Genomic DNA, 112,453 nt, shown 5'->3' with positions numbered 1-112,453 from the left:
CTCCTGAAAAGGCTGTAGAGCAGGGGCCATCAGAAAATTCTGAAGAAGATGCTAGCCCAGATTAAATCGCTAGAGTTTCCATGTCCTGAAAGGCTTGGTAAGGCTTTGCGTTATTTGCGCAGCGCCTGGAATCGCTACCCATTCCGATTTGCCTTGTGCGCTTCAATACTGATCCATATTGTTTTCTTATCTTTCCGCTGGGGCGTTGGAGAGATTCAGAACCGCAGACTCAATACGCCATTGAGCGTGGTTTTAGTAAACGCCAGCAATAAAACGCCACCTCAAAAAGCAAATAAGTTGGCGCAGGCTGATTTGCAGGGTGGCGGTAAAACAGAAACTCAAGATGCCACAGCAATGCACCGTGCCAGATTGGGTGCTGAGGCTAGGCTTGAGGTTTTAGAAAAACAGCAAAAACAAATGCTCGCTAAGCTAGATGAGCAGCGCAGTCGTTCAGGTGGTCGCAAGAGTGGCGACGAGCAAAAAATTACTCCCCAATTAAATTCTTTAGAGGCTGAGTTAGCTAAACGCTTACAAGCTGATGGTAAAGAGCCTAGACGTAAGGTATTGACTGGAGCTAATACCAAGGCAGTCACGTTTGCGCATTATTACGATGCGATGCGTCAGAAGATTGAGGCTTACGGTAGTGCTTTTTTCCCAAGGGCGAATGGACGCCCTTTGTACGGTAGTCTAGTGATTGTTGTCAGCGTTGATAACCAAGGCAGAATCACTACAAATGCTCAAGGCAAGGATGGGCTCTCGATTGGCCGTAGTTCTGGCAATCCCGAGCTAGACCGCCAAGCGCTGGCAATTGTGAGAGCCTCTGCGCCATTTGGTCCTTTTCCTTCAGAAATGCGTAATCAAATCGATGTCTTAGATTGGATCTCTACTTTTGAGTTCACGCGCGATGGCGTGGATCGCCTAGAGCTACGCCATTAATATTATTTAAAAAGTTTACTAACTCAATTTGCAAATTCGCTTATTCTGTAGTCATCATGAGCTCTACTGATACCGCCTCCCTACACACCGATCCAAGCCTTTTTGCTGGCGTGGATGTCTATGCGGTTGCGGGTAATCCGATTTCTCACAGCAAGTCTCCCTCAATTCATCAACGGTTTGCAGAGCAAGCAAATCAGCGCATGCACTATGGTCGCCTTCAGCCTGAAATAGGTTCATTTGCTCAAGCAGCTAAAGCATTTTTTACTGCAGGCGGCAAAGGCATGAATGTAACGGTGCCTTTCAAGTTAGATGCTCAAAATTTGGCTGATGTATTAACACCGCGTGCTCAATTGGCGGGTGCCGTTAACACTTTGTGGAAGACGGAAGGCAAAATTTTTGGTGACAATACCGACGGTGCTGGTCTAGTGCGCGATTTACTGGCTCAAGGTATTGCACTGCATAGTGCTCGTATTTTATTGATCGGTGCTGGTGGGGCTGCACGGGGTGTAATAGGTCCTTTGCTTGAGCAATCTCCTAAGTCCCTCATCATTGCCAATCGTTCCAGCGCAAAAGCGGATGAGTTGGTTAAGTTATTTGCAGATTTAGCCGGCTCTAAGGAGGTAGCGCTGGAGTCGCGTACTTTGGCTGATTTGGAGGATGTTGCAAAAACTCAGCATCCATTTGATTTGGTCATTAACGCTACTGCTGCTGGTTTAACCGACGAGTCTCCATTGACGCCCGAAGCGGTAGCTAATATTTTTGTGCCCAGCTCTTTCGCCTATGACATGGTTTACGGCAAAACTACTGCCTTCATGCAACAGGCCTTACAACGAGGTGCTCGCGTGAGTGATGGCCTTGGAATGTTGGTTGAGCAAGCGGCTGATGCATTCTTGCTTTGGCGGGGCGCGCAATTAGCGAGTGCAATTTACCCCCGCGCAGTCTTAGCAGAGTTACGCAGTTAATTTGCTCTGATGCGCTGGCTTCTTTACCCAGTGAAATGTTTGCTAGCAGGCTTTGTAGCTATGCAAATCTTTTTTGCATTACAAATTGCATTGTGGATTGGCTTAGATCCCAGTAGCACTGCGTTTCAGAGAGCCGAGCACTGGCGTTTATGTACCTGGCATTGGACCTGTCCAGTGCAATCTCATTGGGTGCCTTATGACAAGATCTCGAACAATCTCAAGCGCGCTGTTTTAGTCAGTGAAGACGATATCTTCTTTCAACACAAGGGTGTGCGAGTTGAGGATATGCAAAAAGCCTGGCAGAAAAATCAACAGCAGAATCAGCAAAAAACCCAAGCAGGCAATAAATCCAAAATAGCGTTACGGGGTGGATCTACTATTACCCAGCAATTAGCAAAAAATTTATTTCTTTCTTCAGAGCAACATTATTTGCGCAAGGGCCAGGAGCTCATCATTACCGGGCTTTTGGAATTAATACTTTCTAAGCAGAGATTGTTTGAGATTTATCTCAATTCGGTAGAGTGGGGTGAAGGCATTTTTGGAGTTGGTGCCGCCTCTCAGCATTATTTTGCTACAAGTCCAGCAGCCCTAGATCGGGACCAAGCTGCTGCTCTAGCTTCAGCGCTGCCAGCGCCAAAGTGTTTTGACAAGCAGCAGTATTGCCGTCGAGGAAGTATTAATTATTCCGCTCGCCAAGAATTTGTCTTAGAAAATATGGATAGAGTTGCCTTGGCGCCTTATCCAAAGAGCGGTGCGGGTAAATAATTTCTTGTTTTACTTAACTATTTGTTTGCAGCTGCTCGAAGTGCATCCCGAGTACTCATGGCAACGACTCTAGCCGCTTCAGCAAAATCAGCGCCTGAGCTGGCATACAGAATCGCTCGGGAAGAATTGATGATCATCCCTGCTCCTGGTTTGCCGGTTATTTTTCCCGCGCTGACAGTGGCATCAATATCACCACCTTGAGCACCTATCCCTGGAATCAATAAGGGCATATCACCAACAATGGCGCGTACCTTGGCAATTTCTTCTGGGAAAGTAGCGCCGACTACCAGGCTGATCTGCTCAGAACTATTCCACTGTTGTGCAGCCAGCTTGGCCACATGCAGATAAAGGGGCTCGCCATTGGGTGCCACATTCAGGAACTGCAAATCGGACCCGCCAGGATTGGATGTGCGGCAGAGGACAATAACTCCTTTGCCTGCGTGCTTTAGGTAGGGCTCGATCGTGTCAAAGCCCATGTATGGGTTTACGGTTACAGCATCAGCGCCGTATCGATCAAAGGCCTCCAGAGCGTAATGGTCAGCAGTGCTGCCGATATCTCCACGTTTGGAATCCAGGATGACTGGGATGTGGGGGTATTTATCTTTGAGGTGCTTGATTAGTTTTTCTAGTTGAGCCTCTGCTCTTTGGGAGGCAAAGTAAGCAAATTGAGGTTTGAAGGCGCAGACCAAATCCGCGGTCGCATCTGCGATTTCTCGGCAGAACTCATAGATGCCCTCGGCATTCCCTTGTATGGGGAGGGGCAAGCGCTTCGGATCCGGGTCAAAACCAACACACAGCATGCTGCCTTGGGAAGCCCATGCGGATTGGAGTTGCTGGTTAAAGGTATTTAAGCGAGAGTTCATTGGATTTGGCTTATTTTAGTGAAACTGTCATGTTCGATAGGATAAACTAGCGCACATTCCTTAGGAGTTCACCATGATCAACTTGTTCGTCCTGCAAAATGGCCGCCTCTCCCAAGAGCAAGTCGAAGATCGCAATGAATTATTGCAATATGCCAATCCTATCTGGATTGACGTGGTTGATCCAGAAGAAGAGGAATTAATTTGGATTAAAGAGGCATTTGGCGTACTTTTGCCTGAGTTGGATGACTTGGGTGACTTAGAAGCGTCTGCGCGTTATTTTGAAGCAGATGATGGCCACCTCCACATCCGTACTGATTTCTTATTGGATGAAGAAGAAACCTCTCGCAACGTTAGAGTAGCGTTTGTTCTGACTAAGCAAGTGTTGTTCTCAATTCATGACGAAGATTTGCCAGTGTTCCGTTTAGTTCGCTTGCGTGCCCGTTTGCGTCCTGGTTCAGTGAGCAATGCAAAAGATGTGTTGCTAGATTTGTATTCAACCGATGCTGAGTATTCTGCTGATGCTTTGGAAGAGGTTTATGAAAACCTGGAGCAAGCTGGTAAACGAGTCTTGCAAGATGACATTAATGATGCGGATGCCGAGCAAGTCCTCGAAACCATTGCCAAAGAGGAAGATACCAACGGACGCATTCGTCGTAACGTGATGGATACCCGCAGAGCCTTGTCCTTCCTTATGCGCAGCAAGTTACTTTCTGATGAGCAGCAGGAGGAGGCGCGTCAAATTTTGCGCGATATCGACTCTCTGGAAAACCATACTGCTTTCTTATTCGATAAGATTAACTTCTTGATGGATGCTACCGTAGGTTTTATTAACTTGAACCAATCCAAGATCATCAAGATCTTCTCGGTGGTATCGGTAGCCTTAATGCCACCAACCTTGCTTGCCAGTATTTGGGGTATGAACTACAAGCACATGCCTGAGTTAGATGCGACTTGGGGTTATCCAATGGCGATTGTTGCAATGGTAATTTCAGCAATCATTCCACTCTGGTATTTCCACAGCAAAGGCTGGATGAAGTAATTAGCAGTCTGTATTTGCGCTTAACTTCTGAGTAGTGCGATTAACTCAGTCAGTGCAAATTCGGTTGCTTGTTGCCTTACTGCTTGACGATCACCGTCAAAATGCATGGTTTTAGTGAGGGTTTGATTTTCAGTCGCCCAGCCAAAACAGACTGTGCCAACGGGCTTCTCAGCGGTCCCGCCTGACGGGCCGGCAATCCCAGTGATAGAAATAGCTACATCACTTCCTGAATTGATCCGCGCACCTTCGGCCATGGCCTTAGCCACTGGCTCGCTGACAGCCCCATAGGACTCAATTAGCTGAGCTGGGACCGCCAGGCACTCCGTTTTTGCTTCATTGCTGTAAGTGATATAGCCACGTTCAAACCACTCGCTTGAGCCTGCAAGTTCAGTCAGGGTGGCAGATACAAGACCACCAGTACAAGATTCTGCGAGCGACACCGTCCAATTTCTGGAAAGCAAAATCTCGGCTAAGGTTTTGGTGAGATCAATTGAGTTCATTATCTAATGAGAAACTGTATCAATGCTATTGCGAGCAGCGTACAAAAGGCGGCGGCAAGATCATCCACCACAATTCCAAACCCTCGCCAAATGATTTGCAAGAAGCTTGATCGCTGAGTGCTATTACTTGCTGTATTTTTAAAGTGACGATCAATCATGCCAATAGGTCCTGGTTTGATGGCATCAAAAAATCGGAATAGCGCAAAAGCAATAAACTGCATCCAAGCATTAGCTGGCATGATGAAGATAAGCACCAGCCAGAACGCGACGATCTCATCCCAAACAATACCGCCAAAATCTTTTTTACCAAGCTCTTCGCTGACATGGCCGCAGATCCAGCAGCCGAGCAAAATGCCGCCACCAATGATCCAGAGAAAGTCTGCCGTACTGAAAAAGTATTCACCTATTAGAAATGCAGCCCAGGCCCAGAGCGTGCCGGCAGTGCCTGGAGCTACAGGGCTTAATCCGCTACCAAAGCCAAAGGCAATAGTGCGACTGGCAGTTTGAAAAACCCATTTGAAGTTTGGTATCACTTCTGCGGAATGCTCAACATTGGTCATCGTGCGAAGTGGTCAAATGAGTTGAGGAAAGGAGCTGCTTGTGAATCACTCAGGAGAGCTCCTGATGCATCTAGTAAATATACTCTTGCCTGATCATCTTTTTTCGGAAGTATTTTTCCAATCAGTGTTAGTGGCAAGTGAAGTGACTTACCAATCTCCTGTATTTTTTTCTGCTGGCTTGATGGTGCAGTAAAGCAAAGCTCATAATCATCACCACCACATGCAGCAAATAAATTTTGAATAGAGGAATCTTGTTTTTTCAAGATGCTCGATTTTGGTAGTTGGCCCAGATGAATTTGCGCATCCACTTGCGATTGCTTCAAGATATGGCGTAAATCACCTAACAAGCCATCAGAGATATCTAAAGCTGCGCTCGCCACATTTCTTAATTGAATGCCTAATTCAATGCGCGGCTTTGGTTGATGCATACGGTTTTCGATTCGTTGTAAATCTTCACTAGATAGATTTATTTCATGACGCAGTGCAGCAAGAGTAAGTCTGGCATCTCCAACCGAACCCGAGACCCAAATGTCATCACCCGTCTTTGCTCCAGATCTGCGAATAGCATTGCCGGCAGGGATGCTGCCAAAGGCGGTGATCGAGATGGTTAGGGGGCCTGCAGTGGTATCGCCGCCGATAAGGGGGCAGGAATACTCCTTAGCAATGGCAAAAAGCCCTTTAGAGAAAGCTTCTAGCCAGACTTCATCTACTTTTGGTAGGGCGATTGCCAAAGTAAACCCCAGCGGACTTGCCCCCATGGCTGCGAGGTCTGAAAGGTTAACTGCTAGGGCTTTGCGGGCCAATAGGGCGGCATCGGCGCCAGCAAAAAAGTGCCTGCCCTCCACCAACATATCGCTGGTAATGGCTATTTCTTCATTTTCTGGTGGTTTGATCAGGGCGCAGTCATCACCAATACCCAAGGTAACACTTTGATCTGCTTTAGAGCGCATTGAATCCGCGCCCGTTTTGAAAAAACGTTCAATGAGGTCAAATTCACCGAGGGGGGTGGAGCGAGAAGACATGCCCCATTTTATGGCGGTTATGAGGTGAATGTCCGAGAGGAATAGAATTGAAGTCTTATAAGTCTTAACTAAATGAAGATAAGACAGAACTTAGCGAGTTAGTGGATGAGCAAAGAAAATAATAAAGAGCAACAAATTGCAGCCTTAAGAGAGGCAGCGCTTCAGTACCACGAGTTTCCGACTCCGGGAAAAATTGAAATTGCCCCAACAAAGCAATTAACCAATCAACGAGACTTAGCCCTTGCATACACGCCTGGCGTTGCAGCTCCTTGCGAAGAAATTGTTAAAGATCCGGCCAATGCATTCAAGTACACCGCCCGTGGAAATTTAGTTGGCGTTATTACGAACGGTACAGCTGTTTTAGGCTTGGGAAATATTGGACCGCTGGCAAGTAAGCCGGTGATGGAAGGTAAAGCGGTTCTTTTTAAGAAGTTTGCCGGCATTGACGTTTTCGATATCGAAGTTAATGAAAGCGATCCCGATAAGTTAGTAGAAATTATTGCGGCACTAGAGCCAACGTTTGGCGGCATTAATTTAGAAGATATTAAAGCGCCTGATTGCTTTGTCGTTGAGCGTAAGTTGCAAGCACGCATGAAGATCCCAGTCTTTCATGATGACCAACACGGTACAGCGATTGTGGTTGCAGCCGCCATCATCAATGGTTTGAAGGTGGTTGGTAAAAAAGTAGAAGACGTTAAGTTGGTTACCTCAGGGGCGGGTGCTGCTGCGCTAGCTTGCTTAGACCTATTGGTTGATTTAGGTATTCAGCGTAAAAATATTTGGGTTACTGACTTGGCTGGTGTTGCATACAAAGGCCGTAAAGAGTTGATGGACCCTGAAAAGGAGCCGTTCTGCCAAGATACGGATTTGCGCACGCTTGATCAAGCGATTGAAGGTGCAGATATTTTCTTAGGTCTTTCTGCTGGCGGTGTGCTTAAGCAAGACATGGTGAAGAAGATGGCACCGAAGCCATTGGTTTATGCCTTGGCAAATCCAACCCCAGAAATCTTGCCTGAAGAAGTAAAAGCGGTTCGTCCAGATGCAGTGATGGCAACGGGCCGTACTGATTATCCGAACCAAGTGAATAACGTTTTGTGTTTCCCGTTCATCTTCCGCGGCGCATTGGATGTGGGTGCAACAACGATTACCCGTGGCATGGAAGTCGCAGCGGTAAAGGCAGTAGCGGAATTGGCTCAAGCAGAACAGAGCGAAGTGGTTGCTTCTGTTTACGGTCTCGATAACTTATCCTTTGGCCCGGAGTATTTAATTCCAAAACCATTTGATCCACGTCTCATTACAGTCATTGCTCCTGCGGTTGCTAAGGCGGCAATGGATGATGGCGTGGCTTCACGTCCGATTAAAGATTTCGATGCCTATCGCAATCAGTTGCAGCAATTCGTGTACCACTCAGGTACTTTGATGAAGCCACTCTTTAGCATTGCTAAACGTGTACCAGCAAATCAAAAACGTATTGTGTTCGCTGAGGGTGAAGATGAGCGTGTATTGCGTGCAGTGCAGATCATCATTGATGAGCATCTTGCTACCCCAATTCTGATTGGTCGCCCAGCAGTGATCGAGCATCGTATCGAGAAGTTTGGCCTGCGTATGAAGGCGGGAGATGACTTTGAGATTGTGAATCCAGAGAATGATTCACGCTTCCGTGATTTCTGGCAAACCTACCTTGCACTCACAGAGCGTAAGGGTGTAACTCAGTCGTTTGCTAAGTTGGAAGTGCGTCGCCGCAATAGCTTGATTGGAAGTCTGTTGATTCAAAAAGGCTTTGCCGATGGCATGATTTCTGGCACAGTCGGCAATATCGCTACGCACTTGAAATATATTGATGAAGTGATTGGGCATGAGCCTGGTGCAAATGTATATGGTGCGATGTCAGGTTTGATTCTTCCCGGTCGCCAAGTATTTTTAGTGGATACTCATATCAATCTTGATCCTACTGCTGAACAGTTAGCAGACCTCACTCTCATGGCTGCAAGTGAAATGCGTAAGCTAGGACTAGCTCCTAAAGTTGCATTACTTTCCCATTCCAATTTTGGTTCTAGCAACGCCCCCTCTGCAGTCAAGATGCGTGAAGTGTTGGCATTGCTCCAAAAGGCAGATCCAACTTTAGAGGTTGACGGAGAAATGCATGGCGATAGCGCTTTAGATGCAAGCATTCGTGAAGGTGCAGTATCTTCATCTTCACTGAAGGGCGATGCCAACCTATTGGTTCTGCCAAATATCGATGCTGCCAATATTTCTTATAACTTGCTAAAAACAGCAGCAGGCAATGGCATTGCAATCGGCCCCTTGTTGCTAGGCGTTGCTAAGCCAATTCACATTCTCACTCCAGCCGCAACTGTGCGCCGTATTGTGAATGTGACAACTTTGGCGGTTGTAGAGGCAGCGAGCAACGCCAGAGGCATTACGTAAGAATCGGTAACATATGTAAGTTAGCAATAACTTACATATGTTATTTCTATATAAATCAGTGCTTTACATAAAATGCACTGTATTTGGGCTTGATTTGATGGCGTGTTACGGGTAACCTAGCACCCATCATGAATAATCGCTCTGAAAACAGCAATACAGCCAGCTTCGATGAACATAGCCGTGCTGAAAGTTGGGATAGCAATGATCGACTGGAAACCGAATCATCCGCTGCCAACATTTATGCTGAAGGCGGTTTATCTCGTTTACAAACCTATGCAGCAAATCAAGTTTCGGGGAAAAAAGTGACAGCTTCTTGGCGTGCCGCTTTGGCCGTTCGCGATGCCGGACCGCCGGCAATGTTGCGCAGTGTGCGCCCTAATATCGTTCAATCCATTCGCGCTTTCCGCACTCCTGATTTGCAGGAAGCGGCAACTGAATTGGGTCAACACTTTATTTATGCCAATTGCGCCAATGCTATGACTAAAGGTGAAGTATTGGAGTCAATTGCGATTGCCTACAAATTTACTAAGCAGCAGGCAAAAAATTACGATCCTTTGTTAGATGCCTTGACGACTACCGTAGACAAGTCTGGCCCACAGCCTGGATTTGTAGTGGTGCTCGAAGGACTGCCTTGCACTCAGAAGTTTGACAAAGAAGCTCGTGAAACATTGTTGGATGTTTTCCGCGATGCCGTTGATTTCTGGGCCGAGCGCCGCACTCCATACCGCGTTTTCTATTCTTTTGCTTAATCGCTAAAGTCTTGTAAGCCCTATAAATCGCCTCTATTTGAGGCGATTTTGCATTTCAGGATTCCATATGCTGTGTACGGCTGTAATAGCCACTACACCCGCTGTTTCTGTTCTGAGTACCCGCTCCCCCAGTGAAACCAATTGATAGCCTGCTGCTTGCGCTTGCGCCTCCTCTTCAGGGGTATGACCTCCTTCGGGGCCGATCATTAAGACGATATCTTGAGGATCATTTTGTATTAGCACTGAATACAGGCTTTTGGTGGCATCTGGACTGAGTAATAACTTAAGTGCGGGTTTGGGGCTCGCCTTCAAATACGCTTCAAACGTTTGAATGGGTTCCAGGCTTGCAAAGACGGTGCGGTCGCATTGTTCGCATGCAGCTTGAATGATCCCTTCCCAGTGGGCTAGACGCTTTTGGGCGCGTTCCTGGTCGCTAGAGCGGGTAAGCTTGAGGATTGAACGCTCACATTGCATTGGGGCAATATTTTGGGCGCCAGTCTCTACTGCTTTTTCAACAATCCAGTCCATTTTGTCGCCACCAGCTAAGCCTTGAGCCAAAGTAATGGCATATGGGGTCTCGCGGTGGGTATCTGTGCGGATATCCGTCAACTGAACTTGACCCGTTTTTCCGTTCAAAGAGAGTAGTTCCCCCTTGGCTACCTGGCCTTTTCCATCAAATACAGGGAAAAATTCCCCGGTTTGGACACGTCTCACGCGCAAATGGTGGGCAACCTCTGGGGGGAGGGCGGTTGGCTTTTGGGATTCCCATGGTCCGGGAAGATAAAATTGAGGCATTACTGAAATATAGCCAATTAATTTTCCAGAGACCACTTTTACGATGTCAAATCTTCAAATTCGTATGGCAAATGCCATTCGCGCCTTATCCATGGATGCAGTACAGCAGGCAAATTCAGGTCACCCTGGCATGCCAATGGGTATGGCAGATATTGCTGTTGGTCTTTGGAATGAACATTTAAAACATAATCCAACAGATCCACATTGGATTGATCGTGATCGTTTCGTTTTATCCAATGGCCATGGATCAATGTTGTTGTACTCACTCTTGCATCTTTCTGGTTACGACTTGCCAATTGAGGAGTTGAAAAATTTCCGTCAATTGCATAGCAAAACTCCGGGACATCCTGAGTATGGAATTACTCCCGGCGTAGAAACAACTACGGGTCCATTGGGTCAAGGAATTTCGAATGCAGTAGGAATGGCGCTTGCTGAAAAATTATTGGCAGAAGAATTTAATCGTCCTGGCTTTAATATTGTTGATCACTTCACCTATGTATTTTTAGGTGATGGTTGTTTGATGGAGGGCATTAGCCATGAAGTATGTTCTTTGGCTGGCACACTCAAACTCAATAAGTTAATTGCATTGTGGGATGACAATGGTATCTCGATTGATGGCAAAGTCGTTTCTTGGTTTAACGAAGATACGCCAAAGCGTTTTGAGGCTTATGGCTGGAACGTCATTCGCGCTGTTGATGGGCATGATGCAGAGGCTGTATCAGCTGCGATTGCAAAGGCTAAAAAGAGCGATAAGCCAACCCTGATTTGCTGCAAGACCGCGATTGGTCAAGGCTCGCCAAATATGGCTGGCAGCGATAAAGTGCATGGCTCGCCACTGGGCGCGACTGAAATTGCTGAAACTCGTGTTGCATTGAATTGGCCATACGCGCCATTTGAAATTCCAAAAGATATTTATGCGGCATGGGATTTTAAAAAGCGCGGTCAAGCTGCCGAACACGAGTGGAATAAAGAATTTCAGAAATACAAAAACAAATTTCCAGAACTTGCTGCTGAATTGCAACGTCGTATGGCGGGTGATTTATCTCAAGATTTTTCATCTACATTAAATGCGTACTTAAAAACTTGCCAAACTAAAGCAGAAACCATTGCGACTCGTAAAGCAAGCCAGAACGCGATCGAAGCTTTGGCACCTGCCTTGCCAGAATTCATGGGAGGCTCTGCCGACTTAACAGGATCCAACCTAACTAATTGGCCTTCATGCAAACCTGTGCGCGCTGATCAATGGGGTAATCACATCAACTATGGCGTGCGTGAATTTGGCATGAGCGCCATCATGAACGGTATTGCCTTGCATGGTGGATATATCCCATTTGGCGGCACATTCTTAACTTTCTCCGATTACAGTCGTAACGCTTTGCGTATGGCTGCATTGATGAAGTTGCGCAGTATTTTTGTCTTCACCCACGACTCAATTGGCCTGGGTGAAGATGGTCCAACCCATCAGTCTGTAGAGCATGTTGCTAGCTTGCGCCTTATTCCAAACCTCATGGTTTGGCGTCCTTGTGACACCACAGAGAGTGCTGTAGCCTGGGGCTCAGCCATTGAACGTAAGAATGGACCTAGCGCCCTAATCTTTAGTCGTCAGAATTGCCCATTTGTATCTCGTACCCCTGCACAAATTAAAGAAATCGCTCGTGGCGGTTACGTTTTGCGTGATCCTTCTGGCAAGATTGATGCAGTCATTATTGCGACTGGTTCTGAAATTGCGCTTGCATTACAAACTGTGCAGCAGTTGGAAAAAGAAGGTTTAGGTATTCGCGTGGTTTCGATACCTTCAACCACTGTTTTTGATCAACAGGATGCTGCCTACAAAGCAAAAGTATTGCCTGCGAATATTCCGCGCATTGCAGTTGAAGCGGGCGTGAGTGATTTCTGGTGGAAGTATGGCTGCGCAGCAGTTCATGGCGTAGATACCTTTGGCGAATCAGCGCCAGCACCAGTGTTGTATGAATATTTTGGATTAACGGCTGACCGGATTGCAAAGACAGTTAAACAATGCATTGCAAAGAAATAATAAAAATACGAAATAAATTCAATATTAGTAAGGGGAAATAAATGACAATTCGTGTCGCAATTAATGGTTATGGGCGTATTGGCCGCATGGTATTACGTGCTCTTTATGAAGATCAAGTAAACGGCAAGCCACGTCGTGATATCCAGATCGTCGCAATTAATGCGATGGGTGATATTGCTATTAACGCGCACCTTACAAAATATGACTCTGCGCATGGCCGCTTCCCAGCAGATGTGTCTGTTGATGGTGATTACATGGTGGTTAATGGCGATCGCATCAAAATGTTCTGCACTCGTAATCCTGCGGAAACTCCATGGGGTGAATTAGGCGTTGATTTGGTTTTGGAATGTACTGGTAAGTTCACTTCAAAAGAAAAGGCCATGATTCATATTGAGCAGGGCGCAAAGAAAGTATTGATTTCTGCTCCTGGTGAAAAAGATGTAGACGCAACTATTGTGTACGGCGTAAATCAAAATGTGCTGAAGCCAAACGATGTGGTTGTATCTAATGCCAGTTGCACAACAAACTGTTTGGCTCCATTAGTTAAACCGCTCTTAGAAAAGATCGGCATTGAATCTGGTTTGATGACTACTATTCATGCATTTACTAATGACCAAGTGTTAACAGATGTGTATCACAAGGATATGCGTCGTGCGCGTTCTGCTGTTACCAGCATGATCCCAACGAAGACAGGTGCTGCTAAGGCAGTTGGTTTAGTTTTGCCGGCATTGGCAGGTCGCTTTGATGGCTTCGCAATGCGTGTACCAGTCATTAATGTTTCTGTTGTCGACCTCACTTTTGCTGCTAGTCGCGCCACCAGCGTTGACGAAGTGAATGCCATTCTCAAGACTGCTAGCGAAGGGGAGCTCAAAGGTATTTTGGGCTTCAATACATTGCCCTTGGTATCCATTGACTTTAACCACGATCCACGCCCAAGTATTTATGACGCCTCCCAAACTCGCGTCTCTGCAGATGGCAAGTTGGTCAAAGTACTAGCTTGGTATGACAACGAATGGGGTTATTCAGTGCAGATGCTCAATGCTGCTGAAGCGTTAATGGCTGTCAAGTAAGAAAAAATAGATAAGAGTAGTTAAGAGTACTTAAAAGTTGTTAAAAAATACTTAAATCTTCTTTTTAGGCTTAATTTTGTAAAAAAGACCTCAATTTGGGGTCTTTTTTGCTTCTGCAGTGATGAAAACTGCTTATTTTGGCAATTTTATTTAGCTTGTTTGTTGCGGCAATTTTTCTTCAGGCAGTGGCCATACATGGCCAAAGAATGCTCTTGGAGCTTAAAACCCAGGTTTTTAGCAATATCGCGCTGCCTTTTTTCAATGGCTTCGTCTACAAATTCCTCTACATGGCCACAATCGATACAAACCAGATGGTCATGGTGCTGACCCTCATTCAATTCATAAATCGCCCTGCTATCACCTTTGCTAGATTCAAAATGGCTACGCAGTAGAAGGCCAGCCCGTTCAAATTGGGTAAGTACCCGGTAAACCGTTGCCAGACCGATCTCTTTGTCTTCTTTGGCTAGGGCCATGAAGACATCTTCGGCGCTAAAGTGGGTTCCGCCGTTTTGATGAAAAAAATCGAGGATTTTCATCCTTGGGCCGGTAGCTTTTAGGCCAATATCGCGTAAATCTTCAGGACTAGGGTTTTGGGTCATATTTATGGCATTGGGAGCTAAAATCAATATCTTAATGATACGGCCAGCCATGCAAAATTGCCTTGAACTTTTTACCCGCTTTTTGAACCCGTTTTTGAAGGGTGTTTATTCCCCTGCTCGATTGGGGCTGGTGTCCCTGGCTCTATTGGGATTGATGGGGGTGGTTGGATGCACTTCTGCCGTTGATGAAACTCAACGCGCTTGGATGAATAAGGTTTTTAGACCTTATGTTCCAGATGTTGTGCAGGGCAACTTCATTTCTAGCGAGCAGTACGCTAAGTTGCAATTAGGTATGACTCGTGAGCAGGTGCGTCAAATTTTAGGCACTCCGTTATTGGCAAGTTACTTCCATGCGAATCGCTGGGATTATATTTTTGAATTCAAGCGTGCTGGTCAGGTCATGGGCAAAGATCGTCATGTCACAGTGTTCTTTGATGGCGACAAAGTAGTGAAGTTTGACGGTGATGCTTTGCCTACAGAAGTTGAGATGGTTGCCGAGATCGATAACTACTCTAAAACCAAACGTTCATTCTGGGATGTCATTACGGGATCCAATAAGCCACCTGTTACCCCGCCATTGCAGCAACCAGAACTGATGGTGCCAAGTAAAACGGATAATTTGGCAGCGGGTGCGGCCATACCACCAGCTACTACTGGTAGTTCATTCTGGGACTTTTTTAGTTTTTCTAAAAAGGATCCAAATGTTCAGCCTGAGCCATTGGGGTCTGGCGCTCTTAATGTTCCGCAGGCTAGTGAAGCCAAGTAAAAATTACTTATGTGTTGATGCTGAAGTGAGTTCCTTTAGCAACTTTTAACCAGAAGCGAAGAAAAATGATGAAGATTGCAATTGCAGGCGCAACAGGCCGTATGGGTAAGATGTTGATTGAGACCGTTCTCAATACAACTGATGCGCAGTTGGTTGGTGCGCTTGAGCATAATGCTTGCCCACAGTTGGGTGAAGATGCTGGCGCCTTCTTGGGTAAAAAAACTGGCGTACTCATTTCTTCTGATGTCCCCCAGGTTTTAGCTAATGCACAATTTTTAATCGACTTCACTAGGCCTGAAGGCACGATGGCCCATTTGGCTGTTGCTGAGAAGACGGGCACCAAAATGATTATTGGTACTACGGGTCTGACTGCCGATCAAATTACGAGCTTGAAAAATGCATCAGCAAAGCTAGCAATTGTTTTTGCGCCAAACATGAGCGTGGGTGTGAATGCCACTTTTAAGTTGCTAGAGATCGCGGCAAAGATGCTCAATCAAGGTTATGACATTGAGATTATTGAAGCGCATCATAAGCATAAGGTGGATGCTCCATCTGGTACTGCACTCAAGATGGGTGAGGTGATTGCGGATGCTTTAGGTGAAAAGCTCGATAACGTTGCCGTGTATGCACGCGAAGGTCATACCGGTGAACGTAAAGAAGGCTCTATTGGTTTTGCAACGATTCGTGGTGGCGATATTGTTGGTGACCATACTGTCTTATTTGCAGGTGATGGCGAACGTATTGAAATCAGTCATAAATCTTCAAGCCGTCAGTCCTATGCGCAAGGTTCATTGCGTGCAGCCCGTTTCTTGCAAAACCAAAATTCTGGTTTATTCGATATGCAAGATGTTCTCGGCTTACGTAAATAATTAGTCAATCAATTAAAAATAGAAGAAAAGAGTTGTCGAAGAATGAGTAAGGATTACGACTACCGCAGTATTGAAGCGGCAGCGCAAGCTGATTGGGAAAGTGCGCAAGTCTATCAAGTAGCCGAGAACGCAGTGGATGCGCAGGGTAAACAGAAGCCAAAGTACTACGCCTGCTCAATGTTGCCTTATCCATCTGGCAAGCTCCACATGGGGCACGTACGCAACTACACCATTAACGATGTGATGACACGTCAGCTCCGTATGCAGGGCTATAACGTCCTCATGCCTATGGGTTGGGATGCCTTTGGCATGCCTGCAGAAAATGCAGCTATTCAGAATAAAGTTCCTCCCGCTAAATGGACCTACGACAACATTGCTTATATGAAAAAGCAAATGGCTGCGATGGGTTTAGCGATTGATTGGTCACGTGAAGTTGCTACCTGTAGTCCTGACTACTATCGTTGGAACCAGTGGCTCTTTTTAAAGATGCTCGAAAAAGGTATCGCGTATCGCAAAACGCAAGTGGTGAATTGGGATCCAATTGATCAAACGGTTTTGGCGAACGAGCAGGTGATTGATGGTCGTGGTTGGCGCTCTGGCGCTTTAGTAGAGAAGCGCGAGATCCCTGGTTATTACTTCAATATCACTGCGTATGCAGAACCATTGCTTTCTGGTTTAGATAGCTTGGGCTGGCCTGAGCGCGTCAAGATCATGCAGCAAAACTGGATCGGCAAAAGCCGTGGTGTACGTTTTGCTTTTAAGCACGATATTGCTGATGATCACGGTAACTTTATTCAAGATGGCCTTTTGTATGTGTTCACTACCCGTGCAGACACCATCATGGGTGTTACGTTCTGCGCTGTAGCAGCTGAGCATCCATTGGCTGCCAAGGCAGCCACTAACAATCCCGAGCTCGCCGCATTTATTGAGAAATGCAAGACCGGTAGCGTGATCGAGGCTGATTTAGCTACTCAAGAAAAAGAGGGGATGTTTACTGGCTTATACGTCACACATCCTTTGACTCATGAGCCAGTGCCTGTTTGGGTTGGTAATTACGTATTAATGTCTTATGGCGATGGCGCAGTTATGGGCGTGCCGGCTCACGATGAGCGCGACTTTGCTTTTGCGCTGAAGTATGACTTACCAATTAAGCAAGTGATTGCGCTCAAAGGCGAGTCGCCAATGTTTAATGCCACTCGTTGGGAGGATTGGTATGCCCAAAAAGAAGGGGTAGTTTGTTTTAACAGTGCTCAGTTTGATGGCTTGTCGCATGAAGAGGCGGTGAGCGCTGTTGCGAAAGAATTTGAAAAGCTCGGCATTGGCGAAATCAAGACTACCTATCGATTGCGTGATTGGGGAATTTCTCGTCAGCGCTATTGGGGTACGCCGATTCCGATTATTCATTGTGGCGATGAGAGCAATTCAGGTTGTGGTGCTGTGCCCGTGCCGGAGGCAGACCTGCCAGTAGTATTGCCGGAAGATTGTGTACCCGATGGCAGTGGTAATCCACTCAATAAGCGCGCTGACTTCTTGAATGTGAAGTGTCCGAAGTGTGGCAAGCCTGCGCGTCGTGAAACTGACACTATGGATACCTTTGTGGATTCCTCTTGGTATTTCATGCGCTATACCGGACCTAATGCTAAGACCATGGTCGATGAGCGCAATGAATATTGGATGCCGATGGACCAGTACATTGGTGGCATTGAGCATGCGATTTTACATTTACTCTATGCGCGTTTCTGGACTAAGGTCATGCGCGATCTCAATCTCATCACGTTTGACGAGCCCTTCCAGAATTTGCTGACCCAAGGAATGGTCCTCAATGAGACCTATTACTCTGAAGATGCTTCGGGTAAAAAGACTTGGCTTAATCCCTTGGATGTGGAATTAGATCTTGATGAGAAGGGTCGTCCGCAAGGCGCCAAGTTGATAGGTGACGCTTCAAATACACCAGTCATCATTGGTGGTGTTGAGAAGATGTCTAAGAGCAAGAACAATGGCGTTGATCCTCAATCATTAATTGATCAATATGGCGCAGATACTGCGCGTTTATTTGTGATGTTTGCCGCCCCTCCTGAGCAACAGTTAGAGTGGTCTGGCGCTGGTGTGGATGGCGCCTCTCGTTTCTTGCGTCGTGTCTGGATGTATTCCAGCGCTCAAGCAGGCGCATTGCGTGACGCTTCTGATAGCTTGCCTAGCAACTTGAGCGATGCTGAAAAAGAACTGCGCCGTGAAGTGCATACGATTTTGAAGCAAGCTAATTTTGACTATCAACGTCGTCAATACAACACGGTGGTTTCTGCTGCGATGAAGATGCTCAATATTCTTGAGCCTATCAAGTTGGAGCAGAATGCTGACATTAGTGCACCTGTCTTGCGTGAATGCTTAAGTATCTTATTACGCGTTCTCTATCCTGTGGTTCCGCACATGACTCATGTGTTGTGGAAAGATCTTGCTTATACAAAGACTTACGGGCCTTTGCTTGATGCTCCATGGCCTTCGGTAGATGAAGCGGCATTGGTGCAGACTGAACTGACTTTGATGTTGCAGATTAATGGCAAGTTGCGTGGTGACATTAAGGTGCCAGCAGATGCAAGTAAAGAGCAAGTTGAGTCATTGGCTTTACAAAGTGAGCCCGCACAAAAAGCTTTGAATGGAAATTCACCGAAAAAGGTAATTGTGGTGCCTGGACGTTTGGTCAATATTGTTGCTTAAATAGAAAAAGAGACATGAGCGTAAATTCCCTTCGTCGTGCAATGCTAGGCTTAATTGCTACTGCCCCATTCAGTGGATTGATCGCTTGCGGCTTTCGTCTGCGCGGTATGGTGGATTTACCATTCAAGGTCATTGCAATTACTGGTAACCCATCCCCACCACTCAGGGCAGACTTACAGACGGCGATTCTGACGGGTACGGATGCGAAAGTTGCTATCAATCCTAAAGATGCAGATCTCATCTTGGAAATTACTAACGATATCAATGGTCGCGAGATTTTGGCTTACAACTCCAACGGTCAAGTCTCTGCATATCGCCTCAATATTCGTGTTGGCTTTAGAGCCTACGACTTGGCTGGAGCAGAAATCGTGCCTGAGGCAGAGATTTACATGACTCGCGATATGGACTTCACGGCTTCCACTGTTTTGGCTACCGATGTTCAAATTCAGCAATTCTTAACCCTCATGCGTAAGGATTTGGCCATTCAAATCTTACGTCGCGTTGCTGCTGCAAGAGCGCAGCAATCAAGAGCTTTCTAGAGGTCAATTAAGGCATGGTTAAAGTTGATGCCTTGCAAGTGCACCTCAAGTCTTTGAGTTCTGGTGGCGCTATGTTGCCGCTGTATGTTTTTAGCGGTGATGAGCCGCTATTGATGATGGAAGCGATGGATCAATTGCGGTCCGCTGCCAAGAAACAAAACTTCACCGAACGCGAAGTGCTATTACAAGAGCGTGGATTTGATTGGAGCGCTCTTCTGAGTGCTGGTCAGACCATGTCTTTATTTGGCGATAAGCGTTGGGTTGAACTACGCATTCCAACTGGTAAGCCTGGACGCGATGGAGCTGACGCTCTTAAGCAGTTCGCATCTCAAATTGCTGCGCAGCCTATGGGGTCAGATGGTCCAGATACAGTTGTCTGTATTGTGTTGCCTCGCTTGGATGGCAAGACCAAGACTTCTGCTTGGTTCAGTGCTTTAGATGATGCTGGTATGGCAATCCAGATTGATTCTTTGGATCGCAGTCATTTGCCACAGTGGATCGCTGGACGACTTAAGCGCCAAGATCAAGAGGTAGGGCCGGGTCCAGAGGGTCAGCGTGCACTTGAATTTATTGCTGAGCAGGTAGAGGGCAATCTCATTGCTGCTCATCAAGAAATTTTGAAGTTGGGTTTGTTATATCCCGTCGGAAAACTAAGCGAGGAGCAAATTCGCTCATCCATTCTGAAGGTAGCGCGCTACAACGTGTTCGAATTGACTGAAGCAATGCTGGCTGGAGATCTGGCTAGGCTCAATCGCATGCTAGATGGCCTCAAAGGCGAGGGTGAGCCGCTGGTATTGATTCTGTGGAGCGTAACTGAAGAGCTTCGAATACTATCTAAATTGAAGGCTGCAAGCGATGCGGGCGAATCAGTGCAGAACTTGATGCGGGCCAACCGGATTTGGGGAAATAAAGAACGTTTATACCCAGCAGCCTTGAGAAGGGTTCAGCCCCTCAAGCTGCGAAGAGCAATGCAGTTAGCTGCAGGACTAGATCGCCAAGTAAAGGGTTTGCATGCGGCTGAATTGCCTGCCGACCCATGGGATGGCTTACGTTTAGTTGGTAATTTACTTCGTTAAGAAATAAGAGATTAAGAAATGAGTTCATCCATTCAAGAAATGATGCAAGACATTGGGATGCGAGCACGCGCTGCATCGCGTGCAATGGCGCGCGCATCTAGCGAGCAAAAGAATCAGGCTTTATTACATATTGCTAAAGTAGTTCGTCAGAAGGCTGCCGAGATTCAGAAGATTAATCAAGTGGATGTAGAGCGTGCGAAAGCAAATGGGCAAGATGCCGCTTTTATTGATCGCTTAACTATGACTCCCAAGACTATTGAAACCATGGCTTTGGGTTTAGAACAAATTGTTTCTTTGGATGATCCGATTGGCAAAATTTCTGCTTTGCAAAAGCAGGTTTCCGGCATTGAGTTGGGTCAGATGCGCGTACCTTTGGGTGTTATTGGCATCATTTATGAGTCTCGCCCAAACGTCACTATCGATGCAGCTGCATTGTGCTTAAAGTCTGGCAATGCCGTGATTTTGCGTGGTGGTTCCGAAGCAATTGATTCCAATACTTTATTAGCCCAGATTATTCAAGAGGGTCTGGCTGCTGCTGGCTTGCCTAAAGATGCTGTGCAAGTAGTGACTACTACCGATCGCAGTGCAGTAGGTGAAATGATCACAATGACCCAATACATTGATGTGATCGTACCCCGCGGTGGTAAGAGTTTGATTGCCCGCCTCATGGCTGAAGCGCGTGTACCGATGATTAAGCACTTAGATGGAATTTGTCATACTTATATTGATGCTGATGCGGACATAGCAATGGCAGTGAAGGTATGTGATAACGCCAAGACTCAACGCTACGCCCCTTGCAATGCGATGGAGACCTTGTTAGTCAATCAAGATATTGCACAGAAAGTCTTACCAACGCTTTGCAAGATTTATCAAGATAAAGGTGTGGAGTTACGAGTTGATAGTTTGACTCGCAAAACCCTTGAGGCAAATGGCTTTCAGAATCTGGTCGATGCCAAAGAAGAAGATTGGCAAACTGAGTACTTGGCTCCCATCTTATCTATTAAGACAGTGGCTAATATTGATGAAGCCATGAATCATATTGAGCAATATGGCAGCAAACATACGGATGCCATTATTACTAATAATAAAGCGCAGGCCGATCGCTTCTTGCGTGAAGTGGATAGCGCCAGTGTGATGGTCAATACCAGCACTCGCTTTGCGGATGGCTTTGAATATGGCTTAGGGGCTGAAATCGGCATCTCTAATGATAAATTGCATGCCCGTGGCCCTGTTGGCCTGGATGGCTTGACCTCATTGAAGTATGTGGTCATGGGTCATGGTGAGATTCGGACCTAAAGTAAAAAGATAAATAGAGCAAACTACATATGAACAACGCCTACCTCTGGGTAAAAACCTTTCACATCGTATTCATCACATCCTGGTTTGCCGGTTTGTTTTACCTGCCCAGAATTTTTGTGAACTTGGCCGAAGAAAAAAACTCTGACGCTTATGCCCGTTTATTGGATATGGCGGACCGCCTCTTCCGCTTTATGACTATCTTGGCCGTGCCAGCGGTACTACTAGGTCTGACGCTATGGCTTTACTTTGGCATTGGTGCTGGCGGTATCTGGATGCATGCCAAATTGTTCTTTGTGATTTTAGTTATCGGCTATCACCATGCCTGTTTAAGTTTGCTCAAAAAGTTTCGTGCAGGCGTAAATAATCGATCTGGCGTTTGGTTTCGTTGGTTTAATGAAGTCCCAGTGATCTTGCTGGTCATTATTGTTGTCTTAGTGTTGTTTAAGCCTTAAGACCAGTTTTTTAATACCGCTTATTACTATTTTATTTTTTAATCCCCCCATTTAACGACTGTTAGCCTCATGAGATTTTTCGTTGTTTGTCCAGGCGGTTTGGAAGTGCCGCTTGCCCAGGAGCTAGCAGAGATTGCTGGACGCCCAGAATGTAAGGCCTTGGGGACATGGGTAATTGATCCTACGCCAACTAGCCCTACGGGTGGTGTTGGTCTTGCTGCACCGATTTCTGCTGCTATGGCGCTGAACTTGCATTCCCGTATTGCGAGTCGGGTGTTATTGCAAATGGCCCAGGCGCCTTATAGGCAAGAAGAAGACTTATATAAATTAGCGAGCGGTTTGGCATGGGAGGAATGGTTTAGTTCAAAGCAAACTTTGCGAGTTGATGTGACGGCACATCGCTCACCATTAAAGAGCTTAAATTTTGCAACGCTCAAAATTAAAGATGCCATCGTTGATCGTTTACGTGATGTGACTGGCGATCGTCCTAGTATCGATACTGCTTTTCCGGACGTACGAGTGCAGGCCCATTTAACAGCTACTCAAATCACGATTTATTTGGATACTTCGGGTGAAGCATTGTTTAAGCGAGGTTGGCGCGATGAAAAGGGTGATGCACCTCTAAAGGAAAATTTAGCCGCTGGCATCTTATCGATTACTGCTTGGAAACCAGGCCAAACCCTATTTGATCCTATGTGCGGTAGTGGCACCTTCTTAATTGAGGCTGCGCAGATAGCACTAGGCGTTCCACCGGGCACTATTCGTGCGGGCATGTATGGCGATGATGCCAAACCAAGTCGATTAGCTTATCGCCCTTTAGTGACATCAGCCCACGGTTTTGGGTTTCAAAGGCTCAAGCCGTTTAATGAAGCTGCTGAGCAAAAGCGCTGGGTAGATTTGAAAGAGGCGGCACTTGCTTTGATGCTGGAAAAGCGTAAGCAATATCCCAATGTCGATGCTCTGAAAATATCCGGTGGCGATATTAACGAGAAATTAGTATCGATGTTCAAAGGTAATTGGCAAAGAGCCCAATTGCCCGATCAGCCAGTGGTACGTCAGGTGGACGCCTTGGCTGCAAAAGCACCGGGCAATCTTAGCGAGGGTGTAATGTTATTAAACCCTCCTTATGGCGAGCGTCTGGTAATTAAGGGTGGACGTGGTCAGGATCGTGCTTCTAGTGAAGATTCTGATTACGATGATGAACCTGATAATCGTTTTGAATTGAACTTAGAGACTGGTCGTCAAAGTGCTAAACGTTCAAGTCGTGAATCCCTGAAGAAGCTTCAAGCCCAAGAAGAGCAGGATCCAAAGTTTGTCGAGTTTTTGCGTCAATTTGGACAGCATCTCAAAGATGATTTTGGTGGCTGGAATATCTTTGTTTTGACTGCGGATATGGCTCTGCCAGGTCAGCTACGCATCAAAGAATCTAAGCGCACCCCTTTATTTAATGGTCCTTTGGAGTGCCGTTTATTCAAGTTCGAGATGCATGCTAAGCGACCAGCTTAAAGTAACTAAAAATATGTGGAGAGCAAGGTAATGGAATTTAAAACATATATGTGTTTGATCTGCGGTTGGGTTTATGACGAAGCCGCTGGTTTGCCTGATGAAGGTATTGCACCTGGAACGCTTTGGAAAGATGTTCCCATGAACTGGACTTGTCCAGAGTGCGGTGCCCGTAAAGAAGATTTTGAAATGATGGCAATTTAATTCGGAAGCAATGATGGCAAAAGTAGATCAAAACGAAGTTTTATTTGAGCGTGCACAAAAGACAATTCCTGGGGGCGTCAATTCTCCAGTGCGAGCATTTCGTCAGGTGGGCGGAACTCCCCGTTTTGTTACAAGAGCCCAAGGCCCTTATTTCTGGGATGCCAATGATCAGCGTTATATCGACTTAATTATGTCTTGGGGCCCAATGATTGTGGGTCATGCCAATCCTGAGGTGGTGGCTGCGGTTCAGAAAGCTGCTGAAACTAGCTTTAGTTATGGTGCCCCCACTGAAGGCGAGATTGAATTGGCTGAGCGTATCTGTGCACTTATGCCGAGTGTCGAACAAGTGCGTATGGTTTCTAGTGGCACTGAAGCAACGATGAGTGCTTTGCGTCTGGCTCGTGGTTACACTGGCCGTGACTTGATTATCAAGTTTGAGGGTTGCTATCACGGCCATGCCGATAGTCTCTTAGTTAAAGCAGGTTCAGGCTTACTTACCTTTGCCGACTCTACCCAAAATGCGCCTTCTTCTGGTGGTGTTCCACAGGATTTGGTGAAGCACACTTTAGTTCTGCCGTATAACGATGTGGCAGCAATTGAGGAAGTCTTTAAAAAGCAGGGAGATCAGATCGCTGCTGTGATCTTGGAGCCGATTGCCGGCAATATGAATCTCATTCAGCCTTCAAAAGAATTTTTAGCGGCTATTCGAAGTTTGACTAGTAAGCATGGTAGCGTCTTAATCTACGATGAAGTGATGACTGGTTTTAGGGTCGCCTTAGGTGGCGCTCAGTTCTTGCAGGGCATAACCCCTGATCTCACTTGCCTTGGCAAGGTCATGGGCGGCGGCATGCCTATGGCGGCTTTTGGTGGCAGGAAGGAGATCATGAATAAGCTTGCCCCTTTGGGTAATGTTTATCAGGCGGGCACTTTATCCGGTAATCCAGTAGCGGTTGCTGCAGGATTAAAAACTTTGGAGATTATTTCTCGCGAAGGTTTCTACGAATGCTTGACTGGCCAAACAGAAAAGTTAATGGCAGGCTTAAAACAATCTGCAGATAAGGCCGGCGTTCCTTTTGCTGTGGATAGCGTTGGCGGTATGTTTGGCTTTTACTTCGCTGATCAAGTGCCAACTACCTATGAAGCAGTTACTAAAACCAATATTGAGGCGTTTAAGAAGTTCTTCCACTTCATGCTGGATGAAGGTGTGTATTTGGCGCCATCTGCCTACGAAGCCGGATTTACTTCCATAGCACATGACAATGCAGTAATCGATGCGATCATTGCTGCTGCTGAGAAATCCTTTAAAAAGCTTTGAGCTTTAAGGATTAAATAATCAATATTTCTGATTGTTTACATTCTGAGTGGGTGGTCGTAACCACTTACCTGAATGAGCTCTAGATTTTTAGAGTCTTTATTTGAGCTGGAGATTTCTAGGGCAGAGAGCTTGCCGCCCCATACGCAGCCAGTGTCTAAGCCAATCACATTGTGTTGACGTAGCAAGCCCAATGTTGACCAGTGACCGAAATAGGTAAGAACGTCTTGAGTCTTTCTGCCTGGGACTGTGAACCAAGGGATATAGCCTTTGGGACCTTGCTCCAAGCCTTCTTTGCTCTCAAATTCCATTTTTCCAGTTGGTGTGCAGAAACGCATTCTGGTTAAGGTGTTGGTAATCACGCGTAGGCGCTCATAACCTTTCAGAGACTTGCTCCACTGATTTGGTGTATTGCCATACATATTAGCTAGAAAATCTTTATACGATTTACCGCGTAAAGTTTTTTCCACTTCTTGCGCGCATTCAATGGTTTGCTGCAGATCCCATTGCGGCAAGACTCCTGCATGAACTGTTAATACTTTGCCATTGCTCAAAGCCATGGGTCGATTACGAATCCAATGAATCAGCTCTTTGCGATCTGGTGCCGACAGTATGGGTTCAATAGTGTCCAGGCCTTTGGATTTTCGAAGTCCTGCGTCAATCGCTAAGAGATGTAGATCATGATTGCCTAAGATGCATTCAGCGCGACCTGATTCTTGTAAGGCTTTGAGTTGGCGTAATGCACCAAGCGAGTCTGGTCCACGATTGACGAGATCCCCCAAAAAAATCATCTTCGATTTTTTTGGAAGTTTCTTGACTAGGGCTTTGAGAGAGGGCGCACAACCCTGTACATCGCCTACGGCGTAGATCTTGCTCATACGCTATCTTAAATCGGAACTGTGAATAGGGCGCTAATGATTCTGTGTATTAGGCGACTTTTTTAACCACGCTGTAACGAACCAAGGTATTTTTGCGCGCTTCATCGTGATCTACTACTGGTAGAGGGTAGTCTCGTCCGATTATGATCCCGGCAGCCTCGAGCTCAATATGGCCAGCTTTCCAGGGGGCATGGATAGATTTCTTAGAGAGCTTTTCTAATTTTGGCAGGTAGCGTTTAATAAATTTACCTTCTGGATCAAATTTTTCTGACTGGGTAATGGGGTTAAAGATACGGAAGTAGGGTTGCGCATCACATCCTGATGAAGAAGCCCACTGCCATCCACCGTTATTAGAGGAAAGCTCAAAGTCATTGAGATGTTCTGCAAAGTAGGCTTCGCCCCAGCGCCAATCTATTCCCAGATCTTTAGTCAGAAAGCTCGCTACCACCATGCGTAGGCGGTTATGCATATAGCCACTTTGGTTGAGTTGATGCATGGCTGCATCCACAAGCGGATATCCTGTTTTGCCTTCACACCAAGCAGCAAATAGCTTCTTTGCTTTAGAGCCAGATTCCCAAACGATGTTGTCATAATCTGGTTTAAAAGATGCGCCTGTGGCTAAGCGAGGATGATTAGCCAGAATCATGAAATAAAAATCACGCCAAATCAGTTCACTTAACCAAATGGTTGCACCCATGCTACCAGCCAACATCCGACGATGGGCTTCACGTACCAAGCCTCTGATAGAAAGCATGCCAAAGCGTAAATGCGTAGAGAGATAGCTAACACCTTTAATTGCCGGGAAGTCTCTACCGATTTGGTATTGATCAATGCGGGGTAGGAAGTCTTCTAAAAAGGTTTGACCGCCCTTGGAGCCAGGTGGTAGATAGCTTTCAATGCCGGTGGGGCAAAATCCCATCGACTCAAGAGAAGGCAATTTTTGATCTAATTTTTTTGGTAAGGCCCCCAATTGCTTAGGCTTTGGGTTGCACTCATAGGCAGCAAGATCTTTTTCTTGCAGAGTCTTGAGCCAGTTATTTTTATAAGGCGTAAAAATGGAAAAGACGGTATTTGAGTTTGTAAGAATTTCTTTTTTCTCAAAAATGACTTGATCTTTAAAACTTTCAAAATCAATTCCTAACTTTGTTAGGGATGCTTTAACAGTTTCATCTCTCTCAATCGCTGATGGTTCGTAGTCATGGTTTGTGAAGACGGTTTCTACACCTAACTCTTTTGCAATTTCTGGGATGCATTCAGTGGGTTTTCCGAAGCGCACGATGAGTCCACCACCTTGTTTGCGAAGCTCATCATCAATTTGCTTTATGCCCTGCCAGATGAAATCTACACGGCGATCATGCTTGAGTCCATTGGCATCTAAATCACCCTTCAATAAGGGTTTGAGAATGTCTGTATCAAAAATGAAGGTAAGCCAAACTTGGCCACTTTCTTTTAGGGCGTGGTGAAGCGCGGCATTGTCATAGAGGCGGAGGTCACGGCGGAGCCAAACGAGAGCTTTTTGCATAGCCCCTATATTAGGGCTTATTCAAGGTAAATGCAGGCGGTTAGGCAGAGCAGACAGGTTAAGATCCTAAGGAATTATGGATACGATCTTTTTTATTCTCTCGAAGGTGGTGCAATTTTGCATTGAGCCACTCAATTGGGTGCCTATTTTTGTATTACTGGCCCTGTTCTTTTTGTCCTTGCGAAAACCGCACCTCTGCAAGAGATTTTTGGTGCTGGCTTTGATAGACCTTGCATTGGTGGGTTGGCTTCCTGCATCTGAGGTGTTTCTCAGAGCGCTTGAAAATACCGTGCCCAAAACTGAGATTACAAAATTATCGAATAATGAAGTGGGCGGCATCATTATTCTGGGCGGCGCCATTGAAGGGGGAGAGATTGCCGTTGATCGTGGCGAGATTTCAATCTACTCATCCGCTGAAAGGGTGACCAAAGCGTTCGAGTTAATACGTAAGAAGCCCAATGTGCCATTCATATTCAGTGGTTATTCAGGGCGCATAACACCTAAGGGGGTGACAGAGGCGGATGCATTTAAGCAGTTGATTCAAGAGCAGGGCTTAAGCGAGCAGAACGCGCATTACGAAAATCAGTCTCGAAATACCTATGAGAATGTGCTTCATATGAAGCCAATGATTGAGGAGTTTGGCTTAAAAACAGAATCAGGGGAGCTTAAGCCATGGCTTCTAATTACCTCCGCCAGCCATATGTACCGCTCTACCAAGATTTTCCAAAAACAGGGTTTAGAAGTGCTTCCAATGTTGGTCGATTATCAAACGGCTAATAGCCTTCAGTGGACAATGTTTGACTTGGTGGATGGAGCCCACAACTGGAACATCCTCGTTCATGAAATAGTTGGTCTTTTTGCTTACTGGATTGCCGGAAAAATCTAGATATTCTGTAAAATAAGCCTTATGACTTCGGCTAAAAAAGCACCCCCTGCTTCAGAACGAGCTTCTGTATCAGAGTCATCAATTTCCTTTTCCGCAGACCATCTCGCCAATCAGTTTTTAATTGCTATGCCGGGCATGGTGGACCCTAATTTTGCTGGTTCTGTGATTTACCTGTTTGAGCATACCGAGAGGGGTGCAATGGGTTTGGTCATCAATCGGCCTACTGAGGTCGATTTGGAAACGCTCTTTGACAAGATTGAGTTGAAATTGGAGATTGCTCCTTTATTAAAGCAGCCGGTATATTTTGGTGGCCCAGTTCAAATAGAGCGCGGCTTTGTTTTGCATGAGTCTGATGCACTCTCGCCTTATAGTTCTTCATTAATTATTCCGGGCGGCTTGACGATGACTACATCCAAGGACGTCCTTGAAGCTGTAGCTGCCGGCAAAGGTCCGCAACATTTTTTGATGACCTTAGGTTATGCCGGCTGGGGCGCTGGTCAGCTTGAGGAAGAGATTACGCTGAATGGCTGGATGAATGTGCCGCTAGCACGTGAACAAATGATTGAGATCATTTTCAATACCCCATCAAGCCAGCGTTATGAAAAATCTGTGAGTCACTTAGGTTTTGATTTGTCTCATCTGTCTGGAGAGGCTGGGCATGCCTGACGCATTGACGCTGATGGCATTTGATTATGGAACTCGTAGAGTGGGTGTGGCAGTCGGAAACTCTGTGACAAAAGCAGGCCAAGCTTTGAAGACCATTGCAGCGCCAAGTAGTGACGTTCTTTTTCAGGTGATTGAGAAACTCTTGAAAGAGTGGCAGCCAGACCAATTGGTGGTTGGCCGACCAGTCCACCCAGACGGCACCCCCCATGAAATGACTGGAAAGGCGGTCCGCTTCGGCAATCAGTTGCATGGCCGCTTTCAGTTGCCGGTTTTCTGGGTAGATGAGCGCTATACCTCTGCAGTTTTGGAGGGGGACTCCAAGATGCACGACAATCTAGATGCGCACTCTGCAGCCCTCATTTTGGAGCAGTATTTTGCAGAACATAACGTGAAGCCCTGAAGTTAGATTAAGTTAATCGCTAGAAAAAGAAATAGATCTTATATAGAGTCCGGACCAGAGAATGAATGCTGAACAGTTATACGGAAAATTACTAGAGAACTTGCGCAAGAGAGCGCAAGAGGGCTCTTTTGAGCTTGCTGGCCTTGCTATGGGTGGTGCATGGATTGCCGAGCGGCTCGCCCATGATTTAGGGCTTACACACTTTGGAATAATTAATGTCGCTTTTCATCGGGATGACTACGCAGAAAAAGGCATGACTGCTTTACGTACTGCTAGCACTATGACTACGCATTTACCTTTTGATGTAAACGGTGCCAATGTCATTTTGATTGATGATGTGTTGCTTACTGGTAGAACTGTTCGAGCAGCTCTCAATGAGTTATTTGATTTTGGAAGGCCTGCGCAAGTCGAGCTCATGGTCCTTGCTGATCGAGGAAATCGTGAATTACCAATAACCGCTAATTTTGTAGGTGAGCAGGTACAGGTTCCGGAAAACCAAATTCTGGTTTTAGAAAAAGATACCGCTGGCAAGTTCAGCTTTCAGCTAGAGGGGCGTGAGTAATGAGTCAGCTAGTGAATCAATTTAATGCGGCTGGAGAACTAACGCATCTTCTCACTCTAGAGGGCTTGCCTAAGGAGCAGATTCTGCATATTTTAGATACTGCGCAACAGTTTGTGAGCGTGACAGATCCTGCCCGCGAGGTGAAGAAGGTCCCGTTACTGCGCGGCAAAAGCGTATTTAATCTGTTCTTTGAAAACTCTACTCGTACTAGAACCACTTTTGAAATCGCTGCTAAGCGTTTATCAGCAGATGTGATTAATTTAGATATTTCAACCTCGTCTACAGCCAAGGGTGAGAGCTTGCTCGACACCATTGATAATCTAGTGGCAATGCAGGCTGATATTTTTGTGGTGCGTCATAGCGTATCTAAAGCCCCCATTGAAATCGCGAATCACGTACCAGCACATGTTCACGTTGTGAATGCAGGTGATGGTAGCCATCAACATCCAACGCAAGGATTGTTGGATATGTATACGATGCGTCACTTTAAGCAAAACTTTAAAGGTTTGAAAGTGGCGATTGTGGGCGATATTGTTCATAGCCGCGTTGCTAAATCGAATATCCATGCCCTTACGACTTTGGGTTGCGAAGACATTCGTGCGATTGGTCCAGAAAGCCTGCTTCCAAGCGATCTAAATATGTTGGGTGTCAAAGTGTTCCATAGCATGGAAGAAGGCTTAAAGGATGTGGATGTCGTGATGACACTGCGCATTCAAAAGGAGCGTATGGAGGCTGGTCAGGTTCCCGAGGGTGATGCTTTCTTTAAGCAGTATGGCTTAAACCCTACTCGCCTTGCCTTAGCCAAAGCCGATGCCATCGTGATGCATCCTGGCCCCATGAATCGCGGCGTTGAGATTGATTCAATCGTCGCCGATGGTCCTCAATCCGTCATCTTGAATCAAGTGACTTTTGGAATTGCAGTGCGCATGGCTGTGATGTCCATTGTTGCTGGCAACTAGTCGAGCCACCTGAGTGACTATTTCTTTGCCTGCGGTGACTGAAAAAAAGCGTTGGTTGATTTTGACTCATGCATTCAATATGGATGGTCGTGCAGCTAGCTTAACCATTACCGACAAAATACCTTATTTATTAGAAGCGGGTGTTGAGCCGATTGTGTTCAGTGCCATCACTGGTATCAAAGATCAGCGCTTTCCGCATTACCAATTTATTGCTTGGGGTCCTTCAGGCTTTCGTTTTGACTTTCGTCATTGGGTGGCTAATAAATATGGCCGTGGATTCATCTACAAGATCACTACTAGAACGGTTTCGATCCTATTGGCGCCACTCATTGCAATTGAGAAGCTTTGCCTTGGCTACTCCAGTCAATGGTCATGGGCGTTGCCAGCCTTTTTACATGGCTGGAGGCTCATTCGTGCAGGTAAAGTTGATGTGGTGATGTCTGTTGGGAGCGCTTGGTCTGCTCACTTAGCTGGCGTATGGCTCAAGAAAGCAACCGGTATTGAATTGATTTCCGAAGTACATGACCCATTAGTCATTCGTAAGAATCCCAGTGATCCAGGATTTGAGAAACCTAAAAACCGCGATGCTCGATTTAGGCATTATTTAGAAAACCAACTCACTCGTTTTTCTGACAAGGTCTGGTGGTTTACTGAAGGAGCTTTGCATTATGCAAAGGTGCGTAATCCCAATCTCAATACACCTCACAATGCTCATGGCTTTGTAGTCACCCCTGGTGCTGAGCCTCCTGGCAGTCTTAATGCCAATAGGGCGCATTCTTACACCTCCCAACTCAATCTTTGTCATTTTGGTTCGCTAGCCAATGACCGATCACTTTCAACTGTATTGAATGGCCTGGTTCCTCTGTTTAAGAAATATCCAGAAGCTAGAAATTTAATTCGTGTCCATGCGTATGGTGCTCCTCTAGACTCTCTATCGCTTGAGGCAATCAATCAATTGGAATTTTCTGATGTATTGCTTGCGCATGGTCGTTTAGAAAAAGATCCTGTCAGCGGTAAGTCTGGGCGCGAGCGAGTTGTCGAGAAGATGCAAGAGGCAGATGTTTTGATATTGCTGCATGGTAATGATGAGTGGTGTGCCGAGTACATTCCATCCAAGTTCTACGATTACCTCTGGGCCGGTCGTCCTATCTGGGGTATTACCCACCGCAATCCACAGCTGGATCAAATGTTGCTTGATAGAGGGGCATATTTAAGTGCTGAAGGCGATTCTGAGGGTATTGCCATGGCCTTGGAAAGAATTTGGTTAGACTGGCAGGGAAAACATTTAATTGAGCCAGTATGGAAGCCGATTGGCGTTGATCAGGCTGTTAATACAATATTGACGAATGTACAAAGCCACTCTCAATAACAACAGGAATATCGTTTGAAAGATTTTGTTCTTTACTGCAAATCCTATTCAAGGGATCTTCTGCGTCTAAAACGCCTGTTGGACTCTATCAATAAGTTCAATGTTGATCGCCTTCCTTTTTATATTTCTACTCCAAAAACAGATCAAGCACTTCTCATAGAAGTTTTGGGGCAAGAGGGTTATACCTGGGTGGCTGATGAAGATATTGTGACTGCTAATCCTAAGGCTAGTTTTGAAAAGTATCGGGCTATGCCGGGCGGCTTGTCACAGCAGATTGTGAAATCTGAGTTTTGGCGCTTAGGCTTATCTGAAAACTATTTATGCCTAGATTCCGATAGTTTATTTATTCGAGATTTTCATCAATCTGATTTCTTATCTGTAGATGGCGTGCCTTACACGGTCCTGCATCAGAACAAAGAGCTTTTTCAGATTGCGTCCAATCGTGGTCAAGATAAAGTGGAGAGAGATCTTAGAGCTGAAGCGGACCGCGTGCAAAAATTATTTGGCCGTGTAGGGCCTAATTTTTATTGCGCGCCAGCCCCGTTTATTTGGTCTGCCAAGGTATGGCAATCATTGGATACACAATTTCTGCAACCTCAGGGTATGAGCATTTGGGATTTGATCACCCCGGAACATCCTGAGACTTTGATTTATGGAGAAACCCTCCTAAAGTTCCACGCTATTCCGCTGATTGCGATTGAGCCCTTGTTTCGGATCTATCACTACGATTGGCAGTATTTCTTAATGAGGCGCCTAGGTGAAACCGAAGCTAAGGTTGCAAAGCATTACATGGGGATTATTTATCAGTCCGCCTGGGAATCTGAGTTGAATTTCGGCGCCTCACAAAAATCACTTTCTTCTCGCTTATTGAAGCGCCTTAAGCGTTTTGGGCGATATTTACAAAGCTATCTATAGCTTATGGCCGCACACCCACTAGTTAGCATTTCCATGCCAGCGTTTAATGCGGCAAAGTACATTGCAGCATCTATTCAGAGCGTGCTTGATCAAACCTACCAAAATTTTGAGTTGATTATTTACGATGACGGTTCAAGCGACCAGACTCGAGAAATTATTCAGAGCTTCTCTGATCCCCGCATTAAAACTATTCTTGCCGACCAAAACCAGGGACTCATTGTTGCCAGAAACGCGATAGCAAAAAAGGCTCAGGGCAAGTACATCGCTTTATTAGATTGTGATGATATTGCAGAGCCCACTAGGCTTGAGGAGCAGGTGGCCTATTTAGAGGGTGATCAATGTGATATGTGTGGCTCAGCATATTGGACAATCAATGAGCAATCTGGCGTTAGAAAAAAATCCAAACAAAAATACTCCAATGCGGATCTAAAAGCTTTACTGACTATTGGCAGTCCATTTTGCAATCCTACGGTAATGGGTAAGGCAGAAATTTTTAAGGAATTGCCTTACTTGCAGCAGCATAAGCATGCTGAAGACTATGCATTTTTTGTTGAGGCCGCATTAAAAGGCTGGCGCTTTACTAATCTTAAAAGTAGATTGCTGACTTACCGCTTGCATGAGAATCAGATCAGCGTAGTGCAGGGTGAACCTGCTCGAGAAGTCTTTAAAAAAATGCAATTGCATTATTTAGAAGGCATGAATATAGGATCTGCTTATTGCCCCCGTCCAATGTCATTTATGGACAGGCTGCGTTATGCAATGCCGATGATCAAAATGCTGAATCAACATATTCGCGGCATTTCAATGATGGCGAACTATGAGATCTATGCACGCTTTCAATTCCGGGGTAATGGCATTTTGACGCCATTTACCAGGTTGGAGCGCCTTATGGTTTCTACTGTTGCTAGCCTCTATGGGCGACTAGCTTAGGCCAATTAAATACGCTTCCAATCAGTGGGGAGCAGATCATTCAAATCCAGGCTGGTGTCATTCATCCATTTTTTTGGACAGTAAATGGTGCCGTTTGGATTCTTGCTAAGCCATGCCGCCCACCAACTGAGAGAGCTATTGGCAATCAAATGATTCTGGCAATGAGTCATGAGTTCAAGTTCTTGAATAACAGCATCACTGCTCTTGAGTGACTGCACAAACGTAGCTCTTTCTGGGTATGGAAGATTTTCTTTTGCCCATGTAATGTCATCTGAGAAAACAAAAAAATGGGTTTCTGGACTTTGCTCCAGCAATAGCTTCATGCCCGTATGATAGTAATCAAGGCCAACGAAGCCATGTACTTTTGCAGCGCTAGCTAGATTCACATAATCACCGCGGCGCACGTGCACCATGGCTGAATTAGTCGCTTGAATTTGCTGAAGATAGTTTTGGTAATGGCTGTCGAGAGACTTTTTTGGACTAATTTCACTTTGAAGAATCGACTTAATACTCTCAAAGTATTTATAAGACTGCCAATAGCCCATGAGATAGAGGTTCTGCTGTTTAAAAGCAGGTGACTTACTTAGTCGAGGATCAAATCGATAAGGAGCTTGCTCTGTAAAGATAAACGGAGTGATTGGCCAGAATTTTTGCGCAATGCGTTGTATGCGTTTGGGGCGCTTAATCTTTGGCTGAAAGGAAATTAATGAACCTTTGGTATTTAATTCACTCAGCATTAGCTCTCGAGGAGTCACATCATCATAGGTTTGGGTATACCAGCTATGGTCAAGCAGCAATGGAACTTGTTTTTGCAGGGCAAGGGCCCTTCCGGTGGCATATTGAAAGAGTTGATTGCCAAGTCCACCCTGTAGCTGTGCGATGATATTCATAACTTTATAATTAAAACATTAGATGGGGCTTTTGGTGCATTTGCTAAAAACGTAGAGCCTCCATTCTTTATATATTCCATATAAATAGGTCTTTTATGCTTATTGGCAGTATTTACGGTTGGGAAAACGGGGAAGATGACATTTTCAACCCTCAAAGCCTACGTAATCGAGACAATTGTCTCGAGCCAATGCGTGTTTTGCAGGAAGTGGCACTGAGTCAAGATGTCGAGTTACATACTGCAGACGTCAATGAGAAGAATGGTGTAAGTCCAGATTTCGGACTCTATGTTGAGTCTATCGACTTTGTTTCCCCATCCATTAAGAAAAATTATTTAATTCTGTATGAGACACCGCTGACCGTCCCCAGAAATGCTGAATATCAATATCTCAATCATTTCGATGGCATTTTTACTTGGAATAAGGATTTACTTGAAAAAGGCTTTTCGGATGATCAAGGAAGAACTATTTCTGCCGAACGCTTCATTGAAATATTCCACCCCAATCCCATCCCGTCAGAGTGCGGACAAGACTTTGTCAGCTTGCCATTTGCTCAGCGACCAGATTTGGTCTGTTTGATTGGCAGCAACCGGCATGCTAATGCGCATGATGACCGAGAGCTCTATTCAGAAAGAGTGCGAGCAGTTCGTTGGTTTGAAAAGCACGTGCCAGGAGAATTGAAACTTTATGGTAATGGTTGGAAGGTGCCACAAAAGCGATTGGGTAAATTAGGCAAGCTGCGTTACCGCATGGAAAAAATTTATCCATGGATTACCTCAAAGCCAGTCTTTCCTAGTTACCAAGGGCCCGCAACAACTAAGCATGAAGTTTTGAGTAAAACCAAGTTTTGCATTTGTTTTGAGAATGCGAGAGATATTCCGGGTTATTTAACCGAAAAGATCTTTGACTGTTTATTTGCTGGCTGCATTCCTATTTATTGGGGAGAAGCTAATGTAGCTCATGCGATTCCATCTGACTGTTTTATTGATTTCCGAAAATTCGCTGATTACAGTGAGCTAAATCAATTTATTAGCACTATGACTGCGCAAACCTTTGCCTCTTATCAAGAGGCTGCTATTCAGTTCTTGAAGGGCTCAGGCTTTACCTCGTATACCTCTGAGAGCTTTGCTAACTGCATTGTGGCTGGTCTTAAGCGCTAGTAGCCGTGCAATAATTCGTTATGACTTTAATAAACTTAAGCTCACGATCTAGGAAGCCTATCGCTGAATCGGAGATATTGTTGGCTGGCCCCGTCAGAAATGCCTCTAACCATATTGCTAATGATATTGAAAAGGTTCTGACGAGCCTTGGTCAATTTAAAGCAGTCTATTGTTTTATTGTTGAGAGTGATTCTAGTGACGATACCCTGCAAAGACTGGAGGAGATGTCTAAGAAATTCAAGAATTTCTCATTCATCACCGCTTGTCAACTCAGCAAAAAACTTCCAAAAAGAACGGATCGGATTGCATACGCTAGAAATTTAATTATTGATGCAGTAGCGAGTGATCCAAAATACCAAAATATAGATTACGTCGCGATGGCCGATTTGGATGGTATGAACGGTCTAGTTACTCAAGAAAAAATTACTCAATGCTGGGAGGTGGATGAACCGTGGGATGTTATTACGGCCAACCAGCTTGGTGGTTACTATGATATTTGGGCTTTAAGCCATCCCCATTGGAACCCCATGGATTGCTGGGAGCAAAAGCATCGCTTAGAAGTCATCCTGGGCGACAAGGCAGCCACTGAGATTGCGCTTGGTTGCAAGCAAGTGGTGATTGATCCTCGCGCAGACCTCATTGAAGTGGATTCTGCATTTGGTGGTCTGGGAATCTATAAGCGCGAAGCATTTCTGGCGGGTAGATATGCCGGCACCGATTCAGAGGCTGGAGGCATAGATGTTGCTGACCATACTCCGTTTCATCGGGAGTTGCGACAAAAGGGTTTCCGGATCTTTATTAATCCTGCTTTGATTAACTGTAATAAGGCATCTGGATCTGATGAGCCTGTAGTGCTTCCTAAGCCTAGGGGCGCAGTAAAGCTCATTAAAAAATTAGGCATTTTGATATTTGGTAAGAAACGCTTTAACAAGTATCTACAATTGATGCATACCCCTTAAATTAGAGGCAATCAAATGATTTTGGTAACAGGCGGCGCAGGTTTTATTGGTGGCAATTTTGTCTTGGATTGGCTGAAAGTTCCAGGTAATGAAGGCATTATTAATTTAGATAAATTAACGTATGCCGGCAACTTGGCCACACTTGACTCTTTAAAAAATGATCCACGCCATGTCTTTGTTCATGGCGATATTGGTGATAAAGAGTTGGTTGCTAAGTTGCTGAAAGAACATAAGCCACGCGCCATCGTCAACTTTGCTGCCGAGAGCCATGTGGATCGCTCAATTCATGGGCCGGCTGAATTTGTAACCACGAATATTGTCGGTACATTTAATTTATTAGAGTGCGCACGCGAGTATTGGAATTCTCTTGAAGGAAAAGAGAAAGAGGGATTCCGCTTTCATCATGTATCCACCGATGAAGTGTATGGCTCTTTATCGTTGACTGATGCTGCTTTCACGGAAACTAATCCTTACGAGCCAAACAGTCCTTATTCAGCGTCCAAAGCAGCTTCAGATCATTTGGTACGGGCTTGGTTCCATACCTATGGGTTCCCAGTAGTCACTACCAATTGCTCCAATAACTATGGCCCTTATCACTTCCCAGAGAAGTTGATTCCCTTAGTGATATTGAATGCACTTAATAGCAAGCCTTTGCCCATTTATGGCGATGGCCAACAAATTCGAGATTGGCTATACGTTGGCGATCACTGTTCGGCAATTCGTGAAGTATTGGCTAAAGGTAAATTGGGCGAGACCTATAACATTGGCGGCTGGAATGAAAAAGCCAATATCGATGTTGTGAAAACGATTTGTCGTATTTTGGATGAGCTCAAGCCACGTGCTGACGGCAAGCCATATGCAGAGCAAATTACTTTTGTAAAAGATCGCCCTGGCCATGATCGCCGTTATGCGATTGATGCTAGCAAGGTGGAGCGTGAGCTTGGCTGGCGCCCTGCAGAAACCTTTGATACCGGTATTCGTAAAACCGTTCAGTGGTATTTGGATAATCCAGTTTGGATTGAGGGCGTAGTAAGTGGCTCTTATCGCGACTGGGTCCAAAAGCAATACAACTAAGTTTCCAATGAATATTCTGGTATTTGGTAAGGATGGTCAACTAGGTAAAGCCTTCCGAGTGCTTTTTGATGCTGTAGCACTTCCGGATGAAGTGAATATTCAGTATGTTGGTCGTACTGAATGCGATCTCAGTAACGGCGAGGCTCTTAATGCTTTGCTTGCTGTAGAAAAGCCAAGCCTCATCATCAATGCTTCTGCTTATACGGCCGTTGATAAAGCTGAGACTGAGATTGATATGGCATACGCCATTAATGCGCGAGCGCCAGAATCCATGGCGCAATATGCTTCTCAACATGGCGCCACTTTTTTGCACTATTCCACTGATTATGTTTTTGATGGCAATAAAGATGGCTGGTACGCAGAGGATGATGAACGCAATCCCTTAGGTATTTACGGAAAAAGTAAAGCAGCTGGCGAGCTTGCTATAGAAAGGGCTTTTGCAAATTCAGCACTAGGGCAGTTTGCAATTTTCAGAACAAGCTGGGTTTATGGCGATGGCGGAAATTTCATCAGAACAATGTTGCGTTTAGCAAAGGATCGTGAAGAGCTCAAAGTCATTCATGATCAGCATGGTGTTCCAACCAGCGCAAATTGGCTCGCAAAAGTAAGTCTTAGCCTGGCTCTTGATGAGCACTTCAAGATCAGGCATTTTGCATCAGGTATTTATCACGCTGTTCCTGCGGGGGAAACGACTTGGCATGGATTGGCCTGTTTGGCGATTCAGGCTGCCCTTGATGCGGGAATCACACTGAAAGCAAGGCCTGAGGCTATTAAGCCCATTCCGGCTACCGAATACCCCTTGCCAGCCCCACGACCAATGAATTCCCGTATGGATAGCACTAAATTGCGTCGCGCCCTAGAAGGCGGTCTTTTGAAAGCTTCAAACTCTTATAATGAACTTCAAAATGTGCCAAATTTCCCAGTTTGGGATGGCATGGTTCAAGAATACGTATCCAAGCTTGCTGCGGACGGTTTGATCTAAAAAACCCCTCTTGCTGCCTGAGGTACTAAATAGGGGTAATTTGCATGAGTGTAAATCGTAAGGGCATTATTTTGGCTGGCGGGTCTGGAACTCGTCTGTACCCAGTTACTCAGGCTGTCTCTAAGCAACTAATGCCGGTTTATGACAAGCCGATGGTTTATTACCCTTTAAGCACTTTAATGTTGGCTGGTATTCGAGACATTCTTCTCATTTCTACGCCACACGATACTCCTCGCTTCTCCGAATTATTGGGCGATGGTTCACAGTGGGGTCTCAATATTGAATATTGTGTGCAGCCTTCACCAGATGGTTTGGCACAAGCATTTACGTTAGGTAAGAATTTCGTAGGAAATAATCCTAGTGCCTTAGTTCTTGGCGACAATATTTTTTATGGTCATGAATTGGTAGATCAATTGGATAGTGCAAACGATCGCAGTACTGGCGCAATAGTGTTTGCATATCACGTGAATGATCCTGAGCGCTATGGTGTGGTTGAGTTTGATAAAGATTACAAAGCACTATCGATTGAAGAGAAGCCTCTAAAGCCAAGAAGTAGTTACGCAGTTACTGGTTTGTATTTTTATGACAATCAAGTGTGCGACATTGCGGCCTCGATTAAGCCTAGCGCTCGTGGTGAGCTTGAGATTACTGACGTAAATCGTGTTTACCTGGAAAAGAATGAATTAAGCGTAGAAATCATGGGCCGTGGCTTTGCCTGGCTGGATACGGGCACTCACGATTCATTATTGGATGCAGCTGGCTTTATTGCGACTTTGCAAAAGCGTCAAGGTTTGATGGTTGCCTGTCCTGAAGAGATTGCCTATCGTCAAGGTTGGATCACTGCCGAAGCGGTTCAGAAAGTGGCAGCACAGCTAAGTAAAAATAGCTATGGTCAGTACCTCGGCAAGATTTTGAATGAGCTCAATACTTCTGCACAACCTATCTCTCTATCTGCCAAGAAGACTAGCAAATGAGTGCCCCTTCTAAGTTACAAATAACGCCCACTGCCATTCATGATGTTTTCATTGTAGAGCCAAAAGTATTTGGTGACGAGCGCGGTTGGTTTACTGAATCGTTTAATGCAGAAGACTTTGCTAAAGCAACCGGACTTGATATTGAATTTGTTCAGGACAACCATTCCTTTTCTCGTCAATGGACTTTGCGTGGTTTGCACTATCAGCTAGAGCAGACTCAGGGTAAATTAGTGCGAGTCGTCGCTGGTAGCGTCTTTGATGTTGCAGTAGATATCCGAAAAGATTCTCCAACTTATGGAAAATGGGTTGGTGTTGAGCTCAGCGCGCAGAATCATAAGCAGCTATGGATTCCAGCAAAACTTGCACACGGCTTTTTAGTGCTTTCAGAAACGGCAGAATTTTTATATAAAACCACCGATTACTACCACCCGCAAAGTGAGGCCTGTCTTGCCTGGAATGATCCAACGGTTGCTATTGAATGGCCTTTGCCTGCTGGCGTTCAGCCCAATATGAATGCTAAAGATGCAGCTGGTCATTCATGGGACGCAGCTCCGAAATTCTAATTCGATATCAGACGCTCTTAAAAGATAAGATAATGCTCAAATGAGCGCTGTATCGTCCACCTCCGCAGTAATTTCTTCGTCTAATCCCAAGGTTTTGTTGGTGAAGCTTTCCTCATTGGGAGATGTCCTTCATAACCTACCGATTGTTTGGGATTTACGAGCACGCCTACCGCATGCCCAAATTGACTGGGTAGTTGAGGAAGGCTATGTTCATTTACTCGAGCCACTTTTAAGTCGCGATGGATTTAGAGGTATCGATCGCATCATTCCATTCGGCTTGCGTCGCTGGAAAAGGAATCTTCTCAAGGCGTCAACATGGCAGCAATTGTTTAGCTTCAAAAAAGCGCTGCAAGAAGTTTCTTATGACGTCATTATTGAAACCCAAGGACTGCTTAAATCGGCCATTGTTTGTTCTTTGGCTAGCAAATCCCCAAATGTTGTGATTGCAGGGCTTGCCAATGCAACTGAGTTTTCTGGCTACGAGCCAATAGCCCGTTCTTTCTACAACCAATCGGTTCAGGTCCCCGCTCAGTGTCATGCGGTAGACCGTTCCCGCTGGGTCATGTGCTCAGCTTTAGATTGGCCCTTGGTTGATCGTGCTAGCGCCCCAAAATTTTATCCACAGACTTATGTTGACTCCCTAAATACGAGTGCATTAAGCATCTTTGAGAAATTAAAGTCTCCCTATGTTCTATGTTTTCATTCAACAGCTAGAGAGGCCAAGCGCTGGTCCAATGAAAATTGGGTAAATCTGGGTAAGGAGTTATCCAGCAAGGGCTTCCAAGTGGTGTTTCCTTGGGGAAATGCTGCTGAGAGAAGTGTCAGCGTTCAAATTGCAGGTCAAATACCGGGTGCGATCGTCCCGCCTGCATTTTCAATTGAGGATGCTTTCTCAGTCATTGCGGGTGCCGCACTCACTGTTGGTGTAGATACCGGCTTGACCCATTTAGCTGCTGTTTTGGGCAAGCCAACAGTAGAAATTTATTGCGATTCACCAAGATGGAAGACCGAAGGTTATTGGTCTGAGAATATTCGTAACGTGGGCGATATACAAGCACCACCGAATGTGGACGAAGTGATTGCTGCTTCTTTGAACTTATTGTCTAAGAGTTGACTAGACTTAACGTAGCAAAGAATTAATCGCCAACAAATCCTCATCAGATAGGCTAGACGCACTTGCTTTGAGTTTGAGCGCATTTAAGACTGTGCTGTAGCGCGCTTGCTGCAGCAGGGAACGGGTAGTAAATAAGGTATCGACTGCAATTAATACGTCGATATTAATTAAAGTCCCAACTTGAAAGCCTAGTCGACTAGATTCCACTGCAGACTCTGAGGACCTCTCTGCCGCTTCATAGGCTTTAACGCTCGCCAGACCACCATAGAAGCCAGTGAATGCTGCGCGCGTATTTTGTGCTGCAGTACGTCTTGCATTGTCATAGTTGGCTTTAGCGGTATCTACTAGTGCAGCATTCTGTCTAATGACAGAGTTATTGAAGCCACCAGAAACCAATGGAATGCTCATTTGTAACGCAATAGTATTGTTATAGACGTTAGTTTGAGCTGGTGTGTAGCTATTCGGTGTGCCGTTTGAAGTGTTGTAGCCTGAAGTGCCCACTAAATTCAGTGAGGGATAGTTCAAAGCCTGGGCTGCGCGATAAGTGCTTTCGGCCAAGCTAACAGAAAGCTGACTTGCTAAGACTTTAAAGTTTGCGGCTTCCGTTTGATTAATCCAGTCATCTAAAGTTTGACCAGGCGGCAGTACTGGATTGACGTTATCAACAAGGGTGGCGCTTTTATTTTCTTTACTTTTGCTACGGGGATCTTTCAGAACACCATCAATTTTGGCTGCTTTCACTAAAGGCTTGAGTGCGCCAACTGGGTGCCCAACTAATTGCTCTAAAACCCCTTTTTTTACAACTAAATCTGCTTGCGCGGCAATCTCCTGTGAGACGGTGAGATCAAAGCTTGCTTGAGCTGTATTGACATCCACAATGGTTGCAAGGCCTGCATCAAACTTGGCTTGAGCAACATCTAACTGTTGCTTAATCAGGTCTTTCTTGTTGCGATAGAGTGCCACATTGTCTTGGCTTGTCAGCGCATCAAAGTAAGCTTGTGAAACTCTCAGAATTAAATCTTGCTGAGCTTGAAAGAAATCCATATCAGCAATCTTGGTATTCAGATCGCCTTGCTTAAAAGCCTCGAGTGCAGCTACGTTAAAAACAGGCTGGGTGAGAGTAACAGTGTAGCTCTTCTGGTCAAATACACGGGAGTTGCCTGCGCCTGTGGAGACTACTGTAGACCCAGCGCCATGCTGGTAGTACCGCGTACCACTAGGTGTTGCATTAGCTTGAGGTAGTAATAAAGAGAGGCCTTGCCAGAAGAGCTCTTTGCTCGCCTGATAGTTAAAGCGCGCAGCGTTTAAAACTGGATCGCTAAACGCGGCATCTTGATAAAGCTGAATGAGGTCATTGTATTGAGCATTGCTATTACCTGAATTGTTATTTCCAAGATAGGATGGGGTTGCACTATCAGGTAATGCAGTCTTATTAGGTGGTGGCGCTATCTGTGGTGGCTGCTCTAAGCCAATCAGGGTCGATGCACTCATTGGGGTGGGTAAGGCTGGTCTAGGGGCCGCGCTAGGGCTTTGCGCAAGGGCGTCGAATGACCAGGTGCCGAGACCGAGTGCTTGACTGAGGATCAAACCAAAGGCGGTAAGTCGAGAAAGTCTAAAGCGGGTTGGGGTCATGTAATTCGGATACTTTTTAATGTGCCATGCAGTTTAAGGCTAATTTATTCAAAATGCTCATTTAGACGCTATTTTGTCAAATACCCTGCGTTAGCTCTAGATACCTATAAAATTTGGACTATGGATCTAATTTTGTTACTAAAAGCAGTCATTCTGGGGGTAGTAGAGGGGCTAACGGAGTTTTTGCCGATCTCTAGTACTGGGCACCTGATTTTGGTTGGGGATTTGCTCAACTTTAATGATGATCGAGGCAAGGCTTTTGAGGTCATCATTCAGTTTGGCGCTATTTTGGCGGTTTGCTGGGAGTTTCGCCAGAAACTCATGAAAGTTGTCGCCTCGTTCTCGGGTAGCCCCATTGCCCGTCGCTTTATACTGAACTTATTAATCGCTTCTATTCCTGCAATGGGCTTGGGCTTCTTATTTGGCAAGCATATTAAGGCAGTGTTGTTTTCGCCGATTCCTGTAGCAAGCGCTTTTATTGTGGGGGCCTTAGTTATTTTTTGGGCTGAACGTCGTCAGCAAATTCGGACTGATGTATCTAGTCACATTAAATCAGTGGATGACCTTACTCCCTTGGATGCACTCAAAGTCGGCTTAGCGCAATGTGCGGCTTTGATTCCAGGAACGTCTCGCTCGGGCGCAACTATTATTGGCGGCATGTTATTTGGTTTGCCTCGCGCTGTTGCAACTGAGTTCTCATTCTTCTTGGCCATACCAGTGATTGGTGGCGCTACTGCTTATGAGTTGCTCAAGCTTTGGAAGGCGCCAGTAGCTTTCTCCGGTGAATTTACTCTAGCTACTATTGTTGGTTTCATTGCCGCCTTTCTCTCTGCATTTATCTGCGTTCGCTGGTTAATTCATTATGTAGCACACCATAATTTCATTCCATTTGCTTGGTATCGAATCGCTTTTGGCTTGTTAGTGTTATTGACTGCTTACAGTGGATTGATCGCTTGGTCTCACTGATCTAACCAATACCCCTCATCAAAGTTAAGGCATTTCAATATGGATGTATCAATAGACGCAATCACCAATAACATTCAGCTGGCACTAGCCCCTGTATTTTTGTTAACTGCCGTAGCAACTTTGATTAATGCGATTTCTGGACGCTTAGCTCGTTCAGTCGATCGTATGCGCGCGATTCGACATTCCATTAACCTGGGCGAGGTAACGGATGCGGCAATGCTGCAGCACATGCATAAAGAGGCTGATGAAGCTCAAATCCGGGGTCGACTTTGTACCGCCGCTATCTTTTTTGATGTTCTCAGCGGTGTTTTTATTTCCTTAACGGTTCTTGAATTATTTTTCTTTCAAGCGGGCGCGGTGCGTTCATTGCAGACAGCCTATGTCATTTGGACATTTGTACTAGGCCTCATCTTTTTTATGACCTCTTTATCCATTGTTCTAGCTGAGGTTGTTTATGCCTATCGCTCAGCAGGCTGGAATACGCCGAATGGCTTTGATAAATGAAGAGAACGGATAGAATTCGCTCATTCGTATTAAGGGCTGGAAGAACTACTGCTGGTCAGCAGCGCGCAATTGAAGAATTGGGACCCCAGTTTTTACTGCCTTATCAAGCATCTAATCTCAATTTAATTGAAGCATTTAACGGCTCAACTAAACCAAAGATATTGGAGATTGGCTTTGGTATGGGCGAGACCACCGCTAAGATTGCCGCCTTGAGAGCGGATGATGACTTTTTGGCGATCGAGGTTCATCCTCCTGGCGTAGGCGCCTTGCTGAAGCTCATAGGCGAAAACAATCTTACTAATCTCAGGCTCATACGCCATGATGCTGTTGAAGTTTTGGAGAATATGCTTGCGCCAGAATCGCTGGATGGTATTCATATTTACTTTGCAGATCCTTGGCATAAGAAGCGTCACCATAAGCGTCGTTTAATTCAGTCTGAATTTGTAAGACTTTTAGTCTCTAGATTAAAGCCGGGTGGCTATTTACATTTAGCTACCGATTGGCATAACTATGCCGAGCAAATGCTCTTGGTTCTGAATGCCGAAACTACTTTGCAAAATACTTCCAGTGAATTGATGAAAGTAGAAACTTTCACCGCTGAGGATATTGCTAAGCCTGGTGAGGTTTGTAATGAATTTAAGCCTACCCTAGAACAGCTCAATGCCGAGCATCAGGGTTATGTCGTGCGCCCAGACTATCGCCCAGTGACGAAGTTTGAAAACCGTGGCATCAAGCTAGGCCACGGTGTTTGGGATCTGGTCTACAAGAAAAAATAAAAGTAAATTTACAAACCTACGCAGACGTATTTCATCTCGAGGTATTCATCCATTCCGTAGACGCTACCTTCACGCCCTAGGCCTGACTGCTTGATGCCACCAAAGGGCGCTACCTCGTTAGAGATTAATCCAGTATTAACGCCCACCATGCCGTACTCCAAGGCCTCAGCTACTTTCCAGACGCGGCCAATGTCACGGCTATAGAAATACGATGCCAAACCAAACTGACTGCTATTGGCTAACTGGATGACCTCTTCATCGCTTTCAAAAGGAATGATTGGTGCTATCGGCCCAAAGGTCTCTTCATAGGTAATCAACATTTGGCTACTTACATTGGCCAGAATGGTCGGCTCATAAAAGTTCTTGCCTTCAATGGACTGTTTGCCACCAGTAACTAGCTTGGCACCTTTGCTAAGTGCATCAGCAACATGCTTTTGTACTTTCTCAAGAGCGGCGGTTTCAATCAGGGGGCCTTGAGTAATACCAGTCTCCATCCCATTGCCGACTTTAATAACAGCTAGTGCTTTAGCAAACTTTTCAACAAACTGATCATGTACTTTTTTATGAACATAAAAGCGATTTGCACAAACACAGGTCTGACCAGAATTTCTAAATTTAGAAGCCATGGCACCACTGACGGCGGCATCGATATCGGCATCTTCAAAGACAATAAACGGTGCATGCCCACCTAACTCCAGAGCAAGTTTTTTGACAGTTGGAGCACACTGTTCCATCAAAATGCGGCCGACTTCTGTGGATCCTGTGAACGATAGATGACGAACTGTAGGAGAGGAGCAAAGGGTTTTGCCAATCACAATCGATTGATTAGCATCGGCAGTCACAATATTAATCACCCCATCCGGAATGCCAGCACGTTTGGCAAGTTCAGCCAGAGCTAAAGCGGATAGCGGCGTCAATTCAGCAGGTTTGATGAGGATAGTGCAGCCCGCTGCTAATGCAGGTGCAATCTTGCGCGTAATCATCGCAATCGGGAAGTTCCAGGGAGTGATGGCTACGCAAACACCGATCGGTTGTTTGAGAACCATGAGACGCTTATCACTCCAGGTGGTTCCCAGAATAGAACCCTCTACGCGTTTCGCTTCTTCAGCAAACCACTCTACAAATGAAGCGCCATAAACAACTTCACCAGCAGCTTCAGCTAGAGGCTTTCCTTGCTCGAGCGTCATGAGCTTTGCAAGATCTTGTGTATTTTCAATAATGAGGTCAAACCACTTGCGCATAATATGTGCGCGTTCTTTGGCTAATTTGCTGCGCCATGCAGGCAGTGCTTTTTCAGCTGCGGCGATAGCGAGCTCAGCATCTTTGGTTTCTAGATTGGCTACCGCAGCAATAATCTCATCGGTGGCTGGATTAGAAACGGCAAAGGTATTTTTAGAGCTAATCCATTGGCCATCAATAAAAGCTTCTTCTTTAAAAAGGCTTGAATCTTGTAATTGGCTACGAATGTCTACTTTTTGCATGATGTTTGACCTTGGTATAGATGTAAATCATTTTATCCCTCAATAAATAAAATAGCCCCCAAGCTTTTAGGGCCTAGAGGCTGGATTCCTTGCTGCTAGTTAGGGGGTGTGTAGCCTGCCTGAGTCTCGGCAGTGCGAAGCTTCTGGGCAAGTAGATCAAGAACGCCATTGACATACTTATGGCCATCAGTACCGCCAAAGGTTTTAGCAAGTTCAACCGCTTCATTGATGGCCACTTTGTAAGGTACCGAAAGATCGATAGCTAGCTCATAAGCGCCAATGAGTAATGCTGCATGCTCCACTGGAGAAAGTTCGTTAATTGGGCGATCTAATGCTGGGGTAATAATCGCCTCCAGCTCATCGGTACGAGCCAGTACGCCATCAAAAATACCTTGGAAGAGATCAAGTTGGCAGCGACGGAATGCGGGGTCTTCCGCAAGCTGCTTGGCAATGGAGGCGCCATTAGGGATGCTGCCAGCACGACGCATGACTAGGCTTTGATAAACACCCTGGAGGGCGTATTCACGAGCGCGACGACGTGGTGTCAGTGAGCGCTTTGGAGCAGGCTTTACTTCCTTGGCGGCTTGAGGGTTTAGTGGATTTTGGCTAGATGTAGACATGCGAATTATTCTTCTTCACTCGAGTTAATTTCGATATCAATATCAGGAGTTAATGCCAAGGCTAAATTTGCCATCTCCACTACTGCTTGAGCACATTCTGCGCCTTTTACCTGAACACGAGCAAGAGCTTGCTCATCAGTGTCGCAAGTGAGCACACCATTGGCGATTGGTAATCCAGAGTCAATCGAGATACGAGTGATGCCAGAAGCAGATTCATTGGAGACTAATTCGAAGTGATAGGTCTCACCGCGAATGACTGCGCCTAGGGCAACTAAGCCATCAAATTCACCAGTCTCGGCCATTTTTTGGAGGGCAAATGGAATCTCTAGCGCGCCAGGAACAGTCACCAATTTGATATCTGCTTGGGAAACCCCAAGAGAAATTAATTCATTGATACAGGAATTGGTTAGGGCAACGCAATGATCTTCATTAAAGCGTGCTTGCACAACACCGATACGGAGATCTTGACCATTGAGATCAGCTTCTAGTACGCCTACAAAATCATTAGTGGAACTCGTCATATCAATCTTTAAAATATTCAGGCTTTAATGGAATTTAAGAAGTGTACGGCTTGTAACCTGTAACCTCGAGCTTATAACCAGAAAGGCTAGGCACAGGACTTGGGTTGGCAAGCAAGCGCATTTTGCCAACACCAATATCTTTCAATATTTGGGCGCCAATACCGTAGCTTCTGAAATCAGTTTTTCTAGCCAACGGCTTCTTGCTTTCTTCCTGCGATTGATTCAGTTTCTGAAATTGCGCTAACCAATCTTGATCATTAGGGGCTGCAATGCCAGAGGCATTGAGGAGCACGGCTACACCAGCCGGTGAAGCGGCAATTTGCTCTAAGGCCTTCGCTAGCGGCCATGAATGGTTGCTGACATTGGAGTCCAGGAAGTCTAAAACAGTGACTGGCTCATGCACGCGCACTAAGGTTTCTTGAGCTTCAGAAGGCTTGCCATGCACTAATGCAATATGAATGCATGAGCTAGGAGTATCACGATAAATAATGCCTTGGAATTTTCCCCAAGGGGTAATGAATTCACGAGTACCTTCTCGAACCACAATGCTTTCATGTTGGCTACGGTATTGAATGAGATCTGCAATGCTGCCAATTTTTAATTGATGCTCTTTCGCAAACTCTAGAAGATCTGGAAGACGTGCCATGCTGCCATCGTCTTTCATGATTTCACAAATTACGGAAGTCGCTGAGCATCCAGCCATTGCTGCCAAGTCGCAACCCGCTTCAGTATGTCCTGAGCGTATAAGTACACCCCCAGGCTGTGCCATCAGTGGAAAAATATGGCCAGGTTGTACTAAATCACTGGGCTTGGCATTTGATGCCACAGCAGTTTTAATGGTGAGCGCACGATCAGCCGCTGAGATGCCTGTAGTTACTCCGCTAGCTGCTTCGATAGAAACTGTGAAATTCGTTCCCATGGATGTGCCGTTATCCCGAACCATCAAAGGTAGGTTGAGTTGTTGGCAGCGCTCGCGCGTCAAGGTTAAGCAAATCAATCCACGGCCGTGTTTTGCCATGAAATTCACAGCCTCAGCGGTGACATGATCGGCGGCTATGACTAAATCACCTTCGTTCTCACGATCTTCTTCATCGACGAGGATCACCATTTTGCCGGCGCGGAGCTCGGCAATGATTTCTTCGGTGGAGGCAAGGGTATTTGGCATAGCCCTCTATTTTAAGCTCAGGAGCCCTTTACAGTGCTGTCCTACCTCAATATCCCGTGTTTCTGACAGCAAGAGCCTTGGTTCGGAGTTTCAGTCCACAAGACTGCCTTTGAAAATGGGCGATGCCCCCTATAAAGCTCCTCAACCCCCAATGAGATCTAAAAATGGCCAGGGATTCATCTTGCTGGAGGTTCTGGTCGCAATGGCCCTGATTTTGGGAGTTTGGATGACATCGGCGGGCGTTTATCAGCGCCTCGCTTTAACTCTGACACAACAAGAAAGTAAAAGAGCTCAACTCAGAAAGGATTCGGATACTTTTGAAATACAAGAACACAGCAGGACCAATGGCAATCTACCCAAAAAAGCCCTAAGTAATGAGTCTGCTCGAATGTCTAGTCGGAATCGCTCTATGCGCACTTCTACTCAACCCTCTCTTAAAGACAAGCGCTGATTTGGTAATTAAGCAAATTGAGTATGAAAAATCACAAGCATTAATTTCAGAGGCGGATCGTGCATTTGAATTAATTGGCCGCGCGATTCGTATGGCTGGATATCGAAATATTCAAACCGCTCAAATCCCAATCCAAAAGTCAGGACAAAAAATAAGACAGCAAAAAAGCGATGATTCATTTCTTCGGGTTGAAAAAAGGTCGGGATTTCGTGGATCGGATTCATTGATCATTCGTCATGAATTATCCGCTGGTACAGATTTTGATTGCATTGGTAATGCACTTACTCAAGATCGCACAAAAAATAACTTAGCCATGCAAGGATTCTTGGTGGATTATCAGGCAGGTATTCCCAAAGGTAAGAAAGTCAATGGCGGTTCGCTAATTTGTCAGTCGCTCGATCGCCAGGGACGCATTCAAAACACCACCTTAATGAATGGGGTTAATAGTCTTTTAATAGAGGAGTTGAGCCCCTCTCAAGCCCAGCATTTATCGGCATCAAGGCTTTTTAAGATCAAGCTGCAAATGACTGACGGAGCCAAGCTCAATCTAGATCTTGAAAGAACTTTTTCGACGAGGAATCTCTTGTGATTTTAGCTTGGGTGATATCGCTACTCTTACTCTGTTCATCTCTCATTGCGTATTTAGAGAGGCTGAGTGCATTACGTATCGTAGAAGTAAAAACAATGGAAGTAGCTCAGAAACATTTTCTTGCTGCTGAAAAAGCAGTCATAGACTGCGAGAAAAATTTAACCACTCTTGCTAATTTGGAAGAGAATGTTTGCTTTGTTCAATCAGTCGGTAAAAACCGTTGGCTGATTTCGAGCAAAGAGAAGCCGGCGATTCAGATTGGTGTTGTGATTGATGCAACATCTGGCACAGTCACTCGCATAAACTGGCGACAAGTATTTGAATAACTGCAAGTTGGATTCGAAATCTGGATTTAGCCTCCTTGAATTAATGGCTGTGGTTTTACTCATTGCCATGGTTGCGATGATGACCATGCCTTTGTTGCAACAACAAATTGCCGCCCAAGAAATTGAGACTATTGCCAGAAGGTTTATTGCTCATGCCCACTTTGCTCGTCAGCAGGCCTTACATTTGGGTCAACCCGTCCACCTTGTGCCTATTTCTAGCGATCGGTGGGAGGCGGGTTGGGTGGTTAAAAGTGGCTGCATCGGAAAGCCGGCCAAACCGGATTGCATTGAAAAGCCCTGGTTTTCGCAGGGAAGTATTGACCCCGTTTACTTTAAGGGTGGAGGCAAGCAATTTATCGACCCCAATTCGGGCAAGAAGGGCATTCTGTTTAATGCTGCTGGTGCGGCAAAAACGGCTCAAGGCGGGTTTGTGGCCAATCGATTGATCCTGGGTCACAGCAGGGCTCCCGACTTGGAGCGCCAAATGATTTTGGGAAGTGGAGGGCGCTGGCGAATCTGTGACCCTGCTAGAGATGCAAAGCGCTGCCATTGAATGGTTTAATAGACCCTATGTACAGCGCAGTTGACCACCAGTTCATGAGCGAGGCAATAGCCGAGGCTCAAAAAGCACTTTATTTATCGAACCCTAATCCTAGAGTGGGTTGTGTCATTGTTAAAGATGGCAAAGTGATTGGTAAGGGCTTTACTCAGAAGGTAGGCAGCGCTCATGCTGAGGTGCAAGCCCTAGCGAACGCTAAATCACTCGGAAATGATCCTACGGGATCAACCATCTATGTCACGCTGGAACCCTGCAGTCATACCGGGCGAACCCCTCCGTGCGTTGATGCATTGATTGCTGCGAAACCTGCAGCCGTATTCGTGGCGATGTCTGATCCTAATCCCTTGGTTGCTGGTAAAGGCTTAGAACGCCTAACTGCTGCAGGAATCAAAGTGCACAGCGGACTAATGGAAGCAGAAGCACGGTCATTAAATCCAGGATTTATTTCACGAATGACGCGTAGCCTACCTTGGGTGCGCATGAAAATCGCTGCAAGCTTAGATGGCAAAACAGCTTTACCTGATGGCCGCAGTCAGTGGATCACTGGACCGCTAGCGAGAGCGGATGGCCATCATTGGCGTGCGCAAGCTTGTGCCATTGTGACTGGTGTAGGCACTGTTAAAGAAGATGATCCCACCCTGAATGTGCGAGATGTTCAAACTGAGCGTCAACCTTGGCGCATCATCGTAGATTCCAAATTAGAAACGCCGCCGGCAGCGAAGATTCTCAACAACATTGAGCAATCAGGCGTCATCATTGTTTGTGCCAGTTTGGACAGCCCTGAAATGCAACAAAAAGCGCAAGCATTTACTGAGCGCGGTATAGAAGTCATTGCTATGGCTAACCCATCTGGCAAAGTAGATCTGCCAAAACTATTCACGTATTTAGCTAAAGAGCGTGAGATGAATGAGATTCATATTGAATCGGGCTTTAAGCTCAATGGTTCTTTGCTCAGAGAAAACTGTGTAGATGAGCTACTGCTCTACTACGGCCCATTCTTGATGGGCGATGGTATTGGAATGGCTAATATTTCGCCCCTAAATTCCCTGAATGACAAAGAACAGTGGAAAGTCATTGATCACAGTCTCTTTGGCCCCGATCTTCGACTCCGCTTAATTAAGAACTAAAATCACCTCATGTTTACTGGAATCATTACTGCAGTTGGTCAAATTAAGAGCGCTCAAGCAAAGGGCGATGGCTTGCATTTAGTTGTTGAAGTTCCATCTGGCTATTTGGATGATGTTGCCTTGGGTGACAGCATTGCCATTCAAGGTGCTTGCATGACAGCTACCCAGTTAACCAGCAATTCTTTTGCCCTGGATATTTCTCGCGAGTCTCTGAATAAAACGATTGGTCTTGATAAGGTCGGTCCAGTCAACCTCGAAAAAGCCATGCGCTTAAATGATCGCCTGGGCGGACATTTAGTTAGCGGGCACGTAGATGGTGTTGGTAAAGTGGCGCATTTTGCTCAAGTGGCTAATGATGCTTATGGATCTTGGTTGTTACGCATCGAGGCGCCAAAAGAGTTGGCGCAATATTTGGCTTACAAAGGCTCGATTGTTGTGAATGGCGTATCGCTTACAGTCAATCAGACTGAAGACACGGCAACTGCTTGCATCATCAATATCAATATCATTCCCCACACCCTGGAAAACACTACGTTGGGTAATCTCAAGCAAGGTGATGCGGTGAATCTTGAGGTTGATCTCATCGCGCGCTATGTGGCGAGGATGCTCAACAAAAGTAGTTGAAGTGAGCTGATGAAGAAAATAGTTTTAATCCAAAATGAGTTTGAATATCAAGCTGTACTAATTGAGGCATCCGCTTTTTTTGATAATGAGCCTAGCCCAGGAAGTCAAGATGCAATTAGATTTGAGTCTTTACTGAAATCGATAGTGACTTACGAATCTAAAAATTATGCGATTAATTGACCTGATACAGGTCAGCCAGCCTTATAAATAAAAAGATCTTATTTATTCTTCTGATAGCGAGTAGGATCGCCCACATTGGCTTGCTTAAAGCCTGCCTGCCTTAGACGGCAAGACTCACATTCTCCACAAGCTTCACCTAAATCGTTGGCTTGATAGCAAGAGACTGTTTGCGAGTAATCAACGCCTAGAGTGCTACCCAGTTGGATGATTTCGCCTTTAGTCAGGCTGATAATGGGGGCGTGCACTCGAAAGCGATTTGCATCATTGATGGCTTCTACGCCTGCTTTAGTAGCTAGGTTGGCCATATGTTCAAAAGAGGCAACATATTCAGGGCGGCAGTCAGGGTAACCTGAGTAATCCACCGAATTAGCGCCATAGAAAATATCAAGACCACCCAATGACTCTGCCCAACCCAATGCAAGTGATAGCAGGATCGTATTGCGTGCTGGTACGTAGGTAACGGGGATTTCTTGATCTTTACCGGGCGTTGTTGGGACCGCAATCGAGGAGTCAGTTAAGGCAGAGCCCCCAAAGCGAGTGAGATCTAGGTTAACTACTTCGTGTCGTGCCACTCCAATTTGCTTGGCAATATGTTTCGCTGCTGCCAGCTCAGATGAATGACGCTGACCATATCCAACCGAAAGGGCATACGGCGTATAGCCCAGGTCTTTGGCAAGGGCTAGAACAGTAGTGGAGTCCAGTCCACCTGAAAATAGGATGACTGCTGGAGCACCCGGTTTACGGGGCGCCAGAGATTCGAATGCAGCAGAAAGCTTAGACATAAATGATTAATTACTTGGTGCTAGCAATGAGTTGCTGTGCATCTTTAGCGGCATCAGTGTCTGGATATTTAGCAATGATTTCGCTAAATGTTTTTTTAGCTGCTGCCTTATTGCCGCTTTCTAATTGCGAGTTTCCTAAGGTGACCATCGCAGCAGGAACGCGTGGATGATTCGGAAATTTCTTAATTAGGCTTTGTAGTTGGCTAATCGCACCGGCGTAATCTTTATTCGCATATTTGCTATTACCGCTCCAGTACAGAGCAAGTGGTAAGTAAGGGCTTTTAGGATATTTGGCGGCAAATACTGAAAATCCCTCATCAGCTTTTTTGAGACTGCCTGCTTGGAATGACTTTAAGGCGTCGTCGTAGGCTTTTTTCTCACCAGGTTGTACTGTTCCAGAAACGCCTTCAATCGTTACGGTGCGAGGCTCAAAATTACCTAAACGAGTATCGAGATCTTGGTAGTAAGTCTTCTGACTGGTACTAATGTCTTCGCCTTGTTTCTCAAGTTCTTCAACTTTGCCACGGAGCTCTGCATTCTCAGTTTTGAGTTTGTCGATTTGGCCCTGTAACTCAAGCTGGGTGGTGGCTAGAGACTTACGCAGATCCAGAATTGCCTTACGCGCTTCATCATCAGAGAAGAGCGCCCAGGCGCTATTAGATGCGCCTAAGCAAATGAGAGCAGCACTTAAACAAAACGCTCGTGAGAGCGTTTGTTTTACTGAGCATGAAAGTATCTTCATTTAGTTCGTGATGTAAACAATATCAGCGCGGCGATTTTCTGCCCAAGCTGCTTCGGTATCACCTTCTGCTTTTGGTTTTTCTTTACCAAAGCTCACCGCTTCCATTTGGTCGTCAGAAACGCCCATCAAGTTCAATGATTTACGTACAGCATCAGAACGACGTTGGCCAAGTGCCAAGTTGTATTCAGCTGTGCCGCGTTCATCGGTATTGCCTTGAATAATGATCTTCTGCTTTGGATTCGCTTTTAAGTAGCCTGCATGAGCAGACAACATTTTTTGGTATTTAGTCTGAACGGTGTATTCATCAAAGCCAAAGTAAACGCTTTTCTCAAAGAGTGGGCTGCTTGGATCATTCCACGGCTGTGAGCCAAATTTGCCACTGCCGCTACCATTGGCGCCATCAGTGTCATCTAGTTTGACGCTGGAGCATGCTGCCATCAAAAATGCTGTGGCACCGATCAAGGCGAATGTCGCTGCGCGACGTGCGATAGAAATCTTCATGAATTTTCCTTTTTCCTACGAGCTAAATCTATAAATGAATCAATAGACAATATTATGCCCCCAAGAACGTCAATAGTGACTATTTCAACCCCTAAAAGGGGGTTTAACGTAGTTAGGACCTAGTCCATGAATGGACCCCAGGAAGGCTGACGTACATCAGATCCTGGAATGCTCAACACCTGCTTGGAATTCCCGTCAACTGAGACAGCAGCAAGAACGCGTTTACCACCCACTTTGGTGGAGTAGAGAACATAGCGGCCATTGGCAGCAAAGGAAGGAGATTCATCACTGGTCCCGTCAGTAAGCGCCTGAGCATCACCAGTAGCTAAGTTCAGAATGTAGAGGCGGTATGCGCCACCAACGTTAGCAATGTAAGCTAAGTACTTGCCATCAGGTGAGATGCGAGGTGAGGTCACAAAACCTTGTTTGAAGGTAATCCGTTTTACGCCTTCAGCTTGTTCGCCATCAGCACTCATACGATAGATTTGTGGGTTACCACCGCGATCGCTGGTGAAATAGATATAGCGACCATCAGCAGAATATTGCGGCTCAGTATCAATCGTGTTGCCACGAGTTAAGCGATGTAAACCCGTGCCCTCGGCATTGATGCCGTAGATCTGAGTGTTGCCGTCTTTAGATAATGAGATGGCTAATTTCTTACCATCAGGTGACCAGGCTGGTGCACTGTTGTTGCCTTTTTGATTTGATAGAGAAATGCGACGACCAGTAGCAAGCTCGTGAACATAAATGACTGGCTTGCGGTCTTCAAAAGAAACGTACGCCACTTTCTTGCCATCAGGTGACCAGGATGGGGAAATGATGGGCTCAGCACTATTGAGTGCATTGCGAATATTTTGACCGTCAGCATCCGAGATCACCAGGCGATAGCGCTTGCCATCCTTGATGACGTAGGAGAGACGGGTGGAGAACACGCCACGCTCACCCAGTAATTTGAAGATGATGTCATCAGCAATTTTGTGGGCAACCGCACGCAGGTTATCGGCGCTTGAGTTGAGATTTAAGCCACCCAGACTTTGGGATTTACGAACATCAAACAGCTTGTAATGAATGTCAAACTGATTATTGCCAGTCTGCACGACTGATCCAACCACCAGTGCATCAGCACCGCGTGCTGCCCACGATTTGTAGTTAGGCGTACCATCATCACTCTCAACGGCATTACCATTTTCTGTATTTTTAAAATAACCGCTGCGCGCTAAATCTTGTCGAATGATTTCAGTAACGCTAGTGGGTAATTTATTCTCGTCTTTAAAACGCATTACCGCGATTGGGTAGAGCGATTGACCAACGCCTGTGATTTCAATATTCATCTGCGCTAGCGCAGGTGTTGCCATACTGACAAACACTGCAAAAATAATCAAGCCAAAAGAGTTCAGTTTTGATGCCAGTCTCTGTAGTTCTCTTTTCACTAATCGCAACATGCATTAATCCTTGGGTTTAAAAGTCAGTTTTACTTCGCGTTGTGGAATTTTGCCATTGTCGTCTTTCGGCAGACTTTCTGCGCGAGAGAGGGCAAGAAGTACTGCGCGATCCCAGCCAGCGTTGCCGCTAGAGGATTGAATACTAGTACTTAAAATAGCCCCGTCTGGAGCCAGGCTTACCAAAATGACTGCTGCAGGGTTGCCACTCACGGATTCAGGGTTAAAGACAATCAATGGCTTAACCTTTTTAATTACTTTATCAGTCCAGCCTGGAGGTGCATTACCTCCGCCGCCGACTCCACTGCCAACGGTTCCACCCCTACCACCTTCGGCACCAGCTGCTGCACGTAAACGCGCTAACTGATCTGCACGTGCTTTTTCTGCTGCGGCATTGGCTTTGGTTTCTGCCGGTGACTGTGCTTTAGGAGCTTCAGCCTTTTTCGGCGGCTCTTCCTTCTTCGGCTTTTCCTTCTCCTTGGGCGGAGGAGGTTTTATTGCTTTAGGAGTTTCTTTCACCTCTTTTTTAGGAGGCTCTTTCTCAACCTTCTTTTTCTTGATGGCGATATCGGCAGCTTCTTCTTTTATTTCGGTTTTGAGTTCCGGTTCAGGCGGTGCTTCAACCTGTGGAGCGGAATCCCAAAGCTCAACTTCAACACCAGAAGAGGTGGTGTTATTCCAGCTAATGCCAATCATTAGAAAGGCAAGCAATCCCAAATGGGCAATGAGTGAAAAAGTAAACGCGCGCTTAGTGCTTTCTTCTTTCGTAAAACGCCCTCGCTTAAACGGCGAAAATGATTGCTGAAAAGAAGGTGCGCTATTCATGAGCAGCTATGAAGGCCAGATTCTTACTGGGTCTTGACCGCAAGGCCAACGCGCTTCACGCCATTCTCTTTGAGCTTGGACATGACTTCCATCACTGTTTCATATTTGATGGATTTATCTGCGGCGATGACAATAGGTTGATCGGCAGACTTTTCTGCTTGTGATCTTGCAAAAGCACCGAGTTCAAATTTATTGAGTGTTTGAGTCGGATCACCATCTTTGCGCACGATGACATTCTCGTTGGCATCAATCGTTAAAAAGACTGGCGGTAGTGATTGCACTTTGGCGCCACCAACAGTGGGTAAGTTGACAACACCTGGATTGACCATTGGTGCAGTGACCATAAAGATCACGAGTAATACCAGCATTACGTCGATGTACGGAACGACGTTGATGTCAGACATTGCCCGACGTTTGTTTTTACGTAATGAAGATCCAGCCATAATTTTTTTCGCTTATCGGTTCACGCGTTATTTCAATTAACGCCCTGCAGTCTGACGCTGCAAGATATTGGTGAACTCTTCAATGAAAGTTTCAAAGCGAATGGAGAGGCGGTCTACATCAGTTGCTGCGCGGTTATAAGCAACCACTGCCGGAATCGCTGCGAACAAACCAATTGCTGTGGCGATTAACGCTTCTGCGATACCAGGAGCTACAGCAGAAAGAGTCGCGTTTTGCACATTAGCCAAACCGCGGAAGGAGTGCATGATGCCCCAAACCGTGCCAAAGAGGCCGATATACGGCGAGACTGAGCCAACGGATGCCAAGAAAGGTAGATTGGCTTCCAGGAGGTCCATTTCGCGTTGGTAGGTGGCTTTCATGGCGCGACGGGCGGCGTCAATCTCACGACCTTTTGCAAATTCTTGCATCCCAGCTTCGAAAATATGCTCTAGGACCGCGTCATTGCGGTTATTACGCTGGGCTGCCTCCAGGAGGGTATTGAGGTCGCCGCCAGCCCAAAAGTCGCGCTCAAAGCGCTCGGTATCCTGGCGGACCCCACGTAAAACAGCAGTTTTCTTGAAAATAATGGTCCAAGAGGCGATGGACATCCCTAGTAATAACAACATTACCAACTGTACTAATAGGCTGGCATTAAGGACTAGGGAGAGAAATGAGAGGTCTTGTGTAGGGGTCATGGTGGATTTTGTATGATGTAGGTTGATTTTACTAAGTTAATTCACTCAGCAATCCAACTTTTTCAGGATTATCACCATGTTTGACCGTCAAAACACCTTAGCCAAAACCGATCCCCAATTATGGGCAGCCATTCAGAACGAAAATAAGCGTCAGGAAGACCATATTGAGCTGATTGCTTCTGAGAACTACACCTCACCAGCGGTAATGGAGGCCCAAGGGTCTCAGTTGACCAATAAGTATGCCGAAGGTTATCCGGGCAAGCGTTATTACGGCGGTTGTGAGTTCGTGGACGTTGCTGAGCAATTGGCGATTGATCGTGTCAAAGCATTGTTTGGTGCTGAAGCGGCAAACGTACAACCCCATTGCGGAGCATCTGCTAACCAAGCAGTATTCTTGGCTTTCTTAAAACCAGGCGATACCTTCATGGGTATGAGTCTTGCTGAAGGTGGCCACTTGACCCACGGTATGGCGTTGAACATGAGCGGTAAATGGTTTAACCCAATTGCTTACGGTCTCGATAAAAATGAAGAGATTGATTACGAGCAAATGGAGCGTCTCGCTCGTGAGCACAAACCAAAATTGATTATTGCTGGGGCATCTGCTTACTCTTTAAAAATTGATTTCGAGCGCATCGGTAAATTAGCAAAAGAAGTGGGCGCGATTTTTATGGTCGACATGGCTCACTATGCTGGCTTAGTTGCAGCAGGTGTTTATCCAAACCCAGTACCGCATGCTGACATCGTTACTTCTACTACTCACAAGAGTTTGCGAGGTCCCCGTGGCGGCATCATCTTGATGAAGGCTGAGCACGAGAAAGCGATTAACTCTGCAGTGTTCCCAGGCTTACAGGGTGGTCCTTTGATGCATGTGATCGCAGGTAAAGCGGCAGCATTCAAAGAAGCGCAGGAGCCGGGCTTTATTGATTACCAAAAGCAAGTTGTAGCTAATGCAAAAGCACTTGCAGAGACTTTGATTGCGCGTGGCTTAAGAATTGTTTCTGGTGGAACAGATTCTCATTTGATGTTGGTAGATTTGCGCGCCAAGAAAATGACCGGCAAAGAAGCTGAGCGCGTTTTAGGTGAAGCGCACATTACTTGCAACAAAAACGGTATTCCAAACGATCCAGAAAAACCAATGGTGACCAGTGGTATTCGTTTAGGATCACCAGCGATGACTACCCGTGGATTTAAAGAAGCAGAAGCAAGACAAGTAGGTAACTTTATTGCGGATGTTTTGGATAACCCAAATGATCCTGAGAACATCGCTAAAGTGCGTGCTCAAGTTTCTGAGCTCACGAAGCGTTTCCCGGTTTACGGTTAAGCATTAATTAATCCAACCAAGAGAAGAGCTAATTGCGCTGTCCTTTCTGTCATAACGAAGATACCCAAGTTCTAGATACCCGGGTATCTGACGAGGGCGATACTATTCGTCGTCGTCGCCGTTGTGCCAAGTGCGATAAGCGCTTTACTACCTATGAGCGCGTTGAGTTGGCGCTCCCAGCCATCGTCAAGAAGAACGGCAGCAGAGTTGAATACAGTCACGACAAGCTGGCAAGTTCACTAAAGTTAGCCCTGCGTAAGCGCCCAGTATCTTCAGACTCCGTCGATGAATCCATTGCCCGCATTGAAGAAAAGCTCCTAAGCCTTGGCGAAAAAGAGATTCCGAGTGAGCGCGTAGGTGAGTTGGTGATGCGTGAACTCAAGCGTCTCGACAAAGTGGCTTACATCCGATTTGCTTCGGTCTATAGAAGCTTTGCGGATATCGAATCTTTCGAGAGTGCTCTAAAAGAATTGAAGTAGCCGATTTGGTGAGCAGTACTTACCACTGAAGATGCAATTAAAAATATGAAAAAAATTCTGGTCACTGGTGGCGCTGGTTATATCGGCTCTCATACCGTAGTTCAGCTATTGAATTCCGGTAAAGAGATTGTCATTCTGGATAACTTATCCAACAGTAGCTTGGGGGTCATCAAGCGCATAGAAGACTTAACTGGAAATGCAGTTGAGTTCATCGAGGGCGATATACGAGATAGAGCGCTAGTTAGAGCTACTTTTGAGCAGTATGCATTTGACTCGGTAATACATTTTGCAGGCCTGAAAGCAGTAGGTGAATCTGAAGCCTTCCCTCTGAAGTACTTTGATAACAACGTGTCGGGAAGTATTGTTTTATTTGAAGAGATGATGCGAGCCAATGTAAATCAATTGATCTTCTCCTCTTCTGCAACCGTATACGGAAATCCAGGATCGGTTTGTTATACCGAAGACACCCCTTTGTCGCCGATCAATGTCTACGGCAGAACCAAATTGATGGTTGAGGATATTTTGCGTGACCTACAAAAGGCTAACCCTGCTTTAAGAATTGCCTTGCTAAGATATTTCAACCCAGTGGGCGCTCATGAGTCGGGGCAGATTGGTGAAAATCCTTTTGGCAAACCAAATAACCTAATGCCCTTTATGACTCAGGTCGCCATTAGGGCTCAAGAAAAATTGATGGTGTATGGAAATGATTACCCAACCCCAGATGGAACGGGTTTAAGGGATTACATTCACGTCGAGGATTTGGCTGCAGGTCACCTGGCGGCTTTAAAAGCCTTAGAACAGAATGCGTCCATCACAGTAAACCTGGGAACCGGAAAACCTTATAGCGTTTTTGACATGATTAAGGCGTTTGAGGGAGCATCGGGAGTAAAGATTCCTTATGAGGTTGTTACTCGACGAGCTGGTGATCTATCTGAATACTACGCAGATCCAACGTTGGCTAAAAAAGTTTTAGGCTGGGAAGCCCAATTGGGGATTGATCGCATGTGCGCTGATTCTTGGCGATGGCAGAAAAATAATCCCAAGGGATATTCTTAATTTCAATAAAGCCTGAAGTTACAGGCTTTTTATTTGCCTATCCAACTTCACATTACCTTAGCCATCTAAATTTTTTAATGTTTTAAAGCAGCGCTCTTGGTAAGGTTTTGTGTATACTGTAACCGATTGATTACAATCTGAAGATGTATGAAATCAATAAAACAGTTGAATTTGAGGTCTGGCTAAACGCTATTCGCGACCCTTTAACTCGAGGTCGATTATTAGCAAGACTGCGTAGGGCCGCATTGGGAAATTTGGGTGATATAGCCCCAATAACTGATGCAAATGGAATTTGGGAGATGCGAGAGCATTTTGGTTCCGGTTGGCGGATGTATTACTTACGACGTGGGAAGGTAGTAATTGTGATGTTGGGCGGCGGTTATAAAACAACTCAAAAGGCTGATATTAAAAATGTTAAGAAGTTGCTTTTAACGATGGAGGATTGAATGAAAAATACAAAAAAAATAAAAATAAAAGATTTACCTAAATTTGATGTCGTGGATTACTTAAAAACTGAGGCAGATATCGCTGGATATTTAACTGCTGTGCTAGAGGATGGGGATCCTGCTTTATTTGTTGCAGCAATCGGCGACATTGCTAGGGCAAAAGGAATGACTGCTATTGCTAAAAAGAGTGGAGTAACCAGGGAGTCTCTTTATAGAGCCTTAAAAATTGAAGCGCGTCCACGGTTTGAGACGGTAGCCAGGGTAATACATGCCTTGGGTATGAAATTAAGTGTTCATGCATAAACAAGGACTGCAAGTGAACTGACCCCTTTGAGTTGGATTTAAAGTCCAACTTTTGTGGGTCAGTTCACTTGCAGTCTTTTTTTTCTGATGTAGATTGAATTACTTCCATTGGTCAGAGCACCACCTCCAAACCCTTTCTTTCAATCAGTGACAAGAGCTTCAAGGAAGGCCCGCTTGGGCTCTTATCCCCAGCTTCCCATTTTTGAACCGTCGAGAGGCTGGCATTGATTGTTACTGCAAATACTGCCTGGCTAAGACGCGTCTTAGCACGTAAGCGCTTAATGCGGGTGGGGGTCATGGGTTTTACGTCAAGATTATGGAGAGCTTCAAATTCCTCCAAACTCTTCTTTGTGATAACCCCCGCCTGATGCAAGCCAACAACCGTTTCTTGCATCTCCTGAATAATTCGACTTTTCTTATTATTTTTCATCGATCTTTAATTCCTCTAATTGGTTGGCATGTATAGCCGAATCTATTTCTCGGTCAGATAAATGAAGTAATCTTTTTGCAGTTTCTTGAAAAAATATCAGTTCATCATTGCTGATATTTGATTTTTCATTTTTTGCAAATCCAAACATTAAATACCATTGTTTTAAAAGTTTGGTAGCCACGATAATTCTGGCGCCGCCCCTTTTACCCATTCCAATAAGCTTTACCCGTTTTTTATAAACGTTACATCCAAGATCGGCATCAATGAGTCCCCTCTCCATCTCTTCGACTGCTTCTATCAAATGACGACTGTTTAGATTATTTTTAATTAACCATCGTGAAAAAGTTTTCGTTTTTAGGATGCGTTTTTTAGTCATTCAAAACTATACCACCAGGTGGTATAGAGATAATAACCCATATCTTGATAATGAAAAAGGGGCTGCCGTAGCAACCCCTTTATGGAAGGCATAAAAGTGTTATTTCAGACAGGCAAAAATCGAAGCAGTAATGTCTTCAACACTACCAGTGCCGCTTACCTTGCGATAAGCCGGTGCCTTTACCTTGTCTGCTGGATTACCTTGCGCAGCCCAAGAGGAGTAGTACTCCACCAATGGACGAGTCTGATCGTCATATACCTGCAAACGTTTGCGAACAGTTGCTTCTTTGTCGTCGTCACGCTGAATAAGATCATCGCCAGTCACATCATCTTTGCCTGCAACTTTGGGTGGGTTGTATTTGATGTGATAAGTACGGCCAGAGGCAGGGTGAACACGACGTCCACCCATGCGATCGATGATGGCATCAAATGGCACATCGATTTCTAAAACGTAATCAATCGGAACGCCAGCATCTTTCATGGCTTGTGCTTGAGGAATGGTTCTTGGAAAACCATCAAACAAATAGCCTTTGCTGCAATCAGGTTGAGTTAAGCGATCTTTAACGAGGCCGATGATGATGTCATCAGAAACGAGGCCGCCTGCATCCATAATTTTTTTGGCTGCAATACCGAGTTCAGTTCCTGCTTTCACAGCAGCGCGCAACATATCGCCAGTGGAAATTTGTGGAATTGCAAATTTTTCGCAAATAAACTGAGCTTGTGTGCCTTTTCCAGCACCTGGTGCACCGAGCAGAATCAACCGCATTGTTTTCCCCTTAGAAGAGCTGACATTGTCCCGTATTTTGTCGGGATCTTAGAAGCCTATTGCCTAGGATTATCCCCGAGAAGCTTAAAACTACTGAGGTTTTAGCTTTTGGTCTGAGGTTAGTCTAGGAACCAGCCAGTAACTGGCGCACTCTTTCGAGGTCTTCTGGGGTGTCGACCCCAGCAGGAGGAGCTTCTGAGGCGGTATGGACGGCTATGCGATAACCATTCCAGAGGGCGCGCAGCTGCTCTAGGGCTTCAGCCTGCTCTGGAGGTGCTGGTTCTAGACGAGTGTAGGCCTGTAAAAAGTCGGCTCGGTAGGCATAGATGCCCAAGTGGCGTAGATGCGCTATTTTTTGATTGGCTTGAGGGTCTCTCTCAAAGGGAATCGGCGCTCTGGAAAAGTAGAGCGCTTCACTGGAGCGATTAAGAACTACTTTCACCACATTGGGGTTGTTGATCTCTGTGACATCGGTAATCGGTACGGCAACTGTGGAGATAGCGCACCCCATATGTTCAGCTAAAGTTCTGGCAACTTGATTGATTAATTCAGGTGGTATGAGCGGCTCATCACCTTGCACATTCACAATCAATGCATTGCTAGGTAGCTTCAGTAGCTGGGCCACTTCAGCAATACGGTCGGTTCCGGTTGGATGATCTGCGCTAGTGAGTAAACACTCGATACGATGCTCATCGCATGCAGCTTGTATCTCTGGTGAATCGGTTGCCACTACAACGCTTTGTGCAAGCGATTGCTTAGCGCGTTCAGCCACGCGAATCACCATTGGTTTGCCACCAATATCAGCTAGAGGTTTTCTCGGTAAACGAGTGGATCCCAGTCGAGCCGGAATCACCACTAAAAAATCGGGAGCTTTAGGGGTAGCATTCATTGAGATTGAGCAGTCAATGCTTAAGCGATTTCATCAGCGCTAAGGCTGCGTGCTTCTTCAACCAGCATTACCGGCACATCATCCCGAATCGGGTAAGCCAAGCGATCGGCTTTGCAAATGAGCTCATGTTTCTCGGCGTTTAAATGCAATTGGCTTTTGCACAAAGGGCAAACCAAAATATTGAGCAGTCGTTTATCCATGATTTCTTTAATGGTGATCTAAATAGGGGATGACACAGTGTAGTGCTATGTAAGCTAAACCTACAAGGTGTAGCGATAAGGACTGGGTCTTTGCAGGATAGATTGCAGCCAGTCAGCCAAGCTATCTGGGAGGGTGAGAGTCATTGGCACCACCCAAATGCGTTCATCTGTAATGGCTGCACATTTCACAGCATCTTTTTCAGTAATGAGGATGCATTGCGCATTGATCTTCTCAAAGAACTCGGGGGTATACGTCGCATGATCCGGCAAAGGAATCGATTTAGCGGCAATTCCTTGTTTGAGGAGATCATCAAAAAAGCGTTGTGGATTACCCAAGGCGGCAACAGCCGTAATTTTGTTTGGTAGATAGCTATCTGCAATTTGAGCAAGCGTCTGCGTATTTTTAGAATTAATCAATTGATACGCATTTCCCAAATTACCCAAGAGCGAGAATGCGCGACGCCCTAAATAGTATTCATCTTGGGGGCCAAGCTTAGATTCAAGACCTTTTGTTTTTCCAGTAAAGAGTGTGGCATCACGCTCGCGTGTGGCGGGTTCACGCAAAGGGCCTGCAGGTAGCAAAAAGCGATTACCTTCACCACGTCCATCACGAACCACGAGTTCGATATCGCGACCACCTTCACGAGCGGGCCAGCGTGCTAAGCCAGTGTGTTGCAAGCCATCATCACTAATGATGACGTTTACATTGGGTGAATGCTTGAGTAAAGCCCCAATACTTTTTTGACGCTTTGGAAAAACCCAAATCGGAAATTGATCGTGTGTGCGTTTTGCAATCAATACAGGCTCGTCACCAACTAGGGTCGGATCAGAATCGCTGCGTACTTGTAGGGGTGTTATTTGCGAAGAAGATCCATAGCCTCGACTAATAATTCCAGGCCTCCATCCAAGGTGACTAAGGCGTTCTGCTAGAGCGATCACGATAGGCGTCTTGCCAGTTCCGCCTACACGAATATTGCCCACAATAATGACTGGTACTGGAGCAGGCTGTTGCTTTACTAAGCCCGTATCCAGAATTAACTTACGTATGCGTATCACCAAGCCATAAAGCCAGGAGAGTGGCCATAGCAATAAGCTCGTGGGGCCACGTCTTTCCCAAAACTTGGGAGCTTTACGGAAAAAAGAAAAGGACATGAAAAATATTTTTCTTAGTTCTGAAGTTATTTTTTGGTTTGACTGCTAAAGACAATGTTAGATAGGTTCGCATCACGTGCCGCCTCCAGTGCGCTCATCACAGCTTGGTGAGGCGCTTTGGCATCGGCATCAATATTCACTTGCAGAGAGCTGGCGGCTTCCTTCTGGCTGCTTTGTCCATTTAGCTGAGTTAATGAATTGCTGAGTTGTGATCGATCTACCACTTTGCCATTCACTGCGAAGCGGCCATCGCGACTCACTGCAATATGAATTTGCTTTACCTCTGTTTGGCTCTCATTGCCATTAGCTGTGGGTAAAGTAATGGCTAATTCTTGATAACGTGTGAAGGTTGTGGAGATCATTAAAAAGATCAGAACTACCAAGAGCACATCAATAAAAGGAATCAGATTGATTTCTGGCTCTACAGGTGGAGCACTACCCCCAAGAGAAAATCTTCTCTTAGCTCGCGGGTGCGTTTCTAACCAACTCATTTTGCGGAATCGGCTGGATAGAGTTTTTTAAACAGTTGACGAGTAAATTCTTCGCATTCACGTTGACGTTGATTTGCCATTGCACGTAAACCGCGCCAAGCAGCTAATGCAGGAATGGCAATCAATAGTCCAAATGCCGTGTTGTACAAGGCAACTGATATGCCGTGGGCTAATTGTTGTGGGCTACCAGCAGCGCTATTGATCGCGCCTTGGCTGCCAAAGATTTCAATCATGCCCACTACAGTGCCAAATAAGCCTAATAGCGGAGCGACTGTGGCGATCGTGGCAAGTGCGCCTAAGTAGCGGTCCAGCTTAAGCCAAGTGCTTTGTGCGGTCACTTGCAACTCCTCCAGCGCAGCATCGGCGTTACTGCCAGATAATTTCTCTTTTAGTGCGCAGGCCAATAAAGGGCTTGCAGGAGAAAGGTTGGCCAATTCCGTAATCTGCTGCTCAGAAACGCTGGATTTGCTTCCAACCAACTGATTTGCAAGAGAAAAAACGCTTTCTAGGCAATTTTTGGGGAATATATGCGTTTGTCGCAGATACCAGCAACGCTCTAAGGCGATTGCTAAGCCCAATATGGAGATGATGAGGAGGGGCCAAATAGGCCAGCCAGCGGATAGTAAGATGGAGTACATAAGCTCAGTACTTTAGCTGAATTAAAAAGCCTGTTTCGGAAAGCTAGCCTGTGGATAACTCTGTGCAAAACTTTTTTGAGTTTGCTCTGTAAGTCCTTGATTGATCATTGACACGGTTTTATATTGGTTCAAAGCGAATTTATTAGTCTAATTAATTCCTATATAAATCAATAGCTTGTATTTTAGATGTTGGATTTATGAGACGTTTTGGGTCAGTAATTACTTACTTATGAGGATTAAACCTAGAGTGAATCTGTATCTGTGGATATTTATTGGCGCCTAAGCCAGATAGTTGTGAGATTAAAGAGAAAAAATGTCGGAAATATCAAGGGAAATTCTGAGTGTTGGCGATCTAAACCGCGCCATTGCTGCCTCTTTAGAGGACCGTTTCGATACTGTCTGGGTGAGCGGGGAGATTTCCAACTTCAAGGCTTATGACAGTGGGCATTGGTATTTCTCGTTAAAAGACGCGGAAGGTCAGATCCGTTGCGTCATGTTCCGTGGTCGCAACGGCCAGGTTGGGTTCATGCCGCAATCGGGGGATTTGGTGGAAGTTAGCGCTAGCTTAGGAATGTATGTTCCTCGTGGGGATATTCAGCTCACGATTCAGACTTTGCGACGCGCTGGCATGGGCGGTCTATATGAAGCCTTCTTAAAGTTGAAGGCCAAACTCGCCAAAGAAGGCTTGTTTGATGATGAGCGCAAACGCGAGATACCAACGCATCCGCGATCAATCGGCATCATCACATCACCGCAAGCAGCAGCACTCAAAGATGTGCTGAGTACTTTAGCGAGAAGAGCGCCGCATATTCCGATTGTGATTTATCCAACCTTGGTTCAAGGCCCTGATGCACCCGCCGGAATGATTGCCGCACTTAAAGCTGCCGAAAAAGAAAAAGCAGTAGATGTGATTTTGTTAGTACGCGGTGGAGGCAGCATTGAAGATCTGTGGGCATTTAATGATGAACAACTGGCTTATGCGATTGCAGACTCATCAATACCAGTAGTGAGTGGTGTTGGACATGAAACCGATTTCACGATTACGGATTTTGTTGCAGACTTACGGGCCCCAACTCCGACGGGCGCGGCAGAGCTAGCGGCACCACGCCGAGATCAAATGCTGCAAGAGCTAGATGCCATCATGCAAGCGCTGCTCCAGCGCATTAACCAACGAGTTGAGCGCGAGGCACAAACGCTAGATCAATTAGCACTTCGCTTGAGTCATGCATTGCCTAATCCCGATCGCATGCGCGAGCAAATTCAAGGGTGGCAGCAACGCCTTAACCAAGCCTGGTCTGTACGTATGGAAAATTGGAAGCGCAATCAATCGCACTATCAATCCCAGTTAGAAATGTTGAACCCACAGAGAACACTAGAGCGTGGCTATGCGGTGATCCTGAGTAAAGAAAAAGAAGGGCTGCACGCCATTCGTAAACCATCTGAGTTGAACGTAAGTAATAGTTATCAAATACGTCTAGCCGAAGGGCAGGTAGATGTAGAATTTTCAGAAGTAAATCCAGCGGAACAAAAATAATATGCAGCGACTAATCTTAAGGTTGATTGCATTAACGTGTACATCATTCTTGATTGCAATGCTGACGGGTTGTCCAAGCAGTGGTTCCGGTAACAGCACTGTCATTAATGGTGTAGTGAGTTCAGGTGGAGGATCAACACCAGTTGCTATTGGGGGCGCCACAGTTACGATTTACCAAATTCAGTCTGGAACACCATCTGTTGTTACCCAGGCAACATCGGATAGCGCTGGTAATTTTTCTGTCAAGGTTCCCAGTAATTCCGCAAATACAAGCAGCAATCCCATTACCTACTATGCGGTAGCTAGCAAATCTCCAAGCATCCAGTTAATGGCAAGCTTAGGGACGGGGCCGTTATCTGCAGTACGCATTAATGAGCTCACTACCGTGGCATCCGCTTATGCCTTTGCGCAATTATTTCGTGATGACTATTCGGTAGCCGGGAGTGCTCTACCATTAAGTATTGCTGCGGGCATGGCTGAAAATTTAGTTTCTGCAGAATCTGGCTCTGCATCTAAAGTCATTCAGACTTCGCCTAACGGTTATGAAACCAATACCTGGAGTGCGCTTGGTACTTTGGCTAATGTCTTGGCGGGATGCACTCAAGGCATCGCAAATGCATGCACGAATTTATTTGCCCTAACTCCTTCTACAAATGGCATTACACCTACGAATACATTGCAAGCGATTGTAAACATCGCTTTAAATCCTGCAGTCAATGTCAGCAGCATCTATAACTTAGGGAGTGTGGTGACAAGCTATACGCCAGCGCTTACTGCTAACCAGGGGCCTAATTCATCTGCACCACTCCAAAAACTCGATGCCTGGACAATAGCGGTCAAGGTTAATAACACCGGTAGCAGTGCCTGCCCTTTTGGCGGCCCAGCTAATCTGGCATTTGATGTCAATGGTTATGCGTGGATTAATAACAATGTCATTCAGGGAACACCAAACTCTACAAATTGTTTAGTGGTTCTCAAGCCAAATGGTCAGCCGGCTAATGGATCTACTTCGACCCCAACAACACCTATTGCTGGCGGCGGCATCTTAGGCTCTGGCTTCGGAGTGGCAATTGATAAGCTTGGATATATTTGGTCGGGTAGTTTTGGTTGGGGAAATAATCTTCCAGCTAGTGGGGCGGTAGCTAAGCTGTCCTCACTTGGTGTTCCCATCTCTCCTGCTGTTGGATATACCTCTGGACTATTAAGAGTGCAGGGCACTGCAGTCGATCAATCTAATAATATTTGGATGGCGAGTTACGGTAACAATGCAGTTGTTGTTTATCCCAATCAGACTACTAATCCTGTTAGTTATGTAGATAGCAATACAGAGCCATTCGGCATAGCGATCACTACTGATGGATATGCGTGGGTTACTTACACAGGGTCAGATACAGTGTCTAAGTTGCGCTATAGCAATGGCGGAATCTCAAAATTATTTACAGTCACACTGCCAAGCGGCAGCAATCCAAAAGGTGTGGCCGTAGACTCACTGGGTAATGCTTGGGTTGCAGCAGGCTCCACTTCTACTGTTTATGCAATCAATTCAAGTGGCGCGATTGTCGGAACTTACACAGGACAAGGGATTAATGGTCCATGGGGCATTTCATTAGATGCAAAGGGAAATGTCTGGGTTGCCAATTTTGGAACTGCATCCCCTAGCGCACGCTATAGCATCGTACAACTCTGTGGCGCAACATCAAATTGCCCTACAGGTATAGCGATGGGATCGGCAATCACTCCAAGCACTGGCTACACCCTCCCATCTGCAGGTAGCCAGGTCCTACTGAATTCTGGACAACCTTTATATGGAACAGGCTCACCCCCATCCTACTTACCCTTGATGCGATTGACTTCAGTAAATACAGATATGGCCGGCAATGTTTGGGCTGCGAATAATTGGAAGCCAAGCGCTTTTAATGATGTAAACCCAAATGATGCCAATCCTGGTGGTGATGGCATGGTGATATTTGTTGGGGTTGCTGCTCCAACTAAAGCGCCAAGTCTGGGTCCAGCACAAGCGCCATAATTTTTTTGGTTTTATTAGTATTTGGGGTGGAAATTAATACGTGATTTGCAAGCGCAGATTAATTTTTGCCCCCGCTTCAATCTGCTAGCCTTTGGTAATGGCAGTTGAGCTTCCAAATAAAATGACAATGCTGTTTGAAGTGCATCAACCGCATGTTTTAGGGCGTCAGATTTATTTCTTCCGAAAGTAATCGCCTCTGGAATGTCAATGAATGTCACCAGAATCTTGGGACCATTTTTAGTTAATACCGCTGGATATCTCAATGAGGACCTTTATCTTAAAAATGAGCTTATCTAGATTTATCCAAAAATCTTTAACCTTATTAAATGATGGTTCTAGATAAGGGACAAAAGGTTATATTAGCAGGCTAAATGACCTTGTAAGCCATGCAGGATAATGGTTATTATACAAATAATTTATTGTATAATAACAACATGAGTACCAAGCTATATGAACCACTTTCCTTATCCGCTCAAACGGCTTATGCCGAACTGCAGGATCAATTACGCATTCAAAATATTGATCAATTTAAAGAATTGCCGGGTGCATTTCACAAGCAGGTTCAAAAAGGTAAAGCCTATATTTATTACGGCTATCGTGATATTGATGGCGTAGGTCGTATGGCTTACGTAGGTCCTGAAGATCAGCGCGTGACTCACCTCATTGAAAAATATCAAGCTTTGAAGACGGGAGATTATTTAAGTAGGATTAAAGGATTGGCACAATCTGCGGAGGTACTTGGCTGTGGGTCTGCGTTAACTAAGCACTTTCGCGTAGTGAATCGTTTGCGGCAGTATGGTTTTTTTAGTGCCGGCGGGATATTAATTGGGACACATGCATTTCTTGCCATGGGAAATATGTTGGGTGTGAAATGGTTATCATCTAATACAACAATGGATGTAGATTTTTCCCATGCGGGAAAAAATGTTTCAATTGCGCTAGGTGCAAATGTGAAAATCTCGGTGCACGATGCTTTAAATTCCCTGGAGATGGGGCTGTTGCCAATTGCTGAGTTTTCAGGAAAAACAGGCGCACAATATCGAAATCCTAAGGACCCAGAATTGCGACTAGATTTTGTAACTCCACAAACTAGAAGTGGTGGGCCGGTAGTATTGCCTGAATTGGGCCTGACTCTGGAATGTCTAAAATTTATGGAGTTTTCCCTGGTAAGTACCACGCAGGCCGTTCTCTTATCTAAGGGGGGTGGTGCTTGTATTGTGAATATCCCGGCCCCTGAGCGTTGCGCAATACATAAGTTAATTGTTTATGGGGAGCGCCCTATTAATGAGCGTGTAAAAGCAAACAAGGACTTGGGTCAAGCTGCAGCAATTTTCAAAGTGCTATTTGACGGAGGTAATGGTGATTTAGTGAGGCAGGCATGGACTGATGCAATTTCACGTGGTCCTGGTTGGGTAAGACGCTTAAACCAAGGTAAGACTGCATTGCTAAAGCAGTATCCAGAACTATTAGATCTAGCAAATGTGAGATAAATTGTAAATCTAGCTCAGAAAATATTTGGCTCAATCTGTAAACTGACTCCAAATTCTACGCGTACTTTGTCTTGTATGCATTTAGCAAGACCCAAAATATCTTGTGCAGTCCCACCGCCATGATTAACTAATACGAGCGCTTGGTTTTCATAAACGCCTACTGAACCCATGTGTTGACCCTTGAAGCCGCATTGATCAATTAACCAACCAGCGGCGAGCTTACGTTTGCCTAGGGCATCAGGATAGGAGACTAGATTGGGATGGGATTTGTGGAGAGTTTCATATTGCTCATTCGGAACAATAGGGTTCTGAAAGAAGCTGCCGGCATTCCCGATTACTTTTGGGTCCGGAAGTTTACGAGTGCGAATCTTACAAACCGCCAAGAAAATATCTTCTGCGCTTGGATTGGAATTTTCGGCAAAATGTTTAGCCAAGTCGGCGTAATGAATGCGTGCATTCCAGGTCTTGGGAATTCTAAAAACGACTTTTGTCACGATAAAGCGCTGGGGATTTTGCTTGAAGTAGCTATCGCGATAAGCAAAGTGGCAGGCTTCTTTTTCGAGGGTGACAAAGGCTTGGTCTTTGGCGTCAAAGGCTTCTATGCGATCGATGTAATCTGCGATCTCAACACCGTAGGCGCCAATATTTTGAATCGGCGCTGCCCCAACGGTTCCGGGGATGAGTGCTAGGTTCTCTAGGCCAGGTAAATCATTTTCTAGCGTCCAGGCAACAAGTTCATGCCAATTCACGCCACCACCGACAGCTAAAAGGGTGGCGCTCGAATCGCTGGAAATAATTTCTTGTCCGGCAATGTTCATGAGAAGGGTGGCCCCCGGTAGCTTGGCCGGGAGAATGACATTGCTACCACCACCTAAAACCCGCCAGGCTAGTTTTTGCTCAGCAATATCTGAGAGGACTCTCGGGATTTGCTCGGCAGAAGTAATTTCATATGCCAATTCTGCGCTGGACTCAAAGCCAAAGGTGTTGCGCCGCTTCAAGCCCAGATTCGGGATTGAATTTGCTACTTGGGGCGCATTTTGAGCACGGTTCATGCCACAATCTTATTCGTAAAAGAATCTAGCGAATATTTTTTGGGTGCAAAACTTGTAAAAGTCTCCAAAATATCTAGAAAATATGAAGATTGCTTGAATATTTACCAAAAAATATAGGGAGTAAAAATGCCAACATTTGACGTAGTTTGTGAGCCGGACATGATTGAACTCAAAAATGCTGTTGAGCAATCTAATAAAGAAATTACCAATCGTTTTGACTTTAAGGGCTCCGATAGCCGTGTAGAGCAAAAGGATGAAACTTTAATCTTGTTTGGTGACGACGACTTTAAATTAGGCCAAGTGCGTGATGTGTTGATTAGCAAAATGGCCAAGCGAAATGTGGACGTGCGTTATCTTAAAGATGACAAAACAGAAACCATTGGCAGTGATAAGCGCAAGCAGACCATGAAGATCCAAAAGGGTATTACTTCAGATCTGGCTAAAAAAGTAGTCCGCATCATCAAAGACAGTAAGCTCAAAGTGCAAGCTAGTATTCAGGGTGATGCAGTACGCGTCACTGGTGCCAAGCGTGATGACTTGCAAGAAACTATGGCCCTGCTTAAAAAAGAAGTCACTGAAGCGCCATTAGGCTTTAATAATTTCCGTGACTAAAAAAGAGCCTTGAGCACAATGAAGACACTTAAGCCCATTCCTATATTTCAATCGGAGCTTGATGAGAGAAGGTTTTGGGAAATTAATGATGCTTCGGACTATTTTGATTTAAATAAAGCATTTTGGGGGGGCAACACCAAACCTAAGACTTTCTCCTGAGGCTTTGAAGTCTCAGGAGGGGTGATTGGAATGCTTAAAAGAGCTTTATTTGGCCAACAGAATTAAGCAATCAGTTAAGTCAGGCGTCCGTAATTTATTGCTGATTTCAGTTAAATCCTACTGAAGTAAGGGTACAAAGCTTGCAGTTGCACCAAAAATAGTATATATTTTGTATATATAAAATAATGAGGTGTCATGATGAGAGCTTCAAACGAAAACCTGTTGGTCAAATTTCGATCTAAAGACACCCAATTTGGCGTGACTCGAACAACGGTTAAAGCAATTGCTAAGGAACTTGATGTAAATGAAACACAGGTTATCCATATGGCCTTGTCAAAATTTGCTACTGATGTCCTACCTTCTTATGCTCCTGATGATGGTCCGTTGACAGCAAAACAAGTCATGGCATTACGCAAGGATGCAGCCAACCGCTTACCAAAAGGCAAACTGCTTGCACGCGACGTATTGTTTACATGAGTCAGACTTGGATGTTGCCGGCACCTGGCGATATCGTTTGGTGCTTGTTTCCAGAAATTCCCAATAGTGAACCAGGACCTAAACCCAGGCCAGCTATTGTCCTGAGTGTTGAGCATCGAGATGATGGCAATCAGGTCAGCGTGGTGTACGGAACATCCCAGAAACTGACCAGACTAAAAGCTGGTGAGGTAGCAATAACCCAGGCCAAGAATCCAGCCGCTTATGCGCTCGCTGGATTGGCATACGATACAAAGTTTGATTTCAAGGTGATTGTGGATCTGCCGTGGTCTGAGCGCTACTTTAAAGTGCCCAACAGAAGCCCGCATGGCAACACGCCCAAGCTAGGCACTTTGCATGCAACGATTCTGCGCGCTGTTGAGGCGGCTTATCGTGCAGCATCAAACCGATAGAATGACAAAGATAGATGCTCTGGAGATATCCAAATCAACAATAATTTATGGATACCCATTACATCTAAAGTTTGATGACAAAAAATGCGCCCCCAATTTCCGTAATAAGCCAAGAGGCCATTGAGCGCTTCTGCGATGCTTGCTGGCTAGAAGACGGTCTAGCTCAAAATAGTCTGTCCGCATACCGCAGAGACTTATTGTTATTGGCCCAGTGGCTCTATAAAGACTCGGGAGCTGATCTGTACGGAGTGACAGAAAAAGATCTCACAGCCTATATCGCGCATCGACGTGCTGATAAAGCTACTACTGCTAATCGGCGCTTAACGGTTTTCAAGCGCTTCTATCGTCATGCACTCCGTATTAATTTGGTCAAGAGCAATCCTTGTATTGGATTACGTGCCGCTAAACAAGCGCTCCGTTTTCCGAAGACGTTAAGCGAAGATCAAGTCACTGCTTTACTTAATGCTCCCGATATTGAAACGCCATTAGGCCTGCGTGATCGCACCATGTTGGAGTTGATGTATGCCAGTGGCTTACGTGTATCTGAGATTGTTTCGTTAAAGACTGTTGCCCTTGGTTTAAATGAGGGTGTGGTGCGTGTAGTCAATGGCAAGGGCGGCAAAGAGCGCTTAGTGCCCTTTGGCGGTGAAGCAGGGCAGTGGTTACGACGCTATTTAGCAGAAGCCCGCACTCCTTTGCTAGAAGGTAAAACGACTGATGCGGTTTTTGTGGGTCGCCATACAGGTACAGGCTTAACCCGCCAGGCATTCTGGGCATTGATTAAGCGCTATGCCACAGTGGCGAATATTCCAGTGGCGCTGTCACCCCATACCTTGCGCCATGCATTTGCCACTCATTTGCTGAATTATGGTGCTGATTTAAGGGTGGTACAGCTGCTTTTGGGGCATGCAGACATTTCCACTACCCAGATCTATACCCATGTGGCCAGGGAGAGGCTTAAATCGATTCATCAGCAGCACCATCCGCGGGGTTCTTAAAAATCTTAGCCATGCGGTGATTAGCTTCATTTAATCCGCAATAATTGCGGGGAATAATGGATTTTGCGGTGATTGCGACTTATAATCTCCGCATGAATAGCGGAGTTAAAAACTACATTTGGCAAGATCCCCAATGGCCTCATTGGGGATATGACCTCAAGCAACTCACTGGCTTGTTGACTCAGGTATACCAAGCTCAGGGACGTCTGTTGGGGCGCTTACACTACATAGGCATTGACATGCTCGATCAAGAATCCTTGCGTGTACTCACTGAAGATGTCATTAAAACAAGCGAGATCGAGGGCGAAATGCTTGATCCAAGCTCAGTTCGCTCATCCATTGCGAGAAAACTGGGTATCGATATCGGAGCCTTAGCACCAGCAGATCGTTACGTTGATGGCGTAGTAGATATGGTGCTCGATGCTACGCATCTGCATCAAAAAAATTTAACGCAGGAACGTCTCTTTGCCTGGCATGCTGCTCTCTTTCCAACGGGGCATAGCGGTTTATCTGAAATATTGGTTGGTGCTTGGCGTGATGATGCTCTCGGCCCTATGCAGGTTGTCTCTGGCCCCATCAGTCGCCAAAAGGTTCACTTCGAAGCGCCGCCAGCTAGACTATTGATACCAGAAATGACACAGTTTTTGCTATGGTTCAATGTGGACCAGCAAGACGATCCAATCATTAAAGCGGGCCTAGCGCACCTCTGGTTTGTGACCCTACACCCGTTTGATGATGGTAATGGTCGAATTGCAAGGGCAATTGGCGATATGGCTTTGGCCCGTGCTGACGGCTCGGCGCAGCGGTTTTATAGCTTATCGGCTCAAATTGGACGTGACCGTAAAAATTACTATGAGCTCCTTGAGAAAACCCAAAAGGGAACGCTGGATGTAACGCAATGGCTTAGTTGGTTTTTGAGCAGTTTGCTAGCAGCAATTCAAGTCGCTGAAGCTGCGTTATCTACAACTCTGTTCAAAACCAATTTCTGGCAACATTGGTCTGGAACGCCGATGAATGAGAGGCAAATCAAGTTGCTCAATAAACTACTCGATGGTTTTGATGGGAAGCTGACTACTAGCAAATGGGCAATTATTGCCAAATGCTCCCCAGATACTGCATTACGAGATATCACCGATTTACTAGAGCGTGGCGCTCTAGCGAAATCGGATGCTGGAGGACGTAGCACCAGCTATGAACTGCATTACCCTTAATTGTGAGTAACTGCATTAAAGGCTATTTGTACTTAATGTGCTTAGAAGCGCTCTACAAAAGGTGTTTACTGAGCCTTTTAATAAGTGTTTAAGATAGTGGTATGGACCTTACTTTAGATCTCTTGCTTATCCCGATTGCCTATTTAATAGGCTCTATTTCTTTTGCAGTAGTGGTTAGTAAATGCATGCGCTTACCAGATCCTCACTCTTATGGTTCGGGCAATCCTGGGGCAACCAATGTGCTGCGCACCGGCAATAAATTAGCCGCAGTGCTAACTCTGATTGGTGATGCTCTAAAGGGCTACTTTGCTGTCATGCTGGCTCGAGTTTTACTTGGAGATGAATCCCTCACCTCCACCATGAGCTCCTGGCTCTTATGCGGTGTAGTCATCGCGGTGTTCTTGGGTCATCTCTTCCCGATATTCCACGGCTTTAAGGGTGGCAAAGGTGTGGCAACCGCTTGCGGTATTTTGTTTGGTATTAACTGGATCTTGGGATTAGCCACACTGAGTACTTGGATTATTGTCGCTGCGTTCATGCGTTACTCATCTCTAGCAGCTTTAGCTGCTGCGATATTTGGTCCAATCTATTTTGTTTTCTTATTCGGCTTTCAGCCGATGGGCATTGCATTACTGATCGTTTGCGCACTCCTCATTTGGCGCCATCGTAGCAATATACAAAATTTGCTCAATGGCACTGAGAGCCGCATTGGTAGCAAGAAGACTCCAAAATAAACCTGCTTTACTAACCTCACACTACACAAGGCCATCATGAATATTGCTTATGCGTGCATTCTCTTTATGGGACTACTTCCCTATGTTGCTGCCGGTATCGCCAAAAAAGGCTTTGAAGGCTATGACAACGGTATGCCAAGACAATGGCTTGCCAAGCAAACCGGTTTTAGGGCGCGCGCCAATGCGGCTCAAGCCAATATATTTGAGTCGCTCCCTTTTTTCTTTGCCGCTGTCATCATTGCATCAGTAGCTCATGCTCCACAAGACAGAATTGATCTGCTAGCAATGGGCTTTGTGCTTGCACGCGTTGCTTATCTCATTTGCTATATCGCTGATTGGCCTACTACCCGTTCCACAGTTTGGCTGTTTGGCATGATTTGTGTAGTGGCATTGTTTTTTCAGATTTAAGGGGTTATTGGGGCGGCTTGCCCTATTCTTTAATGTGATATATCATTGCTATATCACAATATATTCCCATCTATTCGGAGGCTCTAATGACAAGTATTGCTAAGTTATTTATGAGTGGGCGCAGTCAAGCGATTCGCTTGCCTGCTAAGTTACGCTTTCAGTCTAAGCAAGTCCGTATTGAGCAGGTGGGTAATGCGCTTTGGGTAACGGCAGATGATGAGAAGGCGCCCAATTTGGGGCAATGGCTCAATTCCTTTTATCAACATACTGACCCCCTCCCGGACAGTTTTTTAGAGCATCGAGATGACCTACCAGCACAAGAGCGCGATTGGGCTTAGATTGGTCAAAAAACAAAAAACTTTAGATACCAATATTTGTAGCTATATATTGCGTCGTCATCCGCAAAAAATGTTGGAGCGCTTCGCTGGTCTGGAGCATGATGAGGTGTGGTTGTCAGCCATTGTTGCTGCAGAGCTCAGGTTTGGAGCGGCAAAATTAGCTGCGCCACGTTTTAGCGCCGCAATAGAAGCATGGCTAGATGGTTTTGAAATTCGCCCCTGGCCAATAGAGGCAACCCACTATTACGCCAACATTCGTTCTGAGCTTGAGAAAATTGGCCAACCGATCGGCGGTATGGATTTAATGATCGCTGCCCATGCCCTATCAGAATCTAGCAGTTTAATAACCAATAATGCACGTGAGTTTCATCGTATCGCCAATCTTCAAGTGGAAGAGTGGTTGATTTAAGAAAGCTTTAAAAAATGCCGATTAACCCAAGGTGTTTATGTAAACCCCAAAACGAGCCATAAAGAATATGTCTGCAAAAAAAATAGCTAGCAAAATCCCCGCCTCAAAGCCTACCGTTAAATCTAGTAGAGCAAAAGACGAAAGCGGAACTCCTTTATCGGTAGTCATTCGTCGTCGTATTGAGGCTCAAAAAGCACGCTTTCATGCGAATGACAATATTTCTGCGTTTATTAAGCCAGGTGAGTTAGAGGGTTTGGTAGATGAGGTTGCAGAGAAGATGCAGGCCGTTCTAGAGAGTCTCGTGATTGATACTGAGAATGATCACAATACTCAAAATACCAGTCGTCGCGTAGCAAAGATGTATGTTCAAGAGGTCTTTAATGGCCGCTATGTAGATCAGCCAACTTTAACGAAGTTTCCGAATGTGAGCCGTTTAAATGAGCTCATGATTATTGGGCCTATTACCGTTCGCAGCGCCTGTTCACACCATTTATGCCCCATCATGGGCCGCATTTGGATTGGTGTATTGCCAAGCAAAGACTCTGCATTGATTGGTCTTTCTAAGTATTCACGCTTAACTGAGTGGGTAATGTGTCGTCCACAGATTCAGGAAGAGGCGGTAGTAGAGCTGGCTGACATGCTCGAGAAAAAGATTAAACCGATTGGTGTTGCTGTTGTGATGGATGCCGATCACTTCTGCATGCAATGGCGTGGTGTAAAAGACCGTGATTCCAAGATGATCAATAGCGTGATGCGCGGTGCTTTCTTAAAAGACTCTAATTTGCGCCGTGAGTTCTTGGCTCTGATTGACCGAAAATAGGCCAATGAAAAAACTCCTCATTCTGTTAATCGTCTCGCTGGTTGGCTGTACAGTCGGCCCTCAGCGACAGGATTACCAGATGGCTATGAGTGAAGAGGTGGAATCACCGTTCTTTTATATTCCGGCGCTGAATCAAAAAGATTATGAGGATCGCACTTGGATTCTTTTGGCGGAATCTCAGTCTAAGGTCTGGTTTTATGACCCCTACACCTTAAGCGAGGATGAAGAGGGTATTGTTACTTTTGATGCATTCTTTTCTCCTAGGGAGAAAAATGCCTTAGCCCCGTATAACGCTACTATCGTTGGCCCTTATCGCCAGAAGATGGATTGCTTCGCTAATTACCAGTGGTCAGAAACTCTTTATACCCATACTATTGTTTCCAAGGCGCCTCTAGTAGGCGACACCAAGCCAGTCAATGGTTCTGGCTGGATCAAGATTGCCCCAAGAACTGCTATGGCCTATATGCGCTCCCGAGTATGTGGCAGAAAATTTATTGACGACCAAAACGTCAATTATTTCTTATATCAAGAAAGCCCATTGCCAGCTCCGGTTGCCAAGAAGGCGCCCGTTGAAGTTTTTGATGAAAAGCTTAATAAGCAGATAGCACCTCCTAAGGAAGATGCAGTTGTCGAATCAACCGATGCGAAGCCACCAGTTTTTTATGAAGTGATTAATAACGAAGTCACTATTGTGGATGCCAAGAAAGACATTCGCCAACTGAGATTGAGTTCTTACTTGTTAAATGGGGATTTTCCAAAGCAAGCGGATTATGTATTTACGGCAAATTGCCAAAGCAATACTTATGCCCTGACCGCTCAGGGGAAAAGTGAAAAATCCAGCAGCGCAGTGGGTGCAAAAGATTCTTTAGCGGCTGTCGCATTTAATCGCGCATGCGGAGATCATGGCAATTACATGAAGTTAGCCAGCAAGGGAAGTAGATGACAAAAGCATTATTCAGGGCAACACAAGCTTTCTGGATCATCTCCATGCTGGGGATGCTTATCGCTTGCTCCAGTTTCCCTTCTGAAAATGAGGATCCTGCAAAGAATAATAAAGCGACTTATAACAAGGACCTCAGGGACTGCCAAGAAGACTACCCAGAAGCGGGCTCAGGTGTGCATATCAGGCAATGGATCAATTGCATGAATTTGAAGGGCTGGAAATAGCTTCTCTTCGAAGTAACTTGTTTCTTTTTGGGTGTTGAAATAAGTCTTATCTTTCCCGGCAATCTTGCATTGCAATATTTGAGAATAATTCTCATCTATATCTCCATATAAATCATGGACTTACATGCTAGCTGGATAGATTAATTCTTCTCCACTATGATCACCTTTAGTTTTTAGGGTGCATTGTCATTGCACAACATTCGCTGTTTTATTTTTTGGAGAATCCATGAAAAATAGTCGTCGCCAATTTATGATTTTGTCTGCTGCTGGTGCTTGTACATTGGCTTTGAACGGTAAAGTTCAAGCTCAAGCTATGGTTGTAGAAACTGATCCACAAGCTGCTGCATTGGGCTATAAGGCTGATGCCTCCAAGGTAGATAAAGCAAAGTACGCTAAGTACGCTGCTGGACAGCATTGCAGCAGCTGCGCCTTGTTCCAGGGTAAAGCTGATGCAGCTGCTGGCGGTTGTGCCTTATTTGCGGGCAAGCAAGTTTCAGCCAAGGGCTGGTGCTCTGCTTACGCTAAGAAGGCTTAATTCAAAGCTCTCAAAGCCAATCGGTATTCCGATGAATAAAAATGACCGCTTAGGCGGTCATTTTTATTGCCAAAAAGGACCTTATTTAAGGGGAGCTATCGTACAAGGGTAGTCCCGGCTTGTTTCTTGTAGCCATATTGAAAAACTATGCTTTAAGTACAGTTATTTCATTTGTTTCACTTATTACATTAGTTGCATTACACTAAGTGCAGATCTTCAAAGAAAGATTGCAACTAGATATCCTCACGTATGGAGTAAAAATGTCTGCAACATTGGATAGAAATATTGAAGAGCCAATATTGAATGATTCAGAGTCTGAGCTTGTGCGCTCTGCTACAAGATGCATGATGATGGCGCTTGATCACTCAAAAGCAAATAAGATTGCATTGCTTACTGAAAAAGAAACTTCTATCGGAGTGGATACCCCCATTCTGGAGCTACCGCCAAAAGTGTTGCGCTTAATAGCAAATGTGCTTGGCTCTATGGCAGAGAAAAAGCCTATCTTTTTAGTGCCTCAAGGCCACTTGTTAACCACCGTTGAGGCTGCTCAAATCTTAAATGTTTCTAGACCATTTCTGACCAAGCTTTTAAAGGATAAGAAAATCAGATTCACTATGGTGGGATCTCATAGAAGGGTGGCGTATGAGGATTTATTGGAATACAAATCTAAGATGAGGTTTGAGCGAGAGGTTGCCATGCAAGAAATGGCTGATCAAGCTCAAGAATTAAACTTAGGCTACTAAATCGATGGCGGGTACGGCAAGATACACGGCAATACTGGATGCAAATGTCATGTATCCAGTCAATGTGTTCGATATCCTTGCGCAGTTTTGTATTGAGGGTTTATTCACTGCAAAATGGTCTCAAGATATAGATGAAGAATGGACTCGAAACCTTCTTCTCGATAGAGTTGATTTAACGCCAGAGCAGGTTCTTAAGAGGTGCAATAGACAGAGGGTAGCTATTCCCGACTGGGAAGTAGAAAAAGAAAAGTATCAATCTTTAATTGAGGCCCTTGATCTACCTGACATGGATGACAGACATGTTTTAGCTGCTGCAATTGCTGGGCATGCTGATAGCATTGTTACCTTTAATGTCAAAGATTTTCCAAGTCACGTATTTGATCAATACAATATTGAAGCAATTCATCCTGATGACTTTATTTGCCATCAATTGGATCTCATTCCCTATCAAGCGTTAACGGCAATTAAGCATATACGCTTAAGATTAAAAAATCCCCCATACTCTGCGCAAGAATTGCTCGATAGTTATGGGAGGTCAGGACTAGTATCGACAGTGGCAAAGCTAAAAGAAGCAATAGAGCTCATTTAAGTGCTCAAGAGTGTAGAAATGCAGTATTTAATGAATTACAGAATTAAAAGGGTGAATGTAAAGAAATGAAAAATACCGTTCGGAATCTGGCGAGGCGCTATTCCTTTTATTTGGGTGGCGATCAACCGCTGGTTACCTGGCATGAGCGTTTCCGTTCAGCCATCGGGGCTTTTATAGGGCTGATGTTAGTTATTACTATCGCTATGTACCTTAGAGAGCTTAGTGGTATCGATGAATGGTTGATGGCTTCATTGGGGGCAAGCGCTTTATTGGTTTTCGTTCTGCCTGGCAGTCCAATGGCTCAGCCTTGGGCTGTTATAGCTGGCAATACTCTGTCTGCCTTAGTTGGGGTGAGTTGTGCAATTCTGTTTTCAACCCCCTTGCTAGCTTTGCCAATGGCTGCTGCACTCTCAATTTTGGGAATGTTTATGCTGCGCTGCTTGCATCCACCAGCAGCGGCAGTGGCTTTAATTGCGGTTTTGGGGGGCATAACGCACTACCGCTATGCCTTTTTCCCGGTAATGGTGGATTCAGCGTTATTAATACTGGTTGGGGCGGTCTTCAGTAATTTGACCGGTAAACCTTACCCCAATAGGCCGCCTAAATAACAGGCAGCTCTAACTCAAGACAAGTCTTTATTTGCTGATTCTGCCGGCTGCGATTGAGGCTTTGCAGTCCTTAATAGCGTAGTTTTGGTATTTGCCGGCATTTTCTTTACGAATGGATTGGCCGCATTCAGTCAAAGAGTTGCGTAAGTTGATTTTTGGGATATTGCCTGATGTCATGGTTGACTCCGTAATAAGTGGTTTTAGTTGTGAATTTAAGCCCCAAGGACCGTCATGAAGATCTAGGCTTTGGGCTTAATAGCGCTATCTTGCGCTGCTGATAATTCTAGTGAGTTTTATGGGTTCAGGGGTAATCATGGGCTAAATAGAGTTAAATCCATTGTTAACCCCTAGTTTCATGAAAATAGCTGCTTAAAACCTTTAAAATCACTGGATATTTACAAAAAGCATAAATGCTTTGCTAATTGATGAGCTTAACCAAACTGTCAGCTAATACCGTTATCCCAGTCATCCTTTGTGGAGGGTCTGGCACACGCCTATGGCCGTTATCTCGCGCAGGATTTCCAAAGCAGTTTTTAGTGTTATCTGGTGATGACTCCGGCAAGAGCTTATTTCAGCAGGCGGTAGAGCGTTTAAATACGCTCTCTAAGAATGATGTTGGTCCAACGCTAATTGTGACCAATGAAGAGCATCGCTTCTTGGTGCTTGATCAATTACGAGAAATGCCCGGCATTAAAGCAACATTGTTGCTTGAGCCTGAGGGACGCAATACTGCGCCGGCATTGAGCTTGGCCGCTATGTACGCTAGCGAGCAAAAAGATAGCAGTGGCAACCCCATTGACCCAATCTTGGTCATTACACCGGCAGATCAAACAATACAAAATGGTGCGGCGTTTACTAAAGCACTCAATGAATGTGTTGAAGTTGTCAAAGCGGATTCCAGCGCAAAGACGATTGCCATCTTAGGCATTACTGCAAGCGCCCCAGAAACGGGTTATGGCTACATCAAGAAAATGGGCCAACAAGGGTCTCATGGTGAATACACCGTTGAGCAATTTGTAGAAAAGCCTGATGCCAAGACTGCGCAAAGTTATTTAGACAACGGCAATTACTTTTGGAATGGCGGCATGTTTGTGTTGCGCGCCAGTACTTGGCTTGCCGCTTTGAAGGAATTTCGCAGTGATATTTATGGTGCTACCGAGACTGCTTGGGTTGCGCGTAAGGTGGATCGCGCTGGTGATACTGAGTTTGTTCGTCCCGATAAAGACATCTTTAAAACGATTCCTAGCGAATCAATTGACTACGCAGTCATTGAAAAATGTCCTGGCAACACAACCACTCAGTTCAGCATCAAGATGGTGGAACTCAATGCGGGTTGGAATGACTTGGGCGCTTGGGATGCGGTATGGCAGGTAGGCAAAAAAGATGGTCAAGGCAACGTCACATCCGGCGATACTTTACTGAGTGATGCGAGCAACTCTTTGGTACATGCGAGCAGTCGTTTAGTAAGCGCTGTAGGCGTAGATAATCTGGTCATCATTGAAACCGCCGATGCTGTATTAGTTGCACACCGCTCCAATAGCCAGGATGTGAAACATATCGTTAATCAGCTAGAAAAACAAAAGCGTGAAGAGAAGAATCTTCATCGCAAGGTAGCAAGGCCCTGGGGTTGGTATGACAGCGTGGATGAAGGTGAGCGCTTTAAGGTGAAGCGCATTCAGGTAAAACCTGGTGCTAGCTTGTCATTGCAGATGCACCACCATCGTGCCGAGCACTGGATTGTGGTCAAAGGAACGGCTGAAATCACCAATGGTGAAAAAGTCATTTTGCTCTCTGAGAATCAAAGCACCTATATACCGCAAGGTCAAACACATCGCTTGGCCAATCCAGGAAAAACTCTGTTGGAGATCATCGAGGTTCAGTCTGGTAGTTACTTGGGTGAAGACGATATTGTCCGTTTCGAAGATAACTACGGACGCTAAACAGCTTAGTCACTAAATCAATGAATCAACCAAATAATTCAAGCGGCACTGGTAAACGTGTTGCACTCATTTGCGGTGTGAGCGGTCAGGATGGCAGCTATTTAGCTAAGCTACTCCTGGATAAAGGTTATGAAGTATTTGGTACTTCGCGTGATGCGCAAGGCTCATCTTTCGGTAACTTGAAAAAATTAGGAATAGCAGATCGTATTCAATATCTTTCTATGGTGCTCGAAGATTTTCGTAGTGTTTTGATGGCGTTACGAAAGAGTAATCCTGATGAGATCTACTACCTCGCAGGACAATCATCTGTTGGCTTATCTTTTGAGCAGCCTGCAGAAACGATTCAGAGTATTACGATGGGTACCCTCAATATTCTTGAGGGTTGTCGCATGATGGATAAGAAAATTAAGATCTATCACGCTGGTTCAGGAGAGTGCTTTGGTGATACCAAGGGCGAGCCTGCAACTGAAACTACTCCTTTCTATCCGATGAGCCCCTATGCGGTTGCTAAAACTTCGGCATATTGGTTGGTAAATAACTATCGTGATTCTTATGGCTTATTTGCTTGCACGGGCATTTTGTTTAACCACGAATCCCCATTGCGTCCAGAGCGTTTTGTAACGCAAAAAATTATTCACTCAGTTAAGCGAATCTCGGAAGGCAGTCAAGATAAGCTCAGCTTAGGTCGCCTAGATATCTCTAGAGATTGGGGATGGGCGCCAGAATATGTAGAGGCAATGTGGCTCATGTTGCAACAAGAAAAGCCACAAGACTTTGTTATCGCTACTGGCACCACAATTACCTTGGAAGATTTTGTAAAAGCAGCATTTGATCAGGCCGGCCTCAACTGGAAGGATCATGTAGTTCAAGATCCAAGCCTCTTCCGCCCAACAGATTTAGCGATCGGTCGCGCTGATCCAAGCAAGGCATTGAAAGAGTTTGGCTGGAAAGCGTCAACCACTGGAATTAATGTAGTTAAAAAAATGTACCAATCAATTTAATAGAGACACATCCGAAATACTATGAACGACAAACAAAAAGTTGCTTTAATTACTGGTATCACTGGGCAAGATGGCTCCTACCTTGCCGAATTCCTTTTGGAAAAAGGATATATTGTTCATGGTATTAAACGCCGTGCATCATCATTCAATACTGATCGCATCGACCATCTCTACCAAGATCCTCATGTAAATCACCCAAACTTGATTCTGCATTATGGTGATTTGACTGATACCAGTAACTTAGTGCGCATTATTCAAGAGAGTCAGCCTGATGAGATCTATAACTTGGGCGCGCAGTCACACGTAGCGGTTTCTTTTGAATCCCCTGAGTACACGGCTGATGTAGATGCAATGGGGCCATTGCGTATCCTGGAAGCTATTCGTATTCTGGGCCTAGAAAAGAAGACTCGCTTCTATCAAGCATCTACTTCTGAGCTCTATGGCTTGGTTCAAGAAATTCCACAAAAAGAGACCACACCTTTTTACCCAAGAAGCCCATATGCTGTTGCAAAGTTGTATGCCTATTGGATCACTGTGAACTATCGCGAAGGTTACGGCATGTATGCCTGTAACGGTATTTTGTTCAATCACGAGTCTAAGCGCCGTGGTGAGACTTTTGTAACTCGTAAAGTCACTCGTGGCTTGGCTAATATTGCTCAAGGTCTTGAGAAGTGCTTATTTATGGGCAATATCGATGCATTGCGAGATTGGGGTCATGCTAAAGATTACGTACGCATGCAATGGTTGATGTTGCAACAAGACAAGCCAGATGACTTTGTGATTGCTACTGGTGTGCAGTTCACCGTGCGCGAATTTATTACTCGTAGCGCTAAGCAGCTTGGTATCACCATGCGTTTTGAGGGTGAAGCAGAGAATGAAAAAGGCATTGTTGCAGCCATTGAGGGTGATAAAGCCCCTGCATTGAAGGTTGGCGATGTAATCGTGCAGATTGATCCACGCTACTACCGTCCTACTGAAGTAGAAACTCTATTGGGTGACCCTACAAAGGCCAAGGAGAAATTGGGCTGGGTTCCTGAAATTACTCTAGATGAAATGATTGTGGAGATGGTTGCTAATGACTTGGATAAAGCTAGACAGCATGCTCTATTGAATAAGCATGGATATCAAGTCTCTGTAGGAAAAGAGAATTAAGAAAATTATCTCGATCTCTATAAGCTAAACATCAAATGACAAGTAATCTCCAGCAGAAAATCTATGTAGCTGGCCATCGCGGGATGGTTGGCTCTGCCATCGTGCGTAATTTGCAATCTCTGGGGTATCAAAATATTATTGGCCGTACACGCGCAGAATTAGATCTCACCAATCAAGCTGCGGTTGCTGAGTTCTTTGCCGCTGAGAAGCCTGATCAGGTCTATTTAGCTGCTGCAAAAGTTGGCGGTATTTATGCCAACAATACTTTTCCAGCTGAGTTCATTTACGACAACTTGATGGTGCAGAACAACGTGATCCATCAAGCATTTGCTAATGGCATAAAGAAGCTTTTATTTTTAGGTTCAAGCTGTATTTATCCTAAGTTAGCACCTCAGCCCATGAATGAAGACGCTTTATTAATGGGTAAGCTAGAGCCTACTAATGAGCCTTATGCCATTGCCAAAATTGCTGGTATCAAAATGTGTGAGAGCTACAACCGTCAGTATGGGGAATCTCATGGAGTGGATTACCGCTCTGTGATGCCAACCAATCTTTACGGGCCTAGCGATAACTATCATCCTGAAAATAGTCATGTAATTCCTGCATTGATTAGGAGGTTTCATGAGGCTAAAGTTGGCAATGCTCCAGAAGTATTGATTTGGGGTACGGGCACACCTAAGCGTGAGTTTTTGTATGTTGACGATATGGCTGCTGCATCAGTATTTGTCATGAATCTAGATAAGCAGATTTACGATCGACATACCGAGCCGATGCAAAGTCATATAAATGTAGGTTTTGGTAGCGATATTTCTATTGCGGAGTTGGCAAATGCTGTAAGTCAGGCAGTTGGCTATCAAGGCAAGATTGGTTTTGATGTCACTAAGCCTGATGGCACTCCTCGTAAGTGGATGGATTCATCCAGATTAAATGGTTTGGGCTGGACTCCAAAAGTTCAGTTAACTGAAGGTCTCAAGCAAGCTTACGCAGAATTTTTGCTGGGGCATAGAGATGCCTGAGGTGTCTTCAGTGATGCCTGCTGCAGTCCCAGCAATTGACGAGGTAATTTCCGTCTGCTCAATTAAGGATATTGATGTTTGGACGGTAGCCGCTAAACATATAGTTCAATATATTTCAGCCAAGCAATACACCGTGATTGTTCCGGATGCTCAAGTAGAGATGTTTGCCGCTGTTACTAAGGCACCATACCAAGTTAAGCCAGAATCACAGTTTGTTGGCAGTCTAAAAGAAAAAATAGCGCAGACCTTAACGCCAGAGAATCAAGATCGGGTAGGTTGGTATCTGCAGCAGTTTGTGAAGATTTCTGCTGTACTGACTCATGACGACCAGGATATCGTCCTCATATGGGATGCGGATACTGTGCCTTTAAAGAAGCTTGAGTTCATTAATTCGAGTGGACAGTTTATTTATTACAAGGGCGATGAGTATCGTAAGTCTTATTTTGACTTTATCGAACGCGCTTTGGGTCTAAAGCGCACGCAAAACTTTTCCTTTATAGCTCAGAGCTTAATTCTAAAAGTCAGTTGGGCACGTGAATTAACAAATGCATTGGCACAAAATGCTCAGCTTCCTTGGATTGAGGCAGTCTTATCATTTTTAGACAAGGCTGAACCCGCAGGCTTTGCTGAATTTGAAACCTTGGGCTCATGGATATGGAATCATCACTCCAATGAGATTGTAATTACGGACAAAGCTTGGTATCGCAATGGTTTGAGTCTAGTTGGAAATCCTCTTGCATTATCTAAATCAATATGGATGGGGCTTGCTAAACACTATGACTTCATTAGCTTTGAAGGCTGGGATATGAAAGAGGGGGTTCGAAATGGGATTAGGCAGGCATATCGAAGAGTAAAACTAGGTCTAGAAGGTAAGCTCATCTGAGAATATTTTGATCATTGACTATTTTTTATTGGGCGCTCTCTGAGTGATCCATCAGAATACTTCTTAAAAATACCTTACCGCTCTTATGTAAAACCAGTTTTAGGAATAATGATTCTCATAAAACCCTCAATAATGAGTTTAAATTTTCATGAAGACTATAAATGTGGTCGCCTTAGAATGACATCGATCTTTAGCGAATGGCTTCTGTAATTCGGCGTTAATTTTGTTAAATAAAAGGGTAAATGGATAGCCAAATTTCTCAATCACATCCGCAGCAGAGCATGCAAAAAATCCCACATGGAATTGTTTTGATGATGTGTGTTTTATTCGCGCTTCTGTATGGTGTCTGGATACTACCCCACACAATATTTGTAAGGCACTTTGCAATGGGGTTGGGTAGTCTTCTGGGGATTTGGGTTATCTACCAGAATCGTTTTCTGCTTTGGCAAAAAAGAGCATTGCCAATGGGGCTAATCTTATTATTATTAATTTGGGTCACTATTCATCTGTTTTGGATTGGAAGAGACTACCCACTACAAAGTTTGGAGTACACCAAGATTTGGAAAAAAATCGCTCTTAGTTTGCCCTTTGCCCTTGGCCTTGGTCTTGCAATTGCCAGCAATTACTGCGATTTAAGAAAATCTCGTCGGTATTGGCAAATTATTTACCTAGGATTTTGTTTGCCTACCTTAATTTATTTTGGCAAGTTTGCATACGCCAAACTTGTAGGTACTTATGGCTATCCAATTCCTGGCTATCTATTGTTAGTTCCCTATGGGGGTGGCGAACAACCTTTTGGTATTCCGCGGGCATGGTACGTGCTTTTCTGCTTACCTGCGTTTGCCATTGCTCTGGGAAAGATTATTCAGATCATAGAGCAAAATAATTTTGGCTTACGCAGTAGCTGGCCTTATTTAGCGATCCTACCTCTGACGGTTGCCCTTTTCTTTATTGAGGCAGATCGCTTTGGAATGGTGTATGCAATGATTTTCCTAACCCTATCACTTGGTATTATTCTCTTCAAATATTGCAGACGGCTTTCTTGGAGGGGTGGGGTGATGTTGCTATTAGTTGCTACTATCTCTGTGGGTTTAGTTAGTTTAAGTGTTAGCAAAAATCCCCAATGGAAAACGCTTGTAGCCGACTCAAAGGTTGCCGCACAAGTTGACCGCTATGACAACTGGAAAAATCGGAACAGGGGCTATCCCATCAATGAACTTGGTCAAATTCCAACAGACTCTAATTACAGTCGTCTTGCCTGGGCTATCGTGGGCTCACGACTATTAATAGAAAACCCCCTGGGATATGGATTGATGAGTCTTTCTTTTGCTGCCTTAGGTAAACAAAAGTGGCCGGATTCTGACTTGAGTTGGACGCATAGCGCTTGGTTAGATTTTGGCTTGGGTTACGGGCTACCCGGTCTGTTTCTACTATTGTTTGCGGTAATGTTGAGTTGGCACTATAGCGTTCACTCAAAAGCGCCTTGGAACTTGATTGGTCGCTGGGGTTTGACTTCAATGGCCCTGGTGATGACCACAAAGGAAGTGTCAGCCGAATCTGCAATTAATGCCATTATTTTCCTGGTTCTTTGGGTTAGCGCACTAAGTATTAACAATAGCAACCCAGATACCATCCCTATGCGGGGATTGGGGGATGATTAGAGCCCATTTCTGGGGGCGCTAACAATTGCTAGTTTTGTGTCCCATTTTTCAGCAAAATTGGGGCATTACCCTGGGATGTAGGATAGCAAATGAAGTGGTAGGTGAAGCGATAAGTCTCGAGACGGCTTATGAAATAAAGGGTATGCAAGTAGCTAGTTGCCTAATTCTTGGGCGTTTTTTAGGGCTGCAACTGCTATAATCGCATTAAATTTTATAGCTTTTTAGGGTTATAGGCTTATGCAGCAGTCTTACTTGCAAGAAGATGGGCAGGAAATCTCCCTGCTAGAAATAGTCGATTTTATTAAAAAGTCCTGGAGAATCATAGCCTTAGGATCTTTTTTAGGCCTGGTTGGTGCCACTGTCTATCTTGTGGTGACTCCGCCTATGTATGAAGCTACTGCCCAGATTCGCATGGCGCAAATCTCACAAGTTAACCCCGCAAACCCCTTTGGCGCGGCCATAGAGGATCCTAACTCTCTGATTTCACGGATGCAGTTTCCCACCAATTATTCGTCTGAGGTGATTGGCGCCTGCGGTTATCAAGATCTACCGCAATCGGCGTTAGTGCTATCAAAAGCGGCTAAATTTTCGATCCCAAAAGGTGTGGCTAATGCAGTGGAGTTAAAAATTCTGGCTCCCACTTCGCAGCTAGCGGCAAGCTGTGCCCAAGCAATCTTCGTGCAAATTGCTCAGATGCAAGAGCAGCTTTCCAAAACCTTTGTTGAAGAGGCCAAAATTAAGCTTGCATCTGATAATGAGCACATTGAGGGCGCCAGAAAACTCATTACAAAAGCAGATCAATCGGGAAGCGCTATGTCGGCAGCCTATTTATCGGCGCGTGATGAGCTAACCTATTTTTTAACGGATCGTGAAAAGATGATCGATCTGATTAATTCAGTCAAAAGCAGGGGCACTCGCCTAGATTCTCCAATTTATGCCTCAGAGCGACCCGTCTCACCCAAAAAGGCACTGAGCTTAGTCGCAGGTTTAGTCGCAGGTTTTTTCCTGGGATTGCTTTTCGCCCTGGGCCGCAAATTTATACAGCAATCAAGTTTAAGCGGAAGACTCAATTGATTTTGAGTCTGAGGGCGCTAACGGCTCGGGATCGGGCATTAGCGGGCTTGAATTTCAAGCGGACTTGATTATTTCTCATGAAATTGAACGGTAACTTTGTAAACTTAAGGCCGCTGCAGGTGCAGGATGCAGAAATAACTTTTGGCTGGAGACAGTCAGATCGGGCGCAATTTTTAAATCAAGGGGCTGCTACGGTTGAGGTACAGGAGCAGTGGATTCTCACACGCCCTAAGGATGAATATAATTTCATTATTGAACTTAAGGATGGGCGCCCAGTTGGAACACTCTCCTTAATTAATATTGATCAAAAAAATCGCCATGCTGAGCCGGGGCGATTTTTGATTGGCGATGAGGAGGCGGCAAGAGGTGTGCCTGTCGCCGTAGAGGCGATGAAGTTGTTATATGAACTAGCATTTAATCAGATTAAGTTGGTGAGATTGTGGGGCATTGTTGCCTCGAACAATCTATTGATGTTGAAGTGGCAGAAATATATGGGGATGAAGGAGGAAGGGCGGTTGCGTCAACATCTTCTTCAAGGTCAACAATTCCATGATGCGGTTTGTCTGGGAATATTGGTTGATGATTATAAAAACATAACGTTGCCAAGAATGGCTGGTCTACTGGCCCTGGCTATGAAAAAAGTAAATAATTAAAACGGAGTTATCGATATATGCTTGATAAAGAGCAAGTAGAAGAAATCATATTTAAAGCCTTAAACTCCCTGAATGACGAGAGAGGGTCAGAAGATCAAATTAGTGTTGACGAAAATACCTGTCTATTTGGTCCGGAAGCGGCGCTAGATTCATTATCCCTCGTCTCCTTGATAGTAGATGTTGAGGGGGCTGTTTCTGAGGTTAGCAAAAAAGAGGTGAGTCTTACTGACGATCATGCAATGAGTCAGGAAATATCTCCCTTCTTTAGTGTGACTACTTTAACAAAATACATCTTATTTAGGCTTGCTGAGTAATGGAAGGTCTGTATCTGGACAAGACAGTTTTAGTTACCGGCAGTCGACGTGGCATCGGAAAATTAATTGTAGAGCATTTTTTATTGCACGGAGCCAAAGTTTTCGGATTTTCACTTGGCGATGCCTCAATAACTCATCCAAGTTATACGCATTTTCAGGTGGATGTAGCAAGCCCTGAGTCGGTCCAAAAGGGATTTGGAAATATAAAAAGAATCACTGATTGTCTCGATATAGTGATTAACAATGCTGGAGTAATAACAGCTCAATACTCCATGATCATGCCGGCCGCCGCCGCTCAATTAATGGCGAATGTTAATTTGCTTGGTCCATTTTTTGTTTCACGTGAGGCCTCTAAAGTGATGCGAAAAAAAAGGTGGGGCCGTATTGTAAATATAAGCTCAATGGCAGCAAGTCTAGAGCCTATAGGCGATTCAATTTATGCGGCTACCAAAGCGGGGGTTGCAACAATGGCCAATGTTATGGCCAAAGAATTATCCCCATTGAATATTACCTGTAATACGCTAGCTGTAACCGCTATTGAAACTGATATGCTGGAACAGTTATCTAAAGCAAAGATTGATGAAGTTATCTCTAGTTTGCCCATCCCTCGATATGCTACCCCTGACGATATCTTTAATGTGTTAGATTTTTTGGTGTCCGAGAGAAGTGGATACGTTACTGCACAAACTATTTATTTGGGTGGAGTTAATTAAACGTAATGCAAAAAGTCGGTAATTGGGGTGGTGGAAACGTTTGGAAAATTACCTCAGGTATTTTTCCATCCAATGCTTATGTTGTAGAAGCAGAAATCCCGGGGGGTTGCTTTTTAATTGATCCGGGATTAGATGCATTATCAATAGATGCCGAATTAATTAAAGCAGGTAAACAGCCGGCTCAGGTATTCTGTACGCATGGACATTTTGATCATGCAGGGGGAGCCCATTTTTTTCAGAAAAAATATGGATGCCCAGTTTTTATGCATAAGGCAGATAAAAAAACTTTAAGCTCGTCAAATTTTTTGCTGATGATTTTGAAGATTACCCAAAAAATTATTATCCCTGAAGTGACGTATGTCACTGATAATTTCAGCATTGCTGTAAATGGGGTCGATTTGAAATATCTACCTGCGCCAGGACATACTCCTGGATCTTGCGTAATTAATTTCGGTTCTGCGTGGTTTACGGGCGACACTATTTATAGTCATGGTGTAGGTTTATCATCATTGCCAGGCGAATGTCCTGAAACTCTTAAGCAAAGCATATTGTCGTTATGGGATAAATTAACGGCGGAGATAATGGTTTGCCCGGGGCATGGGAGTGTTGCAGATGGTTTGGCGATCCGCACTCAGAATAAATCCCTCATTAATTTCTTGGGAATAGCACCATGAAAAAAAAGCAATATCCAGGCGCGATTTTAGATATTGAGTATTACCTACCAAGTCAGGTTGTAACTAATACAGATTTAGCTGATAAATACCCAGAGTGGCGGGTGGATCAAGTTGAAAAGAAAACGGGAGTATTTGAGCGCCGAATAGCTCGAGAAAATGAAACCGCATACGATTTAGCCCTTAGCGCAACTAAAAAGTTGTTGGATAAACACCCTTCATTAAGGGAGAAGATTGATGCAATTATCTTTTGTACCCAATCGCCAGATTATGTCATGCCATCTAATGCATTTCTATTGCATAGGGATTTGAAGCTTGGAAATAATGTTTTGGCTTTTGACTACAACCTAGCATGCTCTGGATATATCTATGGGTTACTAATAGTATCGGGGCTGATTAAAGTTGGGATAGCAAGGAATATTCTTTTGGTTACAGCTGATACATATTCCAAATACATAGCAGACTCTGATCGATCAACGCGAATGTTATTTGGCGATGGCGCCTCTGTAACTTGGATTGGTGAAATATGCGATACCAGTCCCCGGCCAATAATTAGCAGCTTTGATAATTTTTCATGTGCTTCCGATGGGAGTGGTTGGGATAAATTTATCATTAAATCGGGGGCGAGTCGAATGAAAGTATCCGATGAAGCTCAAGAGGGTCTTGACAATAAAATTCATATGGATGGACTTCAAATATTAAACTTGGTTAATGGCCGTGTTGTAAATCAAATCCGTGAATTACTTGTAGAATCGGAAAACAATGTAGAGCAGGTTGATTATTTTTTATTTCATCAAGCAAGCGGTTTGGCCTTGGATAGCATTGCTAAAAAAATGAAAATCCCCGAGGCAAAGATGTTTACCAATATAAAAAATATTGGAAATACGGTTTCATCGTCTTTGCCAATTCTTATTAAAGATTTTTTCTCTGAAAAAGATATTCCCAAAAACAGTAAATTATTTTTATGTGGTTTTGGTGTTGGTTACTCCTGGGCCAGCCTTCTTGTTGAAACTTGAGAAGTGTGGCGGTAAGGGTAGGAGAGATTTTTGTGTCAGCTATCTAATATTAAGGATTAACAGGAATGAGTAACTCAACAAATTGGCTCTACGAGCGTTTTCAGGGCTCACCCGATAAGTTGGCTTTTATTCACGAAAACCGTGAGGTAACTTACGGACAGGTGACAAATCTTATTAGAAATTTTTACGATCAAATTATTTTATCCGGAATAGCTCCTGGCGAGTTGGTGGTAGTTATAGGTGACTATTCACCCGAAATTTTTTGTATTTTTTTGGCATTAGCAAAAAATAAAAATATTATCATTCCAATTACTAAGAATTCGGTGGTGGAGGAGGATTCCGCTCTGGAGGTATCTGGTTGCGATTGGCGGATTAATTTTAATAGTTTGGATGCGTCCATCCAAATTGACGTCTATAAAGTGGTGAAACAAAATATATTAGTTGAGGAGTTGAGGGGGACGAATGTGCCAGGCCTTATTTTATTTTCATCTGGATCAACCGGAAAGCCCAAGGCAATTTTGCATGACTTTAACAGGGTCATGGATAAATTTCGAACACAACGTCCTCCCATTAGTGCTATACCTTTTTTAATGATTGACCACTTCGGTGGAATAAATACAATCCTGGCTATTACTTCAGGGTTGGGAACGGTGGTGACCGTTTCGGATCGCTCCGCTTCAAAAATATGCGAAGCAATTGAAAAATTTAAGGTTGAGTTATTGCCAGCGACACCTTCGTTTTTGAACTTATTGCTAGCATCAAAAATGTATGAAAAATATGATTTATCTTCTTTAAAAAGAATAACGTATGGTACTGAGGTGATGCCTCAGTCTACGCTTGATAGAATTAATCGGATTTTTTCGCGCGTAAAGCTGCTTCAAACTTATGGACTGTCAGAGGTGGGGGTGCTACATTCGAAATCAAAAGGTGATGGATCGACTTGGGTGAAGGTAGGTGGCGAAGGTTTTCAAACTAAAGTTATTGACGGTATTCTTTGGATTAAATCTGCATATGCGATGGTCGGTTATCTAAATGCCCCCTCTGATTTTGATGATGAGGGGTGGTTTAATACTCATGATCAAGTAGAGGTTGATGGAGAGTTTTTTCGTATCCTAGGCAGAAAAACGGAAATAATAAATACTGGCGGTCAAAAAGTATATCCAGTGGAAATTGAGAGTGTAATTCTTGAATTGGAAAATATTGAGGATGTGGCGGTTTATGGAGAAAAGCACGCACTCCTTGGCCAAATGATCGTTGCAAAAATTCTTTTGAAAGCGCCCGAATCTTCAGAGAGTGTTAAAAAACGTGTGAGGTCTGCTTGTTTGTCTTGTTTGGCTCCATTTAAGGCCCCCTCTAAAGTGATACTTACGAAAGATCCTTTGCATAATTCAAGGCAAAAGAAAATTCGCAGATAATCTCCACCTAAATTAAACAAGAACATGTCAATAGATCAATGCCGCATTATCGATTTACCTAAAATTACGGACCCACGTGGGAATTTATCTGTTATTGAAGGCTGCAATCATATTCCATTTGACATCAAAAGAGTTTATTACCTATACGATGTTCCAGGCGGCTCATCAAGGGCGGGTCATGGACATAAAGCGCTTCAACAATTAATCATTGCCATGTCGGGTAGTTTTGATGTGATTGTTGACGATGGGCATCAAAGAAAAAAATTCCATCTAAATCGCTCATATTATGGGTTATACATTCCAAAGGGGATGTGGCGGGAGGTTGAAAATTTTTCTTCAGGCGGGGTATGCTTGGTTCTGGCCTCTACTTTGTATGACCCATCTGATTATTTTCATGATTACGCTGACTATAAAAAATTTCTCAATCAAAATAAGTAATCAATACAAATTCTAATGATGATTCCATTCCTAAATTTAAAGGCCCCTTATTTTGACCTTAAAAGGGAAATAGATGATGCTGTTGATCGAGTGCTTAGATCTGGTTGGTATATTGGCGGTCCTGAGGTTGAATCTTTTGAGGTAGAGTACGCAAGCTACTGCAATGCAAAATATGCTGTGGGGGTTGCAAATGGTTTAGACGCGTTGCGTTTAGCATTGCAGGCTATGGGAGTTGGGCCTGGGGATGAAGTTATTGTTCCATCAAATACTTACATTGCGACTTGGCTTGCGGTAAGTCAATGCGGGGCAATTCCTATAGCTGTTGAACCCATTATTGGTACATACAACATTGATCCCACACTTATTGAGGGTGCAATCAACTCCAGAACAAAAGTAATCTTACCAGTGCATTTATATGGTCAGCCAGCAGATTTAGACCCAATCCTTTCTATTGCAAAAAAGTATGAGTTGTATGTTTTAGAGGATGGCGCTCAGGCTCATGGTGCTAAATACAAGGGTAGGCGAATTGGTGCACATGGAGACGCTGTTGCTTGGAGCTTTTACCCTGGTAAAAATTTAGGGGCGATGGGTGATGGGGGTGCTATTACTACAAATAATCTAGAGATTGCAAAAAAAATTAAGATGCTTGGAAATTACGGGTCTACCCATAAATATATACACGAAGTTAAAGGTTTCAACAGTCGACTTGATCCATTGCAGGCGGCGATTTTGCGGACTAAGCTCAAATATTTGGATTTGTGGAATGATCGCAGAAAAAACATTGCAATCCAATATTTAAACGGGATCAAAAATCCCGCATTGATATTGCCCGTTGTCCCCGCGTGGTCTGATCCCGTCTGGCATTTATTTGTAGTTCGCCATTCAAGCAGAAATAATTTCCAAGATTATTTATCTGGGCAGGGAGTTAGTACCCTGATACATTATCCAATTCCACCCCATTTACAGAGCGCATATCTTGACCTAAATAACCCTAGGGGTAGATTTCCATTGGCGGAGTCTATGGCCGATGAGATTCTAAGTTTGCCCATAGATCCATACTTGACGGATGCTCAGATTGGTACGGTGATTCATCTTAGCTCGGAGGGTAGCATAACTTCTAATGAAGCTTCTTAAAACTACTTTACTTAATGGGATCTCAGTTTCACTAAGGCTCGCATCCTCTCTTGCTCTGAATAAGATCATGGCAGTTTATGTTGGCCCCTCAGGATATGCAGTCATTGGTCAACTGCAGAATGTAATTGGAATTATTTCCAATCTTAGCGGCGGATTACTTTTATCTGGTATTACAAAAATGACTGCCCAGCATTTTGATGAAATTGAAAAGCAGAAGGTGGTGTGGATAACCGCGGTTAGATATTCATCAAGTGTAGCAATATTATTTGCTGTGTTAATTTTGCTTTTTGGATCCAAACTAAGTGCGTGGTTGTTTCGCGGGCTAGAAATTGGCAATATTTATGTATGGCTTGCCTTAGCATTGCCCGCTATAGTACTAAACAATCTATTGCTTGCGGTTATCAATGGAAAAAAAGAGATTGGAGTTTATGTTGTTGCAAATATCTTGGGGAGTATGCTTAGCCTAATGGTTGCAGCGGTGCTTGTTACATATTATGGTCTTTATGGCGCATTAGTAGCATGCATTATTAATCCTGCAATAGCATTGCTTTCCACTCTGTTGTTGATACGTGGGCGTACCTGGTTCAAGTTTTCAAGTTTTGTTGGGTCAGTGAATACGATCACAATTAAAGAATTGGCTGGATTTGGATTTATGGGTTTAGTTTCTGCGCTTACTGGACCAATAGCGAGCATCGTAGTTCGAGATCATTTGATTGATAGCTTCGGAATTGTAGATGCTGGGTATTGGCAAGCTACAACCAAGATAAGTGATAACTATTTAATGTTAATAGTAAGCACTCTTTCTGTCTATTACCTGCCGCGTATAAGTGAGATAAGAAAAGCCAATGAACTTAGGGCAGAGATAATTAAGGTTTATAGCTTGGTGATGCCAATTGCGATCATTGGCGCATTGGTTATCTATTTATTAAGGGACTCAATTATCCATATTTTATTTGCATCTGATTTTATTGCGATGGAGATGTTAATGCCTTGGCAACTTATAGGCGATGTTATAAAAATAGGCGCTTGGGTGCTTTCATTTGCATTGGCCGGCAGAGCAATGATAAAGCCGTTTGTAATTACCGAAGTTTGTTTTAGTGCAACTTATGTGCTCTTGACCATAATGCTAACAAAATTTTTTGGTATTACTGGAGTTGTTATGGCTTACGCCGGCAACTACTTGGCCTACTTGATATGTATGGGCTATTTTATTAATAAAGAGCTCGCTAGGATGAAAAAAATGGAGCCACTTTGATGGAGATTAAGCACACTATTTTAGTTATTTGTTATAACCAAGAGAAGTTTATTCGCCAGGCTCTCGACTCCGTGCTTTGTGAGCAAATTAAACCACACGAAATAATAATTGGAGATGATTTTTCTACTGATGGAACCCGAAGGATCCTTAAGGATTATAAGGATAAATATCCAGACATCATAAAACTGGTACTAAATGAAAAGAATATTGGAATATTTGCCAATCTGAATAATATTGTTCAATGGGCAAATGGAGATGTTATTAGCTTTCTCTCTGGAGACGATTGGTATAAGCCAAAATTTTTAGAAAAAATGAATGCGGTTATAAGCTATCAAAATCTAGATCCTCAGGTAACAAGATTTCTACTTATGCCTAATACTGTAATACATCATCCAAGTGGTGTGGAAATTTCAATGAGGAATGATGCTCGTTTATTCCGTCGCTTTACGGCTGTTGGTTTAATATTTAGAGAAAAATTTAGAAATCAACACACAGGCATAAGTAGGGCTTTATTTCAAAAATGGCCAGCTTTTGAAAGTGATTCAGAGTTAATCGGCCCTTGGGCAGATCGAGTACATCACATTCTATTTGCGCAATATTTGGACAACTTGGTCTATATGGATGCTGATGGCCCCGTCTATCGTTCAGGTGTTGGGGTCTCATCTAGAACAAATCATTTAGAGTTGGAGCGTAGCTTTCAAAAGGCCCTTATTCGGCTTCGGCTGTACTTCAAAGAGAATAAGCTTCGTTTAAATAAGCTCGACAATAATTATTTGGAATTTTTAATTGCAAAGACTGGCCTTAGTTTGGGGGTGAATTACTCATCAATAATGATTTTTATTCATGCTTCATGGGTTGTAATGAGGGCTAATGTAGCAGACATTCCTTATATATCTCGAGAGACTTTTAAAGTAATCCGCAGGATTATTTCCAAACAAAAAAATAGAATCAATAATTAATTTAATGAAAATTTTGCATATCTCTGGAGATATAAACGGGGGTGCTTTTCGCGCTACAGAAAGGCTTCATAATGCAATAAAGTTGCACACCCAATCTAAAATACTAGTAAGAGAATCTTTAGATAAAAATTCAGAAATAATTGAATGTCGTGTAAGTAAATTTAAGAAAAACTATATAAGAATAATAAATAGTTTAATTGGTAGAGCTCAAAGAAGCAGTATAAATACACCAAGGTCTATTAATTATGTCGGACATTTAAAAGCGGCCATTATAAATAGATATGCTGTTGATATCGTAAGCATAAATTGGATAGGAGCCGGGTTTTTATCTATCAAGGAGTTATCGAAAATAAATAAGCCCGTAATTTTCACCTTGCACGATATGTGGGGGTTTTGTGGTGCCGAGCATTTATCTGCAGCGGGCAATAAAGCGAGATGGATGAATGAATATAGTGCGCAAAGTAGAGGGCGCAGTGATTTTGGGCTCGATGTTGATGGGTGGGTTTGGAAAACCAAAAAAAAATATTGGAAAAATCGTTTCTATATTGTGGCACCAAGTAAATGGATGTCAGAGTGCGCAAACTCAAGTTCATTAATGGCTGGTTGGGATATAACAACGATACCAAATGGACTGGATCTTGAGGTTTTTAAGCCTGAAGATAGGATGGATGCAAGAGCTAGATTGAGTTTGCCTTTAAATATACCGCTTGTTTTATTTGGTGCAGTAAATGGGGTCGAGCTTCATTACAAAGGTTGGGACTTATTGGAGCCAGCGATTCTTGCTCTGCAGAAGAAAAACATTCAATTTGAAGTTGTAATATTCGGGCAAAAAGAAAGTCGTAAAGATATATTGCCGGGTATAAAAATTCATTGGTTTGGTGAAATCAGGGATGATAAAGTTCTTGCCTCAATATATTGTGCGGCGAATGTAATGGTTGTTCCATCAAGGCAAGAGTCGTTTTGTCAAACAGCTTCAGAGGCGCAAGCGTGCGGATGCCCCGTTGTAGCATTTAATGCAACTGGGCTCAAGGATGTTGTAGAACATAACATTACCGGTTACTTAGCAGAACCTTTTAAGAGTACGGAGTTAGCTGCTGGTATCGAGTTTGTATTGGGCGATAAAGAAAGGGCTAAAAAGCTTTCTAGTAATGCGCGTATAAGGGCAGAATTGAATTGGTCCTATGAAATTGTTGCTGAGAAGTATTTAGCCTTATGCACAAGAATACTTCAAGAAAGCAAAATTAGAGCCAATGAAGGTGAAAATTAACTTGAGGAATCAGGGAATAAGACTAAGATATCTTGATGAGCTAAGGGGTTTCGCCGCTCTTTATGTGGTTCTGTACCACTTGCTAAAGATGTCCAATGCAAGTACTAAAATTTCTATATGGATTGAGAAATTAATTGGATATGGTGGATCTGGCGTAACTATTTTTTTTGTATTAAGCGGATTTTCAATGGCACTAACGTGGCCAAAATATATTTCATCAAGCAGCCCAATAAAAAATTTCTATATAGCAAGAATATTTAGAATAGTTCCGTTATTTTATTTTTGGATAATTATTTCATTAGCAAGAGATTATATTTTCAAAAGTGGTGATTTAGGAGTTCATCAAGCAAAAGAAATATTAATAAATTTTCTTTTTATATTCAACTTGATTAAAGATTACCAATATTCTGTTGTATGGGCGGGATGGACGATTGGGGTAGAAATGATTTTTTATCTTATTTTTCCAGAAATAAAAAAATATTTACATAATAGTCTAAAGAAATTATTATTATTAATATTTTTTAATATAGCGATAGTAATTATATTTGTGAATAAAAATGAATTATTTACTGGAGTTGAGTTCTTTATATTTATACCTACATTTTTGAGTGGAATGTTTATATATATTTTTTTTAGAAAAATTAAAAAAATAAACAATAAAATTTCAAAAATAACATTAGCAATTGGGATTTTAGGAGTGATTTATTTAATTTATAGTAGAAAAGAAAATTTATACTTTTATTATTTGTCAGTATTTTTCTATTCTGCGATTATTTATGGAATATCAGAGAGAGGCTATATATTTAAAGAAATAAATGCATTGAAATTTACCGGTAAAATAAGTTATTCAATATACTTGAATCACCCGAGTATAATATATATATTAAGGCCAGTTTATTCTGAAATTGAAAAAAGTAATCTTACTGGCGATGTAGTATTTGCTATTTGCTCATTATTGACTATGGCTATCGTTATCCCAATATCTTGCTTAACATATTATTTTATTGAAAAGCCATTTATTCATATGGGTAAAAATTACATTAATAAACTATCATGAGTACATTGAGTGCCGCTTTTAGCTATATAGGTTACATATATATAGTATATTTTTTAATTATCATAATTTACGGTATGATTGGTAAAATTATTTATCAAGGGAAATTATGGGTTATTGCATTAATTAATATTGCAGGATTAATTGGGTTATCTTCACTAGTATTGATACCATTTTATTCGCCATATCCAATTGAAGTCGATAAATTTTTGGTTGTAATATTAATTGAGCTTATTTGTGCAATTTATTTTGCGATAACAATTTTAAGAATTGCTGGGTTTCTATCTAAAAACTTGGAGCCACTTAAAGATCAACAAATACTTATATTACTTTTTTTAAAGTTAGTATTTGTAATTACTAATTATATAGCTGCAGGCGGGGAATATGGAATATTTTCTACCGGCTCTAGGATTGATTTCATTCAAATTTCACCGATTATATCAAGATTGTGGTATTTGGATATGCTATTTGATTTTATTATAAATGTAAGCGTAATTTTAAGTTGCATAATATATAAGGTGAGATTAAAAGATATTTTATTTATTTCGGTAGTTGTATTATTAAGTTATATTGGTGGATCAAAAGGGGCATCTTTTTTGCTTTTATTTTATTCAATATTAATAGTATACATTGCAAAATATAAATTTATAAATATATCTATAAAAAAATACTTTATAATGATAATGATATTTATAATTGGAATACCGTTTTATATATATAAATTGAGTCAATTTAATAATGTATTATTCACTGAGCAATTAACTTTAACCATAGCTAGATTTCTTTTAAGTGCTGATGCTCGAATTATGTCATTCGATCCAAATGTAACTAAATACGTGATTGATAGTGGGGGCGGTGCAAATTTACTATCGGAATTATTTCGGGGGCCTGCACGTCTATTTGGGTTTTATACCGCAGAGTTCCCTATAGGTATTTATCAATATCAATATGAGGTTGGTACTACAGGATATGTTGGTTCAACAAATCAGCTCTCAGCAATGTTTTCTATTTATTTAGATCAGTATTTCTTATTTAGCCTATTGATAGTCGTTGGACTTATGGTAATTATTTACAAATTTTTTGTATATAATTTGAATTATGGAGGCTTAATTAGTTGGCTTTCATTGGCCTCCATCTATTGGCTTGCGGTAACATTTTCTCAGGGGTATGATGCATATGTTCAGCTTGCTGAAATTTCAATATTTACAGTTTTATTTTTAAGACTATTTTTAACAATGGTAAATAAGCAGTATAGAGTTAAAAATGGTTCATAAATACCAACTTTCAATTATAATACCGGCATTATTTAAAAATAATGAATATAAAAGATGTCTCGAGTGCATTTATTCTGCTCTCGAAGAGAGCATTTCGTTTGAGGTAATTGTTGTAACGCCAAATCCATTAAGCTTTCATTTAGATGATAAGAAAAATCTTAGATACATTGAAGACAGTGGAACTGGAATCTATGCAGCAATGAACCAAGGAATTTTTGAATCTAATGGAGAGTATATATACTTCATTGGAATTGATGACATTTTAATCCCTCTATTTTTAAAAGCATTTATTGAGGGTGTAAAATCTAATGCAGATTTGATACTTGGGGATGTATATTGGGGAAAAAATAAGATATTTAAAAATTATTATATAAAATATATTCTGTTATGGAAAAATTGGTGTCATCAGGGTATTATATACAAGAAAAATATTTTATTAATTAATAATATTAAATTTGATACTAAATATAAAGTACAGGCTGATCATCATTTAAATATTTTAATAGCTACAATGAGCAAAATAAAAATTTATAAATTCAATGGTGCAATTGCTTGGTACTCCTCTACCGGTTTTTCTTCAAGATTTAAAGATCAGACTTTTAGATCTTTTTTTCCTATTTTAGTGAGAGAAAATTTTGGCTACATTTCATATCTTATTGTTATAACCCGTAGAATCATTTTATCAATTTTTAATAAATTTAATTTCAATGATTAAAAAGTTTGCTATTTTATTCCCTCAATTTCATGAGGTTTCAGTTAATAACATTTCGTGGGGATACGGGTTTACAGACTGGGCACTAGTAGCAACTGCCAATGCATTTAAATTCTGGAATACTAGACGGGCTCCATTGTGTGGATTTTATAATTTATCCAATTTAAAAGATGTAAAAAATCAGTTCGATACTGCTATTAAGTCGGGTCTTGATGGATTTGGAATATATCACTATTGGTTTGAGGATGGGGGGGAATTGCAAGCTGTTGAAAAATATCTAGCCAATTCAGCTTTGACCAACAGTGATTCAACCTACTTTAAATATTTTTTTATTTGGGCTAATGAAAGTTGGTCTAGACGATGGGCCGGAGAGGATACAAATGTCATAAAAAAAATAAGTGCATCTCCCTCCGACCATGAAATCCAGGAGCATGTAAAGTATTTGGCTCCATTTATTAAATCTAAAGAATATTTTAAGGTAAATGATAGGCCTATACTAGCAATATATAGACCAGAAGTCTTTTCTAATTACTTGGATGTAATTAATAAATATAGATCAGAGTTTAAAAAATATGATGTAGATATTTTACTGGGATATTTTATAAAGAGTAATTCAGATTCTATTTATTCTAATAATTTTGATTTTTGTTATCTTTTTGAACCAAGACTATTCTTTAATTATATGAGATTTGGAAATAAAAAGCTTATTTTTAGATTCTATAAGAATTTAACTAAATTGCTTCCTTATGGTGTTGTAGAGTTTATTTCTAAATACTCAATTTTTCTTTTCTCTAAAAAGAATACGTCATACAGTTATAGAAAATTCATTTCTTATTTGAAATCAAATGTAAGGGATAAATTTGTAAGGGATTTAAAATGCTCAACCCAGAACGTAATTAGTGCAGGATGGAATAATTCGCCGAGATATAGAAGCAACTACACGGAATTAGAGGTCCCAGCAGTTCAAGAATTTTGTGAGGCTCTTTCTTACTCTTCTGATCTTAATATATATTCTAACGATTATCCCTTGCTTTGCAACGCATGGAATGAGTGGTCTGAAGGTGCTGCTATAGAGCCATGTGCCTATCTTGGGGATTCACTCCTAAGATCTTTCGTAAATAAAAATTTTCCGGACAGTAAAAAAGATGCCTCTTAATAATAAATACAATGACTATTTTGATCATCTAAGTAGTATTAGTTTGCTTGGAAAATTTTATAAAAAATTTATTTCCTCGCCATTGATTTATCAATGTGCCAACTCATTCGGTAATTCAATATTAGAAGTTGGATCTGGAATTGGTAATGGGATACTTGGCACATTTCCTTCTCATGTTGTCGGTGTAGACATAAACTCAAACGCAGTTAATTATTGCAATAGAATTGGATTAAATGCAAAGATAATTAAAGATGATGGCCTATTTCCGTTTGCTGATAGTGTTTTTGATTCCTGTGTTTTAGATAATGTGCTGGAGCATATACCAAATCCTGCGCATACCCTTAATGAATGTTGGCGTGTCACTAAGAATAATGGCGGTCTGGTTGTTGTAGTTCCTGGAGTCAAAGGATTTGATTCTGACAGAGATCACAAGGTGTTTTACGGTAAAAAAGAACTCATGCTCCTTAATGAGCGCTGGGAGTTTATTAGGTTGTTTGCAATGCCCACTTACTTTATTAATAATAAAATCTCAAAAATCCTCAAACAGTATTGCCTAGTGGCTACGTATAAAAAAATTGATTCTAAACAGAATTAAGACTTCTGATAAAAATTTCTCGATTGGGGTTAATAATTGATAGCTGTATCTGTCGTTTCACATGGCCACGGTAAAATGGTTGAGGCTATAGTTGATAAATTATTAACTTATGGACAAGTAAGTAAAATAATTATTACTAAAAATATTCCTGAGCAATTATATTTACCAGATAGCCCAAAGATATCTGTTATTTCAAACGATAATCCTGAGGGATTTGGTTTCAATCATAACCAAGCTTTTAAATTTGTCACTGAAGAATTTTTTTGTGTATTGAATCCGGATATCATTTTCGTCAACAATCCTTTTAATGAATTAGTTGCCGCCGCTCAAAGACACGATTCTGCAATTATCTCGCCAATGATAAAGAGTCCAAATGGTAAAATAGAGGATAGTGTCAGATATTTTCCAACTATTAAATCTCTTCTCAATAAATTTTTCTTTAAATATGAAGGTAAATATATATTTGAGGCGGATTCAAGTATCTTTAGCCCAGAATGGGTTGCTGGAATGTTTATGTTATTTAAGACGTATGATTTTTCTTTTGTTAAGGGTTTTGATACTAAGTATTATTTATATTATGAAGATGTTGATATTTGCGTAAGAATTTGGGAAGCAGGGCGTAATATTATTATTTGCCCATATGTTCATGTTATTCACGATGCTAGACGTACTAGTCGAAGAAATTTAAGGTTTGCTCTGTGGCACTGTAGAAGCATGTTGAGGTATCTGATTAAATATCACAGAAACGTACCAAAAATCGGAAAAATTTAGTTGAGGCGAGCTTGTTTTTTCAATTTAGTTTTATTTTAAATATTATTTAATGATATTAATTACTGGATCCACTGGTTTTGTGGGTAATGCTTTGTCTACTAGTCTGGCTAGATATATTCCTGTGCGAATATCAGTTCGTGATGCAAGTAAAGCGCAACAATTAGATAATCTTGATGTGGCAGAGGCCTCTATGTCCCCCAATCAAGACTGGAAATCTGCACTTGCCGGGATTTCAGTCGTTGTTCATTGTGCCGCTCGAGTTCATGTGATGAAGGATTCCGTTATAGATCCTTTATTTGAGTTTAGACAAGTGAATTTAAGTGGGACCCTTAATTTAGCGCGTCAAGCCTCTATAGCTGGTGTCCAGCGCTTTATTTTTATAAGCTCAATCAAGGTTTCTGGAGAATCCACTGACTTGAATCATCCTTTTTCAGCTGATCAGCCTCCTGCTCCAAGTGATCCCTATGGAATATCTAAATATGATGCTGAAATAGGGCTGAGAGCGTTATCTAGGGAAACGGGAATGGAGGTAGTCATTATTCGAGCGCCACTAATTTATGGTCCGGGGGTTAAGGCTAATTTTCTGACGATGATGAAATGGTTGCGGCGAGGAATTCCTCTGCCCCTTGGTGGCGTGACAAAAAATCGCCGTAGCTTTGTCTTTATTGAAAATTTCATTAGCATGATTGTTACTTGTATAAATCATCCTGCCGCTGCAAATCAGGTGTTTATGGTTTCGGATGATGAGGACATGTCGACCTCAGAATTATTGAGGCGTATGGCTTTAGCGCTTGGGCGCCCTACAAGATTGATTTTTGTTCCGGTAAATTTACTCGCGTATGGAGCGAAACTTATTGGCAGGCATGATATTTTTCAGCGATTATGTGGCTCACTGCAGGTTGATATCAAAAAGACCAAAGACTTGCTTGGCTGGTCACCACCGGTGAGTGTAGACGAGGGTTTGCGTCGGACAGCGGTACACTTCTTAAAGATGCAATCTTGATACATATTTCTATCATCAAGAGATTATTTGATCTTTTATTGGCACTCTTTGTTGCTATTGTATTCGCACTACCGATTTTAGTTGTAGCTATTTTCGTTCGATTGACCTCATCTGGCCCAGCTCTATATTGGTCTAATCGAGTGGGAAGGTCCAACGTTATTTTTCAGATGCCTAAGTTTCGCACGATGCAAGTTGGCACTCCCGCAGTAGCTACTCACCTACTTTCTGACTCTGGCCAATATTTAACGCCGGTGGGTTCGTTTTTGCGTAAATCCAGTCTAGATGAATTGCCGCAACTATGGAGTATTTTTGTTGGCGATATGAGTTTTGTTGGGCCTCGACCAGCGCTGTTTAATCAAGCTGACTTAATTGCTTTGCGAACTCAATATGGTATTGATAAATTATTGCCAGGATTAACTGGCTGGGCTCAAGTAAACGGCCGAGATGAATTATCAATCCCAATTAAAGTGCAATATGAGGTGGAGTATCTAAATAAGCGGTCTTTCTGGTTTGATATGAAGATTCTGGGCTTAACCTTTTTAAAGGTAGTTCGGCGAGCTGGAATTTCCCATTAGATTTACGGGGTTATTCACCATCTTTTGCAGTGCTACTGGGTCAGTTAGATTACTTTCCGCCAAGAATAATTGTTTTGACTATATTTCGCTGGCATGCGAAATATAGTGCCATTAAACACTCTATTTCACTTATTTTGGTATGTAATTTATAATCAACTAGTGCCAATTACTGCATCCAAACAGTCCCTATTAAGTCTGCCCCGTTTTGTGAAGCGGACTATTGCGATGTTTTTCGATACGCTGGTTTGTGCATTTACTGTTTGGCTTGCTTTTGGTCTTCGCTTGGATCAATGGGGTAATTTTCAGGGAAGTCAGTGGTGGATATTCATATGTGCCATTGGATTTTCATTTCCTCTCTTTATTATTTTTGGCTTATATCGTGCCATTTTTAGGTATGTTGGCTCCGCTGCCCTTGCATCTATGGTGCGTGTTTTCATCATCTACACCGCTTTATTTTTCTGCACATTTACACTCATTGGCGTCGATGGCGTACCAAGATCCATTGGTATTATTCAGCCCATATTGTTATTTATCGCAATTGGAGCGAGCCGATATTTTGTGCGCTATTGGTTGGGTGGTCTCAATAATATTCAAAAGTCATTACATAAGGCTCAGCCTATTGCGCTGATCTATGGGGCTGGATCAGCTGGTCGTCAGCTGGCAGCAGGATTGGCCAGCAATAAAGAGATCTTGGTCAAAGCCTTTATTGACGATGATCCTCATTTGCAAGGAAGTACTATTAATGGGGTTTCTGTATATCCTAACGATGGTATGCAAGAGCTTATCGATCGACTTGATATTACCGATGTGCTTCTAGCCATTCCTTCCGCAAGTCAGGCAAGAAGAAGTGAGATTATTTCCTCATTAAACGGACGTGGGGTACGTGTTCGTACCTTGCCGGGGTTGATTGATATTGCCTCTGGTCGAGTCAGGATATCGGACTTGCATGATTTGGATATGAATGACTTGCTCGGTAGGGCAGTAGTGCCGCCTGAAGTGAGGCTATTAGAAAAAAATATTCGCGATCAGGTTGTTTTGGTAACCGGGGCTGGAGGCTCAATTGGTAGCGAGCTATGTCGGCAGATTATTAAATTCTCTCCAAAATCTTTAGTTCTGATTGATAACAGTGAGCACTCCCTCTATCTTATCTATGAGGAATTAAAGAGGGCTCTTATTGGAATTGAGGATGAACGTTTGGCTGCGGTTGGTAGTGATCAAGCCCCATTGCCTCATTCAGTTTTTCCAATTAAGTTAGTGCCTTGCTTGGCTTCAGTGCGCGATGGTGATCTGTTATTGTGGATTTTTAGAGCTCATCAGCCGAACACAGTCTTTCATGCCGCCGCATATAAACATGTCCCATTGGTGGAGCAAAACCCTGCTGAAGGGATTCGGAATAATGTTTTTGGAACCTTCACTTGTGCCCAAGTGAGTTTGGAGTGTGGCGTATCACAATTTATTTTAGTGAGCACCGATAAGGCTGTTAGGCCAACAAATGTCATGGGTGCTAGCAAGCGAATTGCCGAGCTGATATTGCAGGCGATGGCTGAGATCGCTGCTAACGGCGAACACTCAACGAATTTTTTGATGGTGCGATTTGGTAATGTATTAGGCTCCTCTGGTTCTGTGGCGCCGCTTTTTAGCGCTCAAATTGCAGCAGGTGGACCTATTACCCTGACTCATTCGGAGGTGACTCGCTATTTCATGACGATTCCTGAAGCGGCGCAGCTGGTGATTCAAGCCAGTGCAATGGCTGTTGGCGGTGATGTCTTTGTATTGGACATGGGCGAGCCCGTGCGTATTTATGATTTGGCTGTCAAGATGGTTTATTTATCCGGCCTATTAGTTAAGGATGATGCCCACCCTCATGGCGATATTGAGATAAAAGTCACAGGATTACGCCCAGGAGAAAAGCTCTATGAAGAACTCTTGATTGGTGATAATCCGCAGCCAACGGCTCATCCAAAAATCATGAAGGCCCATGAGGAGTTTTTATCTTGGGACGATTTACAGCAAGAACTTGAAAAACTTAATGTTGCCTTAGATGCATCTGATGGTGATTTGATTAGAGGTATGCTGAAAAAATTAGTTCCTGGCTACCAACCTAATGGCGATGCAGTAGATTGGAATGGGGGGGATTTCCTAAGCAATGATCACTCTACTTAAGATTGATTTTTTTGGTATAGCTTTGATGCATTTCCGCAATGGCAATGGGTATGAAATTTCTCTCTGAGCTTAAGCAATTTTTCATAGATTCATTCTCGGATCCTGTGTATCAAGAGGGGGTCTTGTATTTCATCATTGAAGAGCTACCTAATCCAAGGGATTCTGGCCTCTTCAAAATTCTATGCGGTAGCACCCAGATTGCTTTAGATGTGGTTACTCTAGATGAGCTCGGGGTTGTCATTGCCAATCAGCTTATTGGCTTACATGCCGCCACCATTCGCAAGTACCCATATGAAAAAATTGAGTATGTGAATATTGCACCCTGGGCTCAGGAAAAAATTGAAGCTCGTATGGCTAGGATTGGCTTGAAGATCTAGATTGGTAATCCCCACCCATTAACCACCGCTCTCAGAAGTAGGATTAATTAAGCAACCATGGCGAGCCGCAATTCCAAACTTTACGGCATTCATTTCGATGGATAAATTCATTACTGGGAGGGTAATCCCCCCACAGGTTAACTGAGCTCAGAGGTAGAATTTTCTCAATTAGAGGAGTTCTACATGAAGCGTTCTAAATTTACTGATAGCCAGATCATGGATGCCCTAAAACGGGTGGATGCTGGCCTAGCAGTTCCAGAAATCTGTCGTGAACTGGGTATCAGCACTGCTACTTTCTACAAGTGGCGCTCTAAATATGGCGGCATGGACACTTCCATGATGGCCCGCATGAAGGAGCTTGAGGCTGAAAATGCCAGGCTTAAGAAGATGTACATCGAAGAGAAGCTCAAGGCGGTGACCCGTCTGGTTTTATCGGACCAATTTCATCTAGAAACTCTGGCTCCCGTTATTAATTTCTTTTGCCATCCAGCGACAAACTCTGCTGGGGTTTGATAATCCAAGCTTGAGTGTGGCCTGATCAA

At 43.9% G+C, this 112,453-nt stretch carries 126 protein-coding genes and 1 pseudogene (1 of these 127 cut by a window edge); 96 read left to right on the top strand and 31 right to left on the bottom strand.

The genetic code is table 11. The features are described from left to right. The 4 genes in view from VC182_RS06255 to mtgA are tightly spaced (at most 56 nt apart) and all read left to right on the top strand, a layout consistent with a single transcriptional unit that may run on beyond the window. On the top strand, positions 1-65 hold the end of the coding sequence (locus VC182_RS06255) for a ribonuclease catalytic domain-containing protein (RefSeq protein WP_323484854.1). It extends 1,960 nt beyond the left edge of the window; 65 of the gene's 2,025 nt are visible here — the last part of the coding sequence; its start codon lies beyond the left edge, outside the window; its stop codon occupies positions 63-65. After that, complete coding sequence (locus VC182_RS06250; protein WP_323484853.1) at positions 49-936, top strand: TonB family protein; 888 nt, start codon at positions 49-51, stop codon at positions 934-936. Before VC182_RS06255 ends, VC182_RS06250 begins: the two co-directional genes overlap by 17 nt. A 56-nt stretch (positions 937-992) precedes the next feature. Beyond that, entirely contained in the window at positions 993-1,898 is a 906-nt protein-coding gene (gene aroE, locus VC182_RS06245; protein ID WP_323484852.1) for a shikimate dehydrogenase, read from the top strand. Positions 1,899-1,907: 9 nt separating this feature from the next. Continuing rightward, entirely contained in the window at positions 1,908-2,663 is a 756-nt protein-coding gene (mtgA, locus tag VC182_RS06240; RefSeq protein WP_323484851.1) for a monofunctional biosynthetic peptidoglycan transglycosylase, read from the top strand. A gap of 17 nt (positions 2,664-2,680) precedes the next feature. Here mtgA and pyrF read toward each other — a convergent pair whose 3' ends face one another. Then, positions 2,681-3,526 (bottom strand): orotidine-5'-phosphate decarboxylase, encoded by an 846-nt coding sequence (pyrF, locus tag VC182_RS06235; protein WP_323484850.1) that lies wholly within the window; start codon positions 3,524-3,526, stop codon positions 2,681-2,683. A gap of 73 nt (positions 3,527-3,599) precedes the next feature. Here pyrF and corA point away from each other — a divergent pair, with 73 nt between their 5' ends. Then, positions 3,600-4,565, top strand: a complete 966-nt coding sequence (gene corA, locus VC182_RS06230) for a magnesium/cobalt transporter CorA (protein ID WP_072583348.1) — start codon at positions 3,600-3,602, stop codon at positions 4,563-4,565. Positions 4,566-4,585: 20 nt separating this feature from the next. Here the strand turns inward: corA and VC182_RS06225 are convergent, their stop codons facing one another. Genes VC182_RS06225 through thiL form a run of 3 tightly spaced genes read right to left on the bottom strand, consistent with a single transcriptional unit; the run spans position 4,586 to position 6,647 of the window. Next, entirely contained in the window at positions 4,586-5,065 is a 480-nt protein-coding gene (locus VC182_RS06225) for a CinA family protein (RefSeq protein ID WP_323484849.1), read from the bottom strand. After that, the gene (locus VC182_RS06220; RefSeq protein ID WP_323484848.1) at positions 5,065-5,625 is read right to left on the bottom strand and encodes a phosphatidylglycerophosphatase A; all 561 of its coding nucleotides are present in this window, start codon (positions 5,623-5,625) and stop codon (positions 5,065-5,067) included. The genes VC182_RS06225 and VC182_RS06220 overlap by 1 nt, the downstream gene beginning before the upstream one ends. Further along, on the bottom strand, positions 5,622-6,647 hold the full coding sequence (thiL, locus tag VC182_RS06215; RefSeq protein ID WP_323484847.1) for a thiamine-phosphate kinase: 1,026 nt from the start codon (positions 6,645-6,647) through the stop codon (positions 5,622-5,624). Before thiL ends, VC182_RS06220 begins: the two co-directional genes overlap by 4 nt. 105 nt (positions 6,648-6,752) lie before the next feature. Between thiL and VC182_RS06210 the strand changes: the two genes are divergently transcribed. Together VC182_RS06210 and VC182_RS06205 are read left to right on the top strand one after the other, a co-directional pair. Beyond that, positions 6,753-9,074 (top strand): NADP-dependent malic enzyme, encoded by a 2,322-nt coding sequence (locus tag VC182_RS06210; RefSeq protein WP_323484846.1) that lies wholly within the window; start codon positions 6,753-6,755, stop codon positions 9,072-9,074. A 128-nt stretch (positions 9,075-9,202) separates the two neighbouring features. Further along, positions 9,203-9,823 (top strand): barstar family protein, encoded by a 621-nt coding sequence (locus tag VC182_RS06205; protein ID WP_072583343.1) that lies wholly within the window; start codon positions 9,203-9,205, stop codon positions 9,821-9,823. A gap of 33 nt (positions 9,824-9,856) precedes the next feature. Here VC182_RS06205 and VC182_RS06200 read toward each other — a convergent pair whose 3' ends face one another. Further along, positions 9,857-10,618, bottom strand: coding sequence for a 16S rRNA (uracil(1498)-N(3))-methyltransferase (locus tag VC182_RS06200; protein ID WP_216121588.1), 762 nt, complete (start codon positions 10,616-10,618; stop codon positions 9,857-9,859). 43 nt (positions 10,619-10,661) lie between these two features. Here VC182_RS06200 and tkt point away from each other — a divergent pair, with 43 nt between their 5' ends. Together tkt and gap are read left to right on the top strand one after the other, a co-directional pair. Then, entirely contained in the window at positions 10,662-12,653 is a 1,992-nt protein-coding gene (gene tkt / locus VC182_RS06195; protein ID WP_323484845.1) for a transketolase, read from the top strand. 41 nt (positions 12,654-12,694) lie between these two features. Next, positions 12,695-13,723: a type I glyceraldehyde-3-phosphate dehydrogenase gene (gene gap / locus VC182_RS06190; protein WP_072583341.1), complete on the top strand. Its 1,029-nt coding sequence runs from the start codon at positions 12,695-12,697 to the stop codon at positions 13,721-13,723. 146 nt (positions 13,724-13,869) lie between these two features. Here gap and fur read toward each other — a convergent pair whose 3' ends face one another. After that, positions 13,870-14,322, bottom strand: coding sequence for a ferric iron uptake transcriptional regulator (gene fur, locus VC182_RS06185; protein WP_072583439.1), 453 nt, complete (start codon positions 14,320-14,322; stop codon positions 13,870-13,872). An 82-nt stretch (positions 14,323-14,404) separates the two neighbouring features. Here fur and VC182_RS06180 point away from each other — a divergent pair, with 82 nt between their 5' ends. From VC182_RS06180 to hemL, 10 genes are all read left to right on the top strand, one after another. Beyond that, on the top strand, positions 14,405-15,088 hold the full coding sequence (locus VC182_RS06180) for an outer membrane protein assembly factor BamE (RefSeq protein WP_323484844.1): 684 nt from the start codon (positions 14,405-14,407) through the stop codon (positions 15,086-15,088). Between the two features lie 68 nt (positions 15,089-15,156). Next, complete coding sequence (dapB, locus tag VC182_RS06175) at positions 15,157-15,957, top strand: 4-hydroxy-tetrahydrodipicolinate reductase (RefSeq protein ID WP_072583339.1); 801 nt, start codon at positions 15,157-15,159, stop codon at positions 15,955-15,957. A gap of 42 nt (positions 15,958-15,999) precedes the next feature. After that, positions 16,000-18,672 carry a leucine--tRNA ligase gene (gene leuS / locus VC182_RS06170; RefSeq protein ID WP_323484843.1) on the top strand — a complete coding sequence of 891 codons (2,673 nt, stop codon included), beginning with the start codon at positions 16,000-16,002 and terminating at the stop codon, positions 18,670-18,672. A 14-nt stretch (positions 18,673-18,686) separates the two neighbouring features. Then, positions 18,687-19,211 carry an LPS assembly lipoprotein LptE gene (gene lptE / locus VC182_RS06165; protein WP_323484842.1) on the top strand — a complete coding sequence of 175 codons (525 nt, stop codon included), beginning with the start codon at positions 18,687-18,689 and terminating at the stop codon, positions 19,209-19,211. Positions 19,212-19,225: 14 nt separating this feature from the next. After that, positions 19,226-20,287, top strand: coding sequence for a DNA polymerase III subunit delta (gene holA / locus VC182_RS06160; RefSeq protein ID WP_323484841.1), 1,062 nt, complete (start codon positions 19,226-19,228; stop codon positions 20,285-20,287). 18 nt (positions 20,288-20,305) lie between these two features. Continuing rightward, the gene (locus VC182_RS06155; RefSeq protein WP_323484840.1) at positions 20,306-21,583 is read left to right on the top strand and encodes a glutamate-5-semialdehyde dehydrogenase; all 1,278 of its coding nucleotides are present in this window, start codon (positions 20,306-20,308) and stop codon (positions 21,581-21,583) included. A 29-nt stretch (positions 21,584-21,612) separates the two neighbouring features. Then, complete coding sequence (locus tag VC182_RS06150; protein WP_323484839.1) at positions 21,613-22,038, top strand: CopD family protein; 426 nt, start codon at positions 21,613-21,615, stop codon at positions 22,036-22,038. 69 nt (positions 22,039-22,107) lie between these two features. Beyond that, positions 22,108-23,544 carry a THUMP domain-containing class I SAM-dependent RNA methyltransferase gene (locus VC182_RS06145; RefSeq protein ID WP_323484838.1) on the top strand — a complete coding sequence of 479 codons (1,437 nt, stop codon included), beginning with the start codon at positions 22,108-22,110 and terminating at the stop codon, positions 23,542-23,544. Positions 23,545-23,574: 30 nt separating this feature from the next. Beyond that, positions 23,575-23,745: a rubredoxin gene (locus VC182_RS06140; protein WP_071464595.1), complete on the top strand. Its 171-nt coding sequence runs from the start codon at positions 23,575-23,577 to the stop codon at positions 23,743-23,745. A gap of 13 nt (positions 23,746-23,758) precedes the next feature. Next, positions 23,759-25,060: a glutamate-1-semialdehyde 2,1-aminomutase gene (gene hemL / locus VC182_RS06135; RefSeq protein WP_323484888.1), complete on the top strand. Its 1,302-nt coding sequence runs from the start codon at positions 23,759-23,761 to the stop codon at positions 25,058-25,060. A gap of 35 nt (positions 25,061-25,095) precedes the next feature. On the opposite strand, the gene VC182_RS06130 is transcribed toward hemL, so the two are convergent. Together VC182_RS06130 and VC182_RS06125 are read right to left on the bottom strand one after the other, a co-directional pair. After that, the gene (locus VC182_RS06130) at positions 25,096-25,935 is read right to left on the bottom strand and encodes a symmetrical bis(5'-nucleosyl)-tetraphosphatase (RefSeq protein WP_216121599.1); all 840 of its coding nucleotides are present in this window, start codon (positions 25,933-25,935) and stop codon (positions 25,096-25,098) included. Between the two features lie 49 nt (positions 25,936-25,984). Continuing rightward, positions 25,985-27,457 carry a deoxyribodipyrimidine photo-lyase gene (locus VC182_RS06125; protein ID WP_323484837.1) on the bottom strand — a complete coding sequence of 491 codons (1,473 nt, stop codon included), beginning with the start codon at positions 27,455-27,457 and terminating at the stop codon, positions 25,985-25,987. Positions 27,458-27,533: 76 nt separating this feature from the next. Here VC182_RS06125 and VC182_RS06120 point away from each other — a divergent pair, with 76 nt between their 5' ends. The 8 genes from VC182_RS06120 (at position 27,534) to VC182_RS06085 (ending at position 34,144) form a co-directional block, all read left to right on the top strand. Beyond that, a complete protein-coding gene (locus tag VC182_RS06120) occupies positions 27,534-28,343 on the top strand; it encodes a YdcF family protein (protein ID WP_323484836.1) in 810 nt (269 codons plus the stop codon). A gap of 126 nt (positions 28,344-28,469) precedes the next feature. Further along, on the top strand, positions 28,470-29,009 hold the full coding sequence (locus VC182_RS06115; RefSeq protein ID WP_237767771.1) for a YqgE/AlgH family protein: 540 nt from the start codon (positions 28,470-28,472) through the stop codon (positions 29,007-29,009). Continuing rightward, the gene (ruvX, locus tag VC182_RS06110) at positions 29,002-29,409 is read left to right on the top strand and encodes a Holliday junction resolvase RuvX (RefSeq protein ID WP_072583329.1); all 408 of its coding nucleotides are present in this window, start codon (positions 29,002-29,004) and stop codon (positions 29,407-29,409) included. Before VC182_RS06115 ends, ruvX begins: the two co-directional genes overlap by 8 nt. A 61-nt stretch (positions 29,410-29,470) precedes the next feature. Next, on the top strand, positions 29,471-29,971 hold the full coding sequence (gene pyrR, locus VC182_RS06105; RefSeq protein ID WP_323484835.1) for a bifunctional pyr operon transcriptional regulator/uracil phosphoribosyltransferase PyrR: 501 nt from the start codon (positions 29,471-29,473) through the stop codon (positions 29,969-29,971). Then, on the top strand, positions 29,971-30,930 hold the full coding sequence (locus tag VC182_RS06100) for an aspartate carbamoyltransferase catalytic subunit (RefSeq protein ID WP_072583327.1): 960 nt from the start codon (positions 29,971-29,973) through the stop codon (positions 30,928-30,930). The genes pyrR and VC182_RS06100 overlap by 1 nt, the downstream gene beginning before the upstream one ends. Positions 30,931-30,943: 13 nt before the next feature. Further along, on the top strand, positions 30,944-32,299 hold the full coding sequence (locus VC182_RS06095; RefSeq protein WP_323484834.1) for a hypothetical protein: 1,356 nt from the start codon (positions 30,944-30,946) through the stop codon (positions 32,297-32,299). A gap of 15 nt (positions 32,300-32,314) precedes the next feature. Continuing rightward, entirely contained in the window at positions 32,315-33,214 is a 900-nt protein-coding gene (locus tag VC182_RS06090; RefSeq protein ID WP_323484833.1) for a DUF6492 family protein, read from the top strand. 33 nt (positions 33,215-33,247) lie between these two features. Beyond that, a complete protein-coding gene (locus VC182_RS06085) occupies positions 33,248-34,144 on the top strand; it encodes a glycosyltransferase family 2 protein (protein ID WP_323484832.1) in 897 nt (298 codons plus the stop codon). Between the two features lie 5 nt (positions 34,145-34,149). On the opposite strand, the gene VC182_RS06080 is transcribed toward VC182_RS06085, so the two are convergent. Then, positions 34,150-35,034 (bottom strand): alpha-1,2-fucosyltransferase, encoded by an 885-nt coding sequence (locus tag VC182_RS06080; protein WP_323484831.1) that lies wholly within the window; start codon positions 35,032-35,034, stop codon positions 34,150-34,152. Between the two features lie 188 nt (positions 35,035-35,222). Between VC182_RS06080 and VC182_RS06075 the strand changes: the two genes are divergently transcribed. From VC182_RS06075 to waaC, 7 genes are read left to right on the top strand one after another with little or no spacing between them, the layout of a single operon-like run. Further along, the gene (locus VC182_RS06075) at positions 35,223-36,191 is read left to right on the top strand and encodes a glycosyltransferase family 10 domain-containing protein (protein ID WP_323484830.1); all 969 of its coding nucleotides are present in this window, start codon (positions 35,223-35,225) and stop codon (positions 36,189-36,191) included. Between the two features lie 20 nt (positions 36,192-36,211). Continuing rightward, positions 36,212-37,150, top strand: a complete 939-nt coding sequence (locus tag VC182_RS06070; RefSeq protein WP_323484829.1) for a hypothetical protein — start codon at positions 36,212-36,214, stop codon at positions 37,148-37,150. 15 nt (positions 37,151-37,165) lie between these two features. Next, on the top strand, positions 37,166-38,224 hold the full coding sequence (rfbB, locus tag VC182_RS06065) for a dTDP-glucose 4,6-dehydratase (RefSeq protein ID WP_216121618.1): 1,059 nt from the start codon (positions 37,166-37,168) through the stop codon (positions 38,222-38,224). Continuing rightward, on the top strand, positions 38,184-39,206 hold the full coding sequence (gene rfbD, locus VC182_RS06060) for a dTDP-4-dehydrorhamnose reductase (protein WP_323484828.1): 1,023 nt from the start codon (positions 38,184-38,186) through the stop codon (positions 39,204-39,206). Before rfbB ends, rfbD begins: the two co-directional genes overlap by 41 nt. Before the next feature lie 44 nt (positions 39,207-39,250). Beyond that, positions 39,251-40,180, top strand: coding sequence for a glucose-1-phosphate thymidylyltransferase RfbA (gene rfbA / locus VC182_RS06055; RefSeq protein WP_323484827.1), 930 nt, complete (start codon positions 39,251-39,253; stop codon positions 40,178-40,180). Continuing rightward, positions 40,177-40,743, top strand: coding sequence for a dTDP-4-dehydrorhamnose 3,5-epimerase (gene rfbC / locus VC182_RS06050; RefSeq protein ID WP_323484826.1), 567 nt, complete (start codon positions 40,177-40,179; stop codon positions 40,741-40,743). The genes rfbA and rfbC overlap by 4 nt, the downstream gene beginning before the upstream one ends. Before the next feature lie 40 nt (positions 40,744-40,783). Further along, complete coding sequence (gene waaC / locus VC182_RS06045; RefSeq protein ID WP_072583317.1) at positions 40,784-41,857, top strand: lipopolysaccharide heptosyltransferase I; 1,074 nt, start codon at positions 40,784-40,786, stop codon at positions 41,855-41,857. Between the two features lie 6 nt (positions 41,858-41,863). Here waaC and VC182_RS06040 read toward each other — a convergent pair whose 3' ends face one another. Then, complete coding sequence (locus VC182_RS06040) at positions 41,864-43,489, bottom strand: TolC family protein (RefSeq protein ID WP_323484825.1); 1,626 nt, start codon at positions 43,487-43,489, stop codon at positions 41,864-41,866. A gap of 120 nt (positions 43,490-43,609) precedes the next feature. Between VC182_RS06040 and VC182_RS06035 the strand changes: the two genes are divergently transcribed. Genes VC182_RS06035 through trmB form a run of 3 tightly spaced genes read left to right on the top strand, consistent with a single transcriptional unit; the run spans position 43,610 to position 45,735 of the window. After that, complete coding sequence (locus VC182_RS06035; RefSeq protein WP_323484824.1) at positions 43,610-44,455, top strand: undecaprenyl-diphosphate phosphatase; 846 nt, start codon at positions 43,610-43,612, stop codon at positions 44,453-44,455. A 39-nt stretch (positions 44,456-44,494) separates the two neighbouring features. Beyond that, on the top strand, positions 44,495-44,959 hold the full coding sequence (locus VC182_RS06030; protein ID WP_072583314.1) for a DUF2721 domain-containing protein: 465 nt from the start codon (positions 44,495-44,497) through the stop codon (positions 44,957-44,959). Beyond that, positions 44,956-45,735 carry a tRNA (guanosine(46)-N7)-methyltransferase TrmB gene (gene trmB / locus VC182_RS06025; RefSeq protein WP_323484823.1) on the top strand — a complete coding sequence of 260 codons (780 nt, stop codon included), beginning with the start codon at positions 44,956-44,958 and terminating at the stop codon, positions 45,733-45,735. The genes VC182_RS06030 and trmB overlap by 4 nt, the downstream gene beginning before the upstream one ends. 8 nt (positions 45,736-45,743) lie before the next feature. Here trmB and VC182_RS06020 read toward each other — a convergent pair whose 3' ends face one another. The 4 genes from VC182_RS06020 to ribBA form a co-directional block, all read right to left on the bottom strand. After that, positions 45,744-47,216: an NAD-dependent succinate-semialdehyde dehydrogenase gene (locus VC182_RS06020; protein WP_323484822.1), complete on the bottom strand. Its 1,473-nt coding sequence runs from the start codon at positions 47,214-47,216 to the stop codon at positions 45,744-45,746. Positions 47,217-47,311: 95 nt separating this feature from the next. Next, on the bottom strand, positions 47,312-47,836 hold the full coding sequence (gene nusB, locus VC182_RS06015; protein WP_323484821.1) for a transcription antitermination factor NusB: 525 nt from the start codon (positions 47,834-47,836) through the stop codon (positions 47,312-47,314). A 5-nt stretch (positions 47,837-47,841) separates the two neighbouring features. Next, a complete protein-coding gene (gene ribH / locus VC182_RS06010; RefSeq protein ID WP_072583310.1) occupies positions 47,842-48,357 on the bottom strand; it encodes a 6,7-dimethyl-8-ribityllumazine synthase in 516 nt (171 codons plus the stop codon). A 34-nt stretch (positions 48,358-48,391) separates the two neighbouring features. Continuing rightward, positions 48,392-49,522, bottom strand: coding sequence for a bifunctional 3,4-dihydroxy-2-butanone-4-phosphate synthase/GTP cyclohydrolase II (gene ribBA, locus VC182_RS06005; RefSeq protein WP_216242710.1), 1,131 nt, complete (start codon positions 49,520-49,522; stop codon positions 48,392-48,394). A gap of 374 nt (positions 49,523-49,896) precedes the next feature. On the opposite strand from ribBA, the gene VC182_RS06000 reads away from it, so the two are divergent. The 5 genes from VC182_RS06000 to VC182_RS05980 are packed head-to-tail and all read left to right on the top strand — an operon-like array spanning position 49,897 to position 53,198. Beyond that, positions 49,897-50,562 (top strand): hypothetical protein, encoded by a 666-nt coding sequence (locus tag VC182_RS06000; RefSeq protein WP_323484820.1) that lies wholly within the window; start codon positions 49,897-49,899, stop codon positions 50,560-50,562. Further along, positions 50,559-50,888: a hypothetical protein gene (locus VC182_RS05995; RefSeq protein ID WP_216121634.1), complete on the top strand. Its 330-nt coding sequence runs from the start codon at positions 50,559-50,561 to the stop codon at positions 50,886-50,888. Before VC182_RS06000 ends, VC182_RS05995 begins: the two co-directional genes overlap by 4 nt. A gap of 7 nt (positions 50,889-50,895) precedes the next feature. After that, entirely contained in the window at positions 50,896-51,441 is a 546-nt protein-coding gene (locus VC182_RS05990) for a GspH/FimT family pseudopilin (RefSeq protein WP_323484819.1), read from the top strand. 17 nt (positions 51,442-51,458) lie between these two features. After that, a complete protein-coding gene (gene ribD / locus VC182_RS05985; protein ID WP_323484818.1) occupies positions 51,459-52,574 on the top strand; it encodes a bifunctional diaminohydroxyphosphoribosylaminopyrimidine deaminase/5-amino-6-(5-phosphoribosylamino)uracil reductase RibD in 1,116 nt (371 codons plus the stop codon). A 9-nt stretch (positions 52,575-52,583) separates the two neighbouring features. Further along, complete coding sequence (locus VC182_RS05980) at positions 52,584-53,198, top strand: riboflavin synthase (RefSeq protein ID WP_323484817.1); 615 nt, start codon at positions 52,584-52,586, stop codon at positions 53,196-53,198. Between the two features lie 218 nt (positions 53,199-53,416). Here the strand turns inward: VC182_RS05980 and queC are convergent, their stop codons facing one another. The 7 genes from queC to tolQ all read right to left on the bottom strand — a co-directional run bounded on the left by queC (position 53,417) and on the right by tolQ (position 58,803). After that, entirely contained in the window at positions 53,417-54,160 is a 744-nt protein-coding gene (gene queC, locus VC182_RS05975; RefSeq protein ID WP_323484816.1) for a 7-cyano-7-deazaguanine synthase QueC, read from the bottom strand. 10 nt (positions 54,161-54,170) lie between these two features. Beyond that, complete coding sequence (gene ybgF / locus VC182_RS05970; RefSeq protein WP_323484815.1) at positions 54,171-54,902, bottom strand: tol-pal system protein YbgF; 732 nt, start codon at positions 54,900-54,902, stop codon at positions 54,171-54,173. Beyond that, positions 54,903-55,403 (bottom strand): peptidoglycan-associated lipoprotein Pal, encoded by a 501-nt coding sequence (gene pal / locus VC182_RS05965; protein WP_216121639.1) that lies wholly within the window; start codon positions 55,401-55,403, stop codon positions 54,903-54,905. Positions 55,404-55,522: 119 nt separating this feature from the next. Continuing rightward, positions 55,523-56,845 carry a Tol-Pal system beta propeller repeat protein TolB gene (gene tolB / locus VC182_RS05960; protein WP_323484814.1) on the bottom strand — a complete coding sequence of 441 codons (1,323 nt, stop codon included), beginning with the start codon at positions 56,843-56,845 and terminating at the stop codon, positions 55,523-55,525. 3 nt (positions 56,846-56,848) lie between these two features. After that, complete coding sequence (gene tolA / locus VC182_RS05955; protein WP_323484813.1) at positions 56,849-57,667, bottom strand: cell envelope integrity protein TolA; 819 nt, start codon at positions 57,665-57,667, stop codon at positions 56,849-56,851. Between the two features lie 23 nt (positions 57,668-57,690). Continuing rightward, positions 57,691-58,110, bottom strand: coding sequence for a protein TolR (gene tolR, locus VC182_RS05950; RefSeq protein WP_072583297.1), 420 nt, complete (start codon positions 58,108-58,110; stop codon positions 57,691-57,693). A 36-nt stretch (positions 58,111-58,146) separates the two neighbouring features. Continuing rightward, positions 58,147-58,803, bottom strand: a complete 657-nt coding sequence (gene tolQ, locus VC182_RS05945) for a protein TolQ (protein ID WP_323484812.1) — start codon at positions 58,801-58,803, stop codon at positions 58,147-58,149. A gap of 76 nt (positions 58,804-58,879) precedes the next feature. Here tolQ and glyA point away from each other — a divergent pair, with 76 nt between their 5' ends. The 5 genes from glyA (at position 58,880) to VC182_RS05920 (ending at position 62,408) form a co-directional block, all read left to right on the top strand. After that, entirely contained in the window at positions 58,880-60,124 is a 1,245-nt protein-coding gene (glyA, locus tag VC182_RS05940; protein ID WP_323484811.1) for a serine hydroxymethyltransferase, read from the top strand. 32 nt (positions 60,125-60,156) lie between these two features. Beyond that, complete coding sequence (gene nrdR / locus VC182_RS05935) at positions 60,157-60,603, top strand: transcriptional regulator NrdR (protein ID WP_072583294.1); 447 nt, start codon at positions 60,157-60,159, stop codon at positions 60,601-60,603. Between the two features lie 45 nt (positions 60,604-60,648). Beyond that, positions 60,649-61,659, top strand: coding sequence for a UDP-glucose 4-epimerase GalE (gene galE, locus VC182_RS05930; protein ID WP_323484810.1), 1,011 nt, complete (start codon positions 60,649-60,651; stop codon positions 61,657-61,659). A gap of 143 nt (positions 61,660-61,802) precedes the next feature. Beyond that, positions 61,803-62,105: a type II toxin-antitoxin system RelE/ParE family toxin gene (locus tag VC182_RS05925; RefSeq protein ID WP_323484809.1), complete on the top strand. Its 303-nt coding sequence runs from the start codon at positions 61,803-61,805 to the stop codon at positions 62,103-62,105. After that, a complete protein-coding gene (locus VC182_RS05920; RefSeq protein WP_072583291.1) occupies positions 62,106-62,408 on the top strand; it encodes an addiction module antidote protein in 303 nt (100 codons plus the stop codon). Between the two features lie 112 nt (positions 62,409-62,520). On the opposite strand, the gene VC182_RS05915 is transcribed toward VC182_RS05920, so the two are convergent. From VC182_RS05915 to VC182_RS05880, 8 genes are all read right to left on the bottom strand, one after another. Beyond that, complete coding sequence (locus VC182_RS05915; protein WP_323473416.1) at positions 62,521-62,838, bottom strand: helix-turn-helix domain-containing protein; 318 nt, start codon at positions 62,836-62,838, stop codon at positions 62,521-62,523. Then, positions 62,828-63,214: a type II toxin-antitoxin system RelE/ParE family toxin gene (locus VC182_RS05910; protein ID WP_323473415.1), complete on the bottom strand. Its 387-nt coding sequence runs from the start codon at positions 63,212-63,214 to the stop codon at positions 62,828-62,830. Before VC182_RS05910 ends, VC182_RS05915 begins: the two co-directional genes overlap by 11 nt. Before the next feature lie 99 nt (positions 63,215-63,313). Continuing rightward, positions 63,314-63,979 (bottom strand): adenylate kinase, encoded by a 666-nt coding sequence (gene adk, locus VC182_RS05905; RefSeq protein WP_323473414.1) that lies wholly within the window; start codon positions 63,977-63,979, stop codon positions 63,314-63,316. Positions 63,980-64,103: 124 nt separating this feature from the next. Beyond that, positions 64,104-64,868, bottom strand: coding sequence for a 3-deoxy-manno-octulosonate cytidylyltransferase (gene kdsB / locus VC182_RS05900; RefSeq protein WP_323484808.1), 765 nt, complete (start codon positions 64,866-64,868; stop codon positions 64,104-64,106). Positions 64,869-64,888: 20 nt separating this feature from the next. After that, complete coding sequence (locus VC182_RS05895) at positions 64,889-65,068, bottom strand: Trm112 family protein (RefSeq protein WP_072583288.1); 180 nt, start codon at positions 65,066-65,068, stop codon at positions 64,889-64,891. A gap of 60 nt (positions 65,069-65,128) precedes the next feature. Further along, complete coding sequence (gene lpxK, locus VC182_RS05890) at positions 65,129-66,220, bottom strand: tetraacyldisaccharide 4'-kinase (RefSeq protein WP_323484807.1); 1,092 nt, start codon at positions 66,218-66,220, stop codon at positions 65,129-65,131. A gap of 26 nt (positions 66,221-66,246) precedes the next feature. Continuing rightward, positions 66,247-66,711, bottom strand: a complete 465-nt coding sequence (locus VC182_RS05885; protein ID WP_323484806.1) for a biopolymer transporter ExbD — start codon at positions 66,709-66,711, stop codon at positions 66,247-66,249. Next, positions 66,708-67,349, bottom strand: a complete 642-nt coding sequence (locus tag VC182_RS05880; protein WP_323484805.1) for a MotA/TolQ/ExbB proton channel family protein — start codon at positions 67,347-67,349, stop codon at positions 66,708-66,710. The genes VC182_RS05885 and VC182_RS05880 overlap by 4 nt, the downstream gene beginning before the upstream one ends. Positions 67,350-67,662: 313 nt before the next feature. Between VC182_RS05880 and xseA the strand changes: the two genes are divergently transcribed. From xseA to VC182_RS05865, 3 genes are all read left to right on the top strand, one after another. Next, the gene (xseA, locus tag VC182_RS05875; protein ID WP_323484804.1) at positions 67,663-68,883 is read left to right on the top strand and encodes an exodeoxyribonuclease VII large subunit; all 1,221 of its coding nucleotides are present in this window, start codon (positions 67,663-67,665) and stop codon (positions 68,881-68,883) included. A 1-nt stretch (position 68,884) separates the two neighbouring features. Then, positions 68,885-70,909: a hypothetical protein gene (locus VC182_RS05870; protein WP_323484803.1), complete on the top strand. Its 2,025-nt coding sequence runs from the start codon at positions 68,885-68,887 to the stop codon at positions 70,907-70,909. Between the two features lie 434 nt (positions 70,910-71,343). Continuing rightward, positions 71,344-72,399, top strand: a complete 1,056-nt coding sequence (locus VC182_RS05865; protein ID WP_323484802.1) for a nucleotidyltransferase domain-containing protein — start codon at positions 71,344-71,346, stop codon at positions 72,397-72,399. A 14-nt stretch (positions 72,400-72,413) separates the two neighbouring features. Here VC182_RS05865 and murB read toward each other — a convergent pair whose 3' ends face one another. Then, entirely contained in the window at positions 72,414-73,451 is a 1,038-nt protein-coding gene (gene murB / locus VC182_RS05860) for a UDP-N-acetylmuramate dehydrogenase (RefSeq protein WP_323484801.1), read from the bottom strand. Positions 73,452-73,577: 126 nt separating this feature from the next. Here murB and VC182_RS05855 point away from each other — a divergent pair, with 126 nt between their 5' ends. From VC182_RS05855 to VC182_RS05780, 17 genes are all read left to right on the top strand, one after another. Beyond that, positions 73,578-74,063, top strand: a complete 486-nt coding sequence (locus VC182_RS05855) for a YajQ family cyclic di-GMP-binding protein (RefSeq protein ID WP_072583283.1) — start codon at positions 73,578-73,580, stop codon at positions 74,061-74,063. 18 nt (positions 74,064-74,081) lie between these two features. Next, the gene (locus VC182_RS11570; protein ID WP_416350578.1) at positions 74,082-74,222 is read left to right on the top strand and encodes a CopG family antitoxin; all 141 of its coding nucleotides are present in this window, start codon (positions 74,082-74,084) and stop codon (positions 74,220-74,222) included. Positions 74,223-74,417: 195 nt separating this feature from the next. Then, positions 74,418-74,699: a hypothetical protein gene (locus VC182_RS05850; protein WP_323484800.1), complete on the top strand. Its 282-nt coding sequence runs from the start codon at positions 74,418-74,420 to the stop codon at positions 74,697-74,699. Beyond that, on the top strand, positions 74,696-75,109 hold the full coding sequence (locus tag VC182_RS05845; protein ID WP_323484799.1) for a type II toxin-antitoxin system PemK/MazF family toxin: 414 nt from the start codon (positions 74,696-74,698) through the stop codon (positions 75,107-75,109). Before VC182_RS05850 ends, VC182_RS05845 begins: the two co-directional genes overlap by 4 nt. Before the next feature lie 74 nt (positions 75,110-75,183). Next, positions 75,184-76,107: a site-specific tyrosine recombinase XerD gene (xerD, locus tag VC182_RS05840; RefSeq protein WP_323484798.1), complete on the top strand. Its 924-nt coding sequence runs from the start codon at positions 75,184-75,186 to the stop codon at positions 76,105-76,107. A gap of 92 nt (positions 76,108-76,199) precedes the next feature. Continuing rightward, positions 76,200-77,318 (top strand): Fic family protein, encoded by a 1,119-nt coding sequence (locus tag VC182_RS05835; RefSeq protein ID WP_323484797.1) that lies wholly within the window; start codon positions 76,200-76,202, stop codon positions 77,316-77,318. 101 nt (positions 77,319-77,419) lie between these two features. Beyond that, positions 77,420-78,052 carry a glycerol-3-phosphate 1-O-acyltransferase PlsY gene (plsY, locus tag VC182_RS05830; protein ID WP_323484796.1) on the top strand — a complete coding sequence of 211 codons (633 nt, stop codon included), beginning with the start codon at positions 77,420-77,422 and terminating at the stop codon, positions 78,050-78,052. 36 nt (positions 78,053-78,088) lie between these two features. Continuing rightward, a complete protein-coding gene (locus tag VC182_RS05825; RefSeq protein WP_323484795.1) occupies positions 78,089-78,460 on the top strand; it encodes an MAPEG family protein in 372 nt (123 codons plus the stop codon). An 86-nt stretch (positions 78,461-78,546) separates the two neighbouring features. Beyond that, positions 78,547-78,798 (top strand): AbrB/MazE/SpoVT family DNA-binding domain-containing protein, encoded by a 252-nt coding sequence (locus tag VC182_RS05820; protein ID WP_323484794.1) that lies wholly within the window; start codon positions 78,547-78,549, stop codon positions 78,796-78,798. Beyond that, positions 78,764-79,207 carry a type II toxin-antitoxin system VapC family toxin gene (locus VC182_RS05815; protein ID WP_323484793.1) on the top strand — a complete coding sequence of 148 codons (444 nt, stop codon included), beginning with the start codon at positions 78,764-78,766 and terminating at the stop codon, positions 79,205-79,207. Before VC182_RS05820 ends, VC182_RS05815 begins: the two co-directional genes overlap by 35 nt. A gap of 67 nt (positions 79,208-79,274) precedes the next feature. Further along, positions 79,275-80,027, top strand: a complete 753-nt coding sequence (gene folE / locus VC182_RS05810) for a GTP cyclohydrolase I (protein WP_323484792.1) — start codon at positions 79,275-79,277, stop codon at positions 80,025-80,027. 4 nt (positions 80,028-80,031) lie between these two features. Next, entirely contained in the window at positions 80,032-80,970 is a 939-nt protein-coding gene (locus VC182_RS05805; RefSeq protein WP_323484791.1) for a hypothetical protein, read from the top strand. Then, complete coding sequence (locus VC182_RS05800; protein WP_072583276.1) at positions 80,967-81,194, top strand: hypothetical protein; 228 nt, start codon at positions 80,967-80,969, stop codon at positions 81,192-81,194. Before VC182_RS05805 ends, VC182_RS05800 begins: the two co-directional genes overlap by 4 nt. A gap of 226 nt (positions 81,195-81,420) precedes the next feature. Continuing rightward, the gene (locus VC182_RS05795) at positions 81,421-81,729 is read left to right on the top strand and encodes a high-potential iron-sulfur protein (RefSeq protein ID WP_323484790.1); all 309 of its coding nucleotides are present in this window, start codon (positions 81,421-81,423) and stop codon (positions 81,727-81,729) included. Between the two features lie 260 nt (positions 81,730-81,989). After that, positions 81,990-82,472, top strand: a complete 483-nt coding sequence (locus VC182_RS05790; protein WP_072583274.1) for a helix-turn-helix domain-containing protein — start codon at positions 81,990-81,992, stop codon at positions 82,470-82,472. A 4-nt stretch (positions 82,473-82,476) separates the two neighbouring features. Beyond that, on the top strand, positions 82,477-83,061 hold the full coding sequence (locus VC182_RS05785; RefSeq protein ID WP_323484789.1) for a PIN domain-containing protein: 585 nt from the start codon (positions 82,477-82,479) through the stop codon (positions 83,059-83,061). 65 nt (positions 83,062-83,126) lie between these two features. Further along, the gene (locus VC182_RS05780) at positions 83,127-83,669 is read left to right on the top strand and encodes an HPP family protein (protein ID WP_323484788.1); all 543 of its coding nucleotides are present in this window, start codon (positions 83,127-83,129) and stop codon (positions 83,667-83,669) included. A 27-nt stretch (positions 83,670-83,696) separates the two neighbouring features. Here the strand turns inward: VC182_RS05780 and VC182_RS05775 are convergent, their stop codons facing one another. Continuing rightward, positions 83,697-83,846, bottom strand: a complete 150-nt coding sequence (locus VC182_RS05775) for a hypothetical protein (RefSeq protein WP_323484787.1) — start codon at positions 83,844-83,846, stop codon at positions 83,697-83,699. Between the two features lie 248 nt (positions 83,847-84,094). On the opposite strand from VC182_RS05775, the gene VC182_RS05770 reads away from it, so the two are divergent. The 29 genes and pseudogenes from VC182_RS05770 to VC182_RS05630 form a co-directional block, all read left to right on the top strand. Continuing rightward, positions 84,095-85,609, top strand: coding sequence for a mannose-1-phosphate guanylyltransferase/mannose-6-phosphate isomerase (locus tag VC182_RS05770; protein ID WP_323484786.1), 1,515 nt, complete (start codon positions 84,095-84,097; stop codon positions 85,607-85,609). A gap of 20 nt (positions 85,610-85,629) precedes the next feature. After that, a complete protein-coding gene (locus VC182_RS05765; protein ID WP_323484785.1) occupies positions 85,630-86,610 on the top strand; it encodes a GDP-mannose 4,6-dehydratase in 981 nt (326 codons plus the stop codon). A 21-nt stretch (positions 86,611-86,631) separates the two neighbouring features. Then, positions 86,632-87,762, top strand: coding sequence for a GDP-mannose 4,6-dehydratase (gene gmd, locus VC182_RS05760; protein ID WP_323484784.1), 1,131 nt, complete (start codon positions 86,632-86,634; stop codon positions 87,760-87,762). Positions 87,763-87,797: 35 nt separating this feature from the next. Continuing rightward, positions 87,798-88,778: a GDP-L-fucose synthase gene (gene fcl, locus VC182_RS05755; protein ID WP_323484783.1), complete on the top strand. Its 981-nt coding sequence runs from the start codon at positions 87,798-87,800 to the stop codon at positions 88,776-88,778. Then, positions 88,771-89,661, top strand: a complete 891-nt coding sequence (locus VC182_RS05750) for a DUF6492 family protein (RefSeq protein WP_323484782.1) — start codon at positions 88,771-88,773, stop codon at positions 89,659-89,661. Before fcl ends, VC182_RS05750 begins: the two co-directional genes overlap by 8 nt. Positions 89,662-90,125: 464 nt before the next feature. After that, positions 90,126-91,322, top strand: a complete 1,197-nt coding sequence (locus VC182_RS05745) for an O-antigen ligase family protein (RefSeq protein ID WP_323484781.1) — start codon at positions 90,126-90,128, stop codon at positions 91,320-91,322. A gap of 237 nt (positions 91,323-91,559) precedes the next feature. Further along, positions 91,560-92,396, top strand: coding sequence for a Wzz/FepE/Etk N-terminal domain-containing protein (locus VC182_RS05740; RefSeq protein WP_323484780.1), 837 nt, complete (start codon positions 91,560-91,562; stop codon positions 92,394-92,396). A 77-nt stretch (positions 92,397-92,473) separates the two neighbouring features. Next, a complete protein-coding gene (locus VC182_RS05735; RefSeq protein WP_323484779.1) occupies positions 92,474-93,049 on the top strand; it encodes a GNAT family protein in 576 nt (191 codons plus the stop codon). 17 nt (positions 93,050-93,066) lie between these two features. Then, positions 93,067-93,363 (top strand): hypothetical protein, encoded by a 297-nt coding sequence (locus VC182_RS05730; protein ID WP_323484778.1) that lies wholly within the window; start codon positions 93,067-93,069, stop codon positions 93,361-93,363. Beyond that, positions 93,363-94,076, top strand: a complete 714-nt coding sequence (locus VC182_RS05725; RefSeq protein WP_323484777.1) for an SDR family NAD(P)-dependent oxidoreductase — start codon at positions 93,363-93,365, stop codon at positions 94,074-94,076. The genes VC182_RS05730 and VC182_RS05725 overlap by 1 nt, the downstream gene beginning before the upstream one ends. Before the next feature lie 5 nt (positions 94,077-94,081). Further along, positions 94,082-94,750, top strand: coding sequence for an MBL fold metallo-hydrolase (locus VC182_RS05720; protein WP_323484776.1), 669 nt, complete (start codon positions 94,082-94,084; stop codon positions 94,748-94,750). Further along, a complete protein-coding gene (locus tag VC182_RS05715; RefSeq protein WP_323484775.1) occupies positions 94,747-95,763 on the top strand; it encodes a ketoacyl-ACP synthase III in 1,017 nt (338 codons plus the stop codon). Before VC182_RS05720 ends, VC182_RS05715 begins: the two co-directional genes overlap by 4 nt. A 65-nt stretch (positions 95,764-95,828) precedes the next feature. Further along, positions 95,829-97,178: a fatty acid--CoA ligase family protein gene (locus VC182_RS05710; RefSeq protein WP_323484774.1), complete on the top strand. Its 1,350-nt coding sequence runs from the start codon at positions 95,829-95,831 to the stop codon at positions 97,176-97,178. A gap of 24 nt (positions 97,179-97,202) precedes the next feature. After that, positions 97,203-97,616 carry an FdtA/QdtA family cupin domain-containing protein gene (locus VC182_RS05705; protein ID WP_323484773.1) on the top strand — a complete coding sequence of 138 codons (414 nt, stop codon included), beginning with the start codon at positions 97,203-97,205 and terminating at the stop codon, positions 97,614-97,616. 15 nt (positions 97,617-97,631) lie between these two features. Beyond that, positions 97,632-98,750, top strand: coding sequence for a DegT/DnrJ/EryC1/StrS family aminotransferase (locus VC182_RS05700; protein ID WP_323484772.1), 1,119 nt, complete (start codon positions 97,632-97,634; stop codon positions 98,748-98,750). A 67-nt stretch (positions 98,751-98,817) separates the two neighbouring features. Then, entirely contained in the window at positions 98,818-100,005 is a 1,188-nt protein-coding gene (locus tag VC182_RS05695; protein WP_323484771.1) for an O-antigen translocase, read from the top strand. Continuing rightward, a complete protein-coding gene (locus VC182_RS05690) occupies positions 100,005-100,964 on the top strand; it encodes a glycosyltransferase family 2 protein (protein WP_323484770.1) in 960 nt (319 codons plus the stop codon). Before VC182_RS05695 ends, VC182_RS05690 begins: the two co-directional genes overlap by 1 nt. A 4-nt stretch (positions 100,965-100,968) precedes the next feature. Continuing rightward, a complete protein-coding gene (locus VC182_RS05685) occupies positions 100,969-102,231 on the top strand; it encodes a glycosyltransferase (RefSeq protein WP_323484769.1) in 1,263 nt (420 codons plus the stop codon). Further along, complete coding sequence (locus tag VC182_RS05680; RefSeq protein ID WP_323484768.1) at positions 102,215-103,288, top strand: acyltransferase; 1,074 nt, start codon at positions 102,215-102,217, stop codon at positions 103,286-103,288. The genes VC182_RS05685 and VC182_RS05680 overlap by 17 nt, the downstream gene beginning before the upstream one ends. Further along, on the top strand, positions 103,285-104,559 hold the full coding sequence (locus tag VC182_RS05675; RefSeq protein WP_323484767.1) for a hypothetical protein: 1,275 nt from the start codon (positions 103,285-103,287) through the stop codon (positions 104,557-104,559). The genes VC182_RS05680 and VC182_RS05675 overlap by 4 nt, the downstream gene beginning before the upstream one ends. Beyond that, positions 104,549-105,274 (top strand): glycosyltransferase, encoded by a 726-nt coding sequence (locus tag VC182_RS05670; RefSeq protein ID WP_323484766.1) that lies wholly within the window; start codon positions 104,549-104,551, stop codon positions 105,272-105,274. The genes VC182_RS05675 and VC182_RS05670 overlap by 11 nt, the downstream gene beginning before the upstream one ends. After that, positions 105,267-106,427 (top strand): glycoside hydrolase family 99-like domain-containing protein, encoded by a 1,161-nt coding sequence (locus tag VC182_RS05665; RefSeq protein WP_323484765.1) that lies wholly within the window; start codon positions 105,267-105,269, stop codon positions 106,425-106,427. Before VC182_RS05670 ends, VC182_RS05665 begins: the two co-directional genes overlap by 8 nt. Beyond that, positions 106,417-107,022, top strand: a complete 606-nt coding sequence (locus VC182_RS05660) for a methyltransferase domain-containing protein (RefSeq protein WP_323484764.1) — start codon at positions 106,417-106,419, stop codon at positions 107,020-107,022. The genes VC182_RS05665 and VC182_RS05660 overlap by 11 nt, the downstream gene beginning before the upstream one ends. Before the next feature lie 36 nt (positions 107,023-107,058). Beyond that, a complete protein-coding gene (locus VC182_RS05655; RefSeq protein ID WP_323484763.1) occupies positions 107,059-107,793 on the top strand; it encodes a glycosyltransferase family 2 protein in 735 nt (244 codons plus the stop codon). A 49-nt stretch (positions 107,794-107,842) separates the two neighbouring features. Continuing rightward, positions 107,843-108,796, top strand: a complete 954-nt coding sequence (locus tag VC182_RS05650) for an SDR family oxidoreductase (RefSeq protein WP_323484762.1) — start codon at positions 107,843-107,845, stop codon at positions 108,794-108,796. A gap of 14 nt (positions 108,797-108,810) precedes the next feature. Beyond that, on the top strand, positions 108,811-109,371 hold the full coding sequence (locus tag VC182_RS05645; protein WP_323484887.1) for a sugar transferase: 561 nt from the start codon (positions 108,811-108,813) through the stop codon (positions 109,369-109,371). A gap of 159 nt (positions 109,372-109,530) precedes the next feature. Beyond that, positions 109,531-111,534 carry a nucleoside-diphosphate sugar epimerase/dehydratase gene (locus tag VC182_RS05640; protein ID WP_323484761.1) on the top strand — a complete coding sequence of 668 codons (2,004 nt, stop codon included), beginning with the start codon at positions 109,531-109,533 and terminating at the stop codon, positions 111,532-111,534. Between the two features lie 50 nt (positions 111,535-111,584). Continuing rightward, positions 111,585-111,911: a hypothetical protein gene (locus tag VC182_RS05635; protein ID WP_323484760.1), complete on the top strand. Its 327-nt coding sequence runs from the start codon at positions 111,585-111,587 to the stop codon at positions 111,909-111,911. Positions 111,912-112,094: 183 nt separating this feature from the next. Next, positions 112,095-112,325 (top strand): annotated as a pseudogene (locus tag VC182_RS05630) (transposase); the annotation flags it as partial. Positions 112,326-112,453: the final 128 nt, after the last annotated feature.

This window comes from Polynucleobacter sp. AP-Nickl1-40-C4, assembly GCF_035012665.1.
Lineage (GTDB): Bacteria > Pseudomonadota > Gammaproteobacteria > Burkholderiales > Burkholderiaceae > Polynucleobacter.
This window is presented reverse-complemented; position numbering and strand designations above follow the sequence as displayed.

What these genes read in the sequence shown, in the direction of transcription:
- VC182_RS06250 (WP_323484853.1), top strand. Translation starts at nt 49, where the DNA reads ATGCTAGCCCAGATTAAATCGCTAGAGTTTCCATGTCCTGAAAGGCTT.
- aroE (WP_323484852.1), top strand. Translation starts at nt 993, where the DNA reads ATGAGCTCTACTGATACCGCCTCCCTACACACCGATCCAAGCCTTTTT.
- mtgA (WP_323484851.1), top strand. Translation starts at nt 1,908, where the DNA reads ATGCGCTGGCTTCTTTACCCAGTGAAATGTTTGCTAGCAGGCTTTGTA.
- pyrF (WP_323484850.1), bottom strand. Translation starts at nt 3,526, where the DNA reads ATGAACTCTCGCTTAAATACCTTTAACCAGCAACTCCAATCCGCATGG.
- corA (WP_072583348.1), top strand. Translation starts at nt 3,600, where the DNA reads ATGATCAACTTGTTCGTCCTGCAAAATGGCCGCCTCTCCCAAGAGCAA.
- VC182_RS06225 (WP_323484849.1), bottom strand. Translation starts at nt 5,065, where the DNA reads ATGAACTCAATTGATCTCACCAAAACCTTAGCCGAGATTTTGCTTTCC.
- VC182_RS06220 (WP_323484848.1), bottom strand. Translation starts at nt 5,625, where the DNA reads ATGACCAATGTTGAGCATTCCGCAGAAGTGATACCAAACTTCAAATGG.
- thiL (WP_323484847.1), bottom strand. Translation starts at nt 6,647, where the DNA reads ATGTCTTCTCGCTCCACCCCCCTCGGTGAATTTGACCTCATTGAACGT.
- VC182_RS06210 (WP_323484846.1), top strand. Translation starts at nt 6,753, where the DNA reads ATGAGCAAAGAAAATAATAAAGAGCAACAAATTGCAGCCTTAAGAGAG.
- VC182_RS06205 (WP_072583343.1), top strand. Translation starts at nt 9,203, where the DNA reads ATGAATAATCGCTCTGAAAACAGCAATACAGCCAGCTTCGATGAACAT.
- VC182_RS06200 (WP_216121588.1), bottom strand. Translation starts at nt 10,618, where the DNA reads ATGCCTCAATTTTATCTTCCCGGACCATGGGAATCCCAAAAGCCAACC.
- tkt (WP_323484845.1), top strand. Translation starts at nt 10,662, where the DNA reads ATGTCAAATCTTCAAATTCGTATGGCAAATGCCATTCGCGCCTTATCC.
- gap (WP_072583341.1), top strand. Translation starts at nt 12,695, where the DNA reads ATGACAATTCGTGTCGCAATTAATGGTTATGGGCGTATTGGCCGCATG.
- fur (WP_072583439.1), bottom strand. Translation starts at nt 14,322, where the DNA reads ATGACCCAAAACCCTAGTCCTGAAGATTTACGCGATATTGGCCTAAAA.
- dapB (WP_072583339.1), top strand. Translation starts at nt 15,157, where the DNA reads ATGAAGATTGCAATTGCAGGCGCAACAGGCCGTATGGGTAAGATGTTG.
- leuS (WP_323484843.1), top strand. Translation starts at nt 16,000, where the DNA reads ATGAGTAAGGATTACGACTACCGCAGTATTGAAGCGGCAGCGCAAGCT.
- lptE (WP_323484842.1), top strand. Translation starts at nt 18,687, where the DNA reads ATGAGCGTAAATTCCCTTCGTCGTGCAATGCTAGGCTTAATTGCTACT.
- holA (WP_323484841.1), top strand. Translation starts at nt 19,226, where the DNA reads ATGGTTAAAGTTGATGCCTTGCAAGTGCACCTCAAGTCTTTGAGTTCT.
- VC182_RS06155 (WP_323484840.1), top strand. Translation starts at nt 20,306, where the DNA reads ATGAGTTCATCCATTCAAGAAATGATGCAAGACATTGGGATGCGAGCA.
- VC182_RS06150 (WP_323484839.1), top strand. Translation starts at nt 21,613, where the DNA reads ATGAACAACGCCTACCTCTGGGTAAAAACCTTTCACATCGTATTCATC.
- VC182_RS06145 (WP_323484838.1), top strand. Translation starts at nt 22,108, where the DNA reads ATGAGATTTTTCGTTGTTTGTCCAGGCGGTTTGGAAGTGCCGCTTGCC.
- VC182_RS06140 (WP_071464595.1), top strand. Translation starts at nt 23,575, where the DNA reads ATGGAATTTAAAACATATATGTGTTTGATCTGCGGTTGGGTTTATGAC.
- hemL (WP_323484888.1), top strand. Translation starts at nt 23,759, where the DNA reads ATGGCAAAAGTAGATCAAAACGAAGTTTTATTTGAGCGTGCACAAAAG.
- VC182_RS06130 (WP_216121599.1), bottom strand. Translation starts at nt 25,935, where the DNA reads ATGAGCAAGATCTACGCCGTAGGCGATGTACAGGGTTGTGCGCCCTCT.
- VC182_RS06125 (WP_323484837.1), bottom strand. Translation starts at nt 27,457, where the DNA reads ATGCAAAAAGCTCTCGTTTGGCTCCGCCGTGACCTCCGCCTCTATGAC.
- VC182_RS06120 (WP_323484836.1), top strand. Translation starts at nt 27,534, where the DNA reads ATGGATACGATCTTTTTTATTCTCTCGAAGGTGGTGCAATTTTGCATT.
- VC182_RS06115 (WP_237767771.1), top strand. Translation starts at nt 28,470, where the DNA reads ATGCCGGGCATGGTGGACCCTAATTTTGCTGGTTCTGTGATTTACCTG.
- ruvX (WP_072583329.1), top strand. Translation starts at nt 29,002, where the DNA reads ATGCCTGACGCATTGACGCTGATGGCATTTGATTATGGAACTCGTAGA.
- pyrR (WP_323484835.1), top strand. Translation starts at nt 29,471, where the DNA reads ATGAATGCTGAACAGTTATACGGAAAATTACTAGAGAACTTGCGCAAG.
- VC182_RS06100 (WP_072583327.1), top strand. Translation starts at nt 29,971, where the DNA reads ATGAGTCAGCTAGTGAATCAATTTAATGCGGCTGGAGAACTAACGCAT.
- VC182_RS06085 (WP_323484832.1), top strand. Translation starts at nt 33,248, where the DNA reads ATGCCAGCGTTTAATGCGGCAAAGTACATTGCAGCATCTATTCAGAGC.
- VC182_RS06080 (WP_323484831.1), bottom strand. Translation starts at nt 35,034, where the DNA reads ATGAATATCATCGCACAGCTACAGGGTGGACTTGGCAATCAACTCTTT.
- VC182_RS06075 (WP_323484830.1), top strand. Translation starts at nt 35,223, where the DNA reads ATGCGTGTTTTGCAGGAAGTGGCACTGAGTCAAGATGTCGAGTTACAT.
- VC182_RS06070 (WP_323484829.1), top strand. Translation starts at nt 36,212, where the DNA reads ATGACTTTAATAAACTTAAGCTCACGATCTAGGAAGCCTATCGCTGAA.
- rfbB (WP_216121618.1), top strand. Translation starts at nt 37,166, where the DNA reads ATGATTTTGGTAACAGGCGGCGCAGGTTTTATTGGTGGCAATTTTGTC.
- rfbA (WP_323484827.1), top strand. Translation starts at nt 39,251, where the DNA reads ATGAGTGTAAATCGTAAGGGCATTATTTTGGCTGGCGGGTCTGGAACT.
- rfbC (WP_323484826.1), top strand. Translation starts at nt 40,177, where the DNA reads ATGAGTGCCCCTTCTAAGTTACAAATAACGCCCACTGCCATTCATGAT.
- waaC (WP_072583317.1), top strand. Translation starts at nt 40,784, where the DNA reads ATGAGCGCTGTATCGTCCACCTCCGCAGTAATTTCTTCGTCTAATCCC.
- VC182_RS06040 (WP_323484825.1), bottom strand. Translation starts at nt 43,489, where the DNA reads ATGACCCCAACCCGCTTTAGACTTTCTCGACTTACCGCCTTTGGTTTG.
- VC182_RS06035 (WP_323484824.1), top strand. Translation starts at nt 43,610, where the DNA reads ATGGATCTAATTTTGTTACTAAAAGCAGTCATTCTGGGGGTAGTAGAG.
- VC182_RS06030 (WP_072583314.1), top strand. Translation starts at nt 44,495, where the DNA reads ATGGATGTATCAATAGACGCAATCACCAATAACATTCAGCTGGCACTA.
- trmB (WP_323484823.1), top strand. Translation starts at nt 44,956, where the DNA reads ATGAAGAGAACGGATAGAATTCGCTCATTCGTATTAAGGGCTGGAAGA.
- VC182_RS06020 (WP_323484822.1), bottom strand. Translation starts at nt 47,216, where the DNA reads ATGCAAAAAGTAGACATTCGTAGCCAATTACAAGATTCAAGCCTTTTT.
- nusB (WP_323484821.1), bottom strand. Translation starts at nt 47,836, where the DNA reads ATGTCTACATCTAGCCAAAATCCACTAAACCCTCAAGCCGCCAAGGAA.
- ribH (WP_072583310.1), bottom strand. Translation starts at nt 48,357, where the DNA reads ATGACGAGTTCCACTAATGATTTTGTAGGCGTACTAGAAGCTGATCTC.
- ribBA (WP_216242710.1), bottom strand. Translation starts at nt 49,522, where the DNA reads ATGCCAAATACCCTTGCCTCCACCGAAGAAATCATTGCCGAGCTCCGC.
- VC182_RS06000 (WP_323484820.1), top strand. Translation starts at nt 49,897, where the DNA reads ATGAGTCTGCTCGAATGTCTAGTCGGAATCGCTCTATGCGCACTTCTA.
- ribD (WP_323484818.1), top strand. Translation starts at nt 51,459, where the DNA reads ATGTACAGCGCAGTTGACCACCAGTTCATGAGCGAGGCAATAGCCGAG.
- VC182_RS05980 (WP_323484817.1), top strand. Translation starts at nt 52,584, where the DNA reads ATGTTTACTGGAATCATTACTGCAGTTGGTCAAATTAAGAGCGCTCAA.
- queC (WP_323484816.1), bottom strand. Translation starts at nt 54,160, where the DNA reads ATGTCTAAGCTTTCTGCTGCATTCGAATCTCTGGCGCCCCGTAAACCG.
- ybgF (WP_323484815.1), bottom strand. Translation starts at nt 54,902, where the DNA reads ATGAAGATACTTTCATGCTCAGTAAAACAAACGCTCTCACGAGCGTTT.
- pal (WP_216121639.1), bottom strand. Translation starts at nt 55,403, where the DNA reads ATGAAGATTTCTATCGCACGTCGCGCAGCGACATTCGCCTTGATCGGT.
- tolB (WP_323484814.1), bottom strand. Translation starts at nt 56,845, where the DNA reads ATGTTGCGATTAGTGAAAAGAGAACTACAGAGACTGGCATCAAAACTG.
- tolA (WP_323484813.1), bottom strand. Translation starts at nt 57,667, where the DNA reads ATGAATAGCGCACCTTCTTTTCAGCAATCATTTTCGCCGTTTAAGCGA.
- tolR (WP_072583297.1), bottom strand. Translation starts at nt 58,110, where the DNA reads ATGGCTGGATCTTCATTACGTAAAAACAAACGTCGGGCAATGTCTGAC.
- tolQ (WP_323484812.1), bottom strand. Translation starts at nt 58,803, where the DNA reads ATGACCCCTACACAAGACCTCTCATTTCTCTCCCTAGTCCTTAATGCC.
- glyA (WP_323484811.1), top strand. Translation starts at nt 58,880, where the DNA reads ATGTTTGACCGTCAAAACACCTTAGCCAAAACCGATCCCCAATTATGG.
- galE (WP_323484810.1), top strand. Translation starts at nt 60,649, where the DNA reads ATGAAAAAAATTCTGGTCACTGGTGGCGCTGGTTATATCGGCTCTCAT.
- VC182_RS05925 (WP_323484809.1), top strand. Translation starts at nt 61,803, where the DNA reads ATGTATGAAATCAATAAAACAGTTGAATTTGAGGTCTGGCTAAACGCT.
- VC182_RS05920 (WP_072583291.1), top strand. Translation starts at nt 62,106, where the DNA reads ATGAAAAATACAAAAAAAATAAAAATAAAAGATTTACCTAAATTTGAT.
- VC182_RS05915 (WP_323473416.1), bottom strand. Translation starts at nt 62,838, where the DNA reads ATGAAAAATAATAAGAAAAGTCGAATTATTCAGGAGATGCAAGAAACG.
- VC182_RS05910 (WP_323473415.1), bottom strand. Translation starts at nt 63,214, where the DNA reads ATGACTAAAAAACGCATCCTAAAAACGAAAACTTTTTCACGATGGTTA.
- adk (WP_323473414.1), bottom strand. Translation starts at nt 63,979, where the DNA reads ATGCGGTTGATTCTGCTCGGTGCACCAGGTGCTGGAAAAGGCACACAA.
- kdsB (WP_323484808.1), bottom strand. Translation starts at nt 64,868, where the DNA reads ATGAATGCTACCCCTAAAGCTCCCGATTTTTTAGTGGTGATTCCGGCT.
- VC182_RS05895 (WP_072583288.1), bottom strand. Translation starts at nt 65,068, where the DNA reads ATGGATAAACGACTGCTCAATATTTTGGTTTGCCCTTTGTGCAAAAGC.
- lpxK (WP_323484807.1), bottom strand. Translation starts at nt 66,220, where the DNA reads ATGTCCTTTTCTTTTTTCCGTAAAGCTCCCAAGTTTTGGGAAAGACGT.
- VC182_RS05885 (WP_323484806.1), bottom strand. Translation starts at nt 66,711, where the DNA reads ATGAGTTGGTTAGAAACGCACCCGCGAGCTAAGAGAAGATTTTCTCTT.
- VC182_RS05880 (WP_323484805.1), bottom strand. Translation starts at nt 67,349, where the DNA reads ATGTACTCCATCTTACTATCCGCTGGCTGGCCTATTTGGCCCCTCCTC.
- xseA (WP_323484804.1), top strand. Translation starts at nt 67,663, where the DNA reads ATGTCGGAAATATCAAGGGAAATTCTGAGTGTTGGCGATCTAAACCGC.
- VC182_RS05870 (WP_323484803.1), top strand. Translation starts at nt 68,885, where the DNA reads ATGCAGCGACTAATCTTAAGGTTGATTGCATTAACGTGTACATCATTC.
- VC182_RS05865 (WP_323484802.1), top strand. Translation starts at nt 71,344, where the DNA reads ATGAGTACCAAGCTATATGAACCACTTTCCTTATCCGCTCAAACGGCT.
- murB (WP_323484801.1), bottom strand. Translation starts at nt 73,451, where the DNA reads ATGAACCGTGCTCAAAATGCGCCCCAAGTAGCAAATTCAATCCCGAAT.
- VC182_RS05855 (WP_072583283.1), top strand. Translation starts at nt 73,578, where the DNA reads ATGCCAACATTTGACGTAGTTTGTGAGCCGGACATGATTGAACTCAAA.
- VC182_RS11570 (WP_416350578.1), top strand. Translation starts at nt 74,082, where the DNA reads ATGAAGACACTTAAGCCCATTCCTATATTTCAATCGGAGCTTGATGAG.
- VC182_RS05850 (WP_323484800.1), top strand. Translation starts at nt 74,418, where the DNA reads ATGATGAGAGCTTCAAACGAAAACCTGTTGGTCAAATTTCGATCTAAA.
- VC182_RS05845 (WP_323484799.1), top strand. Translation starts at nt 74,696, where the DNA reads ATGAGTCAGACTTGGATGTTGCCGGCACCTGGCGATATCGTTTGGTGC.
- xerD (WP_323484798.1), top strand. Translation starts at nt 75,184, where the DNA reads ATGACAAAAAATGCGCCCCCAATTTCCGTAATAAGCCAAGAGGCCATT.
- VC182_RS05835 (WP_323484797.1), top strand. Translation starts at nt 76,200, where the DNA reads ATGAATAGCGGAGTTAAAAACTACATTTGGCAAGATCCCCAATGGCCT.
- plsY (WP_323484796.1), top strand. Translation starts at nt 77,420, where the DNA reads ATGGACCTTACTTTAGATCTCTTGCTTATCCCGATTGCCTATTTAATA.
- VC182_RS05825 (WP_323484795.1), top strand. Translation starts at nt 78,089, where the DNA reads ATGAATATTGCTTATGCGTGCATTCTCTTTATGGGACTACTTCCCTAT.
- VC182_RS05820 (WP_323484794.1), top strand. Translation starts at nt 78,547, where the DNA reads ATGACAAGTATTGCTAAGTTATTTATGAGTGGGCGCAGTCAAGCGATT.
- VC182_RS05815 (WP_323484793.1), top strand. Translation starts at nt 78,764, where the DNA reads ATGACCTACCAGCACAAGAGCGCGATTGGGCTTAGATTGGTCAAAAAA.
- folE (WP_323484792.1), top strand. Translation starts at nt 79,275, where the DNA reads ATGTCTGCAAAAAAAATAGCTAGCAAAATCCCCGCCTCAAAGCCTACC.
- VC182_RS05805 (WP_323484791.1), top strand. Translation starts at nt 80,032, where the DNA reads ATGAAAAAACTCCTCATTCTGTTAATCGTCTCGCTGGTTGGCTGTACA.
- VC182_RS05800 (WP_072583276.1), top strand. Translation starts at nt 80,967, where the DNA reads ATGACAAAAGCATTATTCAGGGCAACACAAGCTTTCTGGATCATCTCC.
- VC182_RS05795 (WP_323484790.1), top strand. Translation starts at nt 81,421, where the DNA reads ATGAAAAATAGTCGTCGCCAATTTATGATTTTGTCTGCTGCTGGTGCT.
- VC182_RS05790 (WP_072583274.1), top strand. Translation starts at nt 81,990, where the DNA reads ATGTCTGCAACATTGGATAGAAATATTGAAGAGCCAATATTGAATGAT.
- VC182_RS05785 (WP_323484789.1), top strand. Translation starts at nt 82,477, where the DNA reads ATGGCGGGTACGGCAAGATACACGGCAATACTGGATGCAAATGTCATG.
- VC182_RS05780 (WP_323484788.1), top strand. Translation starts at nt 83,127, where the DNA reads ATGAAAAATACCGTTCGGAATCTGGCGAGGCGCTATTCCTTTTATTTG.
- VC182_RS05775 (WP_323484787.1), bottom strand. Translation starts at nt 83,846, where the DNA reads ATGACATCAGGCAATATCCCAAAAATCAACTTACGCAACTCTTTGACT.
- VC182_RS05770 (WP_323484786.1), top strand. Translation starts at nt 84,095, where the DNA reads ATGAGCTTAACCAAACTGTCAGCTAATACCGTTATCCCAGTCATCCTT.
- VC182_RS05765 (WP_323484785.1), top strand. Translation starts at nt 85,630, where the DNA reads ATGAATCAACCAAATAATTCAAGCGGCACTGGTAAACGTGTTGCACTC.
- gmd (WP_323484784.1), top strand. Translation starts at nt 86,632, where the DNA reads ATGAACGACAAACAAAAAGTTGCTTTAATTACTGGTATCACTGGGCAA.
- fcl (WP_323484783.1), top strand. Translation starts at nt 87,798, where the DNA reads ATGACAAGTAATCTCCAGCAGAAAATCTATGTAGCTGGCCATCGCGGG.
- VC182_RS05750 (WP_323484782.1), top strand. Translation starts at nt 88,771, where the DNA reads ATGCCTGAGGTGTCTTCAGTGATGCCTGCTGCAGTCCCAGCAATTGAC.
- VC182_RS05745 (WP_323484781.1), top strand. Translation starts at nt 90,126, where the DNA reads ATGGGGCTAATCTTATTATTATTAATTTGGGTCACTATTCATCTGTTT.
- VC182_RS05740 (WP_323484780.1), top strand. Translation starts at nt 91,560, where the DNA reads ATGCAGCAGTCTTACTTGCAAGAAGATGGGCAGGAAATCTCCCTGCTA.
- VC182_RS05735 (WP_323484779.1), top strand. Translation starts at nt 92,474, where the DNA reads ATGAAATTGAACGGTAACTTTGTAAACTTAAGGCCGCTGCAGGTGCAG.
- VC182_RS05730 (WP_323484778.1), top strand. Translation starts at nt 93,067, where the DNA reads ATGCTTGATAAAGAGCAAGTAGAAGAAATCATATTTAAAGCCTTAAAC.
- VC182_RS05725 (WP_323484777.1), top strand. Translation starts at nt 93,363, where the DNA reads ATGGAAGGTCTGTATCTGGACAAGACAGTTTTAGTTACCGGCAGTCGA.
- VC182_RS05720 (WP_323484776.1), top strand. Translation starts at nt 94,082, where the DNA reads ATGCAAAAAGTCGGTAATTGGGGTGGTGGAAACGTTTGGAAAATTACC.
- VC182_RS05715 (WP_323484775.1), top strand. Translation starts at nt 94,747, where the DNA reads ATGAAAAAAAAGCAATATCCAGGCGCGATTTTAGATATTGAGTATTAC.
- VC182_RS05710 (WP_323484774.1), top strand. Translation starts at nt 95,829, where the DNA reads ATGAGTAACTCAACAAATTGGCTCTACGAGCGTTTTCAGGGCTCACCC.
- VC182_RS05705 (WP_323484773.1), top strand. Translation starts at nt 97,203, where the DNA reads ATGTCAATAGATCAATGCCGCATTATCGATTTACCTAAAATTACGGAC.
- VC182_RS05700 (WP_323484772.1), top strand. Translation starts at nt 97,632, where the DNA reads ATGATGATTCCATTCCTAAATTTAAAGGCCCCTTATTTTGACCTTAAA.
- VC182_RS05695 (WP_323484771.1), top strand. Translation starts at nt 98,818, where the DNA reads ATGGCAGTTTATGTTGGCCCCTCAGGATATGCAGTCATTGGTCAACTG.
- VC182_RS05690 (WP_323484770.1), top strand. Translation starts at nt 100,005, where the DNA reads ATGGAGATTAAGCACACTATTTTAGTTATTTGTTATAACCAAGAGAAG.
- VC182_RS05685 (WP_323484769.1), top strand. Translation starts at nt 100,969, where the DNA reads ATGAAAATTTTGCATATCTCTGGAGATATAAACGGGGGTGCTTTTCGC.
- VC182_RS05680 (WP_323484768.1), top strand. Translation starts at nt 102,215, where the DNA reads ATGAAGGTGAAAATTAACTTGAGGAATCAGGGAATAAGACTAAGATAT.
- VC182_RS05675 (WP_323484767.1), top strand. Translation starts at nt 103,285, where the DNA reads ATGAGTACATTGAGTGCCGCTTTTAGCTATATAGGTTACATATATATA.
- VC182_RS05670 (WP_323484766.1), top strand. Translation starts at nt 104,549, where the DNA reads ATGGTTCATAAATACCAACTTTCAATTATAATACCGGCATTATTTAAA.
- VC182_RS05665 (WP_323484765.1), top strand. Translation starts at nt 105,267, where the DNA reads ATGATTAAAAAGTTTGCTATTTTATTCCCTCAATTTCATGAGGTTTCA.
- VC182_RS05660 (WP_323484764.1), top strand. Translation starts at nt 106,417, where the DNA reads ATGCCTCTTAATAATAAATACAATGACTATTTTGATCATCTAAGTAGT.
- VC182_RS05650 (WP_323484762.1), top strand. Translation starts at nt 107,843, where the DNA reads ATGATATTAATTACTGGATCCACTGGTTTTGTGGGTAATGCTTTGTCT.
- VC182_RS05635 (WP_323484760.1), top strand. Translation starts at nt 111,585, where the DNA reads ATGAAATTTCTCTCTGAGCTTAAGCAATTTTTCATAGATTCATTCTCG.